This is a genomic window from Kineococcus terrestris (assembly GCF_041020755.1).
In the GTDB taxonomy this organism is placed as follows: Bacteria; Actinomycetota; Actinomycetes; order Actinomycetales; family Kineococcaceae; genus Kineococcus; species Kineococcus terrestris.
The window spans coordinates 1-113077 of the sequence record NZ_JBEUEI010000004.1 but is presented as its reverse complement, the minus strand read 5'-3'; the positions used below and the strand labels follow the sequence as shown (position 1 = coordinate 113077).

The following is a 113077-nucleotide window of genomic DNA, read 5'->3' as shown; positions in this document are numbered from 1 at the left end:
CACCCGCAGGGGGCTGTGGCGGTCCTCGCGCAGCCGGCAGTACAGAGACGGCGCGGGCAGGACGAGCTCGCAGGCGTAGGCTAGGTCGTGGCGGGCGCGCGGTCGCACCGGCGAAACCCAGATTGGGTGCCCGTTGGGATCGGCGAGTACTTACATATTGAGGAGCTCAAAGACGAACGTGTGCCACTGGGAGAGCAAGGACTTCGGTATGGGCAGGGTGCTCACCCGCCGAGGTGAGGCCTGCACCGTATTGAGCCGACCTAGTAGATCTCATGATCGCCATCACCTGCGCGATGTCGCCGGCGCCGACCAGGCGCCAGGAAACAGCGTCCTGTTCTTCGCCGTGCGTAGCAGATGATGCCCACCGACCTGCCGCGACGCTGCGCTCGATGGCTCCGGCCGTCGCTCTTGCGAGATCGACGACCTGCTCGGACACGTCTCCCAGCGACGCCGTGGAAACACGGCCGTCGATCAGGTACCGCAGACACTCACCCGCTTGCTGGACAGGTCGCATGTCCGGTCGGTCGATGCTGACCAGCGCCCTCTCGGATCGCCCCCAGGCCTCCGCCAGCCGACCGGCGTGAGCCTTCAGCTCGGTCGCCAGGCTCGACCATCCACCAGCACCTGTCGCCCGGGCGGTGCGCTCGGCCTGCTGTGCCAGCGACATGCTCATCCGCACCTGGGCGGTGATCAGCATGGCGGTGTGCTGAGGACTGACGTTGACGTCAGCGCCCAACAGTTCGTGCAGCCGTCGCAGCCCTCGCGGCAAGTCGTCGGCACGGCTGACCGCCACGACCGGCAGCCGTTCGAGGTTCGGTCGACCAGGCGCCTCCCACGGCTCAGTGGTGTGGCCCGCGACCTTGTCCAGCACTGCGCGCGCCGCGAGGTGCAGGCCGCCCCGCTCGGCGAAGCGCAGGTCACGCGCGACGTCGTCCGCGCCGACGCGTGCAGCTGCCTGCACGAGCTTCCGGTCGAGGTGGGCGACACCCAGCGCGACGACGGTGATGTCACCGATGGCTGCTCGACCGGCCTCTCCGCTCGGCACGTCGGTGGTCTCGGTCCACGCCTGGTGCGCACGCGTCGCCGCGGCGCCGAGGCGCTCCCAGCGGGCGGTCGCCGACCGCGGGTCGGCAGCGGCCGCGACATCGGTGGGGCTGTAGATCCGCGCTTCCCTCATCCCGACCCGCAGTGCTGCGGCGAGCACACGCTCGGGGTGCTCGTGCAGGGTGCCGAGGTCGACGGGCGACCTGCCAGTGGCTCCCGCGACATCCGCGAGCACCTGCCGGCACAGGGCCATGGCGGCTCCGCGGCCGTGCAGGGCGGCGTCGACTCCCATCCTCGTGTACTCGACGGGTTGCGCCAGCACGCTCAGCTGCGCGAGGTGCGTCGTCAGCTCCTGCACCCCCGCGGCTGCGCTCACCGATGCGCTCCGACGTCCATCAGCGGGAGAACGGGCGAAGTGAGCTCCTGCAGCGCCAGGAGTGCGCGGCCGCGCTGACCTGCGTCGTGCGCTGCAGCGACGAGGCTGAGGAGCGCGCTGACCGCCTCCTCGTGCAGCTCCCCGCCGAGCGCACCTCCCGATGTCGACGGAACGGGCGGGTATGGCGGGAACACGTCGTCGAGATGGGCCAGCGCGCACGTCGCGGTGAGCCGCTCCCCCGGTGAGCCGGCGCCGTCGGCGAGCAGGGCGAGCAGCGCTCGAACATGACCGACCTCCTCGGGCACTGCTGAGGTCGCTGGACACGCGTCAGCGACCGACGCAGGCGGGGCACCGTCGTGCGCGGGTTCCGGCGGTCGGGTCATGACGTCCTCCACGGGTGATCGGTCGAGTTCTCCACAGCGACGGGGTGCGGGCCGTCGTCCACAACCAGCCCGTCACCACCCCTACGAGGAGCAGGTGCGTGACAGACCGGGATACGCCCGGTACTGTCCGGCCATCAACTCATGTGAATGGTGAGGCTGTCCAGTGACAACTGATCAATGGACCACCGCGGTGCCCGCGCGTCGTCCCCGCCCTGCGGCTACCGACCTCCCGCCCTCCGCGGAGGAAGACGAGAAGAGCACTCTCGTTGCAGCGCACGGCGGGTGCGGCGCGAGCACGCTCGCTCAGCACCGGGCCATGGCGAGGCTGGTGCGCGAGCTGGCGCTTACCCGCGCTCTGCGCACCGACGAGGCGACGACATCGCCGTGGGTGCTCGTCGCCGCGGCCACCACGGACGGCACAGCCGCCGCAGTACGTGCGCTGCACCGCATCGAGCTGGCCGGCGCGGAGAGTTCCCGGGTGCACCTCGTCGTCGTGCGCGACGGCCGCGGTCCGCTCCCCGTCGCGGCCCGCGCTCGGCTCCGGCTGCTCTCGCCCGTCGTCGCCGGCATCGACGTCCTGCCGCACGTCCAGCGCTGGCGCTACGAGGCCAACGACTTCCGCACGCCGTCCCGTCGCTACGACCGCGCCGTCGACCGGATCGCCGCGCACCTCGTGCAGCGGTTCTGGGGCACCGACGCGCGCGGCTCCTCTCCCGCCCGTCCACTCCTGGAGGACTCCTGATGTTCGAGCACGCCCACGACCTCGTCGTCCTCGCGGCCGCCACCATCCCCGATCCGGCACCGGCCATCCCCCCGGGCGCGGCGGAGAAGGTCAGCCTGCTGCTCTCCTGGCTCAAGGGCGTCGGCATCGTCGGCGGCGCCGCCGGCCTCGTCATCTGCGGGATCATGATGACGATCGGCCGGCGCAACCGTTCCGCCATGGCCGCCGACGGCGCCGCCGGCATCCCGTGGGTCCTCGGCGGCGTGAGCCTCGTGTCGTTCGGGGCGGGAGTCGTCGGAGCGGTCGTCTCCTGATGGTCGCGCGCGTCATCCAGCTGCGGCCCGCCCGCGATGCCCCGCTCGACCCCTACCGCACGCCCGCGCTGCCCGCCGTCACGACGGGACGGCGACCCCGCCGGCGCTGGGTCCTCGTCGTCACCGCCTGCGTCGCTCTCCTCGCCGCAGGGTTGGCGCTGTTCTCTACCCTCCGCTCCCCCGAACCGCTGCCCGCGCCCGCTCCTCCCGTCGCAGCAGCACCCCCACCGGCGGCGGAGCTGGCCTGGCAGCAGGTGCAGGGCGTGTACTTCCCCGTGTCGGCGACGGACGGTCCCACGCGCGTCGAGGGACAGCTCGTCGCCGGGTTCTCCGATACCGACCTGGGCGCCGCCCTGGCCGCCGTCCACATCGTCTACCGGGCCAGTGCGGCACCCGGACCGGCGGTGTTCGGCCCGGCGCTCCACGAGCAGGTCGTCGGCCCGGCCGCGCCCGACCTCGCGGTCGCCGTGCAGACCGAGTACGCGCAGGCGCGCGAGGCGTCCGGCTTGCCGGACGGCGCACCCCTCGGGGACGGGTCGGTGGTCTTCGTCGGTTACCGCGTCGCGCCCCTGCCGGGCGGCAACCGGCAGGTGCAGGTCGTCGAGCGGGCTCTGGACGAGAACGGCGTCGTGCAGTTCTACGCCTTCGACGTCGTCCTCACGCGCCTGGGCGGCGACTGGAAGGTCGTCGCCCCCGCCACGGGGAGCTGGAACAGCGCCTTCAGCCGCCTGCCGGCTGCCCCTCCCGACATGACGGCTTTCACGCCCGCCTCACCCGACGGGGGTGCCTGATGCCCTGCGGCCCGATGGACCCTCTTGCGTGCGCCGCGGGCGCCGTCGGGTCGGTAACCTCGGCAGCCGCCGGCGCCGTGGGGACCACGCTCGGCAACTCCTTCGCCGACGCGATGCGTGACGGCGCCACCTGGGTCATCACGACGACCGTCGGCTGGTGGCTGCAGGTGCCGTCCATCGACGTCGAGGGCTCCGCGGCGGTGGACGTCCGCCAGTACGTCCTGTGGCTGTCCATCGCCGTCGCCGGCGCGGGCGTCGTCTGGCAAGGCCTGCGCATGACCGTTCGCCGAGACGCGCAGCCGCTGATCGACGTGGGGCGCGGGCTGGTGACGCTGGCCCTGTGGGCGAGCGTCGGCATCGTCGGTCCCGCAGCCGCTCTGCGCCTGGGTGACGCCTTCTCGGTGTGGGTGCTCGACGAGGCCGCCAGCGGGCAGATCGCCGACCGCATGGTCCGGCTGGCGAGCCTCACCGGTGTGCAGTCCGCCGGGGCGGTCATCGTGCTCGGCCTCCTGACGATGCTCGCCGGCCTCGTGCAGGCCGTGCTGATGATCTTCCGCGAGGGAGCCGTCATCGTCCTCGCCGGACTGCTCGTCCTCGCGGCCGCGGGCAACGTGACCGGGTTCGGCCGGCGGTGGCTGTCCAAGCTGCTCGGCTGGATGCTCGCCCTCATCGCGTTCAAGCCCGTCGCCGCGCTCGTGTACGCCACGGCGCTGGCGATGACCGGGGAGAACACCGACCCGCGCGCCGTCGTGGTCGGCCTGTCGATGATGGTGCTGAGCATCGTCGCCCTGCCGGCCCTCACCCGGCTGTTCACGTGGGCCACCGCTACCGCCGGCGGCGGGGGCAACGGCCTGGCCGGCGCCCTGACGCTCGCCAGCGCGGGGGTGCAGGTCACCGGCCTCCTGCGCTCGTCCTCGGGAGCGGCCGCCGAGGTCGACGGCGGTCCCACCGGCGCCTCGCGGCAGGCCTCCTCCATCGCCCGCGACCTGGGTGGCAGCGCGGCGGTACACGGCACCGCGGCCCGGACCGCCTCCGGTGCAGCGGTCAGCACGGCGGGCACCGCAGCGGCCGGTGCAGCGGTCAGCACGGCGGGCACCGCAGCGGCCGGTGCAGCGGTCAGCACGGCGGGCACCGCAGCGGCCGGTGCAGCGACCGGCGGTGCCCTGCTCGCCGCCGCCGCGGCCAAGGAGGGCGCCGAGCGGGCCCGGCGGGCCGCGCGATCCGCCGCCTCCGCCATGACCGACCACGACGACGGAACGGACCGCACCGCATGAGCGCCACCTCCACCGCCGCCGGGGCGCGTCCCGGCAGCGCAGCCCGCGACGCCGGCACGTTCCGCACCTACGGCGGCTGGCGGCGCACCCGCGGGATCGGCCTCTTCGGCCTGGGCGCCACCGCGACGGTCGTCGTCGTGGTCGCGGCGCTGGTCCCGCTGGTCGCCCTCGGCACGAGCCCGCGCACCGGACTGCTCCTGTGCGTCCCGTCCGCGGTCGTCGTCGCGCTCACCTGCGCGCGCGTCGACGGCACTCCCGTCCTGCACGCCCTGCAGCGCCGCGCGCAGTGGGCGTGGGCGTCGTGGCGCGGCTACACCAGCCTGCGCGGCGGTGTCCTCGTCGAGCACCCCTGCGCGTGGCAGCTGCCGGGCGCGCTCGCACCGACGAAGCTGCTGTCCTGCGAGGACGGCCGCGGCGGGCGGTTCGGCCTCGTGCACGACACCCGCAGCGGGAACCTCACGGCGACGCTGCGGTGCGCGGCCACCTCCACCTGGCTCGTCGACGGCGCCGACGCCGACGGCTGGGTGGCGAACTGGCACGCGTGGCTGGCCTCGCGGGGTTTCGACCCGATGGTGCAGTGGGTGGCCGTCACCGTCGACACCGCGCCGGAACCCGGGTCGACGCTGGCGCGCAACGTCGCTCAGCGCCTCGACCCGCACGCTCCTCCGGACACGCTCGACCTGCTGCACCAGCTCGTGGAGACCTCACCCGCCGCCTCCGCGGACGTCGAGACCCGGGTCTCCATCACCTTCGCCCCCGCGCGCGCCGGAGTGCAACTGAGGGACGCGGCCGACGCGGCAGCGGAGGTTTCGCGCGCCCTGGCCGGCATGGAGGCCGCACTGGCGGAGTGCGGGGTCACCGTCCTCGGACGAGCCAGGGCCGACGAGCTCGCCGGGGCGGTGCGCGTCGCCTTCGACCCCGCCAGCCGCGGTGACGTCGAGTCGGCGCTGGACCGCGACGACGGGCGGGGCGAGAGCCTGACCTGGGAGGCGGCAGGACCGGTGGCCGCGGAGGAGGCGTGGGACCACTACCGCCACGACAGCGGCACCTCGGTCTCCTGGGCCTGGCACGAGGCGCCGCGCCAGCAGGTGACCTCGAACGTGCTGGTGCGGCTGATGTCGCCGTCGCGCTACCCCAAGCGCGTCACGATGCTCTACCGGCCCATGTCCGCCGGTGCTGCGGCGCGGTTGCTGGAGGACCAGGTGAACGCCGCCGCGTTCCGTGAGGCGTACCGGCGCACGCAGGGCCGCGACGCCACCGCTCGCGACCAGGCGGACCAGGAGCGCGCGGTGTCCGCAGCGCGCGAGGAGGCCCTGGGCGCCGGCGTGGTGCTGATGAGCCTGTACACCACCATCACGGTCACCGACCCGGCCGACCTGTCGGCAGCCGTGGCGGACCTGGAGTCGCGCGCGGACCAGTCGAAGGTGCGGGTGCGCCGGCTGTACGGCGCGCAGGCCGTCGGGTTCGCCACCACGTTGCCGGCGGGCATCTACCCGCCCCACGTCGCCGGGAGGGTCCTGCGGTGAAGCAGCGGAGTGAGGCTCCCGCTCCTGTCGCGGACAGGACGTCCCGGCGAGCGGTCCCGCCGGCGTGGGGCTGGCGGGCCCGTGGGGCCGGGCGGCTGGCGCACGTGAGCGCCGCCCCGGAGTACCAGGCGACCACCGTGCAGGCGTGCGGCCTGTTCCCCTTCGTGGCCGGGTCGGGAGCGCCCAGCGTCGGCGTGCCGTTCGGACGGCACATGATGTGGGGCGAGGTCGTCTGCCTGGACCCCTTCGCCTGGCTGGACAACGGGCTCGTCACCAACCGCGGCCTGACGCTGCTCGGTCAGCCGGGCACCGGCAAGTCCGCCGCGCTGAAGCGGCTGGCGCGCGGGCTGATGGCGTTCGGCGTGCGCCCGCTGTTCCTGGGCGACCTCAAGCCCGACTACTCCGCCGTCGTGGCTGCCGCCGGTGGTCAGGTGCTGCGCGTGGGGCGCGGGCTGGACCGCATCAACCCCCTGGACGCCGGTCCGCTGGGCTCCGCCGTCGCGCGCATGTCCGGCCAGGCGGCCACCCGGCTTCGCCTGGAGGTCCGCGGCCGGCGGTTGTCGGCGACGCTGGCGCTGTGCTCGCTGGTGCGCCGCCACGAGCGCGTCACCAACGGCGAGGAGACCGTCCTCGGGGCCGCAGTGGACCTGCTCACCGACCGCCTGCCCGCCGGGGCGGACCCCACCGTGCCGGACGTGCTGCGCGTGGTCCGGGAAGCGCCCGACCGGCTCGTCGCCGCCGCCGAGGTCGACACCGGCGAGGTGTACCGCGCCGAGACCAGGGCGTTGCGGCAGACGCTGGCGCTGCTGTGCGAGGGCTCCCTCAAGGGCGTCTTCGACGGCCCCACCACCCGCCCGATCGACCTGGACAGCCCCGCCGTCAGCGTGGACATCTCCGCCGTGGCCGCCTCCGGCGACACCTTGGTGGCGGCGGCGATGCTCTCGACCTGGTCGTACGGCTTCGCCGTCATCGACGCCTCCAGCGCGCTGGCCGACGCCGGCCTCGCTCCGCGGCGGCGCTACTTCGCCGTCATGGACGAGTTGTGGCGGGCGCTGCGCGGGGCGCCGGGTCTGGTCGACCACGCCGACGCCCTGACCCGCGTCTACCGGGGCCGCGACGTCGCCCACGCCATGGCCACCCACTCCCTCGACGACCTCTCGGCGCTGCCCAACGAGGAGGACCGCGCCAAGGCGCGCGGGTTCGTCGAGCGCAACGCCATCACCGTCCTGGCCGGCCTGCCGCCGCGGGAGCTGGAGGAGGTCACCCGCGTCGTCCCGCTGTCGGCGCAGGAGGTGCGCATGGTCTCCTCCTGGTCCGCGCCGGAGTCGTGGCAGACGGGAGCCCGCCACCCCGGACGGGGCAAGTACCTGCTCAAGACCGGCCAGCGCGTAGGCATCCCCGTCGAGCTGGAGTTCGTCGGTGACGAGGCGGAGCTGTACGACACCGACCACGTCCGTCCCACCGGTGACGACGGGACACGGCCGTGAGCCGGCCGCTGGAACCGCGCGGCGCGGGTCTGTCCGCGGGCACTGGTACACCGATGCTCCTGCTCGCCGGTGTGTGGGGCACGGTCGGCCTCGGCGGGCTGGTCTGGCTGGCCGGTGGCGCCGCGAGCTGGATCAGCGGTCACGGCTGGCGGGTGCCGCCGTTCGAGGTGGCGAGCGCCAGCCGCTTCCTGACAGGTGGACCCGCGGCCCTGTGGCCGGAGGTGTCCGGCTGGCTGGTGTGGGGGCTGTCGGGCTGCGGCCTGGGCGTCGTCACCGTGCTCGTCGCGCTGCTCCCTCTCCGCCGCCGAGCGGTGACGGGCCTGGCCGACGCGCGGCAGGTGCGGCACCTGATGCCCCGAGGAGCGGCTGAGCGCGCCCGCGGTCTGCGCTCCTCGCTGCCACGCACCGGCCCGGTGGTCGCAGAGGAGACCGGTCTGGCGCTGGGCCGGCTGGGCGAGCGCGGGCCGGTGCTGCGCGCCTCGTGGGAAGACGTGCTCCTGGCGGTGATGGCCCCGCGCGCGGGCAAGACCACCTCGCTGGCGGTGCCGTCCGTCCTCGCAGCACCCGGTGCGGTGGTCGCCACCTCCAACAAGGCGGACCTGTGGGCGGCGACCGCCAGCCTGCGCGCCGACGACACCGGTGAGCGGGTGTGGGTCTTCGACCCGCAGGCCATCGCCGGCACGCGGCAGGACTGGTGGTGGAACCCGCTGGCCGGTGTCGGGACGGTGGAGGAGGCCACCCGCCTGGCCGGGCACTTCCTCCAGGAGGTGCGGGGGGACAAGAGCGGCAAGGACTTCTGGACCTCCGCCGCCCACGACCTGCTCGCCGGGCTGCTGCTGGCCGCCGCCAGCGCGGGGCGCGACCTGCGCGAGGTCTACGAGTGGCTCAACGACCCGGTCGTGCCCACTCCGGCCGTGCTGCTCGCCGAGGCGGGTTTCACGGCCACCGCCGCGTCCCTGCGCGGTCGGCAGAACGGCGCGCCGGAGACGCGCGACGGCGTGTACGAGACCGCGCGCACCGCCGCGCAGTGCCTGCGCGACGAGGTGATCCTCGCCTGGGTCACGCCACCCGCTGCGGCGGCCGCCGGAGGGCTCGACGAGCTGGAGACGGCCGGCTTCGCGCAGAGCCGGCAGACGCTGTACCTGCTGTCCAAGGACGGTGCCGGTGCCGCCGCTCCCCTGGTCGCCGCGCTCACCGACCGCGTCGTGCGCGACGGCGTGCGCGCCGCCGAACGCCGCGGCGGTCGGCTGGACCCGCCGATGCTCGTCGTGCTGGACGAGGCCGCCAACGTCTGCCGCATCGCGGACCTGCCCGACCTGTACAGCCACCTGGGTTCGCGCGGAATCGTCCCCCTCACCGTGCTGCAGTCCTACCGGCAGGGCGTGCGGGTGTGGGGCGAGGCCGGCATGGACACGCTCTGGTCCGCCGCCACCATCAAGCTCCTCGGCGCCGGCCTGGACGACGCCAAGCTCGTCGAGGACGTCTCCCGCCTCGTCGGCGAGCACGACGTCACCGTGCGCTCGTACTCCGACGGTGAGAAGCGCCGCACGACGTCCACGTCGCTGCGGCGTCAGCGCATCCTGCCGCCGGACGAGTTGCGCGCCCTGCCCCGCGGTTCCGCGCTGCTCCTGGCCACCGGCACCCGCGCAGCGCTGCTGCAGCTGCAGCCCCACTACCGGGGACCGCGCAGCGCCGAGATCGCCGCCGCGGCCGCGGAGGCCACCCGGCAGGTGCAGCGAGCGCGTGCCGTCGGGGAGGTGACGAGGCGTTGACCGCACCGCACCGCCTCACGGTGGAAGAGCCGGCGGACTACCTGCTCGAGGAGCTGCAGGCGCGCACGGCGCGGCTGGAACTGCGCGTCGACGAGCTGGACGCCCTGTTGCCCGTGCCCGGTGCCGACGACGTCACCGCCGGAGCGTCCCCGGGCTACGCCGATGTCGTGGCCTGGGTCGCGGGATTCTTCGCGCCCACCTTCGCTCGTCCCGTCGGCGGCGAGGCCCGCTGGTGCCCGCGCTGGACGGAGCACCCCGAGGCCGTCTACCGCCTGGAGGCGCTGTGGCGCACGTGGGAGGTGGCGCGGCACGACCCGCGCACCGGCGCAGCGCTGTGGTTGCGCGACCACCTCGATCCGCAGCTGGCCGTCCTGCTGTCCTCACGAGGCCCCTTCGCCCAGTGCACCCCGCTGCGTCACGAGGTCCCTGCCGCGCTGCCCGGCGCCGGCGAGGGTTCCCCGCCCGGCGGCTGAGGCCGCCCTCGATCTCCACGCCGCAGCGGCGGTGTGGTGCCGGCGCGACCGTCCCGCAGTGGCAGCTGACGGGGCGGAGGCGCCGACCAGCAGTCCCGGGAGGACGGCGGTGCCGTCCTCCTGATGGTGCTGCTGGGTCCCTGTCCCGACGACCGACCCCGATCAAGAGCCTCGACAGGAGGACCTCGTGCAGTCTCACCGCACTCGCCACCCGAAGGCAGCCCCCCACCGCGTCACGCTGGCGGTCGCGACCGCCGTGGCGGTGGCTCTCACCCACCCCGTCACCGCCGCAGCCAGTGGTCCGGTCCCCAGCAGAACCCCGCCGAGGACGAGCGACACCTGGCTGTCCTTCACCGTCAGCGGCCAGGACGCCGCTACCCGCGTCTACAGCAGCGGCGTGCCCGGCGGCGGACGCCTCGTCTCCTACTGGCAGACACCCGGCCCGGAGGGCGCGTCGGACAGCCGCCGGCTCACCCTCACCGTCGACGAGGAGGTGGTCGCCGCGCGCACCGCGAGCCTCGCGGACGGCGCCATGACCCCCGCCGCGGGCGCCGACGAGACCGTCGACACCGACGGCTCCACCACGACGATCACCGTGACCAGCGACAGCACCGCCGACGAGCTGTACCTGCTCCCCGTGAGCGCACCGGCCGCTGCGGACGAGGAGGACCAGGGCGTTCTCGACGAGCTGTGGAGCGACGTGCTCGACCTCATCGGCGCGTCCGGGTCGAGCGCGAGCGACGAGGACTCCTCGGAGGGCGACGGTGACGTCGCCGCTCCACCGGCCTCCAGCCCGGTTCCCACCGCTGAGCGACCCGACCCGGGCAGCAGCAGCGATGACGATGCCTGCCCGACGCCCGAGAGCGACGGCACGCCGGACCCGGCCCCGACCGGTACCGGTGACGAGGTCGGCGACAGCGTCTCCGACGAGTCCGCTGCCCAAGGCCAGGCGGACGACTACGCCGTCTCGGACGGGCCGAGCTCGGCACCCAGCTTCAGCCGCGCGACGCACGAGGACGTCACGGCCACGGCCGCACCGTGTGACGGCCGTCCTGACGAGGTCCCGCCGTCCACCCCCTCGACCGGGTTGCAGCGGCCCGACCTGGCACCCGGTGACTGGGAGTCCGGCGCATCCGGCGATCCCGACGGGATCGCCGCGCTGCGCGGCGGGCAACCCGCGGAGATCGCCACCACCTGGGCCAACGGCGGCACCACCAGTATCGCCGTCCCGCAGCTGCAGGACGGCGGCGAGTACAGCGAGGAGAACTGGGACGCCTCGCTCATCGTCTCCGTCTCCCCCTTCAAGGAGGGCGGCAGCTGGGCCCAGGCCGCCGCCGGGGCCTACGACGCGGACTGGCGCCAGCAGCTCACCACCGTCAAGGAGGGCTGGGGCGAGCGCGAGGGCAACCTCTACCTCTCCCCGGCGTGGGAGCTGAACGGCAACTGGTTCCCCTGGGCGGTCACGAAGGCCGAGACCGCTGACTTCCACACCGCGTGGAGCCGCTACCGGGAACTGCAGCAGGAGATCCTGCCCGACGCGCTGCTGACGCTGACGTTCAACCGCGAGTCCAACGGTTACGACGGCGACGCCCGCGACCTCATCCCGACCGGCGAGATCGACGCGTACGGCGTCGACTACTACAACCACTTCCCCTACGTCTCCACCGTCGCCGAGTTCGAGGAGCAGCTGGACGACCGCGACGGCGGGGGCGGGCCGAAGGGCTTCAGCGCTCACCGCGCCGCGGCCGCGGAGGCCGGAGTCCCGGTCGTGGTGCCGGAGTGGAACGGGTCGGCCAAGAACGGCGACTCCCCCGCCTTCATCACCGGCATGTACGAGCAGTTCCGCACGTACGCCGGCCCCGGCCCGGGCCAGGTGGCCGCGGAGTCGCTGTTCGAGATCGACAAGGACGGCGGCAACTGGACCCTGCTGGACGGGACGAAGATGCCGCAGTCGGCCGCCACGTACGCGCGCCTGTGGGGTCAGGCGGCGGACTCGGACCTGCGCGAGCAGCAGCAGTAGTCACTCCGGGAGCGCTGGAGCACACCCGCGCCAGCACACTCCCGCTGGGCGGAACGCTCACTCGCTTCCCCGTCTCAGCCAGCGAGGGCTGTCAGCTCCCCGCCTGCTGCGCGGTCTCGAGGCACCTTCACGAGGCCGCGCAGCAGGACGGAACGGTCACCCGGTCCGACGCCGGCGACCCCCACCACGGCAGCTCACGTCCACCTCATGTCCTGGCCCGCTGACCACCGGCGGCCGGGGTGAGCCAGCAGAAGGCGCGCCGCGGCAAGGAACCGCAGCCACGGCTCACCGCTCATCGCGTGGGTGGTGCTGCTCGTACGCGCTGAGCACCACAGCGGCGTCCTCCAGCGAGAGCTCGGGCAGGACGACCGGGCGGTGCCGGCTGGCGTCGTGAAAGCGCAGCAACCGCTGCCCACCGGGCCGGTCCAACCGAAGACCCTGCACGTCCTGCCACGCCACGGGCTGCGCCCGCCGGTACCCCGAGTGCACCACCAGGGCATCCGATCGCACGCTCACCCGCGCCCGGCGCAGCATCAGCCCCTGCACGACCCACCCCAGGCCTACCAGCAGCAGCGCCGCCTGCGCCCACGTGGCATTGCCGAGCATCAAGGCGCTCACCAGGGCGCAGTAGGCCACCCCGCCCACGATCAGCACCGTGCTGACGCGCGAGGGACGCGCACGCAGCACCGCCTCGCGCTCCACACCAGCACCCTGACACGACAGGCGGTGCCCGCAGCCGGTCATCACCTGATCGCACTGATCCCACGCCTTCGCCGGGCAGTCGAGGTCTCGGCAAGAGTCACCGCAGAGGTGGTGAGCCGAGAGAAGCCGCTGAGCGGGATCGCGAAGGTCCGTACGGTCAGCGGCCGGACTCGGGCGCCCCAGCTGTGCTGCGGGCATCGCGGCCGGACAGCGATCAGGTGATGCACCTCGATTTCGCCTCCTCCGACCCGCCCGGGGTGCGATGGTGCAAGGGAAGCCCGCATCGGGTGCCCGAACGGTGTACCCGTACCTGGAAGGTGCCTGGTGACGACCTCACGCCTGCTGCTGCCCGCCTTCGACCACGTCTTCATCGTGGGGGTGCTGGACAACGAGGCCGACACCCAGCGCGTCAACGGCAACGACCCGGCAGCAGATTGGGCTCGGCGCGTCAGCGAGGTGTTCACCCCCTCGCAGCAGCCGGCACCGGCTGCTGCCAGGCAGCTGGTGCCGCTGGAGCTGGCAGCGCTGGACTGGAGCTTCGTCCGTGCCGTGGTGGCCAAGTGGTCCGTCTACGCCTCCACCACCCAGGAGGCGCGCCACTTCGAAGACCTCCTGACCCGCATCGACGACCACCTGCCGGGCCTGCCGCCACTGCCGGGCCACGTGCTGGAGCCGGAGACGAGTCAGGAGGAGCCAGAACTGTCGGACGAGGAGGCCATCGCCCGGCTCGAGGCCTCATCCGCTCACTGGGAGCACGCTGGTCGGCTGGGTGCGCACGACCCGTGGTGCATGGACCAGGACGTCATCGCGGAGCTCACCGACCCGCTCGCCATCGTCGAGCAGCCGAGCGGGTCCTCGTCCGTCCTCGTGCGCATCGAGGACTTCGACGAGGATCGCGGCCCGGACGAGCACGGTGCCCCTCCGGCCGGCTGAGCTCCGCCACGTCTCGAGCGATCCGACCGCCGGCCACCTCGTGGTCATCTGAGATGGGGACGACGGGGATGAGGTGGCGACCAGCATCAGCTGCGCGTGGCCCAGCACCGGCACGGTCTTCCTTCCACGACCGGTGACGCCTGAGGCGACGGCGGGCGTGCAGCGAGGACTTGCCAATCGCTCGTGGCGCAAGACGTCTCAGCGCGGCTGGTGCCCGTGCGTCGTTGCTCCAGGTGTGGCCGCGGCAGGCCGATCACCTGTCGGTGGTCTGGTAGCAGGTCGTGCGGCGATTGCTGGTGCACTTGGCAGGAAGCGGCCGCATCCAGCACACGGCTGCCGGGGCCGCGGCGGCGCGCTCGCCCGCACGAGGCGAGGCGTGATGACGGAGGATGAGTTGAGGTACGAGGTTGAGCTGACCGGCTGGGTCGACTGGCAGGAGTCCGGCCTGAGCGCCGGTGGCGGAGGCGGTGGTTGGGAGTTCCTGCTCCTGCCGGCACTCTTCCTGGTCAACTTCCTCGTGTGGCTGCCGCACCGGGCGCTGGGGCGCGGGTACACGCTGCACGTCTTCGACGAGGAGGAGCACCGGGTCGCCAAGGAGCGTTTCCGCACCCGCGCCGCCGCCGAGGCAGTCCTGTTGCAGCGCCAGACCGAAGGCCCGTAGCGGTCCAGGCGGCGATGGCGTGGACCAGGCGCGGGGCCCCGCCTCTTCACACCGTCTCTGGGGCGGTCAGCGCTGCGGCATCCTTCGCTCGGAGGCGAGCGCTCAGCGCCGCACCTCTTGCAGTACCAGCACTTCATCCATGTGCCGTTTCCACAGCCAGGAGGCCCACAGATCGCGGCGCGGGCGCGCGACGACCAGTGCACTCCGGTGCTCGTGGGCATCGGTGTCCACCCGTGCGGTGCGCTCGCGCTGCACGTCCAGCACAGGGACGGGATCGACCTCTCACGCGGCGTCGCTCCGGCGATGGACCACCTGGGCGGTGAACGCGTCCTCACCTCGAGGGTGCCCGTCACAGGGTCCTCTCCCGCGCTCTACGCGAACGGCAGGTAGTCGACGCGGCGGGCACGGCGCTTCCATCCCGGCACGGGCAGCCACCCCCGCAGGCCCGTGCCGGTGGTGGTGCGGTCCTGACTGCCGTCGGCCAGGCGTACCGTCACCTGAGCGCGGTCAGGACCGACGAACTCCCATACTCTGCCGGCCGCCACGGCCTCGACGACAGCCTCGATGAAGGCGAGGTCCTCGTCGCCCCTGCCCAGCTCCCAGCGGCAATCCCTTGAGCCGACTCCGAGGACCAGCCCATCGCCGAGCTCCACCCAGTACAGCCGGCACGCGCCCTGGCGAGGCACGAGGTCCACGGAGGCGTCGTCGGCGGAGCGGTCAACAACGACGGCAGTACCGAAAAGCTCTTCGATGCGGTCGGCCAGTCGCGCCAGACGGCTGGCGTCCCAGGCGGCGGCACCACTGGAGCTGGGGGACGTCACCGAAACAGCATGCCCGCCGAGGTCCATCGGGCGCTGCGCCAACGCACACTCGCGGCCCTGTCCGGTCGGCCTGACCGTCGCGCGGACGGCCCCCCATCAGGTGCTCGGACCGGATGACAGCGCCCTGATCTCCCGGTGGTCCGCGGCCGGTACGGGCACGATGGAGGGCGTGCAGGAGCTGCAGCAGCTGACCCAGCTGCGCCAGCTGCGCCAGGTGCGCCAGGTGCGTGCCCGCGTGGTGCTGGACCTGCTGGCGGTGGAGCAGATGCCCAGCTGGGCCGCCCACGCACTAGAGGCAGGGCTGGACTGCGCCTCGCTGCGGGAGGTCGCTGGCATGGACGGGCACGATCCGCGTCAGGTGCGTGCGGTCTTCCACGCCGCGCTGGATGAGCTCGGTGCTCCTGCCCTGGATGAGGAGCAGGCGCGCTGGGAGATGGCCCGCGTCTGGGCGCGGGCCATCGTGGAGGGCACCGTGCGCCCCTACGAAGGGGCTCGTCGCATCTGGTGGGAGGCGGCCTCACCCCTGGAGCTGCCTGATGCCCTGGTCGACTTCGTCGCCTTGGCCAGCGAGTGGGAGGACGCACCGGCCCACCGGGCCGCCTACGAGCAGGACATCGTGCAGGCGGCCCGGCAGCTGCTCACCAGCGACGGGTAGGCGGCGCTCCACCGGCCGGTTGCGCAGCTCTGGACCCTGCCGGCTGAGATCGGCGCCGGCCGACCCTCGGCCTCGGTGTGGGAGGCATTGCGGCATCCGGGTGACGCCGTGGCCGTCAGCTCACCTGCTGCTGTGCTGCTGACAGGGTGGGTGAGTGGATGGCCAGCACCCCGAGCACGCTCCCCAGGACGTCTCGGGCCGCGTCTCGAATCACGCCTCGGACGGCGCACCGGACCTGACAGGCCTGCAGACTCGCTACACCCAGCAGACGGGCCGCGGCCTGCGCGTGGCGCTGCTGGTCCTGATCGGCCTGCAAGGAGTCCTCGCGGTGGTCCGCCTCGCACTCGACCCGGACACCGTCCTCGCGGTGCTCATGATCGTCCAGCTGGCGCTGGTCGTCCTCTTCTTCGGCACGTACTTCGTTTGGACGCCGGCGACCCTGCTCAGCCCTGAGGGGGTGCGTGTGCAGAACGGCTTCCCCGGAGCCCGGCTGATTCCCTGGGGCCAGGTGCGCGAGGTGCAGGTGCAGGGCCGCTGGCAGGACGGCAACCGGCTGGTGCTGCAGGACGGGCGCAGCAAGCGCCTGATCGGCGTACCCGCTGAGGACGCCCGACGCCTGGCCGATGCCCTTGCCGCCCGCGCAGCGGGATGAGCAGCGGAACGACAGGAGCACGACAACGGCGTCTGCCACACACACGCGACTGGTGGCCGGACCCGCCTCGCCAGTACGTACGTCCCGGGAACGCACGGCACGTGCCGTGAGTCTGTGCCGCCGAGATCCCGCTGTGGCCGATCGTCGTGCTGCTGAGGGCTGACTCGACCGCCCTCACTCGACTATTGGTGGGAGGTGAAGCTGAAGCTGTGTCTTGCCGGTCATCGACCGCTGACGATGTGCAGGGATGCGCCTGTGCACAGCACGGCCTTGGTCAATGGCATGAGCCTGCGATCATCATCCGCTCGCGTCATCTCAGGAGTGACCGTTCTTCAGGCGATCAGGCCGACCGAACCGCGCTGTGAGCGCGCGTGCGCGCAGCGCCCGGCCGGTCTCAGCGGGCATGCTGCCCCGGTGACGCTCCCCCACTCCAGCGGTGCCGGCGACTGGGACGCCACCCGGCTGGTGCGACTGGCCGACCGCATCGAGGAACGTTTCGGTGCTGCTGTCGCTGTTCACCGCTCCGCCGGTGACGCCTCCGTGGAGCTCGTTCCCCGCCAGGGTGCGTGCCGGCTGTACTGGACGGAGTTCGGCGATGAGCTGGTCTTCGGGGTCGGCTCAGGGGCTTGCCGCTGGGAGCTGGGCAAGGGCGACGAGGACCTCGTTTTCATCGAGGCTGTCGTCGAGGCCGTGGTCGCCGGCAGGGTCTGAGAGCTGTCCGGTCCTGCCCGCGCTCAGGTGACGGTGCGCCTGGCCGACGGCAGCCAGGAGCGCACCAGCACCGGTAAGGGGCTGCGCGGGTGTCTGCCCGTGCCGGGATGGAAGCGCCGGGCCCGCCGCGTCGACTACCTGCCGTACGCCTAGAGCGCGGGAGGGGATCTGGCGGCGTCTGGGTCCTGGAGGTGAGCGGGTCCCAGCGCCTGGTTGGTCCACCGCAGAAGTGACCGCTTTCCAGACGGTCGCCGCGCCTGGGTGGCGCCATGACTCGATGTGCGTGTTGGTGATCGACCGCAGTCTTCGCAGGTGCTGGGGCAGGGTGGAGGGGTGCTGACGCGGTTGCACGCTCCCGGTCCACCGCACGTGGAGGTGCCGCGGCTGCGTGCCCTGCTGCACGCCCTGGACGAGCACGAGCACCTGCAGTACCCGACCGGTTTCGACCACGATGCCGTCAGCGCCCGCTTCGAGCAGCTGGTGCGGCAGCTGCAGGTGGCCTTCGCCCACCGCTGCCAGGTGGAGCGCGACTTCCAGGACGCCAGCCACCACGGCCTCATCCGCGTCCCGGCCCAGGCCACGGCCACGGGGCAGCAGCTGGTGCTGGTGGTCAGCAACTTCGCCGACATGGTCGTGTGCGCGGTGGGCAACACCGGCGTGCGAAGCGATGCGCAGACCGATGAGCTCATCGACCCCCGTGACGCCGCCCGGGTGCGTGCGGTGCTGGCCCAACTCGGGTACCTGCTGGTGCCCGAGGACCCGCTGTGGCAGGCCTACGACGGCAGTGGCCCGTTGAGCGCGCGGTACGGGGACGGGCGCACCTGGTACGACCGCTACTTCAGCCACCTGTGAGGGGTGCGAGGCGACGCCACGCCGCCTGTGCACGTCTTAAGGGCGACCCGTCGTGGGACGGCATCACCCGGACGGGCGTACGCCACCTGCTGCGATGGCCCTCGAAGGCGAGGGTGCTGGCGGGAAGGTGTGCCGGTGAGCGCGACAGGCCGAGCCGTTGCCCGTCCTGCCCGCTCCAGCGGCAGGACGCGGCTGCTGTGGGCGGTGCTGGTGGTGCTGCTGGCCGCGGCGGCTTTCCCCGCCTGGCTGGGCCGCTGGCCCCAGGACGCGGGGGAGACCTACGACGCCACGGGCTTGTGGATCGGCACGGCCAGCATGGTGGCCATCGCCACCGTGCTGGGCACCTGGCGCGTGGGGGTGTGGGTGGGTCCTCTGCTGGCCCTGGTCGCTTTCACCGTGACCATGACCTGGGTCGTCATGAGCACCGGGGACGACCCGCAGACACCCCTTGCGGTTGCCGTCTTCTTCGTCGTCGCTGCCATGGGCATCAGCGTGCTGGCCGCTGTGACCGCCGCCGTGCGCTACCTGCTGCTGCAACGGCGCCGCAGCCACTGAGCACAGCCAGCCGGCCAGCTCAGCTGGCCATCGCAGAAGCGACCGTTCGAGAGACGCAGCGCGAGGAGGAAGCTTGGGTGACTTCGACGGTGAGTCCGTCTACCGGCGCTCCTCACCCAGGACGCCGAAGGGGTCTTCCAACACGGCGTCCTCGTCCTCCCGGGCGTGACGGACCACCTCCAGGAAGGACAGAGTGGGCTCCAGCCCAGGTGCGTCATCGAGCACGGGCAATTGAGGTCCGTGCAGGATCTCGCGGACCGCTGACTCCGGGTCGTGCACCCGCACAACGGCGTCGTCCTCGGTGTCCTGCGGCCAGGCGGTGAGGTAACCCTCCCGGCCGTGGCGCAGCAAGGCCTCGACATCGGTGATGACGTAGTCCCAGCGGGCCAGCACGGACAGCACCGGGGCCTCGCCCACCGACGGGTCCACGACGGGGCCCTCGTCGAGCTCCCCGTCCTCCCCGTCCTCCCCGTCCTCCCCGTCCTCCTCGTTCCGTCCACCGGCGCGCACCGGGAACGAGCCGCACCAGGCGAACTCCGCCTCGGTGAAGGCGTCGACCGCACGTTGCACGCCCTCGGCCGAGGCGAAGTAGGCGGGCAGTTCGCGCTGGCGACCGCCGCGCTGCGCCGTCAGGTCCACGTGAGCGGTGACGGCGGCGATGAGCTCCTGGGCGCGTCGGCGGTAGTCAGCCAGGGCCTCCTGCGTCCACATGCCGTCCGAGGTGCAGGCGCTGTCTGATCTTGCCGCGTCTGCGCTCTCGGCCGCGTCATCATCCGCCACGACAGCACCGTACGGCCCGCCGAGCACGCCGAGGCAGACCAACTGCCGCGCCACGCCCGCAGCCGTAAGCGTGCGCTCAGGGCCTGACCAGGTCCGCTCAGAAGCGACCGTCTGCGCGAAGGCGGCTGCGCTCCACTGCGCGATCAGCATGTGCGCGGACTGTTCAGGTCCCCGGCTCCCCAGGTGCCGACCCGGCGGCGTCTTGAACGCGTTCCAGCACCCAGTCGATGCGCTCGGCCGGTGCGATCGCCCACTCCAGGACAGCCGACGGGGTCCTCAGCTGGACGACTCGCGCCCCTGGAGCGACCAGCAGCACTTCGGCGCCGCGCACCTGGCGCGGCAGCGCCGCGTCCACCGCTTGGACCGCGAAGGTGATCGGACGCCGGCGCAGGAAGCGCAGCCCACCGACGGTGTGGGCGAAGGTGACCTGCCCCGGGTGCAGGGTCGCCACACCGGGGCGCCACCGCCTCGCCAGCCCGTCCTGGTGCCCGTCCACGACGCGCAAGCTGCACTCCAGCCGATCACCGGCGGCCAGGCGCTGAGCCACCCGCCGGGTGACCACCGTGCCGACCCAGACGTTCAGCGGTGCGCCGACCAGGACGATGACCGCGGCCATGAGCGCGACGGTGAGCCCGGTGCCCTGCGAGGCTCCGAACAACCACGCGACGCCCTGCACGAGCACCAGCGTCAGGGCGAACGCCAGGAGGGCGCCGAGCAGGACCACGGCGGCGAAGCGCAGTGGTCTGCGTGTGCGCCGGGCCTGGGGTGCCGTTGAGCTGTCGCGGTGCTCAGCCACGCTGGACACCCTGTCGCATCTGCTGCGTCGCCACCTCGGGCTGCAGAGCGAGCTGGGCCATCTGGGTGGGGCCTACAAGACCGAGCAAGTCCGCACGACACCAGCCCACCGGCCATTCGGTGGCGTCGTCAGAGGGCACTACGCCGGGACATCCGGCGCTCACCTAGGCCATCTCGGAAGTGACCCATTACGAGACGCCTCAATCGCTTCCAGCCTCACGACAGCGAAGTCGTTTGCCCTCCTTGACGCTCGTGCTTGCGTCGGATCCACCAGGCGCTGAGGTAGAAGACGGCGACCGGCGACCAGCCTGCGGCCATCAGCCAGTCGTGCCATCGAGGAGAGTGGAAGACGCCGACCCATCCTGCAGCGGCCAGCACGAGGCACAGGATGCCCAGCGCCAGCGCGTAGCCCCGCTTGCCGTTGGTGGACCACCACGGTCGCTTGGCCATGGCATGGAGTCTGCCGAAAAGGGCCCGTGGGGTCAGCGTCGGCGCGCTACAAGGCACCCGTTCGTGTGAGGGCGCGCGTTCGGCGGTCCCGCAGGTCACGGCCTTGAGGGGGTGAAGACCTGCCCTTGATCGTGCGTCGTCCGCCTGGGTGCCATCGCAGAGGCGCTGGTCTCAAGGCAGCCGGAGTGCTCATCGGGTCCAGCACCGTGCAGCGCTCAGCGCGTCCTGACGCTGTGTCAGGTGAATGTCAGCGCCTGACTCGCAGCACTGGCGGCCGTCAGCACCATCGCAGCGACGATCAAGGTGTGTGCGCGTGTCCAGCCCTTGTCCTGGCGGCGCTGGCGCCGGCGGGCATCGAGGAACGCCCAGGCGATGACGCACAGCGCCCCGACCAGGATGAGCGCCGATCCCCAGGTGCCGACCACGACTCGACGCTAGGGGCCACAGCCGGCGGCCGCTGCTTTCCCATGGTCCGTACGGGTGCCGTGGGGTTCGCGCCGGCCCTCGACCTGGGGACATCACGTCGGGGAGGTGCTCAGCGCCCGGTACAAGGTGGCGCGCGAGACACCGATCGCGGCGGCGGCCTCGCTGGTGCTGCGCCCAGCGCCCAGCAGGGAGCGGGCCGCGGCCAGCTTGGCGCCGTCATCACCGGCGGGCGGCCGCCGTGCCGGCCGCGGGCGGCGGCCGCCTGCAGCCCGGCGCTGGTGCGCTCCTTGAGCAGGTCGCGCTCGAACTCACCCAGGGCCCCGAACAGGTGCAGGACCAGGCGGCCGGTGGCGGTGGTGGTGTCGATCGACTCCGTCAGGGAGCGGAAGCCCACCCCACGCCCGTCCAGGTCGTCGATCAGCTGCAGGAGGTGGCGCAGGGAGCGAGCCAGGCGGTCCAGGCGCCACACCACGAGGACGTCACCGGGTCCGAGACGGGCCAGGACGTCGTCCAGGGCCGGGCGCGCGGCCAGGGCGCCAGAGGCGGTGTCGGACCAGACGCGGTAGCAGCCGGCCTGCGTGAGGGCGTCGTGCTGCAGGGCGGGGTCCTGGGCGGTGGTGGACACGCGGGCGTAGCCGAGCAGATGACCGGGCCGCGCAGCCGTGCGCTGGGCGAGTCTCTGGCCAGGGGTGCTGGTGGGTGTGGGGGCGGGCTGGGTGGTGGGCATGGGCGGGACCGTCTCAGAAGCCGCGGCCCCCGCGCTGGTGAGCGGCCGGTTTCGGGCACGGGTTGTGAGACGGCGTGTCGCGGCCCTCGAGCGACCTGGGCGGGGCGTCCCGGAATCGGTCGCTTCTGCGATGCCGGGCCGTCACCACGCAGCGTCACGGCAGGCTTGTTGATCTTCCGCTCATGTCGATGGCCGAGCAGTCCCGTGCGCGCTGGCCCGCCACTTCAAGCTGGTGGCTGAGGCAATCTGTCCTGATGGCACACGGGGTGGTCAAGTGGTTCAAGGCGGACAAGGGCACTGGCGCCATCAGCAGCAGCGAGCTGCCGCCCGGCCGCGATGCCTGGGTGCACTTCAGCATGATCGAAGGCCCGGGTTACCGATCCCTCGAGGCAGGTGAGGCAGTGGAGTTCGACTACGAAGCTGCTCAGCAGGACAGCTTCAACTTCCGTGCCACCAGAGTCCGCCGGCTCGAGCCTCCGCAGCCGGACTGATCCGGCCTGGCGGGGCGGGCGATGCCTCTGGTGCTGTCGTTCTCTCCTGGCCGTCCGAAGATGACGAGTGACCGCTCGGTCATCCCGCGCTCAGTGCACACGGCAGCCACTGAGTACCGCCGCGATCACGATGCCGCTTGGGTCACCGCGTGCAGGAATCGGATGGCGCCCTCGACGCGGCCCTTGAGGCTTCGCAGCAAGGGAAGGTCCATTTTCCCGGCCTCGCCGTGGGTGGCACTGTTGAAGGTGGCGAACAGGCCCAGCACGTCGCTTACATCAGTGTCAACGAAGTCCGCCAGTGCCTCACGATCAGCGCCGGCGCGGGCCAGCAGGTAGTCGATCTTGGCCCGCCGCGTCACTTGGCCTTGCTGGGTACGCAGGGCCGCAGGGTTGGCAGCCAGTACGGCAGCATCGGGCGCGTTGAGGTCGAGCATCTGGACGACGACTTCGCGCGAGCTGGTGCAGAAGTGGCGGGCGGCATCGGGGTTGCGGGGATTGAGGGCGAACAACGCCCCTTGCCAGCGCTGGTCGAGGTCGGGGGAAAGCTGACGCAGCTCATCGGTGATGGTGGTGTCCTCGACCGCGTCGTCATCGGTCTCTGCGGCGCCGAGCAGGGCGTTGGTGGCCCGGGCACTGTTTGCAGCTTCGGCCTCGGCCAGGTCGACCAGGTGCTGTTCGCGCTCGGTCCATCCCCAGGAGTCGGCCTCAGATTCGACGCGACAGTAGGCGCTGTGGAGCGTGACGCTCGAAGACCGCACGGTGGTGTAGCGGGTGGTGGTCGACGAGCGGTTCAACCGGTCAATCTCGCGCTGGAGCCTGACCCGATTGGCCCGAACCCGGCTGTTGTGGGCGCGGATGTCACGGTTGTAGGCGTCGATGGCCCGCTTGTTGTCGCGGTTGACCTTGGCAACGGCCGCGTTGTACTTCTGCACGGCTTGGCGCTGGGCAGACTGCTGTTGGCGGATCATGCTGCGCAGCTGCGCGGGGGTGACCTTGCGGGCCATGCGACCTCCCAGACTCCTGATCTCAGTCCGACTCTAGAAGTGTCCAGGCCGTCACTAGTGACGACACGCCGTAACTAATCCCACATGTAGTGCCTCCCTGCCTATGTATTCCTCTATGTAGTGGTCGGTCATCGCTTTGACTGGTCGACCACTCGACGGCTGCGCACTACGCCATCGTGGTGGACTGCGTCATCGCCGTTCGAGCGGTTGCCCCAATCTTTAGCTGGACAGAGGCCCGACCCACCCATGGTCAACCTCACCCGCGCGGTCATCCCGCGGGCCGCGCTGCGCGGTCGTGGCATCGTGTGGGCGACGTCGCGGTCCGCCGGTAACCACGTGGACGTACCCGCCGCCGTTCACGCTCGACGTCAGGGCCACCGCTCATCGGCCCGTGGCCACAGCAAGCGTCGCCACCACGGACGTCCCTCCAAGTACCGACGCCGCGCCGCCTGAGCCACCGCGGCTGCGTGACCGGCGCCGGCCAGGTCCACAATCTGATCCTCGACCTGGCGAAGGCACGCCTGCGCGGCCTGCTCGTCCTGGTTCGGCCACCACTCCCCGAACGGCGCGTCCCCGGCGAACATGACGTCGTCGTCCAGCCCGTCGTACCAGAAGACGGCCTGCACCTCGGGGTGTCCGATCAGCTGCACGCTCCACTGCCAGCCGTAGGGATTGGGGCCGGCTTCGTGCCGGTGCACCAGGGACAACCGGTCGCTGTGGCGTGCCACGGCATCGTCGATCACCTGATGCAGGCGCGTCACGAACGGGGGTGGGGCATCCCGCCCGCCCGCTGCGGGCTCCTCGATCACCCACCCAGCAAAGCGCGCCACCACCGGCTGCGCGATCGACGTTGCGGCCATGGCGCCCTGCGGGCGCGATCGCTCTCTCGAAAACGGTCACTTGTGCGACACCTAGCTCGGCGCCTGTACCGACTCACCGAGGACGGCACTACCTCAGCGACGCTCCCCCGAGGTCCCACTCCCGCGCCGCTCAGTGCTCGACCTGCGCGACCAAGAGCGCACCATCGAAGCCTTCGCCGGTGCGCCGCACCGGCACCTACCTCCTGAAGCGCTTGATCAGGTAGCTGACCAGCAGGGACAGCACCAGCGCGACGATGACCGCCACGATCAGCGCAGGAACTGCTCCCGGCTCGCGCAGCCCGGTCCTGATGGGCGTGGCCCAGTGCATCGGTGCTCCTGATCCATCAGTGGTGTCGACAGTGCTCCGGCATCGTGCCCGGAGGGTGATCACATCGCGCCCCCAACCGCGGAAGCGGTGGAGGGCAGCCCCCAACCGCGGAAGCGGTGGAGGGCAGCCCGATGGGGAAGCGCGGCCACGCCAGCGTCGCTGGTGAGCGGATCCCTCGCCTTGAGGACGGTCACGTTCGGGGTAGACCAGCCAGGTGCCGCCTTCTCGCACCGGTGCTGCAGCCGGGTGGCGAGCTGCGCGCTCCTCGGCATCCTCGATCCGACAAGGGCTGGCGCGTGCCGGCCCGCCCGGTCCATGCGTGGAGGTCCCGTCGTGAGCCAGCAGTCTGAGCAGTCCTCGCGTGCCGGGCTCTTCGGCCCCGGGGCGTTCTTCAGCCTCATCGGGGTAGCGATCTTCGTCTTCGGCGGCGACCTCAGCGACCTCACACCACGCGGCCTTCCGGTGTGGCTGATCGGTGCCCTCCTGCTCGTCTGCGGCACCGGTCTGATCATCATCGGGCTGCGCCGAGGGCGCGGTTAGCCGTTGGCAGGCGCGCTGCTGTGCCCGTGGACATGAGTGAGGCGCCGCGGCGGCGTCGGAGTGCGCGACGGTCACTTCTGAGGTGGTTGGGTAACGGGTACGCGCCCAGCCGGTGTCGTGCGTGTAGGCGCCCCATGCCGGACGTTTAGCCCGAACGGGTGACCAACGCGCGGCCGAGATCACCAGTCAGGACAATTGCCTGCCACCACTGCGAGCCTGCGGCGGCAACGTCTTGTCGATCGTGCGCACGATCGATCACGGAGGTGACATGTACCCCAAGAAGGCGCTCATCGTGATGGGTGTAGGCGCAGTGGTGGTGGGGCTGCTCACCATCGCGTTGTCGATCGGCTTGTGGACCAACGGCAACCGCAACGCGTGGATCCCCATCGTGGTGATCTTGGGGGTCTGCGCTGTCATGGCCACGGCCTTGGCCTACCGCGTGCGCAAGGACAGGTCGTGAGATCCCTCGCCGAGAGCTACGGCGCCTGGGTCCTCATCCCCGCCGCACTCCTGATCCTGGCCGGCATCTACCTCGCCCGACGAGGCAAGTAGCCGCCGTCAGTCCTAGTGTTGGCGGTGGTCGTGGCGGCAGTCGTGACGCCTCGTGGGCACATCAGGCCGTCCACCCGAGAGCTTCAGCGGTACAGATGCGCTCGGGAGCATCAGGCTCGCTGTGCTCGATCTCGTAGCCACACTCCCCGCACCCTCGGGCCGGGTCGTGCTCGCGCCAGTCGTGGCGGCAGGTCGGGCAGTCCCCGTAGTAGGCCCGCTGGGCCCTGTCCTGCTGCCGGGCAGCCCACCACCGCCTCACTTCTTCCCGCACGCCTGGAGCATGGCAGCGGGCGACCGGCGAAAGCCGGCGAGAGCTCGTGGAAGTCGGTACAGGCGGGTGAGGGCACTCCCCCGCTGTCCCGCGGGTGCGTCAGCTCCTCGTGGTCCCCGTCGCCGGGCGCACGGTGACGGCGGCACTGACGATGCCGTCCGCAGGGCCGGTGATCTGGCCGGTGGGGCCCCACCGCGCGGGTGCCGACAGGGTGAACGAGGCCGCGGCCGGCTTCAGGAGCAGCACGTGCCATCCCTCGACGGCGCCCACCGACCCCCCGGCGGCGTCGAGTTCCGGCTCCGGGTCACCGGGCTGCCCCGCGTACCCGGTGCGGCCGGAGCCGTCCAGCGCCAGGACCAGCAGGCCATCGGCCTCGATGCGTCGTGGCTGCACCAGCAGCGAGGGCCGCCAGATGGTCCGCTCACGCCACAGCTTGCGCTGCACGGCGGGCTGAGCGTCGGGGTCCCAGGCCGCCATCCGGGGGTCGATCAGGTCCACCGCGATGCGGAAGGCGCCACCGCCGGCGACGTGTGCGCTGGCGGCAGCTGAGGCAGTACCCGATCGGCCGTCGAGGCGGACCTGCACCACCGGCGCGGGATCGGCACCGGTGTCGACAGTGACGGCCACCTGCACCGACCACCCCGCACCGGGGGTCGCCGGCCGCGCGTCGTCGACGTCAGTCATGAGTCCTCCCCCACCGCAGCTGCGCCACCTGCACGACCTCGGCATGCTCGAAAAAGGGCCCGTCCCGCTGACCCCTCCCCCGCCACCGGTGACGGCAGCACGGCAATCACGAGCTTGCCCGCGGGTAACGGCACATGCCGCGGTTCAAACGCAGCCACCGCCACATGAGCGGTCGTTCTTGAGATCGCTGTGTCGAGAGGGCCAGGCGTGCGCGTTGGAGCGGCCAAGAGCGGCGAACGTGCAGGACGCTCACCGTCACCCCCGACCGGGCCGCAAGACCGCCTCCGCCGGATCGCTCGGCATGAGGTCCCTGAGCTGGTCGAGCTTGTCGGCGTCCGGGCTGCCCGGTGCCGCCGAGTACACGACCAGGGTCTGGTCGTCGTCGGGCACGGCCAGGCTCTCGCAGTCCAGGGTGAGGCGGCCGACGCCGGGCACGTCGTAGCTCTTGACGTCGCTGTGGCGGTGCTCCACCGGCCGCTGCTCCCACAGGCGGGCGAAGCGGGGCACGCGCGCGCGCAGCTCGTCCACCGTGCGCCGCAGCCGGGCGTCGCGCGGGTAGCGGGCCAGCGCGGCGCGCGCCTGCGCCACGGTGGCGCGGTCCAGCCGCTCCCCCTCCCGCCCCTCCACGACCAGGCGGGAGGTGAAGGTCTCGTCGGCGACGAAGTGCAGCCACAGGTGGGTGCGGCGCGCGGCGGGCACCGCGGACAGGTCCCCCAGCACCGCGGTGGCCAGCTCGTTCCAGGCCAGGACGTCGCCGCGGGCGTTGACCACCATCGCCGGCAGGTCGTGCAGCCGCTCCAGCAGTCGCCGCACGGAGGGGCGCACGACGTCGCTGATGCCGTCGGCGCCGGGCGGGACGCTCCCGGCCAGGGTGAACAGGTGCTCGGTCTCCGCCGGCGACAGGCGCAGCGCCGCTCCCAGCGCCGAGAGCACCGAGGAGGACGGGCGCGGCCCGCGCCCCTGCTCCAACCGCACGACGTAGTCCACCGACAGCCCGGCGAGCTGGGCGACCTCCTCCCGCCGGAGTCCCGGGGTGCGCCTACGGGTCGACCCGGTCGACGCTCCGCCGGCCGGTCCGTTCCGCAGGCCCGCGTCGGCTGGTGCCAGGCGCTCGCGCCACTGCCGCACCGCCGCCGCCAGCTCGCCGACATCACCTCGGGTCACAGGTGCGAGTGTGCCCGGCGGGAAGCGGGCGGGCCTTCGCAGCTTTCCGGGCGGCCAGCGTTCGGCCGAGCGGCAGCCTGGTACTGCCGGTCCTGGGCGAGAGCGTGCCTGGCACGCGGGCCGCCCGGGCGCCACGGTGGAGGACGTGACCACCGTTCTGATCACCGGAGCTTCCCGCGGCATGGGTGCCCACACCGCCCGCGAGCTCGCCGCCGGCGGGGCGAGCGTCTTCGCCGGCGCCCGCCGCCCCGAGCAGCTGGCCGCACGGCTGCACCAGGACGCTGCGCCCGGCGACATCCGCCCGATCGCGCTGGACGTCACCGACGACGCCTCGGTGGCCGCGGCTGCCGCGCAGGTCGAAGGGGCCGTCGGCGCCCTGGACGTCCTGATCAACAACGCCGGCGTCCCCGGCACCTGGGCGCCGGCCGCCGAGGTCGGCCCGGACGACTTCGCCGACGTCCTGGCGACCAACCTGCTCGGAGCCGTTCGCGTGACCCGGGCGTTCCTGCCGCTGCTGCGTCGCGGGTCGAGCCCACGGCTGGTGATGGTCTCCTCAGGGATGGGCTCCCTGACCCTGCAGAGCACCGACGCGGTGTACGCCGACATCGCCCACCTGCCCTACCCCGCGTCCAAAGCCGCCCTGAACATGCTCACCGTGCAGTACGCCAAAGCCCTGCCGGGGATCTCGGTGACCGCGGTGGACCCCGGACTGACGGCCACCGAGTTCACCGGCGGCACCGGGCACAGCGTGGCCGAGGGCGCGCAGGCCATCGTGACCGCGGCCCTGGACACCAGCGGGACCACCGGCCGGTTCGTGGACCGCCACGGCCGCGCCCCGTGGTGACACCCGATAGGTGCCACCGCGCGAGCCGGTGGACGAGCGAGCCGCGAACACGCGTCCGCAGGGATCAGTCGTCGTGCACCAGCGTCACCGCGTGCGCGAGGAGGTCGCGCGGGTCCTGCACGGACGTGGTGCAGGGGTTCAAGCTGAGGGTGAAGCGCGAACCGCCCGCTGGAGCGGGCTGGTAGGTGAGGTCACCGCCGTTGACGTTGGCCAGCTCTCGGGCGATGTAGAGCCCCAGTCCGGTGCCCTTCTGGTCCGCCGCGGTGCCGGTGGTGGCGCGGGCGAAACGCTCGAACAGGCGCGGCACGAACTCCTGGGGAACTCCCTCTCCGGCGTCGATGACGTCCAGGACGACCTGGTCCCCTCGGCGGCGGGCGCTCAGGCGCACCGGTGGGGCACCGTACTTGAAGGCGTTGGCCACCAGGTTGGTCAGAACCTGCTGCAGGTGTCCCCGGTCGGCCAGGACGGTGAGGTCCTGCATCCCGGTGGTGTCCACGAGCGGGGCCTGCACTCCGAGGCGGTCCACGACGTCGGCGACCAGGGCGGGCAGGTGCACCCGCGCGGTGCGCGGCGCCGGGGCGCCAGCGTCCAGCTGGGCCATCGTGAGGATGTCCTCCAGCAGGTCGTTGGCCCAGCGCCCGGCCCGGTGGATGCGGCCCAGGTACTGCCGCTTGTCGTCCTCGCCGACCTGGTCCCACTCCTCCAGCAGCAGCTCGGCGAAGCCGGTGGTGGTCGACAGCGGCTGGCGCAGGTCGTGGCTGAGGGTGGCGACCAGGTCGTCCTTGAGGCGGTTGGCCTCGCGCAGCTGCTCGTTGGAGGCAGCGAGAGCGGCCTGGTCGCGCATGCGCTCGGACAGGTCGCGGACCAGGGTGAGCGTGGCCCGGCCCCCGGCGTCGGGCAGTGGCACGGTGGTCACCTCCACGGGCACGCTGCTGCCGTCGGCGTGGCGCAGCTCGGTGACCAGCGAGGCGGTGGCACCGAGCTGGCCGGGGGCGAAGGCGCGCCGAGCGGACCACGCCTCCTGCTCGGCCTCGGTGACCAGCAGCAGCGACGTGGGCAGGGCCAGCAGGGCGGGGGTGCGCCGCCCGATCAGGCGGGCCAGGGCGTCGTTGGCGTAGGTGATCTGGTCCTCGTGCTCGACCAGGACGCCTTCTCCCAGGTCGCTGAGGGCCCGCAGCAGACGGGCCGACACGTCGCGCTGGCCGCGCACCGCCGCCTCGGCGGCCACCCGGGCGCTGATGTCGATCAGCTGGGTGGCCAGGTACAGCGGCTGCCCCTGCTTGTCGGTCACCACGGCGGTGGAGACCTGGGTGTGCACGACGTGCCCGTCGCGGTGCAGGTGGCGCACCTGACCGCCCGAGGCGGAGGCAACCCCGGTCCGGGTTCCCCGGTGGGCGGCGATGAACTCGCGCACGGCCCTCTGGCGCACGACCAGGTCGTCCGGGTGCACGACCTGTGGCCAGGACCGCCCGACCAGGTCCGCCGCGTCGTAGCCGAGCATCGCAGCGGCGGCGGAGTTGACGCGCAGCACGGTGCCGGTCAGGTCGAGGTGGACGTTGCCCACCATCGAGGCGTCGAACGCCGCTCCCAGCAGGTCCGCCTGCTCGTCGGCTCGCGCCCTGGCGGCTTGCAGCTCCCGGCGCAGGGCGCGGTCATCGCTGACGTCGGTCATCGCCACCACCGCACCCAGGGGCGTGCCGTCGGCGCGACCCATCCTGCGTCCCGAGCACGTCACGGTCACCGCCGGGCGCCCGGCGGGGGCGATCACCATCTCGGCGCCGGTGACCGAGCCGGTGCGCATGACCTGCGCCAGCGGGACCTGGTGCGCCTCGAGGGCGGTGGTGCCGTCGGCGCCGTACAGGTCGTAGCGGCCGGCGTGCTCTGCGGGGTCGAGGCTCGCATCGGCCTCCAGGCCGTGCCAGGCTTGCGCGGCGCGGTTGAACAGCGCTAGGCGACCGTCGGCGTCGGCGACGACGATGCCGACCTCGACCGACTCCAGCACCGCCTGGGCCAGCTCCCCGCGCAGCTCCGCCTCGGCCCTGGCCGCCACGGCCTGGCGGTGGGCCCGCTCGGCCAGGGCGCGCTGCTCCTCGGCGATGATCCGCTGGGTGTCCGCCTCACGCGCCGAGCGTTCACTGGCGGCGGTGGACAGCTCCATCCTGGCCAGCAGGACGTCGCGTTCGTCGCGGCCCATGGCCAGCGCCAGACCCAGGACAGCCAGCACGGTGACGTACAGCTGCACCACGACGGCACGGGTGGCGTCATCGGCGATCGTCGCGAAAGGACCGGCGCCGGCCAGGGTCAGCAGCACGGCCGCCACGCCCATGACCAGGTCGTGGACCAGCACGATGGTGGTGTCGAAGCGCAGCGCGATCCACGCCGACAACGCGATCAGCGGGAAGGCGACCGGCAGGTGCTCGAAGACCCCGAAGACCAGCGCGTAGGCCAGCACCGAGCACGCCAGGGCCGCAGTCAGCTCGATCACCTGGCCGCCCCGCGGCCAGCGCACCGGAGCCACCACGGCGTGCCCCGTCGGGTCACCGACGTCCGGAGACGTGTTCGGGAAGGTGTCGGAGGAGGTGCTGGAGGAGGCGTCGCGGCGGGCGCTGACCAGGCAGCCGACGCGGAAGGCGGTGGCGGCGATGAGCAGGATGCTGGCGGTGTTGCGCGTCATCCACACCAGCGCCGTCAGCCACGACCAATGCCCTGTCAACACCCACACCGAGGTCGGCCCCAGCAGGGCCCCGGCGCCGGTGGCCAGCACGGCCGCGGCCAGCAGGCGCATCAGCTGCGCCACCCCGGTGAGCGGTTCGCGGCCTCCCGCGCCCCAAGCGCTGGGGCACCACCGGGAGAACAGCACCCCGAAGGTCCCGACCTGCGCGAGATTGGCGCCGACGAAGCAGGCCGCCAGCGCCGGTGACGCCCCCGTCAGGGCGTTGAGGACGAACGTCGCCACCGAGAGGAGTCCCACGTCCAGCCACCGCGTCCGGGCACGGCGCTGAACGGCGAACCACACCACGGCAACCCCGGCGGCCGGCCACACCAAGCTCAAGCTGGTGCCGTCCATCACCGTCGTCCGACCCAGGAACACCGCTACGCAGAACACCGCCGCGAACGCGGCGCTGCGCAGTACCGCGCCGGTCGTGGGCGCGGTCCGGACGCCTGGACGGGTCGTCCGGCCAGGCGATGAGGCACGGGCAGCAGACACGGTGAGCCTCCTCAACGCGCGGCGCGACCGGCGGGCCGGGTGTCCGGTGGGGACCCGGTCACGCTGAGGGATCGGCTGTCAGGACGTTGGGCTCAAGGGGTGTCATCCGTACGGCGCAGCGTGCAGGGCGTACGGGCCGTGCAGGTGCCCACGGCGGTCGTCCGGGCCGGCACGCGGCTACGTCGGGTCAGGACTCGGAGCGCGGTGGACGACGGTGGCGTCGCGGCCGCCCTGCTTGCCCCGGTACAGGGCCTCGTCGGCGCGGGCGACGACGTCCTCGGCCCGCAGCCCCGGCTGCCACTGGGCGATGCCCACGGTGCACGACTGCCCGTGCGGCACGGCCGCGCGGATGCGGTCGGCGACCGCTACCGCGGCCTCGGCCGTGCACCCGGGCAGTGCCAGGACGAACTCTTCCCCGCCCCAGCGCGCCAACGTGTCCACCTCGCGCAGGCAGCCGGCGGCAACGACGGCGAACTCGCGCAGCAGGTCATCCCCGCCCAGGTGCCCGTGGGTGTCGTTGTAGGCCTTGAAGTGGTCCAGGTCGAGCAGGGCCACGCTCAGCGGCGCGCCGCTGCGCGCGGCGCGGGCCACCTCCCCGGCGATCGCCTCGTCCCAGCGGCGCCGGTTGGCGAGCCCCGTCAGGGCGTCGCGCTCGGCGGCCTGCGCCAGACGCTGCAGCAGGTCGGCGCGCTCGACGGCGTGGGCCACCTCCCCGGACAGGGTTTGCAGCACCGGCAGGAGGTGGTCGGGCAGTTCGGGCAGCGGCGTGCGCCAGAACACGCCCAGGACACCGACGGTCTGCTTCCCCGACAGCACCACCGGCTGCCAGACCCCGGAGACCACGCCGCTGGCGTCGACGTGCCGCTGGGAGGCCAGCGGGTGGGTCCTGACGTCGGCGACGAAGACCTGCGTGGTGGAGGCGAAGCACGTCCCGGCCAGCGACGAGGCCGTGGAGGGGTAGAAGACGTCCTCGACGTCCAGGCCGCAGGTGGCCACCGCCTGCAGCCCGTCGACGCCCTCGAACGTGCGGGGGCGCAGCAGGTACGCCGCGTCGGCATCGGCCAGGTCCCGCAGCACCGCGCAAACGAGCTCCTGGGGTTCGTGCGCAGCGGCCAGGGCGCGGGAGGCGTCGGCCAGGGCCTGCACCCGGCGGGTGTGCTCCTCCAAGGCCGCGTGGGCCTGCTCGATGGCCGCGCGGGCTCGCGCTGTCTCCGCGTGGGCCCGCGCCAGGGCGCGTTCGCGGTCGCGTTCAGCCGTGACGTCGTTCAAGGCCACCACCGCACCCAGGGCAGTGCCGTCGGCCCGGCTCATCGCACGGCCCGAGCAGATCAGGGTGCGTGGTGACCGGCCGGGGGTGCTCAGGACGACTTCCGCGTCCTGGACGCTCCCCTCGCGCAGGGCCCGCGACCACGGCAGCTCGTGCGCGCTCAGCGCGGTCGCGCCATCAGCGGCCAGGAAGGTGGGCTGACCGGTGCCGGACGAGTGCTGCCACTGGCGCATGGCCCGGTTCAGCGAGCTGACCTGCCCGTCGGCGTCGACGGCGACGAGGCCGGTGTCGATGGTCTCGGCGACGACCTCGCTCAGCTCCCAGCGCGCCTCGGACTCGGCCATCGCCAGGACCGCCAGCTGGCGGGCTTCGACGGCCTGCTGGTGCTGTTCGGCCTCCCGGCGAGCCTGGCGGCGCCGCTCGAACAGCGCGACCAGCACTCCGGCCAAGTCCTCCAGGACGGCCAGCTGCTGCCCACTGAGCCGTCCGGGAGCGGTGTCGAAGACGCACAGGGAGCCCAGCGCGTACCCGGTCGGGGTGACCAGCGGCGCCGAGGCGTAGAAGCGGACACGGGCGAGACGACCGTCCACCCACGGGTTGGTGATGTAGCGGGGGTCCTTCGAGGCGTCCGGGACGTGCACGACGTCGCCGTCCTGGAAGTGCAGGGCGCACATCGAGTCCGAGCGCGCCGAGTCCGCGCCCTCGAAGCCGACAGTGGTCAGCTGGCACTGGCGGTTCTCGTCGATGAGGTTGAGCGTGGCGTGCGGCACACCGGCGACCACCGCGGCGGCGCGCACCACCGCGGAGAGCTCGTCGTCGGCGGGAGTGTCCAGCAGGCCGTACTCGTGCAGTGCCGCGATGCGCGCCGCTTCCGTCGAGCTGGGCTGCGTCGAACCGGCTGCTCCCGCCCGGGTGGGCGGCGGCGCCGTGAGGACACCGACCACCGGTTCTTGCAGCTCCGCCTGCGCCAGGGCGAGCCAGTCGTCGCGGTTCACCCTCGCAGCCATCGGCTGTCGCGCGCACGGCCTTGAACCTCCGAGGACGTCGATGTCGACGGGGTGCCCCTCGTAGGGGCGGAGTCACCGGTCACGGGTCCTGGGAGGTCAGCCGCGCCGGTCCAGGGACTGCTGGATAGCGGTGCGCAGGGAGGCGAGGGTCAACGGCTTGGGCAGGGCGACGTCAGCTCCGGCGTCCATGGCTTCCTGCACCGATGGCTCGTCGGGGAAGGCGCTGATGACCACGACGGCCGGCTGGTGCAGGTCGTGCGAGGCGCGGATGCGGCGGATGATGTCCAGCCCGTTCATCCCGGGCATGTTCACGTCCAGGACGGCCACGTCGAAGTGCAGGATGCGGACCAGGTCCATGGCCGTGTCACCGCTGATGGCGCTGTGCACCTCCAGCGTGGAGCCTCCGACCTTGCGTGCCAGGACCCGGGCCAGGGCTACGTCGTCGTCTGCCAGCAGGAGCCGACGGCGGATGGGCGCTGCGGTGATGGTGCTCTTGCGAGGCGGGAAGGGCAGCTCGATGACCGAGCTGTACTTCTCCAGGAGGCTGGGCGCGGTGCTGCTCATGTCGTCTCCGGTGCTGCTCGATGGCCAAGGACAAGAGGTGCTGCGGCACTGCAGCCACACCGGTCAGGTCCAGGAACCTGGCGCCGATGCCGCTCGGGCGTCCGTGGGCGGCTGGATCGGCCTGGGAGGGATCGGCAGGAAGCGCCGGCTCCTTGAGCGGTGAGTCAGGACGTGGTTGACCGGGGCCGTGGTTGACCGGGTCGTGGTTGACCGGGTGCCGCGACCGGTGGGCTGTGCTGGTCGATGCGGGGCGTTGCACCTGAACGGACCGGCCGGCTCGTTCAGCTCATGTGCGCAGCTCAGGCACTGAGCTGGCGGGGGATCTGCGGGTGGGGCGAGAGGGCGGGCGGTGCGTCCAAGTCCTCTGGGTACTGGCGAGAGGTCACCGCGCAGGCGAGCAGGGTGATGTCGTCGCCGGTTCGCTTCAACGCTGCGGTGAACTCATCGTGCGCGGTCAAGATCCCGTCCAGGACGTGGTTGAGCAGCTGGGTGGGACGGCTGCCCCACCCACGCCCGAACGCCGCCTGCTGGGCATCGTGCGCTGTGGGCGTCAGCTGCGGCAGCAGCTGTGGCAGCACGAGGTCGTCGAACTGCCGCCCGTGTCTATCACGTGCTTCCAGCAGGCCATCGGTGACCAGCAGGAAGCCCGCGAAGGTTTTCAGGCTCACGTGGTGGACGCCGTAGCTGGGCTGCTCCTGCACACCGAGGGGAGGATCGACACCCGCAGGCACTCCCGCAGGCACCTCCGCAGGCACCTCGGCAGGCACCTCGGCAGGCACCTCGGCAGGCACCGACGAGAGCGCGGACGCCGCGGCCGCTGCGGTCACCGAGGATGGTGGGGTCGATGGGCGCATGGGGGACGGGGTGGGCAGGTAGGGCAGCATCAGGGGAGCCGGGTGCCCGGCCGAGGCCCACCGCAGCAGGTCGCGTGAGCGGTCCACCACGACGCACACCGCGCTGGCCAGGGCAGGAGCACCGGTGCGGGCGTCATCGCCGATGGCCAGCACGAAGGTGTTCAGCTTCTGCAGGACCCGCTCGGGGTCCTGACTGGCGCTGGCGTGGTTCACGCTGACTTGGCGCAGGTGGCCTGCGGTGATGGCCACATCGTGGCCGTGGCCGGCGACGTCGCCCACGACGATGGTCACCGCGCCCTGTGGGCTCTCGCTGATGCAGAACCAGTCACCGCCGGCGCTGGCGCCCTCGACCGGACGGTGCGCAGCGGCGAAGGCCAGGCCGGGCCGCTGCACCGGGGCGGTGGAGGCCAGCGTCCGGTTCAGCTCGCGCATCGAGGCGATGGCCTTCAACCGCCCGGTCGCGGTGTCGATGCGCGCCCGCAGCTCGGCGATGTTGAAGGGCTTGCACAGGTAGTCATCGGCGCCGGCGTCCAGGCCGTGGACGACGTCGACGCATCCAGAGCGTCCGGTCAGCAAGATGATCGCCACCTGGCTGGCCGGTCCGTTCTCCCGGCGGATCGCGCGCGCCAGCTGCAGCCCGTCCATCCCGGGCATCTGCACATCCAGCAGCAGCAGGTCCGGGCGAAGCCGCTGGTACTCCTGCAGCGCGCTGAGCCCGTCGGCGCTGGTGTGCACCTGGTGTCCCCACTGCCGCAGCCGCAGCGCTAGCAGGTCCCTGATCTGCGGGTCGTCCTCGGCCACCAGTACCCGCACCCCGGCACCGACCCGCTCAGACACCGCAGCGGTAGCGGCAGGTACCGCCTCCGCACCACGGGCGTTCCAGACATCGACCACCGACTGCCCTGCGTGAGCGTGCGCGCTCATCGCCACCTCCTGCCAGGCCACCGCGCACCGAGGACCTCGATGCGCGTGCTCCAGCTTCACCGGCGCGCCGGCCGGCCAGGAGCGCACTGAGTGCTCATCACCCGCTCCCGCGCTCACATCACCCGTTCCCATCGCAGAGGCTCGCTCCACCACCGCAGGGCGGCGCCACGTGCATGGGGGTCGGACGCGATGGCCTCACCCTCACGTCTCCCACCCACTGCCGACTGTGCTCCAGCCGCAGCGCAGCAGCGGGAACAGGAACCGGCTTCGATCAGGACCATCTCTCACGGCGCCTGGACCGGCGCATGCGAGGCGTCTGGCTGGTCGGTGCCTGCACCGGTGTTCGCCCCATCCGGATTGCCGACGAGTCCCCCATCGCATGACCTCATGGTCGTCGCTGGCCGCACCACCCCTCCCCCCGCCCTCTCGGCGACCTTCCCGGAACGGTCGCCGCCGGTGATGGGCCGAGGGCCTCGGCCCGGTACGCGGACCGTCCCCCGTCGATGAACCGGGTCAACTCGTCGGCCAGCCGAAGCGCCGCCGCCGTGTTTCCCTCGTCCTGCTCACGCGTCAGTTGCTGAGCCGCGCGCAGGACCGTCACGGCTGTTCCTCGTGGTCTCCATGGACGGCGGCCGAAGGTGTCCAGGTGCGCGTCGGCGGTCCGCGTCAGGGGTCCGGCCCTGGCGCCCTCCACGGCACGGGCGACGGCCAGCAGCAGGTGCGCGAGGGCGCGGGCGAGGTCGTCCACCTCGTTGCCGGACGTGCCACGCACTGCCGCGTGGCGCAGGTGCGGGAGCAGACCCCGCACGACGTCGACCGGGTCCGCGGGTCGCCGGGCAGGACGGCGGTGCTCGCCTGGAGGTCGCGCGATCGCGCTGCGGTCGCCACCCACCGGGCGCCACGTGCGCTGCAGGCGGGGCAGGCTCAGGTCGTCGGACAAGCGGCTCCCGCTGAACCACACCGGCCGCCCGTCGCGGTTCCGGTCTCCAGGCCAGGCCACCGCGTAGCCGGTGACCTGGCCCGGGTCCTGGGCGCTGTAGCGAAGCTTGACCAGCAGGCCGCGGGCCCGCAGGTCCACCAGAAATGCGGCGGTGCCGTCGCTGCTCAACGCCGCCAGGCGCACCTCCCGGCGCAGGATCTGGCGGCTGGACTCGGCCCGGCCCTGGCGGGTGGCCTTCTCGTTCTCCGCGCGCGTGGGACGGCGGGTGGCGGTGCTCTCGCGCGGCGGGGTGCGGCGCAGTCCGTAGCGCTCCTCGAGCTCGCGGCAGGCCTGGCCGAGGCGGCGGTAGTCGTTGGAGGTCCGCGCGCTCGTGCCGTCCTGGCGGGCGAGGGTGACCAGCAGGTGCACGTGGTCCTCCGCGTGGCGCACCACCACCCACCGGCAGGCGCCGTCATCACCCGCGGGAGCGAGCCCGACAAGGTGCAGGGCGTGGCGGGCGGCATCAGCCCACTCCTCGTCGCTGAGCCGGCGGTCGTCCGGGGCGGCGCGCAGCGAGGCGTGCCACACGGTCTTGCTCAGCCGGCGCGGCAGCGCAGCCAGCGGCTGCTCCAGCACCGCCGTCAGTGCGCGCACGTCGTGGCGGCGGCCGTCATGCGTGGGCTGCCAGCCGGCGAGCGCCTGCGGGTCGTCGCCGTCCCACGCGGCCACTAGATGCGGATCGGCGTGCTCGTTGGCGCGCCCGGGGCCGAAGAGGTAGCGCAGCAGCCCGGCGGTGTCATTGCCGCGGCTGACCTTGCCGATCACGAGGGAGCCTCGGCGAGGAGGCGCTCGGCATCAGCTCGGACGCGCTGCGCGGTGCGGACGGAGACCTCGTGCCCGGCGGTGCGCAGCACGTCGGCCAGAACGACGGCTGTCGTGTGCGGCCGTCGGCGCAGCTCAGCGACGGCGACGTCGAGCCGCGCACCGTCTGGAGCGCGCCCGGCGCGAAGCGGCGCACCAGGAACCGCGCCGACTGGAGCGCGTTCGCGGCACCTGTCGCGGCCGTCCGTGACGACGTCCTCGACCTCAGCGCCGGTCTCGAGCCCGTGACGAGGTCGGTCGGCCGCTGCAGCCTGCTCGTGCGGCGCGCGGGCAGGAGCGGCGATGGGACCGGCGAGCACGCGCTCGCGCCACAGGTTCCACGTCTCGCGCGGGGCGAGCAGCCAGCGCGCCAGCGGCAGCTGCGGTTCGCGGGTCGGCGGCGCGAGCTCGTCCGTGGCAGCGCGCCGGGCACCGGCGGCCACGGTCTCGAAGCAGACGACGAACATCGCCGGCGGGACCGCGTGCAGCAGCCGGCCGGACCAGGTGGGTGAGGCGGCCCCGTTGGCCAGGACGGTCAGCGCGGAGAGGGTGATGACCAGGGTCCGCAGCAGCCGGGCCCGGCGCCCGGCGCGGGCGGCGAGGACGACCTTGAGGCTGAGCACGACGATGCCGACGTCGAAGGAGAGGGGGACGACCGGCGCCAGCCACGGCGGGAAGCCGCCGACCTCGGCGGCCAGGTCGCGCAGCGTGGTGTAGCTGGCGGTGAAGCCGATGGCGATGAGCACGGTCACGCCCAGCGCCGCGACGCGCTCGACGGTCTGGTCGAAGCGACTCGTCCTCTGACCGGCCTCCACCGCACGCTCGGCTGGCCAGTGCTCGGACACGGCGCTCACCGCGCTCCCTGCTCGCCCTGCTCGCCCTGGGCCACGGAGGCCGGGTCGTGTGCCCGCGTGTCTGCTCGCAGGTCCGTCGTGGTCGCGACCGCGGGCGTCGCGGCTCGGGCGGGCGCCGACCGACGGGTGGCCGCAGCCAGCTGTGCGGCCACCTCGTCCAGCCGCGCGACCGCTCGGGTGGTCAGCGTGACGGCGCCGGCCAGCCACTCCGGCGGCCGGCCGGTCGCGTTGAGGGCGGTCACGGCCTGGTTGACGTTGACCGCGAAGCGGCGCACCTGGCTGCGGGCGGCCATCACCTCCACCAGCGCGGTGCGCAGCGGTGCCGTAGAAGGCGCCTGCGCACCGCGCGCAGCAGCGATGGCCGCTTCGGCGGCGTAGCCGCTGACCGTCAGCCCCGCCAGGCGCGCCGCGGCCGCCAGCGCGGTGAACTCCTCCTCACTGCAGCGCAGCTTGACCTGCCGGTTGCGGCCCGGGGAGACGTGCAGACGGTCCCTACCTGGGGTGCGCACCCGCGCGCTCACGCCACTCCCCCGGCGCCATCGGTATTCCTGAGTTCGGCGCCACGGGCGCCCGCTCGTGCCGGACCGCGCCCGGTCCCGCTGGCCTCGCGCTCGAGGCCAGCGCCGCACGCACCGGCCGGAGGCCGTGCGCGCGGGCGCATCTGGGGACCAGATGCATATCTTGCTCCCGCCCTCCCAGCGCTCAGCCCCGTTGCGGTGCACCAGGTGCCGGTGACGACCCCCAAGAACTGGGCAGGCTCGACACCCGTCACGGTCGCCAGCCGGGTCACCCGCCGGCCCGCCCGTCCAGCAGCTCGCACGCCCGGCGCAGCACGGTGGTGCGCGTCACCGGCATGCCCTCACCGGCCAGCTGGGTCCGTGCTCTGGCCTGCAGCCCGACGCGCTGCCCGCCGAGCTCGGCCAGGCGCCGTTCCATGGCAGCCAGCTCCTCCACGTCCAGCGCACCGCCACCGATCTGGCTGGCCGCGCCGGCCACCTGGTCCCACCAGGGGCCGGCCTCGGCCAGGCGCATCGGCGACAGGCTGGCCGGGTCGGCGGCCACGGCCAGCAGCGCGGGGACGGCCAGCTCGGCCGGCCAGCCACGGCCGCGCACCGCTAGGTGCAGCGCGGCGGCCACGCAGTGCGAGGCCCAGCGGGTGGCCGACAGCCCCAACGAGCGGCGAGCCGCCATGCAGCGGGCGGCCAGCTGACCGACGTCCTCCACGCCGCACCGGCGCAACAGCTCGGCATCCACCTCCTCCACCCGACGACCCGGACCGCTGGATGCCGCAGGCGGTGCGCCAGGAGGAGGGGGTGTGCTCTGGGTAGGAACCTCTGGGTCGTGCCGCAATCCTGCGGCCACCCTGCCCGCGCCCGTGCGGCCAGGGACCGCCGCAGAAGTGCGGTCAGGGGTGGCCGCGTCCGTGCGGCTACCCGTGGCCGCGCCCGCGCGGCCACCACTCGCCCCGGGCGGGGCGGCGGTTGGGGTGGCCGCAGGAGTGCGGCTACCTGCTGCAGGCGGCCGCGCGAGCGGCTGCTCCACGGGCAGCGGGCCGGAGGTGCGCACGTGGTAGCGGTTGGACAGGTACTGCTGGCCGCTGCGCCGGTGCTCCACGCGCACGATGCCGGCAGCCACCAGTTCGCGCATGGCCCGGTCGACGGCGTCCACCGAGCGGTGCATGCGCCGGGCCAGCGTGGTGCGCGAGGGCATGCGCTGGCCAGAGGTGCCGCCGTAGCGCAGCAGCAGCGAGTACAGCCGGAAGGAGGAGTCCGGGACGGCGGCGTCGATCACCCACTCCGGCACCAGGGCGAAGCGTGGCTCTTCGACGATCAGCGACACGTCATCACCCGCACCGGGCGGGTCGTCGGGCGGGGCGCTGGCGCGGGGCAGGTCGGTGGGGCGGGACTCGAACGAAGAGGGCGCCTGCTGGTCAGGCGCGGGGGTGGGTGGGCGCGTGCTCATGGTTCTCTCCGCAGCATCTCGAGGGCAGCCGCGGGGGGCGCACGTCCCGGCACGAGGCGGACGCGCGCTCACACCGCGCTAACGGATGCGCCGGTACCGCCCGGTCCAGCAGGACCGGGCGGCACCGGCGTGGAAGAGAAGTCGCAGGTCACAGGGCCAAAGGCCCTCAGTCGGCACCGCCCGGACGAGAGCCGGGTTGCCTTTTAATCCGCGGGTTCAGGGTTCGAGTCCCTGGGGGCCCACCCACTCTGACCTGCAGCGATGCTGCAGCGACTGATGCGCCCGGCACCGGGCCGCAGCAGTCTTGCATCAGTCCACCCCCGACGAGCACCGCGTGCCGGGCCGCCGCGGTCCAAGTGCCGGCGGCACGGTGACCCCTCGAACGGTGGCAGACCACCCGTGCGGCGCAGCCAGGAACCGCGGCCGTCGGTCGACACCACCAGGGCACCCACCTTCAGCGCACGCACAGGAGTTCCCCATGACGCAGCAGCCCAGCCCCGCCTCCGCCGAGCGGCGCGTGCCCGCTCGCGCGGTCGTCGTGGTGGCAGCGCTGGGGCTCTTCGCCGCGGGCGTGGCCGCCGGCGCCGGGGGCAGCGCGGCCACGGCGGACGCCGCGACGCCGGCCCCCACGGTCACCGTGACGGCTGCGCCCACCGCGACGCCCACGGTCACGGTGACGGTCACCCCGACGTCCGTGCCGACCATCACGGTGCCCGCATCGGCCCTGCCCACGCCGTACAGCACCTGGCCCAACGCGGCCGAGATCTACGACAACCTGGTCCACGACAAGCAGTGCGCCGCGCTCGACCGCGACTCCCTTGAGTGGGCCCTGCACTGCTCCCCCGCCGCCCGGTGAGCGCCTGGCGCGAACAGGCGGCGTGCGCGGAGTGGGTCGACGTCTTCGACGCCACCTTCGACGGCACGTACGCGGGTGCGGAGAGCCTGGCCTTGGCCCGTGCGGTGTGCGAGGCGTGCCCGGTGCGCCGGCCGTGCCTGCGCGACGCCCTGGCCGCGGAGGCGGCCGGTGAGCCGCGCTACGGCGTGCGGGGCGGGCTGATGCCTCGCGAGCGCAGCAGGCTGCAGCGGGCGAGCGCCTGAGGTCACAGCTCCCCGCGCCGCTCGGCGCGCTTCTCGTCCAGGAAGACAGTCATCGCGTCGGACAGGCGTCGCGGCCGCCACGGCCGGCGCATCTTCCAGCGATCACGCGGCGGCTCGGGGCGGTCGTCGTCGACGACCGCCCCGCGCAGGTCGCTGATCCACTCCCCCAGCGGCGGCTGGTCACCGTGGCCGAGCGCGAGCAGCTCCTGACGCCGGTGCTCGGGCAGCCATACCCACCAGACGTTGAGGTCGTGCCCGCCCCACCAGAAGTCCGGATGCGCGAACCCACCCTGCAGGTCGACGTCGCCGCTGACTGGGTCCTCGTGCACGATCACCCAACGTTGCAGCCGCCGCCGACATCGACGCCGGCCGCTGAGGGCCCGCGCCGGCGGCTAGGGTGCGCCGCATGAGCCTGTGGCCAGGTGAGGTGTCGCCGGGGGCGTCGCCGTCGCGCCAGGAGTGCGTGGCCGCCTTCTGGGACATCGTGGGCCCGGCCGTGGTGGACCTGGTGCGCAGCGGCAAGGTGGACTCGGCCGACTTCCCTGACGCTCCCGGCGCCGAAGAGCACCCGTAACGACGGCTGGTCCCCGTGCTCCAGCTCGAGCGGCTCCTGACGGCGGTGCTCGGACAGGTCGGCTACCCGAGGCATGCAGGTGACCCGCGCAACAACGTGTCCTACCGGGCATGCATGATGCCGATGCTAGAGACTGAGGGACCATTGCAGAGCTGGGGAGGCTAGCGATGAGCACCGTTGAGCTGCTGACGATCGAGCAGATCAAGGCCCGTCATGCCGCGCTGCTGGCGTCCGTCGGTGACGAACAGGCCTTCCGCCGGCGCGCGGAGGACTACCAGCTGAGCGCAGACGAGCTCGCCACCATGACCGAGCTGGAAGAGCTCGAGTGGCTGGTGGCCCAGGCGCAGTGAGCGACAGCGCCGACCTCGACGGCCGCTTGCTGCAGCGAGCTCGGGCGTTCGCTGACGAGCTCACCGGCCTCGTGCGCGGCGTGGTGCAGGCCCCCTGCGACCCGTTCCACGCAATCGCTGTGCGAGGTCAGCGAGAGGTGATCTCCATCCGGCAGGAGCCGGCTACCGGCATCTCCCTCACCGTCGAGGGTGATCCCTTGCTCAACCTGGTGGTCACCTACCGGTGCGCTATGGACACCACCGGCGACTACCTCATGGTGGAAGGCTCTTCGTTCGACATCTACGCCGGTGACCGTGCACGCGGCGAGCCCCTCTTTCGCTACGACTTCGTCCACGACGCCTTCCCGGGCGTCCCCGCGGCGCACATCCAGGTCCACGGCCACCGCGACGCCCTGGCCGCCGTCATGGTCCGTGCCGGCAGTGCCAGCCGACGGGGGCGCCGGCGGGCCAGCGAGCTGGGGCGGGGGGCGAGCATCCCGCACATGTCCGAGCTGCACTTCCCCGTCGGCGGCACCCGGTTCCGACCGTGCCTGGAAGACGTGCTCGAGGTCCTCGTCGAGGAGCTGGGGGTCGATCGCCGCGAGGGGTGGAGCGCCGCTCTGCGCGAAGGCAGGCAGCGGTGGCGGCACCGCCAGGCGAGGACCGTGGTCCGAGACGCTCCCGCGGACGCCGTCGACATCCTCCGCCAGCTGGGCTACGAGGTGTCCTGGCCTCACGACTCCCCCGAGCCTGAAGGGACACCGCACCGGCTCTGGGCTCTGTGACCTTCTCGAGCTCCTCCGCACTACTAGCCATCCCCTAGGTGCCGCGCCCCTTCCGCAGCCGAAGCCACACGTGCACGATGCCGATCCCGAGGATGACCAGAGCCGGCAGGATCGCCACCGACAGCGTCAGCCACGGCGGCGCATTCAGTACCTGACGCAGCAGGGCGCCCGACAGACCTGCCCAGGCGGCGGCGGCGAGGACCCAGAGAACCATCTCGACGACGGGACCGATCGGGTCTCCGCGGGGAACGCTCGCTTTGAGCGATGCAGCGAACCCAGGTCCCTGACCAGCCACTTCAAGCTTCAAGGGAGCCTCGTCGTCCGGAGCGTCGACAGGTGGCAGCTCGAGCGGCTCTGACGCGTCATCCTCTTCGTCCGCCATGCCGGCGCCCCTCTCCTGCAAGACCAGGCCGCCCTCAGTACAGACAGCCAGCGGCCGGCAGGTAGCTGATCGACCACCGACCGTAGGCTAACCGACCCTGCACGTCTGCGCATCACTAGTGCATCTCGTTGGTGCACCGCATCACATCGTTGTTGTTCACCTGATGCACTAATGAGGTGCATATGTCACCTGGTGACGCACTCTAGGTGCGACTATGGTGCGACTGCGGTGCCAGAACACATCGACGCCGTAAGCGACGCTTGCCGGCGTCAGCACGGCAACGCAGCGAGGCCGGAGGGAGTGGCGTCCCGACGACTCGACTCTCCGAGGTGAGTACCTCGAAGACATCGCGGTGACGGACGCGAGGAGACGCGCACGTGAGCACGACGGACATGAACTCAGCGGTGAACACGCCCGGCCGCGGGAAGCGGGCCGACAAGAAGGCCCTGCGTGTGACGGTCAGTCTGACTGACCGCAGCTTGGAGCGGGTCGAGCGATTGGCACGTGAGCTTGGTGGGAGCAAGACCGACACCATCAACCGCGCCATCGCCCTGTACGACCTCCTCGAGGAGGTCGAAGCAGAAGGCGGCCTGTACACGAAGGGTGAGGGTGGCCAGCTGGAGCGACTGAGACTTCTACGCTGACCCCACATGAGACAGTGCCCCCACCCGGCATGCCGGGTGGGGGCACTGTTCAAGGGCGACCGCCAAGCATCAACCGTCGCCAGCGCCCGGCCCCAGGCCGGTCAGGTCGATGGCGATCCGCCACAGCATGTACGCCACTCGGATGTAGGAGCTCAGGTCGCTTCGCGAACGACCTGCCGAGTCGGCGGACTTAGCGGTACGGTGTGACTCCTGGTGGCTATCAGGTGTCACGTTGGCCGGTCCATGAGAGCCTGCACAGCTCTCGTCGGGCCGGCCTTCGTCTTGCAGCGCGTCGTGCTGGTTGGGCCGCCGGAGGCGCGGCGGAGGCCTACTCCGCCATCGACGGCCCCTCAGACTCCACCAGATCACTGGTGTCCTCCTGGGAGGGAGTGTCCGCCGAGCCGGCGGATGGACCCGCGAAGGCGGTAGCGCCTTCGGGCTCTTCGGCGGACGCACGATCCGGCGCGACAGCCAGCGCCAGGTTGTACTTCTCCGCAGGGGTGGCGGGCTCGAACGGCCGCACGCCAGGAATGGGGGGCGGGGTCCACCGGTAGGTGCCGCGCCTCACGAGCTCGACGCCCTGAGTGTTCTTCAGGTTGGCCAGGGCCGTCCCGATGGCAGCGGACGGGCGCGGGCTGTCGGTAGTCCAGCCGTCCGCCACTGCCTCCTCGTACACCTTACGGATGGACAGCGACTGCCCGGGGTGCCGCTGAAGCACCGCTATGGCAGCAGCTGTCGTATTCCGCGACTTCCCCTCAGGCAGCGGCGAGACATCATCGCTCCGCTCTTCCATGACTACCGAGGGCTGAGGCACCACCGCACGGTGCTCGACAGGGTCGGTCTGGCTCTGAGAAGCCACGAGCTGCACGGACTCCCTACCCGCAGACCGCAAAGTTGCGGTGAGCTTGTCGAGCACCTCGACGAGCTCCGCCGGCACCGACACCTGCATGCCCATCTCATGGGCGTATTGCGTCGCCAGTGTGAGGCGCTGCAGCCGAGGCGTCATGCTCGCCAGCTCGCTGGCAGCCGCGGACGAGAGAGCCCCTCCGGCCATCCGCATCGCCGACTCGATGTCCATGCCCCGTACCGTACACCCACTTGGGGGCTTGCGCGAGTAACTGTCGGGGTGCCCCCGTAGCGACGGGGTAACCCTTGCGGTGACGTGTTTGATTCGTCGGGACGGCCCCGACACTCGGAGCCGAAAGCCAGTACCGGCTACCGGGTAGCGGGCGGGGACGAGTGGACGTCAGTGGGGTGCCGTCGGCGGCGCGCGGGTCCGCGAGCGGGGTGACCTGCTGGCGCACGCGCATGCCGCGGCGCAGCGGGACGACGATCGCCCACACCGCGACGGCCGCCCCGATGACGAGGGTGATGGCCGTGGTGATCTGGGCGACGAGCTGCTCGGTGACGGCGACGCCGAAGATGCCGAGGACGGCGACGACGGCGCCGAGGACCAGGCCGAGGGCGCGGATGGTGGCTGCGGCGTCCAGGACGGGCTCGGGGCGGTCGCCGGCTACGCGCAGGTGGCGGGGTCCGGGCTGCTGGGGCTGGGTGCTCATGCCGGCTGCCGGATCCACGCCTTGGACTTCACCCAGGTGCGCAGGAGCACCGCGCAGCGGCGGCGGCCGCTGTAGTCCTGCCCGCCGCGCTGGACGAAGAAGTCCCCGCCGGCGTTGGGGTCGGGGCTCTTGCCCTGCAGGTTGTGCCAGGCGGCGCCCAGGCACTTGCCGGCCGGGTCGCCGACGCCGGTGTAGCGGCGCTCCTCGATGACGTCGAGGACCTTGCCGAGGAAGAAGTCGTTATCGCCGAACTGCACGCCGTACTCGGGCAGGTACCAGGGCACGCCCTGGGCGGCGGCGAAGTCGGCCCAGGCGATGAGGCCGACGGGGCCGCCGTTCTGGGTGCGGGTGGCCTCGGCGGCCCACTTGGCCTCGTCGTTGGCGCGCGAGAAGTCGTAGTAGTCGATGCCGATGGCGTCGACGAACGCCTTGCCGGGGAACGACTTGCGCACGTCCAGGCTGGTGGAGGAGTCGCGGTTGGGCGACCACACGAGCTTGAAGCGCGCGTCGGTGCCGAACACGCGGCGGAACAGCGGCGCGACGACGTTCTGCCAGTAGCGCACGAAGTTCGCTTGGTCCGTCGAGTTCCGGACCGACCACTGGTACCAGTTGCCGTTGAACTCGTGGAAGGGCCGCACGTACACGGTGCCCTTGCGAGCGCCCCAGCGGTCCTTGATCTCCCGGAAGGTCTTCTCCAGCGCGGCGTCGATGCCGGGGTTGGCCCAGCCGCCGGCGAGCTTGTGCTGGGTGGCGATGTCGAGGTCGTAGTCGCCCAGGCGGCTCAGGGTTCCCGAGCCGTACTCCTTGCCGGCGTCGTCGATGGCCCAGACCTTGCCGTTGTCGGCCCAGGTGGCGTAGAGGCCGTGCTTGGTGCCGGTCCAGCGGTTGAAGTCGCCGTTGGCGGCGCCGGTGACCGAGGCGCCGATGGTGAACGGCTTGAACCCGCGGGCACCCGCGCCGCTGCCGCCGCCGGTGGCCGGCGTGCTGGGCGCTGGCGTGGCCGGACTGGTGGGGCTGAGCCCGGGCGCGGGGGCGGTGCTGACCAGGGTGGTGATGCTCTCGGTGACCGAGCGCGCGTCGGCGCCAGAGCCCGAGCGGCCAGTGACGGTGATTGGGTAGGGCGTGCCCGGGCGCAGACGGGTCAGCTCGAAGGGCTGGGCGGCACCGGCCCAAGGGTCCACGCGCTGGCGCCGTTGGCGTCGGCGCCGCCGCGGCCTAACCGCGCGTCGGCAGCTCAGACGTTGAACGCATGGTGGCGGTACTCGTGGGGGATTGCGCGCTTACCGGGCAGGCACCCGCCTTGGTGAAACGCTCACGCGATCGGGCTAGACGTCTCTCAAGTCCGCGATGGGGCAGGACGACCACAGCGCCATGGCCATCCCACATGCCCACATCGTCAACTTCAGCGTCACCACGGAGCTGTTCGGCAGCGGCCCCACACCGATCCGCGCCAACGCCAGCCTGATGGCTGCTCATCTGGGTGTTTCAACTCCAGCAGTCGTCGACCTGCTTATGGCGCTGGATGGGCGACGCATCGACAACAAGGTCTGCACCTTACTGATAGGCCTGTTCCCCGACACAGATGAGGACGGCCAGGAGATCCGGCACCGATCGCGTCGGCGGCTGGCTCATATGTACGCCTCATGGGAGGAGCTGCGGGAGTGGTACGCCGACATGACCGGCCTGCCGCTGCCGCGGGTCCAGACCATCCAGAAAGTCAACGCCTGATTGCACTCAGTCACCCACTACGCGTCGGAAGTCGAGTGAGGCGAGCACCTCCTCACAGAGCGAAGACGCGGGTACCGACCGCGGTGGCCGTGGCCACCGCGTGCTCTTGCAACGCGAGGGAGACCGCAACCGAAGGTGTGATGTCGATACCGCCGCGGCGGGAGAAGGCGAACGCCTCCCCTAGCGGTCGCAGCGGGGCGGCCACGAGCGCGTCGTCCAGCGACTGCTGGCCGATGTGCCGCACGCGCGCGTCGGCGACGGCGTCCATGAAGCCGCCGTCGGCCTGGGCGCGCTGCTGGGCGGTCAGGGTCTCCACCTGCACCCCGGCGCCGGCCAACGCCGGTAGCAGGGAGGCGGCCGGGCCGACGCGGTCGATGACCACCTGCAGTGGCTGCTGGCGCCGCACCAGGCCGGCGACGTAGTCGACGACCCAGGAGGTGCCCACGCCGTTGCGCACGACCTCCACGTGGGCCAGGTCGTCGGCGCGGCGCCCGGCGATGGCAACTAAGGCGTGCCGGCGGTCCGGGGAGACGTCCAGGGCGACGGTGATGTCGCCGACGCGGCGTGAGTCCGGGTCCAGGCACGCGCGCCAGGAGGCGTCCTCGACCACGCCGGGCTCGGCGGCCTCGGCGTCCTCGTCGGGCCACCAGTCCCCGATGCCCAGAGCTTCGACCTCGAAGGTCGAGCGGGCGGTGGAGCGGTGCAGGCGGCCCATCTGCTCCAGGCTGATGCGGATGCCCAGGGCGGGGTTGGCCGCGGCCCACGCCTCCACGTCGCCGGTAACCGAGCCCTCGGGCGCGGACCACTCGAAGTAGGCCAGGCTCGGGTCGCCGCCGGCGACCGCGCGCCGGCGCATGCGCGAGAGGACCTTACCGTGCTGGTGGGCGGGGTTCTTCATGTCCACTGCGCTGGAGGCCAGCCACAGCTGGGGGTTGGGGTGGGTGTTCATCGTGGGCAGCAGCGCCGAGGCGGCGTGCTCGGGCAGGTTGAACGCCTCGTCGGCCAGGATCGCGTCGGCGAAGAACCCGCGCCCGGAGTTGCCGGTGCGGGCCACGAGCTTGACCCGCTGCCCGCTCTTGAGCTCCACGCCCTCGTCGCCGTGCGAGCGCATGACCCGCTTCACGCGCCGCTCCAGGTCCGAGGTGGACTCGATCAGGGAGACGACGCGGAGGAAGGTCTCGATGGAGGTCTTGAAGTCGTGGCTGGAGTAGAGCACCAGCTCCTCGCCGAGCAGGAACAGCCCGGCGAACGTCCGGGCCTCCAGCAGCGCCGACTTGCCGTTCTGGCGCGGCACGACCAGCCCGACCTCGAAGGCGGCCCAGCGCCCGTCCTCGCGCTCGCCCAGCGCGCCGTCCAGGACGTGCTCCTGCCAGGGGTCCAGGCGCAGGCCGGCCAGCGCGGCCACCTCGACGGCCTCAGCTCCCGCGCTGCTGACCGCCAGAGGTGATGAAAATGGTGCCGGACACGTCGAACGCTTTTATTGGTACGGGCGCAGAAACGGCCATCAACAAAAACACCTTGACCCCTAATTCGCCCGCCAGTGGGTAGACCGCTACGCCCTCCAACCGCCAAGAGCGCGGAAAGCTGGATCGGCTTAGACCTCGGCCTGCGACTGGAAATGAGCCAGTTCGTTATCGACGATGACCTCAGCCTCTCGCAGCAGGACAGCCTCCCCGGCTGCCCGGGTAGTACCGACAAGCGCCTTCTTGCGGTGACGGCGCACAGCTACGGCCGCGAAGGCACCCGCCACCGCCATAGCCGTGAGTGGGCTGAAGATTGGCGCTGTCGTCACCGCTGCAGCGGCGCGCAGCGCGGCGGCAGCCCGACCGGCCACCGCAACACCTGCAGCATCGCTAACGACAGCCGATGCGCTGGTCGCTAAGGTCGCGGTGCTCACGATGGCTCCCGTAGATGACCTGACTAGGGTCGTGGTCGCGCCACCGTCGGTCACCATCAAGCGAATCGTTCCGGCGAGGAACTCGGCAGCTTGAGCATCGGGGATGGACAGCGTTGCGGGAATCGTAAGCGGCATAGTCATCAAACCTCATATGTCCGAGGGAGAGTCCAGATCGTCTCTCGACGCACAGCCACCAGGCAAGGCATCTGGCCGCACGTCGTCTGTACAGACCTCCATCTGCAAGAGACGCCCGAGGGGGTCGCGCTACGCGCACCTGATGATGGTGGGCGATCGGTCGATCTTGTTCTGTAAGCCATACTCGGCGGCGACCCCATGCACCTTCCGCTCGTCGGCGCACGGACCCATAATGATTTTTTCGATCATCCGATGCGGCTCGATTTCCACCGCAATATACGGGCGTTTGCCGTCTCGATAGCGCCATGCCGCTCGATGGCGACGACGCACCTCATCGTCGTTTTCTTCTCCGTACCCGTTGAACGGGTCTCGGTACCGAGCCACTAAGCGCCACTCGTCTTCCTGCTGCCAGCCCGAACTCTTGTAGTTGGTCGACAGGTGCGCCAAGTGCTCTGGCACGGCATGAAACTGTTTCATCATGCCTCTACCCGCGCCGCCGTTCCGTTGGGTCGCCTCCCAACTCAGCTTCAAATCAGCAATCTGCTCGCGGACGTGCACACGCACGAGTTCGTCGTCGTAGCAAACGCGACGGACGTCCATCTGGTACTCGTCATGGCCGCGAATGCATAGAGCCTTGACAACCTCTGCACGTACTTGCAGCGCTACACCCTTCAGCCCATCGGAGTAGGCAGTCCACAGCAGCAAGTTGTCCGGATTGGCACTGAAGGAAGTGACGAAGGGAACTGCATCGATATCATCGTCAAGGGCAGGTGTCACATTTCTGAGCTCTTCAGCGAAGAACCCACTTTGAATCGACACCTCCTCACTTAACGCCTCATAGATAAGGTGTCGCTCACGGGGATCATTGAGGAATGAGGCATGCGAAAGGTGTAGTTGCTGGCTGAATAAAATGCCCTCAAGCGCTCCCACCGTGGTGTAGTGCCACAGTTCAGGAGGTTCTGGCTGCGCCTGGTCGGTCACCTCTCGCACGCTACCGAAGGTAGTCGGCCTCTAGCGCGCTGTTGACACATCTGCCGGGCCGTCGGCCATCTCCATTGAAGACCCACAGCAAGACGGTCCACCTGCCCCGTCAAGGATCCCGTCGCTACTCATCCAGCACGCCGAGCCCGGTGCTCCAGATACCAGTCGGCGGCGGCGTGACGGTCGTACAGGGGCCGGCCGACGTGGTCGCCATCGATGCGGTCGAGGTAGCCACGGCGGGCCCACTGCCAGACGGTGACGCGCTCGACGCGAGTGAGGAAGCGCCGGGACAGCCAGTCGGCCAGATGCGTGGCGTCAAGCAGATCCGGCGTCGGGTCGAGCACGCGGCCCAGGTGCCGCCACTGCTCGCGCTCCCACGAGTGCCCTGCGTCGCGGGTGCACACGATGCGCCCGCGTAGCTGTCGCTCGTCGTCGATCCAGGCGACCAGCACGCCGTCGCAGTGCGGGCAGTCGGCCACGATGCCGCGCCGGATGCCGGCCGGGCGGGCGATGCGCTCTAGGTCGGCGGCCCGGTCCTCGACGTCCTCGACGTGCCGCGGCAGGTGCGCGGCGACCCAGTCGGCGTCCAGCGTCATCCAATCCGCGAGCGCCGGCACGCACTCCACGTCGACGCGGGTATCGAGTTTGCGGCCCTCGACGACGAGGAGGGCCAGGGTATGCAGCAGCAGGATTTTCGTGCGCTCTGGCGGGGCCCGATGGCCATAGACGGCTCGGAGCCAGGTGGGCAGCGGACACCCGCCTAGTGGTAGGTGACCTCGTCCAGGCCGGCGATGGTGGCGAGCGCTGCGCTTAGGCGCTCGGCGTAGGTAGGCAAGACGCCATCACACATGAGATGGGATGCTTCCGACAGCATCAATTGTCGCTAAACTAGCTTCCGTGATTGCATGCGGCCCGCAGTGGCGGACGCGTCTATTCCGCGGCAGATCCTCCTACACGATTCGGTCACCCGCTCGGCGCCCGGGCCGCGGCGACCGGGTCGAGGTCGTCGATCCGACGCTGGAGGAACTCGCGCTCGGCCCCGTTGGCCGTCAGGTCGAACGCCGCGCGGTAGGCGGCGGCCGCCTCAGCGCCCCGGCCCAGGCGCCGCAGCAGGTCGGCCCGGACGGCGTGCACGTACGGGTACGCGCGCAAGCGGGTGTCGCCGGCGAGCCGTTCGACGATGCCCAGCGCCGCCGCCGGCCCCTCGGCGAACGCCAGCGCGGCGGCGCGGTTGAGCTCGACGACCGGTGACGGCTCGACCGCCAGCAGGAGGTCGTACAGGTGCACGACGCGCGCCCAGTCGGTGGCGGCGAACGTGGGCGCGACGGCGTGGGCCCCGGCGATCGCGGCCTGCAGGGCGAACCGTCCGGGTCGGGAGGTCTGCAGGGACTCGACGGTCCAGCGCAGCCCTTCGACGATCGTCACGCGGTCCCACCGCTGCCGGTCCTGGTCCTCCAGCAGCACGAGCCGGCCCCGCGCGTCGAGCCGCGCGGCCCGGCGCGCGTGCGTGAGCAGCAGCAGCCCGAGCAGCCCGCGGGTCTCGCGCTCGGCGGGCAGCAGCCGCACGAGCGTGCGGGCCAGGTCGAGGGCGCGCTCGCAGAGGTCGTCGCGCACGAGCTGCTCACCGGTCGGTGCGGTGTGGCCGGTGCTGAAGAGCAGGTGGACGGCGGCCAGCACGCTGTCCAGGCGCTCGGGCAGCTCGGCGGCCGTCGGGGTGCGGTAGGGGATCCGCGCCTGGGTGATCTTCTTCTTCGCCCGGGTGATCCGCGCCGCCATCGTCGCCTCCGGCACGAGGAACGCCCGGGCGACGTCGGGCGTGGCCACCCCGCAGACCAGCCGCAGGGTGAGGGCGACCCGCGCGGCCGGGTCGAGCGCCGGGTGGCAGCACGTGAACAGCAGCCGCAGCCGGTCGTCGGGCACCGCCTCGTCGCCGCCCGCGTCAGCGCCGGAGGGCGAGCCGAAGGCGTCGGCCTCGACGGGTTCGACGAGCAGGGGCAGCTTGCGGCGCAGGGTGCTCTCGCGCCGCAGCCGGTCGACCGCGCGACGCCGGGCCGTCGTGGTGAGCCAGGCACCGGGCCGCTCGGGCACGCCGGAGCGCGCCCACGCGGTCATCGCGTCGGCGTAGGCCTCCTGGGCGCACTCCTCGGCCACGTCGAAGTCGCCGGCGACGCGCACCGTCGCGGCGAGCACGAAGGCCCACTCGCGGCGGTGCGCGTCCGCCAGCGCGTCCGCGACCCCGCCCGCAGGAGGGTTCGCGGCGGGGTTCACCGCGCCGGGCCGGCGGCCACGTCCATGGTCGGCCGGACCTCGACGCCGCCGAACGGGGCGGGCGTGAGCCGGGCGATCTCGAGGACGTGGTCGAGGTCGCGGGCCTCGACGAGGTAGAACCCGCCGAACGCCTCCTTGGACTCGACGAAGGGGCCGTCGGTGACCTCGCCGCCGCGGATCGACGTGGCCGTGCTCGTGGGCTGCAGGACGCCGCCGCCGGTGATCGTGCCGCCGAGGTCGGCGACGGCGCGGGTGAACGCGTCGTGCGCGTCGAGCACCGAGCCCCACGCCTCGGGCGTCATGGTGGCGTAGTCGGCCTCGCGCTCGTAGATGGAGATCATGTACTGGGTCATGGCGGGCTCCTGCCGGGTGTGGCGGGCCGGTCCCTCCGGCCCCGCACCCCTACGTCGCACAGCCTGGCCCCGGATCGACAACCACGGGAGAATTTCTCGGGCGTTCTCCGGTCCCGGATCCGCTCTCCGCGACGGACGGCGGCGCGCGGCGTCCGCCCGGTCAGGCCCTGGTGGAGCGGACCGGGTCGAGCACGCGGGAGTACAGGACACCCGCGACGACCGCGCCCACCAGGGGGGCCACGACGAACAACCACAGCTGCTCGAGGGCTCCCTGACCGGCGAACAGGGCCGGGCCGACGGAGCGGGCGGGGTTGACCGAGGTGTTCGTCACCGGGATCGAGACCAGGTGGATGAGCGTCAGCGCCAGCCCGATGGCGACCGGGCCGAGGCCCTCCGGGGCGCGGTCGCTGGTGGCGCCGAGGATGACGACGAGGAACACCGCGGTCAGCAGGACCTCGACGACGAGGGCGGCCACGAGGCCGTACCCGGCGGGCGAGCGCTCGCCGTAGCCGTTGGTGGCGAAACCGGAGGTGACGGCGTCGAAACCGGCGCGGTCGGAGGCGACGGCGTACAGCACCGCGGCGGCCGCGACGGCGGCCACGACCTGGGTGACGACGTAGGCGGGCACCCCGCGCCACGCGAAGCGGCGCGCCACGGCCAGCCCGACGGTGACGGCCGGGTTGAAGTGACCACCGGACAGCGGGCCCACGGCCCACGCCATGACGAACACCGTCAGGCCGAAGGCCAGGGCGACGCCGAGGTAGCCGATGCCGACCTCGGTGCCGTCGGTGGTCGTGGTGGCCGCGGCGAGGACGGCGGCGCCGCAGCCGCCGAAGACGAGGACGAAGGTGCCGGCGAACTCGGCCAGCAGCGCCTGGACGGTGCTGACCGGGGCGGGAGCCGGCGCGGGAGCGGTGGTGGCCTCGGCGGCGGGGGCGCTGCCGGCGCGGCGGGTCGTGCTGCGGCCGGTGGGATCCGGCGGCTCGTACGACACGGGTACCTCCAGAGCTCGAGGGGGTGGTCGGGGGCGTGGTCGTCACCGGACGCGAGGGGCCCCGGCCGGCCCGTCGTTCCCCGGAGGAGACGCGGACATCGACGGCGTCGGCGCGGACCCCGGCGGCGTGCGGGCCGGTCCGGTGACCGGGCGGCGGGTGCTGCTCGTGCGCTGCGCACCCGAGGTCTCTCAGCGGGACGCGCGACAGGAGGTGAGGGTCGGGTGGCGCCGGATCATCACGGCCGGCGCGGGGTGACGTGGGTCACGCGGTCGGTGCGACACCGGCCTCGCGCGCCCGGGCGGCCGCCTCGGTGCGGTCCGCGGCCTGGAGCTTCGCCAGCACCGCCGACACCACGTTGCGCACCGTCTTGGGCGACAGGAACAACCGGCCCGCGATCTCCGCGTTGGTGCGCCCGGCCGCCAGCTGCTCCAGCACCTCGGCCTCGCGCGCCGTCAGCCCGGGGAACGCCGCGGCCGCCGACGGCGGGCTGGGCGGGGCGGAGAAGAAGGCGGCCATCCGCGCCGCGAGCGCCGCGCCGAACACCGCCCCGCCGGTCGCGGCGGTCCGCACGGCCGCGATGAGTTCCTCCTGCCCGGCGCCCTTGAGCAGGTAGCCGCGGGCCCCGGCGCGCACGGCCGCGAAGACCGTGGCGTCCTCCTCGGACATCGTCAGGACGACGACGGCCGAGCGCGCGCCGGAGTCCACGAGCCGCCGGGTGGCGGCGACCCCGTCGAGCACGGGCATCTGCACGTCCATGAGCACGACGTCGGGGTCGTGCTGCGCGACCGCGGCCAGGGCCTGCTCGCCGTCGGCGGCGGTGCCCACGACGGTGACGGCGCCGGTGGAGGTCAGCAGCGCGGCGACGCCGTCGCGGAACAGCGGGTGGTCGTCGACGACGAGCACCCGGGGCAGCGCGGCGCCCTCGTCCTCGTCCTCAGGCACGCGACACCACCTGCGGCGCAGCGGGACCGGCGGGTTCGGCGGCGGGTTCCGGGGCGGGCAGGGGCAGCAGCGCCGCCACGCGCGTGCCGCCGCCGGGCGGGCAGGTCACCGCGCACGAGCCGCCGAGCTCGCGGGCCCGCTCCTTCAGCGACGCCAGCCCCACCCCGGCGGGGGCCGCGGGGTCGATGCCGCGGCCGTCGTCGTCGACGACCACCTCCAGCGCGGCGCCGCGGCGGGCCAGCCGCACGTGGCAGCGGGCGGCGCCCGCGTGCCGGGCGGCGTTGGTGACCGCCTCGCCGGCGATGCGGTAGGCGGCCACCTCCACCGCGGCCGGCAACGCGGCGGCGTCGAGGTCGTCGGCGGCCTCGACGCTCACGCGCAGCCCGCCGACGCCGAGGCGCTCGGCGTGCTGGCGCAGTGCGCCGACGAGGCCGAGGTCGTCCAGGGCGGGCGGGCGCAGCTCGTGCACGAGGCGGCGCACCTCCCCCAGCGCCTCCTGCACGTCGTCGCGGACCCGCCCGAGCATCCGCTGCGCCGGCTCGGGCAGGTCCGGGGCGAGGTTGCGGACGGTGTCGACGGCCATGACGGCCGCGCCCAGCACGGGGCCCAGCCCGTCGTGCAGGTCGCGGCGCACGCGGCGGCGGTCCTCCTCGCGCACGGTGAGGATGCGCGCCCTGCTGGCCTGCAGGTCGTCGGCGAGCGCCTCGGCGCGCGCGGCCAGCGCGGCCTGCCGGACGAGGTCGCCGAGCAGGCGCTCGTCGCGCCGGGACAGCCGGCTGCGGCCGGCGGGCCCGGACGGCAGGAGGATCCGCCCGAGGGGCTGACCGCGGTAGGTCAGCGGCTGCTCGCTGCGGGCGCCCGGTTCCAGGAGCCGCCCGTGCACCGCGACGAGGCTGCCGCCGTCGGCGCGCTCGACCTCCACGACCACGGCGTCCACGCGGAACGCGTGGGCCACGGACCCCGCCACGGCCTGCAGCTGCTCGCGCGCGGACCCCGAGCGCTCCAGGGCCCGCGCCAGGGAGGACAGCGCGCGCCAGGGGTCGTCGCGCTCGCCGAGCACGAGGCGGCGCACGGCGCTCCACACGCGCTCGCGCAGCGGCCCGTACACGGCGGTGACGAGCAGCACGGCCACCAGCGCGGCCTCGCGCTCGGCCAGCGAGCGGCCCAGCAGCTGCGAGGCAGCGGCCACGAGCACGACGTCGACGGCGAGCACGGAACCGGCCACCAGCGCCCACACGAGCGTGCCGCCCAGCAGCCGGTCGACGTCGAGGAGGTCCGGGCGCACCAGCGCCACGGCGCACGAGGCGGCCACCACCGCGCACGAGAGCGTCAGGGCCGCGGAGCTGAGCCCGTCCGGCAGCGCCCAGACCGTCAGCATGGTGAGGACGGCGACCAGCGCCGACCAGAGCATCCACCGGCTGCGGTCGCGCGCCGGCCCGGCGGGGCCGCGCGAGCGCGCCACGAGCAGGGCGAACGGCACGAGCAGACTCAGCGGCACCAGCGCCCGCGCCAGCGCCCACAGCGCGGTCCACACCGGCTCCGGCAGCGGCACGACCAGCGGGTCGAGGTCGACGCCGGGCACGGGCGGCTGCCCGACGACGGCGGAGGGCACCCCGAGCACCACCACCGGCAGCAGCGCGGTGCCTGCCAGGCTGACGAGCACCGCGGGCCGCCGGACCCGCCCGCGGGGCAGGGCGCCGTCGGGCACGAGCAGCAGCACCAGCGGCAGCGGCAGCAGCAGCCACGCGCCGAGCCGGTTGTAGGACCAGAAGGCCGCGGTGGCGCCCGCGCCGTCGCCGGCGGTCAGGGTGTGCAGCAGCCAGGACGCCGAGACGCCGTCGACCGCCCACAGCAGCCCGGCGAGGAGCAGGACGACGGCGACGGGGTGCGCCCGGTCGCGTCCCGCCGGCCCCGAGCGCGGACCGCGCGCCTGCACCACGGCGCCGGGGACGGCCAGGAGCAGGCCCGTCAGCGCGGTGCTCCAGCCGGCGCTCACGACGTCGGGCAGGTCGGCGACCGGAGAGCGGGCGTCCAGCACCGCGCTGACGACCAGGGCCGCCGCGCAGACGACCACCACGAGCGCCCCCGACGGGCGCACCAGCTCGCGCACCCGCCGATCGTGGCACCGGGGGCGTCCCGCCGTCCCGGGTCCCGGCGTCCCGGGCACCCGGGACACCGGAGGGGACCGGAGCGGGAGCGCGCGGCCCTGACGCCCGGGACGCCGCGGCGGGGAACGTCGTCCCCGTCAGCCACCCCGGCGGCCAGCCCCCCACCCAGCACAGGAGCCCACCGTGTCCACGACCGACCGCCCCGCCCCCGCCCGCACCGACGTCGGGTCCGCCCGCACCGGCACCGTCCAGCCGGGGCTGCCGGCCCCGCGCGGCGCCCGCCGGGCCGAACCGCTGGCCGACCCGCCCACCGCCTCCTGGGTGCGCCGGCGCGCCGCCGTCCTCGTCGCCGGCGGCCTGGCGTGGTCGCTCACCACGTACGTCGTCGGCCTCAACACCCCGGCGGGCGAACTGCCCGGGCGCATCGCCGACCTCAGCAGCCTCTGCTTCCAGGCCGGCGTCATGGCGCTGCTGGCGGTCGTCCACCGGACGCGGGCCCTCGGCACGGGCCGTCTGGCCCGCGGGTTCCTGCGGGTGGAGGCGGTGCTGCTGGGCATCGCGATGGTCAACAGCCTGCTCGCCGCGACGGTCGCCGACATGGGCAACCCCGTGCAGTTCTGGACCGACCCGTTCTGGCCGCTGTCGATGCTCGGCATGCTCGTGTGCGGGATCCGCATCGCCGTCGCCGGCCGCTGGCGGGGCGTCCTGCGCTTCTACCCGGCCGTGGCCGAGGCGTACTTCCCGCTCGTCATGGGCTCGATCCTGCTCTTCGGCGCGGAGGCCGCCGACATCGCCAGCGGCACGGTGGTCCTGCTGGGCTACACGGCGGTGGGGGCCGTGCTCGCGGCCCGGCCCGACCTCGTCGGCGCCCGGGACTGACGCGACCGGTCCGGCCCGGACGCCCGCCGCCCGCCACCCTCCCGGTGGCGGGCGGTCCGCGGGTGGCGGGGTCCCCGGCGCCCGGCCACACTCGGCTCAGCGCCCGCGGGACGCCGGGCGACCGACCGCGACGAAGGGCACGACGTGACCACCTCCGCCGACACCAGCAGCGCCGCCAGCAGCGCCTCCGTGCGCACGGCCTCGGGGACCTCCGACGTCACCGGCCAGGAGACCACCAGCTTCTCCGACCTGTTCCGCGAGATGTGGAGCTACCTCACGGGCCGCGGCGCGGCCATCAACTACGAGTTCGTCGACATGCAGGTGGAGGTCCCCCGCGAGACGGGCCCGGACGCGCCGCGCGCGACGTGGAAGCTGAACGGGGTCCTGCGCATCACGACCGCCGAGGACGCGAGCCGCGGGTGAGCGCTGCCCCACCGCCCGCCGGGTCGCTCCCGGCGGGTCTGCGGCTCAGCGCCGACCTGTCGCTGCAGCTCGACGGCCTCGACGTGCGCGTCGAGGCCGACGGGACGCAGCTGCTGGTGCGCACCGCGGACGCCGGCGCCCTCGCCGAGCGGGTCCAGGAGGCGGCCGCCGCGGCGGGGCTGCGGGGCGGTCGCACCCGGGCGGCGGCGCTGGCCCGCGTGTCCGAGGAGCTGGCCGCCGCGGGGCTGTCGGCCCGCGTGCTCACCCCCGAGGGGCCGGTGCTGGACGTCGGCGCGGGCGTGGACTCCCGGTTCGGCCGGGTGGTGCTCGGGAGCCCGCGGGTGCGCCTGCACCGGGCCGGTGCCGTGCGGGCGGCCGGTGCGCGCGGTGCGGCGCTCGCCGGGGCCGGCGCGCTGGTCGTGATCGCCGTCGTCGCCGCGACGCGGTGGGGCCTGCGGCGACGCCGCTGACGTGGCCCCGCGCGGCACGCGCCGCCGCGGGCCGGTGGGTAGGCTCCCCCGAGCCCGCGGCGGCAGCGTGCGTCCGGTCGCGAGCTCGTGCTCCACGTCCCGCACCGTCGAAGGGCTGAACCCGTGATCGTCCTGTCCGTCCAGTCGGCGGTGGCCCACGGCCACGTCGGGAACTCCGCCGCCGTGTTCCCCCTGCAGCGCATCGGCGTGGAAGTGGTCCCCGTCCACACCGTGAACTTCTCCAACCACACCGGCTACGGCGCCTGGCGGGGTCCCGTCATGGCCGCCGAGGACGTGCGGGACGTCATCACCGGCGTCGAGGAGCGGGGCGTGTTCCCGACGATCGACGTCGTCCTGTCCGGCTACCAGGGCGGCACCGGCATCGGCGACGTCATCGTCGACGCGGTCCGGCGGGTCAAGGCCGCGAACCCCTCGGCCGTGTACGCGTGCGATCCCGTGATGGGCAACGCGAAGTCCGGGTGCTTCGTCGCCCCGGAGATCCCGCACCTGCTGCGCGACCGCGTCGTACCGGTCGCCGACATCATCACCCCGAACCAGTTCGAGCTCGGTTTCCTCACCGGCACGGAGCCGACGACGCTGGAGTCCACGCTGGCCTCCGTGGACGCGGCCCGCGCGATGGGCCCCTCGACGGTGCTCGTCACGAGCGTGGAGCGGCCCGAGACGGGCGACGACGTCCTGGAGATGCTCGCCGTCGACGACGCCGGCGGGTGGATCGTGCGCACCCCGCGGCTGCCGTTCAAGGCCAACGGGTCCGGGGACGTCACCGCAGCGCTGTTCGCGGCGCACTACCGCTCCACCGGCGACGCCAAGGCCGCGCTGGAGCGCACCACCTCCAGCGTCTTCGACCTCATCGAGCACACCTACCGCTCCGGCGAGCGGGAGCTGCAGATCGTCCAGGCGCAGGACGCCTTCGCGAACCCGCGGATGCAGTTCACCGCCGAGCGCGTGCGCTGACGCCCTCCGGGTCCGTCCCGGTCAAGCCGCCGGGATCGCCACCGCCGTCCCGGTGACGGCGATGCCCGCGGCGGGGTCGGCGGGGATCGCCACCTCCAGGACGCTGGGGCGGCCCATGTCGTGGCCCTGCAGGACGGTGACGGTCGCGGGGACCTCGACGTGCCCGCCCTCGCGCAAGTACCCGCCGAGCGCCGCGGCGGCCGCCCCGGTGGCGGGGTCCTCGACGACGCCGCCGGGCGGGAACGGGTTGCGCGCGTGGAAGGTGCGCTCGTCCTGGCGGTGGACGAGGTCGACGGTCGTCCAGCCCCGCTCGGCCATGAGCTCACCCAGCGTCGCCAGGTCGTAGTCCAGGGCGGCCAAGCGCTCGCGCGTGCGCGCGGCCAGCACCGGGTGCCACGCCCCGGCGTAGGCGGTGCGCGGCGGCAGGTCCGGGTCGAGGTCGTCCGGCGACCAGCCCAGGACGTCGAGGAGGGTCCGCAGGTCCTCGACGGCCAGCGCGACCGTGCGGGGCGCGACGCTGGTCAGCGTCGCCCGCCACGAGCCGTCGGGCGCCCGCTCGGTGCGGACCTCCACCGGCCCGGCGGCCGTGCGGTAGGTGAGGTTCCCGCCGCCGTGGCGCTCGGCGCGGGCGACGGCCGAGGCGATGGTGGCGTGCCCGCAGAAGGTCACCTCGGCCAGCGGGCTGAAGTAGCGCACGTCCAGCCCACCCTCCCCCGGCACGAGGAAGGCGGTCTCGGAGTACCCGACGTCGGCGGCGATCGCCAGCATCTCCCGCTCGTCCAGCCCGGTGGCGTCGAGCACGACACCGGCGGGGTTCCCGCCGGCGGGGTCGGTGCTGAACGCGGTGTAGCGCAGCACCTCCGGAGCCGGTGGGCGGGTGGTCGGGTCAGCGCTGGTCGTGAACTCCTGCATCGCTCGCTCCTCGTGCCGGGGACGTCCGGGGCCGCCCGACCGTAGCGCCGCGCGGCTCGACCGGTGCGGGATTGCCGACCGATCCCCGGCAGCCGGAACTCCCGGTGGCGACCGGTCCGGGCGCCGTACGGTCCCCGCCGGGAGCGAGGGGGTGCGGAGTGACCGAGGACGCTGCGCCGCGGGGGACGGCGGTGGACGTCGTGCTCTGGCCGGACGGGCCGTGGCCGGAACTGCGCGAGCGGTGGCTGCTGGCCGAGCGGTGGGGGTTGCGCCGCGGGTGGCTGTGGGACCACCTCGACCTCGGCGGCCGGCCCGTCTGGCACGACGCGTGGACGGTCCTGGCCGCGGCCGCCGCCACCACGTCGAGGATCGGGCTGGGGACGATGGTCGCGTCGCCGAACTTCCGCCACCCCGTCACCGCGGCGAAGGCGGCCCTCGCCCTGGACGCGGTCAGCGGGGGGCGCTTCGTCCTCGGGGTCGGCGCCGGCGGCCCGGGCGTGGACTCCGACGCCCTCGGCGAGGGCCCGTGGACACCGGCCGAGCGCGCCGAGAGGTTCCGCGAGTGGGTCGAACTGGGCGACGACCTCCTCTCCCGCGACCGGGTCACGTCCTCGGGCCGGTGGTTCAGCGCCCGGGACGTCGCCCTCGGCGGCGGGCCGTCGCGGCGCGTTCCCGTGGCCGTCGCCGCGACCGGACCGCGCGGTCTCGCCCTGGCGGCCGCGCGCGCCGACCTGTGGATCACCCAGGACGTCGCGCGCGCGGGCCGCACCGCGTGGGAGGAGGTGCGCCGGCAGTCGGCGGCCCTGGACGAGGCGTGCGCCCGTCGCGGCCGCGAGGCCGGGACCCTGTCGCGCCTGGTCGTCCTCGGGTACGGCGACGAGCGCCCCCTGGACTCGGTCGAGGCGTTCCGGGACGCCGCCGGCAGGTACGCCGCTCTCGGGTTCGGCACCGTCGCGGTCCTGTGGCCCACCGGACCGCGCAGCCGCGAGCGGCTGGCCGTCCTGGAGGACGTGGCCGCGCGGGGGTGACCGCGGTGACCGCGGTCAGCGCGGCGCGGGCCGCGCGGAGGCGACGAGCATCCGCAGGCCCGTCTCGAACGCGCGCGTGGCGACCGGGTCGGCCCGGTCCTCGTCGGCGAGGGTGGCGTACGCCGCCGCGAACCGCGGGAACTCCTCCTCCTGGCCGGTGGGGTCGAACACGACGGCCGGCCCGGACATGTCGAGGACGCTGCCCAGGACGAACGACTCGAAGGCGGTCAGCAGGGGCAGCACGTCGCGGCTGTCCCACCCGGCGGCCTCCGCGGCCACGGCGAAGTCCTCGTACTGGGCCAGCAGCACCGGCGCCGAGGCCCGGGTGGTCATCAGCAGCGGGATCGCCCGGGGGTGCCGCGCGAACGCCGCGCGGTAGGAGCGCGCCCAGGCGGCCAGGCCGTCCTCCCACGTCATCGTGCGCAGGGGCCGGGAGTCGATGCGGGCGGACACCAGCGCGCGCACGTCCTCGACGAGGGCGGCGCGGTCGGGGACGTGGTTGTAGAGCGAGGCGGGGTTGACGCCGAGGTGGGCGGCGACCCGGCGCATGCTCGCGCCGTCGGGGCCGTGGTGGTCTACCAGCGCGAGAGCGGTGCGGGCGATGAGCGCGCGGTCGAGCAGCGGCTGCTTCGGTCTGGCGATGGGGACCTCCTCCGGACGCCGGGGAGTCTAGGCGCGCCCCTCCCGGGGACGGGCCGGCGGAACCCTGGCCGCCCATAAACAAACGGTGTATGTTTCGCGTCGTGGACACCGGGGCCTTCACCGTCGTCGAGGCGGACGTCGAGCAGCTGCAGGCCGCGCTCGCGGCGGGCGAGGTCACGAGCGTCGAGCTGGTCGCGCGCTACCTGCAGCGGATCGGCCGCTACGACCGCTCCGGACCCCGCCTGAACTCCGTGCCGGTGCTCGACCCCACCGCCTTCGAGCAGGCGCGCGCCGCGGACCTGCGGCGCGCGCGCGGCGAGCAGCGGGGGGTGCTGGACGGCGTCCCGTTCACCGTCAAGGACAGCTACTGCGTGCGGGGCCTGACCGTCGCCGCGGGTTCCCCCGCCTTCGTCGACCTCGTCGCCGGCGCCGACGCGTTCGCGGTGGAGCGGCTGCGCGCGGCCGGGGCGGTCGTCCTGGGCCTGACCACCATGCCGCCGATGGCGGCCGGGGGGATGCAGCGGGGCGTGCACGGGCGCGCGGAGTCCCCCTACAGCGCCTCGTACCTCACCTCCGCGTTCGGTTCGGGGTCCTCGAACGGTTCCGGCACCGCGACCGCCGCCTCGTTCGCGGCGTTCGGGCTGGCCGAGGAGACGTGGTCGTCGGGGCGGGCGCCGGCCTCGAACAACGCCCTCGTCGCCCACACCCCCTCGCGCGGGCTGATCTCGCTGCGCGGCAACTGGCCGCTCGTGCCGACGATGGACGTCGTCGTGCCCCACACCCGCTCCGTGCGGGACCTGCAGCACGTGCTGGACGCCGTGGTCGCCGACGACCCCGACACCGGCGGCGACCTCTGGCGCGCGCAGCCGTGGGTCGAGCTGCCGAAACCCTCCGAGGTCCGCCCGCCGTCGTTCGCCGACCTGGAGGAACTGCCGCTGGCCGGTCTGCGGCTGGCCGTGCCCCGCCGCTACGTCAACGGCGAGCCCGGTAGCGCGCACCCGATCGCCACGCGCGAGAGCGTCATGAGGCTATGGGCCGACCTGCGCGCCGACCTGGAGGCGGCGGGCGCCGAGGTGGTCGAGACGGCCTTCCCGGTCGTCGAGAACTACGAGAAGCTGCACGACGGCGCCCGCGACCACGTCGACCGCGGTCTCGTCAGCCGGGAGTTCCTGCACGACGAGGTCGGCGACCTGGCGGTGTGGGCGGTGGACGACTTCCTGCGCCGCAACGGCGACCCCGCCCTGCACCGGCTCGCCGACGTCGACCCCTCGCTCGTCTTCCCCGCCCCGGCCGGCGCGCTGCCGGACCGCTACGGCACGCGCCACTACGACATCGCCTACGACCTCGCCGACTACGTCGTCCGCGCCCGGGAGGGGGTCCGCCACTGGCGGGACGTCGCCAGCCTGCCGGAGGGCCTGCGCGGCCTGGAGCGCACGCGGCAGGTCGACCTCGAGGACTGGCTGACGGCCGAGGGGTTCGACGCGGTCGTCTTCCCCGCGGCCGCCGACGTGGCGCCCGCCGACGCGGACGTGGACCCGGCCTCGGCGGACGTCGCGTGGCGCGACGGCGTGTGGGTCTCCAACGGCAACCTGGTGCCCCGGCACCTCGGCATCCCCACCGTCACCGTGCCGATGGGCACGATGGCCGACACCGGGATGCCCGTCGGCCTCACGATCGCCGGTCCCGCGCACAGCGACACCCGGCTCGTGCGGATCGCCGCGGCCGTCGCCGCGCTGGGCGATCGCCGGACGCCCCCGCCGCGCACCCCCGCCCTGCCCGACGAGGCGCTCTTCGCCGCGCCGCGGCCCGCCGCCGAGGGCGACCTGGCCGTCACCGTGGACGAGGTGATCCTGGAGGGCGAGGGGGACGAGGCCGTCGTGCGCTTCAGCGCGACCGTCACCGCCGGGGCGGCCGTGGAGCACGTCACCCACGTCGACGGGGTGCGGGTGCCGACGACCCTGGACGGGAACCTCCTGCGCGGCAGCGCGCGGGTGGCGGCCGACGCGCACGCCGTGCCCGTCAGCGAGTGGCTGCCGCCGTTCGGCCCGCTCGTGGTCGTGCTGGTGCGCGACGCGGCCGGGGCCGTCGCCGGCGCCCTGGCGACGACGCCCGGCTCACCGCTGTGACCCGTCTCCCGCCCGTCCGCCCGCCGCCGGGAACGCCGTCCGGGTCGGCGTCGAGGTGGAGCGCGCCGCGCGGGCTGCGACCGGACGGGAGCTCAGTTCCCGGGCCCGCCGGGCCGGGCGGTGAACGTCACGACGTGGTCGTGCTCGTCGTCGCGGACGGTGTAGGTCGCGCGGTGGACGGCGTCCGCTCCCGACCCTGCGTCCACGGGGGCGAAACCCGTGATGCGCAGCGGTCCTCCCCCGTACTGCTGCAGGACGTCGCCCAGCGTCAGTTCGACCTCGTCGCTGCGTCCGGGACCGGCCACGCCGGGGCCGCAGTCGCCCGAGCAGGTGGTGCTCGTCAGGGTCACGGGCGCCGGGTCGAGCGCGAGCGTCACGGCGGTCGGCGCGCCGAACTCGTCCACCTCGACCGACAGGACCCTCATAGCGCCGCCGCGGGCCCCGGTCACGGTGGTGACGGTCGAGCAGATCCCGGGATAGCGCTCGCCGGAGTAGTCGCACACGTTCTCCGCGTTGGCGTTCGTCCACCCTCCCGAGCCGGACGCGGCGTCCACGACGAGCGGGGCGTCGGCGCCCTCGTCCAGCGCGACGGTGCCCGAGAGCGCGTGGTCCGAACGCCACCGCCAACTGGTGACACCGTTGCTGTAGTCGGTCCCCGCGTCGGTGCGCAGGCGGACCGCGACGTCCAGCACGCGCCCGTCCGACCAGTCGCGCAGCGGAGCCCACGCGGTGAACGTGGAGAACACGGTCGCCGCGGCGAGGGTCCGCACCACCAGCGGCGTGGCGGCCCCCACGACCCCGCCCCCGACACCGCCGGCCACCGTGTCGCGCAGGTCCTTGACCAGGTCGTTGGGCGCGGCGGTGACCGCCACCCGCCACGACTGGCGGGCGGCCACCGGCACCGGCGCGTCCCCCAGGTCGTACGGCTGCGCCCGGCCCCGCACGAGGGCGGTGACGGCACCGGCGGCGTCGGTGCGCCGGTCCACCAGGTTCTGCCCGGCGACCGGGTGCTCCACGAGCTGCGGCGCGAGGTCGGTCGCGGTGATCCGCGCACCCGCGACGGGCCCTCCCGGAGCCACCGAGAAGTCCATCCCCAGGGAGTTCAGGACGATGCGGGCGCAGTTGAGGACCTCGAGGTCGGAACCGCCCGTCCGCACCGTCATCCGCACCGTGCCGACCTCGCCCGGCACGGTGTCCCGCGTCCGCTCGAACTCGCGCGACGGGTCGGCGGCGGGCACGAGCTCCGCTGTCAGCTCCACCTGTCCCAGGGACAGCACGACCTGCACCGCGGCGAGCGCGTTGTTCACCCACGGCAGCACGCGCGTGAAGCGGTCGGCCGACGGGACGGCGCTAGCGACGTACTCCCAGTACCGCCCGAAGGCCGTGCTCGAGGCGACGGCCGCGTTGTCGAGGACGGTCGCCGCGGGACCGGTCGGTGTGCACGGGTTCGCGGCGCCGGCGAGCGGCCGCGCGGGTTCCGCCCCGGTCCGCGCGGCGACGGACGACTCGGCGGCGAGCCGGGTGAACAGCAGCGTCGACTGCAGCGCCGTCGTCCGCTGCTCGACCGCGTAGCCGCCGCGCTCGTCGAGCCCGGCGGCGGAGAACAGGGCGGACCAGCGCTGCAGCCCGAGGGCGTCGCGGGGGGAGACGCCCAGGACGCCGCCCAGCAGCGCCTCGGCCACCTCCTGCGGCGCCAGGCCGGGCACGTCGGCGGCGGACTGCTCGACGAGGGTCAGGAACGGGACGTCGGCCCGGGTGTCGGGGGCCTCCGCGAGCGCCAGCGCCTGCCAGGCGGGCAGGACGACGCCCTGGTCGGCCGCCGGGTCGGCGGGCACCGCGGGCGAGCCGTCGGTGCCGGCCACGGAGAAACCCGCCCACGCCAGGGCGGCCAGCACGGCTGCCCGGCGCTGCCGCGGATCGCCCGCGCGCAGGTCGCGGACCAGTTCCTCGGCGACCTCCCGCGGTGTCCCCGGCGCCGGAGCCGCGGCGGGCGGCGGCAGGCGCAGCGGCGGGGTCGCCAGCGCGGCGCCGACCCCGGACGCGGTGACCTCCGGCAGCGCCGCGGGACCTCCGACCACGACGAGCCGCTCGACGCGGGGACCGTTGACCGCCAGCCAGGCGCGCAGGTCCGCCCGGGCTGCCGGGTCGCCGGGGGGCACCAGCAGCAGGACGGCGTCGAGACGGGCCGCCAGCGCTCCCGCGGCCAGGCCGTCGGCGAACGCGGCCCCGGTCGCCAGGACCAGGGGGCGGGGTGCGGCGCCGTGCTCGCGCAGGGCGGCGGCCGCCGCCTCCAGCGAGGTCAGGTAGCGGTCTCGGCCGCTCAGCCGCTCGACCGCCGCTCCGCTGTCGCGCACCTGCTCCTCGACGGCGGCGGAGACGGCGGACGGACCGCCGACGACGCGGACCGCGCCGTCCTCGCCGAGCAGCCGCGGCAGGGCGTCCCGGGCCGCGGGCGCCAGGGCGTCAGGACTGGTCAGCAGGACCGGGACGGCCCCGGGAGCGGCCGTCAGCGCGCCGGCGGACAGCGCGTCCGGCCAGGCGCGGTCGGGCGAGGCGGCCGACCCGGCGGCGAGGACCACGTCCCCCGACGATCCCGGTCCGGCCTCGAGGGCGAGGACCGCGGCCGTGGCGTAGCGGTCCGGTCCGGCCAGGCGCCGGACCTCGACCTCGTCGGACAGCGCGGCCTCGACGGCCGGACCCACCGCGGCGGCGCCACCGACGAGGGTGACGCGCTCGGCGCCCAGGCGCCGCACCTCCGCGAGGACGGGCGGCGGCAGCAGTGCGGGGTCGGTCAGCAGCAGGGGCGCGTCCAGGCGGGCGGCCAGGGGGCCCGCCGCGAGCGCGTCGGGGAAGTCGCGCGCCGAGGCCAGGACCACCTCCCGGGAGGACGTCCACGTGCCGGCGGACACCGCCACCGCGGTCCCGATCCGGTCCGCGCCGGCCAGCCGGCTCACCGGCGCACCCGCCGCGAGCCGTGCCGGCGCCTCGGCCGCCCCGTCCCGCTCCACGGCACGGGCGGGTGCGGCGATCGCACCGACCAGGAGCAGCGGCGCGAGGAGCGTCCCCGCCCAGCGGAACAGAATCTGCCGAACGTCCACGACGGGCCCCCCGACGACGTGCGCGCCCTCCGCGGGTGCGCCCCGGGCCGACGCTAGGCCGGGCCGCCGGCCGCGTCGATGCGCACAACCGCGTAGGCGCGGCTAGCGCGCCGGGACCTGCCCGCCGCTGGTGCGCCAGCGGCTCACCGCCTCCCAGCGCGACGCGGTGCCCAGCTTGGCGCTGAGGTTCTGCGCGTGCTTGTCGACGGTGCGGGGGCTGCACCCGAGCCGGTGCGCCACCTGGGCGCTGCTGCACCCGGCGGCCAGCAGGGTGAGCACCTCCTGCTCCCGCGGCGTCAGCCCGGCCGGCGGTGCGGGCGCCAGGACGTCCTCCACCCAGCGCAGGTCGGGAACGGTCCGCAGGACCAGGCGCGGGCCGCCGCAGCGGACCAACCGGTCGAAGGTGGCGCGCAGGTGGGGGCCGAGCAGCGCGAGCGAGCGCTCCTCGTGCTCGGTGAAGGGCCGCCCGGCGCGGTGGGCGGTGACCAGGCGCACCGCGTGCGGCGGTGCCGTCAGCACGAGCGCGACCTGGTCGTCGATCCCCAGGTGGCGCAGGCAGTCCCGGTGGACGGGCGAGGCGCGCCACGTGCCCGGCGCCACGAGGTCGCTCAGGCGCGCGGCCGGGACCGCGGACAGCTGCGGCAGGTGGGTGACGAAGGGGTGCCGGGGCATGACGGCGGCGTACCCGGACATCACCGCCAGCGGCGGTTCCGCACCCGCGGACCAGATGTCCAGCTGCTGCGTGAGCGCGGGGTCGGCCTCGTGGAAGACGGCGCCGTCGGCGCGGACGAGCTCCGCGACGGCCGGCAGCACGAGGGTCGCCACGTCGCTCCACGTGGTGGCCGCCGCGCACGGCACCGCGGCGTCGAGCACCCGCTGCAGGTCGTCGACCGCGCTGGGCACCCGTCCATCGTCGGCGTCGTCGCGGAGGCGGACAAGGGGTCGACCGCGCCGAGCGCGGCGACGACCGGGGGGCGTCCTCGTGCCGTCGCACCGGTATCCGCCCGATCGCCACTGCTTGCCCCCCGTTCGAGGGTCAACGAATCGGTCCCGCATGGGTCACAGTGCCTCCGTGCCCTTCGACGAGCCGAACTCGGCGGCCCTCGGTGAGAGCGCTCGCACGGCGCGGCTGGTCGAGGACCTGCGCGCCGTCTGGGGCGACGAGCTCCCGCCCGGGCGCGACCCCGTCGCCACGGTCGTCACCGACGCGGTGGTCTTCGACGACGCCAACGGCCGCGCCCGCGGCGTCGTCGTCCAGGGCGACCGGCTAGACCTCGACGTCCTGGCCGCGCTGCTGGAGAGCGACGGCTCGCGCACCGACCGCCTGGCGCTGCTGCCCGCCGCCCTGCGCGAGCGCCTGTTCGGGCGGCGCGGCACCGCCTGACGCGGTGCCGCGCCGCCCGCGCGCGTCAGCTCAGGCCGCCTCGAGCGGGACGGCCCGCCACTCGCTGCTGAACTCCAGGCCGCTGCGCTTGACCATCTGCGTCACGGGGCAGCGCCGCTCGGTCTCGGCGCTGAGGCGCTCGAACTGCTCGGGCGTGGCGTCGGTCTCCACCTGCACGCTGACGCTGACGCTGTCGAAGTTCGCGTTGCCGTCCGCACCGGTGGCGATGACCGAGGGGTCCAGGTCGCCCTGCACCCGGAACGTCCAGCGGCCCAGCTGCACGCCCAGGTCCTTGGCCACGAGGCTGCCGGTCACCTGGTTGCAGGAGGTGAGCGCGCCCAGGACGTAGCTGAGCGGGCTGGGCGCGGCGTCCTGCCCGCCGAAGGACGGCAGCGTGTCCGCGTGGAAGACGTGCTGCTCCTCCCCCGGGACGGTCAGCTGCTGGGCCACGCCGGTGCCGGCGGCCTCCACCACGAACGGGACGGTCCTCTTCGCTGCCACGGGTCCTCCGGTGTCCTGGGCGCGCCCTCGTGCACGCCTCCGGGAGGCTAAGCGCTGGCGCACCCGCGCGCGCGTGGACCGCTCAACCCCCCAGCGGCAGCACGTGCGCGGCCCGGTCGCGGGCGTGCGAGCCGACCTCCACGACGACGTCCGCGGCGGCGGGTTCCACGAGGCGCTTCGCCTCGGCGTCCCACGCGCCCAGCGCCCGCAGCGAGACGGGCACGACCACCTCGACGGCGGAGGCGGCGGGGACGGCGACGGGCGCGAACCCCACGAGCAGGCTCTCCCCCGCGCGGGCGCCGTCGGTGCGCCGGCCGTACACCTGCACGACGTGCCGGCCGTCGCGGGCGCCGGTGTTGCGCACGGTCGCCCGGACCTGCGGGACGCCGTCCGCGCCCGCGCCCGCGGTGACGTCCTCCAGCGCGAACGTCGTGTACGACAGGCCGAAACCGTGCGGGAAGGCGGCCTCGACGCCGAGGCGGTCCAGCAGGCGCTGGCCGTGCCAGCGGTCGTAGGTCACCGCGTGGGCGTCCTTGTCGAACGCCGGCAGGTGCTCCTCGCTGGTGGGCACCGCGTACGGCAGGCGGCCGGTGGGTTCCGCGGCGCCGGTGAGGACGTCGGCCAGGGCGTGCCCGCCCTCCATCCCCGCGTACCACATGAGCAGCAGCGCGGGGACGTCGTGGCGCCAGGACTCCGTGACGACCGCGCCGGCGGCCACGACCGCGACGACGGTGCGCGGGTTCGCCGCGGCGACGGCCCGCACGACCTCCTCGTCCACGGGGCGCAGCCGCAGCGACGTGCGGTCGCCGCCGAAACCGGCCGTCATGACCGCGTCCTGCGGCGCACCGGCGTCCGCACCTCCCGGGCGGGGCGGGAACAGGGCCGTCAGGGTCGGGTCGGTCATGGTGTCGCCACCGACGTACTCGCCCTCGTCCTTCTCGTCGAAACCCGTGACGACGACGGCGACGTCCGCGGCGCGCGCCGCCTCCGCGGCGGCGGCCGGGTCGTCGTCGGTGACGAGGAGGACCTCGGCGCCGGGGAAGGCGGCGCGGATCCCGTCCAGCGGGGTCGCGACGCTCGGCGGGCGCACGTTCGACGAGCCGAGGTCGCCGGTGTTCGGGGCCGTCGCCAGCCGGCCGACCAGGGCGATGCGCCGCACCGCGGCCGGGTCCAGCGGCAGGACGGGCGTGCCGTCCACGGGGTCGTTCTGCAGCAGCGTCATCGCGCGCGCGGCGACCTCGCGTGCCAGCGCGCGGTGCCCGGCGCTCGCCACCACCTCCGGGCCGGGGTCGGGTTCGCTGCGGACCGCGTACGAGCGCAGCTGCGCGGCGAGCAGGCGGACGCCCGCGCGCTCGACGGCGGCCCAGGACGTCTCGCCCGCCGCGATCTGGTCGCGCAGGTGCAGCGCGCGCTGCTGCACGAACGGTTCCTCCAGGTCCAGCCCGGCCTCCAGGCTGGCGGCCGCGTCGCGCAGGCCCCAGATGAAGTCGCTGACCACGACGCCGTCCCAGCCCCACTGCTCGCGCAGCACCTCGGTGAGCAGGTAGCGGTTCTGCCCGGCCCACTCGCCGTTGACGGAGTTGTAGGCGCTCATGACCGCGGCCACGCCCTCGTCGGCGGCGCGGCGGAAGTGCGGCAGGTAGACCTCGTGCAAGGTGGCCTCGTCGACGGTCACGTCGACGTGGAACCGGGCGTTCTCCATGGAGTTCAGGGCGTAGTGCTTCACGCACGCCATCGCGTGCCGCTGCACGCCGCGGGTCAGGGCGGCGCCGAACTCCCCGAGGTGGTGCGGGTCGTCGCCGTACGTCTCCTGCACGCGGCCCCACGCGGGGTGGCGGGGCAGGTTCACGCACACGCCGCCGAAGAAGTTGCCGCCCTGCGCGCGCAGCTCGCGGCCGATCGCGTCGCCGACGCGCTCCTCCAGCTCGACGTCCCAGGTGGCGCCGCGCGCCATCGAGACGGGGAACGCGGTGCCGTGCCCGGACACGCACCCGCGCGGGCCGTCGACGAACCGGGTCCCCGGCACCCCGAGGCGCGGCACGGCGCCGTGCGGCAGGGGGCTGGTGTTGTAACCGCCGTCGAGCATCTCCTCGATGCCCTCCCAGAACGGCGTGTCGCCGTCCAGCAGCCACAGCCGCTCGTCCTCGCTCATCAGCGCGTGCAGCGCGCGCGCCCGCTCGAAGGGGTCCGCGCCCGCGCGCACCGCCTCGACCGCCTCGCCGAAGGCGCCCGTCCGATCCTCCACCGGTCCCACCCCGTCCCGTCCCGTCGCCCTTACTGACGACCTCGTCAGTAGCTCGCGCGGACAGTAGCGCACGGCGGGTGGTAGGAACGGCGCGTGCCCGCCGACCCGACCCGTCCGCGCGTGCGCATGAGCGCCGAGCAGCGGCGCCGGCAGGTCCTGGAGGCCGCCACGGCCCTCATCGCCGAGCACGGCTACCGCGGCCTGGCCGTGCAGGACGTCGCCGACGCCTGCGGCCTGACCCTCGGCGGGCTGCTGCACCACTTCGGCTCCAAGAGCGGCCTGCTGACCGCCGTGCTGGAGCACCGCGACGAGCAGGACCACCGGTCCCTGGCCGAGCACCTGGGCGCGGCCGCGCACCCGGACCCTCCCGCCGCCGGAGCCGGCGACGACCTGCCCGAGCCGACGCTGGCCGAGCTGTGCGCGGCGATCGTGCGGCGCAACGCCGGGCAGCGGGAGATCGTGCGCCTGTACGCGGTGCTGGAGGTGGAGTCCCTGGCCCCCGAGCACCCGGCGCACCGGTTCTTCGCCGAGCGCCAGCGCCGCACCCTGGACCACCTGACGCGGCTGGCGCCGCCCGGACCCGACGCGCGGGACCTGGCCCGGCACGTGCTGGCACTCATGGACGGCCTGCAGGTGCAGTGGCTGCGCGACCCCGAGGTGGACCTGGTCAGCGCCTGGCGCCGCACCGCCCAGCAGGTGCCGCAGCTGGCACCGGCGGGCGGGTAGGCGCCCTCAGCGCGGCGCGGGGAGCGCCGGCGCGCGCAGCACCCGGCGCAGGACGAGGAAGTTGACCAGCCCGACCGTCCCGGTCACGGCGTAGACGACCGCGAGACCGCTGGCGCCGCTCGCGCCCGGCGCGAGGTGGTGCCACAGCGCCAGCGCCGTCGTGCTCAGCACCAGCCCCGTCAGGGCCGCGGCTCCCCCGACGCCGTGCCCCTTGAACCAGGCGGTGCTCGCGCCGCCGCGGAACGTGAACCGGCGGTGCAGCTCGTTCGTCACCGCCGTCGACAGGACGACGGCCACGACGTTCACCGCGGCCACCGGTACGGGCGCGAACCGGACCAGCAGCAGGAACACCAGCGCGTGGGTCGCGTTGCCCGCCAGGCCCGCGCCGACGAAGCGCAGCGGGGTCGCCAGCCGCGCGGCGCGGGCGCGCAGGGCCGGCGGGACGGACAGCGCCCGGGGCCGCGGCAGCGCCACCCGGGCCGGCGCGGTCCACGGGGCGGTGGTCTCGGCGGCGCGCGTGGCGGTGGTCACGGCAGCAGCCTGGCCCGGCGCGGGCGCGCACCGCGTCCGGCGGCGGGACGGTCCGCGCCCGCTGCCCCCGCCGTACCCGGGGCGGCCCCGGGTCATCCCCAGGTCGTAGGCGCGGGTCGCCCGGCGGTCGGCGCGGGCGGGTGGTCCAGCGGGCGGCTCAGCGGGCGGTGGGTGCGCCGACCCGGTCGGCGATGCGCGGGCCGGCCAGGCGCAGGAACGGCCCGCGCGGCACGAACCTGCTCGCCGCGGCGACCACCTCGTTGGCGCGGCCGTCGACGACGACGGGGCGGTCGGCGTCCAGCGCGTCGAGGAAGGTGGCGACGACCTGCTCGACGCTGCGCCGGCGCACCCCCGCCCCGGCGCTCTCGCCGGAGACGTCGAAGAACCCGGTGTCGGTGGCGGTCGGGCACAGGGCCGTCACCAGGACCCCGGTGCCGCGCGTCTCGGCCCACAGCGCCTGCGACAGCGACAGGACGAACGCCTTGGTGGCGGCGTAGACGGCGAAGCCGGGCAGGGGCGCGAAGGAGGCCATGCTGGCGACGTTCACCACGGCGCCGCGCCCGCGCGCGACCATGCCCGGCAGGAACCGGGCGGTCAGCTCCGTGAGGACGGTGCAGTTCACGGAGACCATCGCGGCGAGCCGGGCCGGGTCCTCGGCCTGCGCCAGCCGGCCCGTCAGCCCGAACCCGGCGTTGTTGACGAGCACGTCCACGGCCCGGCCGCCCCACGCCTCCACGGCCTCCTGCACCCGGGCGGCGGCGCCGGGCTCGGCCAGGTCGGCGGGGACGGCGAGCGCCTCGACGCCGTGCCGGGCGCGCAGCTCGGCGGCCAGCGCCTCCAGGCGGTCGGCGCGGCGGGCGACCAGCACCAGGTGCGCGCCGCGGGCGGCGAGGGCGCGGGCGACGCCCTCGCCGATGCCGCCGGAGGCGCCGGTGACCAGGGCGGTGGAACCGGTGACGTCCACGGGGTTCTCCTGTCGATCGGTGTGGCTCACGTTGTCGTGATGGCACGATGTGTCACATCGGCTGGTGCTGTCAAGACGTCGTGTGCTGAGATGACGGCGTGCAGCGACCGACCCCTCGCGAGCGGCGCCAGGCCGCGGCCCGGCGCGCGCTGGCCGAGCAGGCCCTGCGGCTGTTCGCCGAGCGGGGGTACGAGGCCACGACGGTCGCTGAGATCGCCGACGCCGCCGACATGTCCCCGCGCACGTTCTTCCGCCACGTGCGCGACAAGGACGACGCGATGTTCGCGGCCGACGAGGACGCGTTCGGCGAGGTCCTCGAGGCCGCCGTCCCCGCCGGCGCGGACGCCGCGCCGCTGGCCCGCCTGCTGCACGGCGTGCGGGCGCTCGCCGCGTCCGCCGGGCGCGACGGCGACGTCAAGTGCGCCCGCGAGCGCGTGCTGGAGGAGAACCCCGCGCTGCGGGCGCGCGACCTGGCCCAGCAGCTGCGCTGGCAGCAGCGGGCGGAGGAGTTCCTGCGCGCCGACGGCGTCCCCGCCGGGGAGGCCGCCCTGGCCGCCGGGCTCGCGCTGACGGTGTGGCGCGAGGCGTACCGGCGCTGGATCGCCGCCGGCGGCGACCCGGGGGCGCTCGCGGGGTTGCTGGACGACGTCACCGCCGAACTGCCCGCGCACGTGCGGGCGCTGGGCGCGCGCCGCGGCTGACCGGCCGCGGTCCCGCTCCCGCCACCGGTTCCCGGCGTACGCTCGCCGCAGCTCCGGCACCGGCTCCGAGAGGACGACGACGTGGTCGAGAAGGCCCTGCACACCCGCCTGCACGCCGACGCCGTCGAGGCGTACGACGCCCTGCACGCGGCCGTCCCCGACGACCTGGTGGAGGCGCTGACGACCGCGGGCGTGCGGGACTGGCGGATCTGGCGCAGCGGCCGCGACGTGTTCCACCTCGTCGACGTCGACGACTACGCCGCCATGCGCGAGGCGCTGCGCGACCACCCGGCCAACGTGGCGTGGCAGGCGCGCGTCACCCCGCTGCAGTCGACACCGGACGACTACTCCGGCGACGACGACGGCCTGCCCGCCGTGTGGAGCCTCGCCGCCCAGCGGGACGGGGACACCAGCATCGGCTGAAGGACCGGCTCAGGCGAGGTCGAGGGCCACCACCTGCGGCCCGGGCACGCTCCGCTCCGGCAGCTCGACCTCGACGCCGCCGTCGACCTCGCGGGCCGCCACCGCCGTGCCGTCCAGCAGCCGCGCCCCCGCCACGTCCAGCCGCCCGGCGTGCACGGGCAGGCGGACCCGCCCCTCCGCCTCCACGACGGCGTGCGCGGTGCGCCCGCGCAGGGTCCAGCGCACCCACGGCTCCTCGGACGCCCCGCCGCCGGCGAACACCTCCGTGCCGTGCACGGCGTCCGCGTGCAGCTCCATCCAGGCGGCGACCTGCTCCAGGCAGCGCCGCTGCAGCTCGGGGACCCGCCCGGCGGCGTCGGGGCCGACGTTGAGCAGGAGGTTGCCCCCGCGCGAGACGACGTCGAGCAGGTGGCGCACCGCGGCGGGCCCGTCCAGGTGGTGCTCGGGGCCCTCGGCCCGGTTGTGGCCGAAGGACAGCCCGATGCCTCGGCAGTTCTCCCACGCCGCGCTGGTCTCCACCGAGCGGCCCTGCTGGTACTCGCTGGTGCGGAAGTCCCAGTGCGTCAGGCCCCAGCGGTCATTGACGACGCCGTCGGGCGCGGCGGTGTAGAAGCGGTCCAGCAGGTGGGCGAAGCTGCGCGGCCCCTCCGGCTTGCCGGCGTCGGGCCACTCGATGTCGCCCCACAGCACGTCGGGGGCGTAGCGGTCGACGAGGTCGGCGACGTGGGCGGTGGCGTACTCGGTGTACGCCTCGTCGACGGGCCGCACCGCGGAGAAGTCCATGCCCGTGATGGGCGGGAAGTCGGTGAACCACCAGTCCAGGCCGCCGGAGTAGTAGGTGCCGAACCGCAGGCCCGCCGCGCGGGTGGCGGCGGCGAACTCGCCGACCAGGTCGCGGCGCGGGCCGCGGCGCACGGTGTTGCGGTCCCCGGTGCCCGGCGCGTCCCACAGGGCGATCCCGTCGTGGTGCTTGGTGGTGGGCACCACGTAGCGCGCGCCGGCCCGGCGGAACAGGTCGACCAGCGCGGTGGCGTCGAACTCCTCGGCGCCCCAGCGGTCGAGGAACTCGTCGTAGGGCGCCCCGCCGTGGACCTCGCGGTGGTGCTGCTGCGCCGGGCTGCCGTCGATGCGGACGGTGTTGGCGTACCACTCGGCGTACGGGTTGTGCGCGAACCACGTCCGCTCGTCGACGGTGCCCAGCTCACCGGTCGGCTCGGCCCAGGCCGGCACCGAGTACGCCCCCCAGTGCACGAAGATCCCGAACTTCGCGTCGCGGTACCACTGCGGCACTTCCCGCTCGAACCTGCGGTACGGCTCCGGGCGCTGCGGCGCGCCGTCGAACATCGCCACGGGGGTGCCTCCTCGGTCGGGATCGGGATCGGGGTCGGGCTCGGGTCGAGCGGGGGTCAGCGGGGGTCAGCGGGGAACGGGGGCGTCGAGCCCGTAGACGGTGACGGCGTTGCCGCCGAGCACGGCGGCGCGCTCACCGGGGGCCAGTCCGGCCAGCAGCGCGCGCGTGCGGGCGACGACGTCGGCGTGGCCGGCGGCCAGGGTGCTCACCGGCCAGTCGGTGCCGAACAGCAGGCGCCCGGGCCCGAACACCCCGAGCAGGTGCTCGACGGTGGGCCGCAGCGCCTCGTCCGGTGCGCCCGCCGGGACGAGGGTGAACAGCCCGGACAGCTTGCAGCGCACGTGCGGCCGCTGCGCCAGGCGCGCGACGGCGGCCGCCCACGCCGCCCAGCCGTCGCCACCGACCGGGGGTTTGGCGCCGTGGTCGAGCACGAACACGGCGCCGGGCTCGGCCTCGTGCACGGCGTCCACCAGGGCGCTCGCGGCGTCCAGCTGGTCGGCGCGCACGAGCAGGTCGTGCACCAGCCCCGCCCGCGCGGCCGCCACCGCCCCGCGCGCGACCTCGCCGCGCTCCAGCCAGGCCGTGCCCGGCTCGTCCTCCGCCTGGTGCCGCACCCCGGCCAGCAGCGCGCCGCCGGGCCCGCCGCGCAGGTCCGCGACCTGCGCCGGGACGTCGCCGGCCAGGTCCACCCAGCCGACGACCGCGGCGACGAGGCCGCCGCTCCCGCCGGCCGTCCGCAGGGACTCCCGCGTCTCCTCCGCCGCGGAGACGGTCTGCACGAGGACCGTGCGCTGCACCCCGGCCGCGCTCGTCGCGGCGCGCAGGTCGTCGAGGGCGAACGGGCGGCGCAGCGGTTCCCGGCCGGGCACCTCCATCCACGGGTAGCGGCGGCGGGCCGGGTCCCACAGGTGCTGGTGGGCGTCGACGACGACGGGACCGGAGGGGTCACCGGGCGGCGCGCCGCTCACCCCGGCCCGCCCCCGCGCACCCCCACCGTGAGCACGAGGTTGGCGCACAGCCGCTGGTCCGCCGTGGCGACGACCACGGCGACGTCCTCACCGCGGGTCTCGTCGTAGAACTTCCACCGGTCCCCCTGCACGGTCGTCGGGACGGCCGGCCCCAGGAGCCGGTCGTAGTCCGCGTGGGCGTCGACGACCGCGCCGTCGGGGGTGCCCATGTAGGTGGCCGCCTCGACGGGCACCGCCTCCAGCAGCGGTTCGAGCACGTCGGGCACGCTGACCGTCCCGGGCCGCAGGTTCAGGTGCACGACCTCGACGTCCGGCCGCACGGCGGTGCGCAGCGGGAAGTTCCCGTCCGCCAGGACGATCCGGTCGCCGTGCCCGGCGCGCGCCAGCGCGGCCAGCAGCGGCGGGTGCAGCAGGCGGTAGTTCAGCACGGCCCTCAGCCCTCCAGAACGTCGCGGCCGGGGATCGTCCCGTCCTCGTCCCACAGGTCCCGCCAGGAGCGCGAGCCCGGCCACAGGAACACCTGCCCCTTGATGAGCCGGTTGCCGCGCTCGGCCGAGCGCAGGGCCTCCACCTCCGCGGGCGTCAGCGGGTCCTCGGTCACCGCGCGCAGGTTCGCCGTGTACTGCGCCGGCTTGACGGCGAACGGGATGGGCACCTGCCCGCGGGCGACCGCCCACTTCAGGCACACCAGCGCGGGGTGGACGCCGTGCGCGGCGGCGATCTCGCGCACCACCGGCAGTTCCGTGTCGGCGACGTCGTCGGGGGTGCGGTCGCGCTCGGGCCGCGACGGCGAGCCCAGCGGGGAGTACCCCACCGGCAGGACGTCGTGCTCGACGCAGAAGGAGAACAGCTCCTCCTGCTGGAACGTGGGGTGCAGCTCCATCTCGTTCAGGGCCGGGCGGACGCGCGCATCGGCGAGCAGGAGCCGCAGCTTGGGGACGGTGGTGTTCGAGGTGCCCAGGTGGCGCACCAGACCGGCGTCGACGAGCCCCTCCAGCGCCCGCCACAGGGCCAGGTAGGCGTCGTGGTCGTAGGGGCGGGCGTGCGGGTCGCGGGCGTCCGTGTCGGCCATCGGCGGGTGGTGGTTGGGGAACGGCCAGTGCACGAACACCGCGTCCAGGTGCTCCAGCCGCAGGTCGCGCAGCGAGCGGCGGACCGACGCGACGGCGGCGTCCGGGTCGTGGGCGTCGTTCCACACCTTCGACATGACGAACACGTCCTCGCGGGGCAGGCCGGCCTCGAACGCCCCCGCCAGCGCGGCGCCGACCTGCGGCTCGTTGCCGTACACCGAGGCGCAGTCCACCAGCCGGTACCCGGCGCGCAGGGCGCCCGCGACGGCCGCGGCGACCTCGTCGGGCCCGTACCGGTCGGAGCCGAAGGTGCCCACGCCGATGGCGGGGATCCGCGCGCCGCCGGCGAGGACGCGCTGCGGGACCAGCGCGGGGTCGACGGCGTCCGCCGGCACGTCGGGCAGGGTGTCGGTCACGTCAGGCTCCTCGGGGGGTGGTCGGGGTCGAGGGTGTCGGGGGGTGCTCGAGCACGAGCAGAGCGTGCCCGTCGAGGACGGTGACGCGCACGTGAGCGGCGCCGTCCTCCACGCGCACCTCCAGCGGGGTGCCGGCCGGCTGCAGGACGGCGGTGGACGGCGGCCGCGGGCACCGCACCACGACGTCCACATCGACGAGGGGGAACGGGTCCTCGACGAGGTCGAGCCCCTCGCCGCCCAGCCCCGCGCCCACCCGGGTCGGCAGGTAGCTGAGCAGGCTGACGACGGTGCGGTCCTCGCCGCGGTGGGCCACCACCTCCAGGTGCAGCGGACCCGTCGCGGTGACCACGGGCCGCGGCAGGAGCTCGCGCAGCAGGGCCGCCAGGACGGTGCGGTGGGCCTCCAGCCCGAACCGGCCGTAGGAGCTCAGCAGCGGCTGGGCGACGGCGACGACCCGCCCGCGGCGGGTCACCGACGGGGAGTCCGTCACCCCCGCGGCGGAGTCCGGCGGCGTGTAGGAGTGTCCGCTGGAGCGTCGCCAGTCGCGGTCGAAGTAGGGCGCGACGGTGCCGACGAGGACCTCGGTGCCCGGCAGGGGGCGCACGCGCAGGCCCCGCTCGTACACGACGGCGTCGAGGCCGAGGTCGGGGACGGCGGGGTGGACGCTGCGCAGGAAGGTGGTGGCGTGCTCGGCCTCGCCCAGCACCTCCAGGCCGGCTCCCGGGACGCTGACCGCGCCGTCGGGACCGCGCAGGCCCTCCCCCACCAGCAGCAGCCCGCCGCCGCGGGCGGCGTGGGCGGACAGCGCCGCCGCCAGCTCCCCGTCGACGCGCGTCGTCTCCGGCACCACGACGACCTCGTACCCGGACAGCTCGGCGCGCGGGGGGACGACGTCGAACTGGTGCCGCAGCTGCTGCAGGAGGCGGACCGCCCCGATGCCGGACGCCCCCGGGGCGTCGCCGAGGTCGGGGTCGACGACGAGGGCGACCTGCGCCAGCGGCGCCGTGCCCGCCAGGTGCTCCTCGCACGCGGCGACGTGGGCGTAGGAGCGGCCGACGCGCTCGTAGACGGCGGCGTCGGGGACGCCGCGCGGGTGCAGGAGGTCGCCCACCCCGTTGGTGAGGCCGTAGCTGAGGATCTGCCGCGTCTCGTAGTCCAGGGCCGCCTGCGGCTTCAGGCCGGCGTTGTCGCCCCAGCTGCGGTGGAAGCGGCCGGTGTGGCTGAGCGTCGGCAGTCCCAGCGGGCGCACGAACCGCGCCACGTAGGGCAGGTAGGCGTACCCCCACCCGCCGGTGGGCAGCGACTCGACCTCGACGTGCCGCAGGAGCTGCGCCTCGGCGTGCAGGTTCGTCTTGGGCCGGGAGTTGAACCACACCCCGGAGGCGACGCCGGGTGCAAGGTGCGGGGCGGCCAGGTCGCGGAAGCGGGCCATGTACCGCAGGGCGACCCGCCGGGCGTGGGCGTCGCGGCCCTGCTGCGTCGTCGGGTCCAGGCCGGCCGCCAGGGCGGCCTCGTTCGCCGCGCGGGTGCTGCTGGGCTGGTCCCAGCACATGTCGAGGAACAGCCCGTCGACCTGCCCGAGGTGCTCCAGCACCTCGGTGACCTGACCCGCCAGGTGGTCCTGGTAGCCGGTGGACATGTCCAGCACGTGCCAGCCGGCGGTGTAGGCGTCTCCCTGCGCGTGGCTGCCCTCCCGGCGGCGCACCAGCGTCATCTCTGGGGTCTGCGCCACCCACTCGGGGTGCTCGCGGGCGGCGTGCTCGTCGACCTGGACGCTGAGGTAGACGGGCGCGCGGATCCCGACGGCGTGCAGCGCGTCGACCTGCTCGCGCAGCAGGTCCAGGCCGGGGACGAGCCCCGGGTGCCGCTCGGGGCGGTCGGTGTCGAAGTAGAGCATCCCGTGGTGGCACTTGGCGAAGACCGTGACGCTGTCGACGTGGGCGTCGAGGAAGGTCCGCGCGAAGGCGCGCGGGTCGAAGTCGGCGCCCACGTCCGGGACGTCGGGACCGGTGTGGAAGTCGAGGTGGACCGTGCGGCGGGGGAAGAAGGTCATCGGTGCGGCCCTCCGGACCGGGCGTGCTGCTGCGTGGGGGCGGTGCGGGGCGCGTCGGCGGTCAGCGGCCGCCCAGCCCGGACATCGCGATGCCCCGCACGAGGTGGCGCTGCAGCAGCAGGACGACGACGACCGTGGGCACCACGGAGATCGTCGCGGCCGCCATCAGCAGGTGCCACTGGCTGCCCTGCTGCCCCAGGAACAGGTTGAGACCCAGGGGGACGGTGGCCATGTCCTGGCTGTTGGTGATGATCAGCGGCCACAGGAAGCTGTTCCAGTAGTTGATGAAGGTGAAGACGGCCAGGACCGCCACCGCGGGACGGGCGATCGGCAGGACCACCTGCACCAGGACGCGCAGCCGGTTGGCCCCGTCCACCAGGGCCGCTTCCTCCAGCTCGCGCGGGATGCCGCGGAAGAACTGGCGCAGCAGGAAGGTGCCGAACGCGGAGAAGGCCCACGGCAGGACGAGCGCCTGGTAGGTGTTGGTCCAGCCGAACTCCTGCATGAGGATGAACATCGGGACGACCATGACCTCCTGCGGCACCATCAGGGTCACCAGGTACAGCAGGAAGAAGAACTCGCGGCCGCGGAACTCCAGCCGGGCGAAGGCGTAGGCGGCGAGGACCGACGTCACGCACGTGACGAGCGTGCCCGCCACCGAGACGACGATCCCGTTGACCATGAAGCGGCCGAACGGCACGTAGCTCCACGCGGTGGTGAAGTTGTCGAAGCGCAGGCTGCTGCCGACCAGGCGCGGCTCGCCGAACACCTCGGCGGCCGGCTTCAGGGCCGTGGCGACCATCCAGGCGAACGGGACGAGGAAGAGCAGCAGGACCAGCGTCAGCAGCACCTGCGAGACGACCGCGGGGCGGGTCGTGTCGTTCGGCGCGTAGCGGCGCCGGCGCCCGGCGGTCCGGGGGGCGCGGGCCGCCCGGGGGCGCACGGCCTCAGTGGTCATAGTGGACCCACCTCCGCTGGCCGAGGAACTGCAGGCCGGTGACGAGGACGATGAGCAGCAGCAGCACCGTGGCGATCGCCGAGGCGGTGCCGAGCTGGAAGAACTGGAAGCCGGACTGGTACATCAGCATGACGGTCGTCTGGGTCGCGTTGCCCGGTCCGCCGCCGGTGAGGATGTACGGCTGGGCGAACACCTGGAACGACGTGATGAGCGTCATCACGGCGGCGAAGAACATCGACGGGGACAGCATCGGCACGGTGATGCTCCAGAACCGGCGCAGCGTCCCCGCGCCGTCGATGGCCGCCGCCTCGTACAGGTTGCGGTCGATGGCCTCCAGCCCGGCCGCGAAGACGAGCATGTTGTAGCCGAACCCCTGCCACACGGACATCAGCACGACGCACACCATGGCCGAGAACGGCCCGCCGAGCGGGTTCTGCGCGTCCAGGCCGAACCAGGACTGCGCGACCGTGTCGTACAGCCCGCCGGGCTGCAGCAGGAGCCGCCAGACCAGCGCGTTGGCGACCATCGGCGTCACGGCCGGCAGGAAGAACAGCACCCGGTACAGCCCGCGCCCGCGGATGCGCGGGCCCATCCACAGCGCCAGGCCGAGCGAGACGACGAAGTTCAGCGGCACGTACAGCACCACGAAGATCGTGGTGTTCAGCATCGCCCGCCAGAACGCCGGGTCGGTGGTGAACAGCGTCCGGAAGTTGTCCAGCCCCGTGAAGGTCCGCTCGCCCAGCAGCGGCCACACGAAGAAGGCCAGGCCGATGGACCCCACGATCGGGATGAGCGTGAAGACCGCGAAGCCCGCGGCGCTGGGCGCGAGGAACCCCCACGCCGTCAGGGAGCGGCGGCGGCCGACGGCCGCGGTCGCCGTGGCGCCGCGGACGTCCCGCCTCACCGGGGGGAGGGTGACGGCCACGGCACCTCCCCCCGCCGGACGGGCGCGCGGTGCGGCGGCACCGCGCCGGAGCGGACCACCTCAGGACCCGCCGACCTGGGACTGGATCTGCTGCAGGAAGGCCCCGGCGTCCTGCTGGCCGTTGAAGGCCGGGATGCCGTACTGCTGGAAGAGCTGGCCCAGCTGGTTCATCTGCGGGTTGGTGCGCAGGTAGGTGGAGTTCTCGATGGCGTACTCCAGCGCGGGCTGCGCGTCGGCCAGCTCGCCCTGGTACCAGGAGGCGGCCTGCTCGGTGCGGGCCGGGTAGGCGCGCCCGATCTCCCCGAGGTACTGCAGGGCCTCGGGCCCGGTGATGACCGACAGCGCCCGCACCGCCTCCTCCGGCGCCGAGCAGTTGGCCGAGACGCCGTAGCCGGAGCCGGCCAGGTGCGAGGCGGACCCGTCCGGGCCCGCCGGCATCGGGGCCACCCCGGGGGTGAAGGCCGCGTTCTGGACGATGTTGCCGTACTGCCACGGCCCGTCGACGACCATCGCGGTGTTGCCCGCCATGTACTGGTTGAGCGACTCCAGCCCGTCGTTCGTCGCGGGCAGCGCCGGGCTCAGGCCCTGCTCCCGCATCGCCTGCAGGGTCTCGAACACCCCGGCCATCTCGGGGGTGTCGAGGTTCAGCTCGCCGTCGTCGCCGATGGCCTGCTGCCCGGTCAGCGTGAGCGACCACGCCGTGAAGGCGTCGTACGTCGGGAAGAAGCCGTAGGCGTCGATCCCGCTGGCCTGCAGCGCCTCGGCGGCCGCGGTGAAGTCCTCCACCGTCCAGCCGGGTTCGGGCAGGGGCACACCGGCCGCCTCGAACGCGTCGGCGTTGTAGAACACCACGAGCGGACCGAGGTCGAACGGCACGGCGACCTGGGTGCCGTCGACCTGCAGCGAGGCGGCCATCTCCTCGTTGAAGTCCGCCATGTCGATGCCGGCGCCCTGCAGCTCGTCCTCCGGCAGCGGCCGCAGCAGGTCCGCGATCAGCGGCACGCGCGGGCCCTGCACGCCCAGCAGGCAGGCGACGTCACCCCCGCTGGCCTGGGCGGTCAGCCGCGTCCAGTAGTCGGCGAAGGAGCTGGTCTGCAGCTGCAGGCGGATGTCGGGGTGCTGCTCGGTGACCATCTCGGACAGGCGGTTCAGCGCGTCGGTCTCGATCTGGGAGTTGGCCCACATCTGCCAGGTCAGCGTGGTGACGTCGCCGTCGGTGGTGGCGCCACCGCCGGCCTCGGAGTCGCCGCCGCCGCAGGCGGACAGGGCCAGGACGAGGGCGGCCGCGGCCCCGGCGGACCGGGCGCGGCGCGGGGAGCGGGACCGCCTCGCGGGGCGGGCGTGCAGATCGGCCATGATCCGTCCTTCGTCGTCGAAGTTCTGCGCCGGCGGTGCGAGCCCGCCGCGCAGGGCGTGACGGAACGGTACGCGAAACGATTCGCGCGGACAAGGGGCACGGGCCCCGGTCCTGCGCGCGGCACCGGGCGGGCGGCCAGCGGCCCGGTGGTGTCCTCAGCCCCGCGGCGGGCCGACGGAACCGCCCGGCACGAAGCGCCCGGTCAGCACCCGCCGCCGCGGGGCGGGCCCCTCCCCGTCGCCGGCCAGCCGCTCGCGCATCAGCTCGGCGGCCTCCCGCGCGATCTCCCGCACCGGCTGCACGTACACGGACGTGCGCGGCCGGGCGACCTGCGCGACGACCTCGCCGTCGAAACCGACGAGGGAGACGTCCCCGGGCACGTCGACGTCCGCCTCGTTGAGGGCGACGACCGCGCCGAGGGTCAGCTCGTAGTTCGTGGCGTACACCGCCGTGGGCCGCCGCTCGCCCGCCAGGAGGGCGTGCACCGCCTCGCGCCCGGTGCGCACCGTCAGCGGGCCGCGGACCACGTGCTCGCGGGCCACGGGCAGCCCGGCGGCGCGCATGGCGCGGCGGAACCCGGTCAGCCGCTCGCGCATCGTCCACACGTCCGGGGTGCCGGTCACCACGGCGACCTCCCGGTGCCCGTGCTCCACGAGGTGGCGCACGACCTGCGCGGAGGCGCCGGTGTTGTCCAGCACCACGGCGTCGCACTCCAGCCCGCTGACCAGCCGGTCCACGAGCACCACCGGCAGCCCGCGCGCCGCCGCCGCGCGCAGCGGCTCGCCGTCGTGCCGGCCGGGCACGGCGATGATCCCGTCCACCCGCCGGTCCACCAGCAGGTCCACCGCACCGGCGGCCCCCGCGGCGGACGTGTGGCTGGAGACGACCACGACGCTGACGCCGACGTCCTTGAGGACCGCCTCGACGCCCGCGATGACCTCCAGGTGGAAGTCGTTGTCCAGCGCCGGCAGCAGCACGCCCACCGTGCCCGAGCGCCGGGTGCGCAGGCTGCGGGCCACCTCGTTGACGCGGAATCCCAGGTCGGCGGCGGCCTCCTCGATCGCCGCCCGGTTGGCCGCCAGCACGTTGCCGCCGTTGAAGTGCTTGGAGATCGTGGCCAGCGACAGGCCGGTCATCCGCTGGATGTCCTTGTACGTGGGCGGCACGCGGGGTCCTCGGGCGTCCTGGAGGGGGTGGCGGTCCCGGGCGGGAGCGGCCCCAGTGTGGCAGCCGGTCCCCCGCCGGAGCGCTCAGCGCGCCACCGCCCGCCCTTGCCGGGCGGGCCGGACCGGGTCAGCATGACCGCGTGCCTCCCGGCGCGACGTCGCCCCGGGGACCGCTGGCCGAGGCGGAGCGCCGGTCAGCGGTCCAGGACGCGGTGCGCGCCGCCGGGGAGGGCGAGGGGCTGGACCGGCTGGTGCGGCTGGCCGCCCGCGTGCTGCGCGTGCCGGTGGCGATGGTCTCGTTCATCACCGGCGACCGGGAGGTGATCCGGGCGGCCGTCGGGCTGCCCGAGCCGTGGGCCTCGCAGCGCTGGACGCCGCTGTCGCACTCGCTGTGCGCGCAGGTGGTCGACCAGGAGGGCCCGGTGGTGCTCTTCGACGCGCGCACCGACCCGGCGTACCGCGCGCACGCCGCGGTCGTGGAGATGGGTGCGGGCGCCTACGCCGGGTTCCCGCTGCGCCACGGCGAGCACGTCCTCGGCGCGTTCTGCGCCGCCGACGTCGTGCCCCGGCGCTGGAGCGAGGACGACCTGCAGCTGCTGGAGGACCTGGCCGCCGCCGTCTCGGTGGAGCTGTCGCTGCGCGTGGCGCTCGAGGAACTGGAGGCGGTCCGGTCGCGGGAGCGCGAGCTGGCGCGCCGGCTGCGCGAGGGCTCGCGCACCGACCCGGTCACCGGCGCCGCCGACCGGCGCGCCCTCGACGAGCGCCTGGCCGAGGAGACCGCCCGGCTGGCCCGCCGGCCCGGCGAGCTGGCGCTGGTCCTGCTCGAGGTCGACGGCTTCGCGCGGGTCACCGGCATCGCCGGACGGCGCACGGCCGACGCCGTCCTGGCGGAGGTCGCCGCCCGCCTGCACGTGGCGCTGCGGCGCACCGACCTGCTGGCCCGCACCGGCGACCACGAGTTCGCGGTGGTCCTGCCGGGGACCGGCGCGCGGGCGGCCGAGGAGCTGGCGCAGCGCCTCGGCCACCTCGTCGCGGAGGAACCGGTCGCCGGGTGGGACGTCACCGTCACGACCGCGACGGCGGTCCACCACCCCGACCGCGGTGCGGACGGGCTGCTCGCCGACGCGGCGGCCGCCCCGCGGGTGCAGCGCTAGCGGCGCGCCGGCCGCGCCAGCAGAGCGCGGCGGGGCAGCGCGGCGGGCGGGGCGTGCCGGACCGCTGGTGCCACGATCTCCGCGTGCGCCCGCCCCGCCGACCCGCCCCGTCCACCCCCGACCCGGTGGACCCCGAGCAGCGCCGGGTGCTGCGGGTGCTCGTGCTCGCGCAGGTCCTCTCGGGAGCGGGCCTGGCGGCCGGCATCACCGTCGGCGCTCTCCTGGCCCAGGACCTGCTCGGCTCGACCCGCCTCGCCGGGCTGCCCGCCGCTCTGTTCACCGCCGGCTCGGCGGCCGCGGCGCTGCTGGTCGGCCGGCTCTCGCAGCGCCGCGGGCGTCGGCCGGGGCTCGCGCTGGGGTACCTGGTGGGCGCGGCGGGCGCCGCCGGGGTGGTGCTGGCGGCGGCCCTGGACGACGTGGCGCTGCTGTTCGGCGCGCTGCTGGTGTACGGCGCGGGCAGCGCCACCAACCTCCAGGCCCGCTACGCCGGAGCGGACCTGGCGTCCCCGGACCGGCGCGGGCGGGCGGTCAGCACCGTCCTGGTGGCCACCACGCTGGGAGCCGTCGTCGGGCCCCTCCTCGTCGGCCCCACCGGCGACGTCGCCGAGCGCTGGGGGATCCCCGCGCTGGCCGGGCCGTTCCTGCTGGCCGCGCTCGCCTACGGCACGGCCGGGCTCGTGCTGGCGACCCTGCTGCGCCCGGACCCGCTGCTGCTGGCCCGCGAGCGCGCCGGCGGGTCCGGCGGGCCGGCGGCGCCGGTGGCGGGTCCCGCGGCGCTCGCGCGGCCACCGGGCGCGCGACGCGCGGTGCTGGGGGCGGCGGCCGTCATGGTCGTCACGCAGCTCGTGATGGCCGCGGTGATGACGATGACCCCCGTCCACATGCGCGCGCACGACCACTCCGTGTCCGCGACCGGCCTGGTCATCGCCGTCCACGTCGGCGCGATGTACCTGCCGTCGCCGCTGTCGGGCTGGCTGGTCGACCGCTTCGGCGCTCCCCGGGTGGCCGGCGCGGGCGGGCTCACGCTCCTGCTGGCGGGCCTGGTCGCCGCGACCGCTCCGGGCGGGTCGGTGCCCGCGCTCACCCTCGCGCTGGCGCTGCTGGGGCTGGGCTGGAGCTTCGGGCTGGTCTCCGGCACCGCGGTGCTCTCCGGCGCGGTGCCGCTGGAGGTCCGCGCCCGCACCCAGGGCGCGGTCGACCTGTCGATCGCGCTGGCGGGCGCCGCCGGCGGCATGGGCTCGGGGTTCGTGGTGGCCGGCGGCGGGTTCGGGCTGCTGTCCCTCGGGTGCGGTGTGCTGGCGCTGCTGGTCCTGCCGGCCGTCGCGCTCGCCGCCCGCGGCGGCGCGGCGGGCGCCGTCAGTGCTGCGCCGCGCGCCGGCGGTGGATCGTGACGGAGGCCAGGGCGACGAGCACGGCGCCCACGAGCAGGCCCAGCACAGCGCTGGCGGCCGTGTTGACCAGCCAGGCGGCGACCCCGCCGACCGCCCCGGCGGCCTCGTGCACGCCCTCCTCGAGGTGGTGCACGAGCTCGTAGGGCCCGTGCCAGCCCAGCTCGTCGGTGCCCACGAGCAGGATGTGCCCGCCGACCCACAGCATCGCGGCGACGCCGACGACCGTCAGGACCGTCAGGAGCTTCGGCATCGCCGCGACCAGGCCGCGCCCGAAGCGGGCGGTGGACGGCGACGGGCGCTGGGCCAGCGCCAGCCCCGCGTCGTCCATCTTCACGATGAGCCCGACCGCGCCGTAGACGAGCAGGGTGATCGCGATCCCGACGACCACGAGGATCGCCAGGCGGGAGAAGAACGGCTGGTCGGCGACCTCGTTGAGGGAGATCACCATGATCTCGGCGGACAGGATGAGGTCGGTGCGGATCGCGCCGCGCACGAGGGTGTCCTCGTCCTTGACGCCGTCCTCGGCGGCGTGGCCGTGGCCGCTGACCTTGGCCCACAGCTTCTCCGCGCCCTCGTAGCACAGGTAGGCGCCGCCGAGCATGAGCAGCGGTGTCAGCAGGAACTCCGCGAACTGGCTGAGCACCAGGATCACCGGGAGGATGATCAGCAGCTTGTTGCGCAGGGAGCCGACCGCGATCCGCTTGACGATCGGCAGTTCCCGGTCGGCGGTCAGGCCGCGCACGTACTGCGGGGTGACGGCGGCGTCGTCGACGACGACGCCCGCCGCCTTGGCGCCGGCGCGCGCCGCGGCGACGCCGATGTCGTCCACCGAGGCCGCGGCCGCCCGCGCGATCACGGCCACGTCGTCCAGCAGGGCTACCAGTCCACCGGGCACCGGAGGCTCCTCTCGCTCGCGCCCCGGCCCGTACCGGAGCGGCTCAGCGTCCCACCTACCCGTTCCCGGCGCCTCCACCGCGCGCGCCGCCCACCCGGAAGCGCTCGGGAGCGGCGCCCGCACCCGTGGCGACGTCGGCGGCCAGCTCCCCCAGCAGGGGCGCGAACTTCGCCCCGTGCCCGGAGCACGCGGACACCACCGTGAGGCCGTCCGCGCCGTCGAGGACGAACGCCTCGTCGGGGGTGGTGGTGTAGAGGCAGGTGGTCTCCGCGTACGGCTCGGGCACGAGCCCGGGCATCCACCGGCGCACGTGCTCGGTGACGCGGGCGCGGTTCTCGGCGTCGACCGCGCCGGTGCGCGCGGAGGCCGCGCCGATCGGGCGCCCGCCGTGGTGCTCGGCGACCTTCAGGCCCCGGTGCTGCGCGTCGCGCCCGCCGGGCAGCGCGTACACCGTGGCGCCCGGTCCGCCGTGGGCGACGGTGGGCCAGCCCTCGTGCGGGTGCTCCTCGCGGCAGGGGAAGTGGAACGCGTTCTCCTGCGTGACCTCCAGCGGCGGGAACGCCGCCAGGAACCCCGGCGGCAGGGGCAGGCCGCCCAGCAGGTCGGGCAGCCAGCCGCCGGCGCACACGACGACCCGCTCGGCGTCGACGACGTCACCCGTGCGCGAGCGCGCGGTGAACCCGGTGCCGGTGCGTTGCAACCGTTCCAGCGCCCAGCCGGTGAGCACCCGGGCGCCGGCCGCGCGGGCCAGGTCGAGCATCGCGCGCACGGTGCCCTCGGCGTCCAGGACGGCGCCGCCGGGGTGGAACAGCACCTCGCCGTCGGCGACGACCTGCGGCCAGCGCGCCCGGGCCGCGGCGGCGCTCAGCAGCTCGTGCTCCACCCCGGCCGCCGCCACCGCGCGCGCGAGGGCCCGCGGGTCGCGGCCGGGTCCGTGGTCCAGGGCGCCGGTGGTCCGCAGCAGCGCCGTCCCGGTGCGGCGCTCCAGCTCGCGGAAGCCCGCGGCCGCGCGCACGACCATCTCGACGTCGGCGCGCTCGGCGTAGGCGTAGCGCAGGACGCGCGCCGAGCCGTGCGAGGAGCCGTCCGGCGCGGCCGGCACGGCGCGCTCCACGACGGTGACCTCGCACCCGCGCTCGGCCAGCCGCCAGGCCGTGGCGGCTCCCGCCAGCCCCGCGCCGACCACCAGGTACCGCGACACCTCCGCGCGCCCTCCCGCTCCCGCCACCCCCCGACCCTCCCACCCCGCTGCCCGACTCCTGGCGCGTCCACCACCCCTCCCGCCGCGGGGAGGGGTGGGAAGCGCGCCGGGAGTGGGCCCGGCGAGGTTTGCCGGGGCGGCAACACCGCTGGCCGCGGCGCCGCGGGAGCCCGCACGCTGCCGGGGTGAGCGAGCACAGCGCGGAGCACGTACCGGATGACTACTTCGAGCCGGCGTCCTGGGAGAGCCGCTACGCCGGGGAGGGCACCTGGTGGAGCGGCGCGCCCAACGCGCAGCTGGTCGACCTGGCCGCCGGCCTGGCACCCGGCACCGCTCTGGACGTCGGCTGCGGCGAGGGCGGGGACATCGTGTGGCTGGCGCAGCGCGGCTGGCGCGTCACCGGCGCCGACTTCTCCGACAACGGGCTGGCGCGCGCCGCCCGGCACGCCGAGCAGGCCGGGGTGGGCGACCGCCTGGAGCGCTGGCGGGTCGACGCGCGCGAGTTCGACGCGGGCGGGCGCACCTGGGACCTGGTGACGACGCACTTCCTGCACCCGCCGGACGCGGGGATGACCGACGTCGTGCGCCGCCTGGCCGCGGCCGTCGCCCCCGGCGGTCACCTGCTCGTCGTCGGCCACTCCCCCTCGCAGCACCACACGCGGCTCGACGAGGCGAAGCGGCGGGCGATGTGGCTGGCGCAGGACCTCCTCCCGGCCGTGCCGGAGGACTTCGAGGTGCTCGTGGTGGAGCAGCGCCCGCGCACCGTCGTCCACGACGGGCGCACCTTCGACGTCGACGACTCCACCCTGTTCGCCCGCCGCCGCGGCTGACGCGACGGGCACGGCGCGCGCGACGGCCCCGCACCCGGTCCGGGTGCGGGGCCGTCGCGCGCGGCGCTCAGTCCGCGATGGCCGCCACCGGCGAGGTGAGCGCGGCACGGCGCCCCGGCAGGACCGAGGCGAGCACGCCCGCGAGCGCCGCGACGGCGACGATCCCGGCGACCTGCGCCCACGGCACGTCGAGGACGACGGGGCCCTCCGCGGCCAGCACCGAGGAGGTGCCCGCCAGCCCGTAGGCGGTGCCCAGCACGACGCCGAGCACCCCCGCGACCCCCGCGACGAGCAGCGCCTCCCACGCCAGCAGGGCGCGCAGCTGCCGCCGCGTCAGGCCCAGGGCGCGCAGCAGCCCGGACTCCTGCCGGCGCTCGACGACCGACAGGGCCAGGGTGTTGCCGACGCCCAGCAGGGCGATGAGGACGGCCACCCCGAGCAGTCCGGTGACGACCAGCAGCATCGTCGTCAGGACCTGGTCGAAGGCGGTGCGCACGGCCACGACACCGCTGACGCCGCTGCTGGGCAGCGCCGCCGCGACGACCTCGGTCACGTCGTCGACGACCCGGGCCTGCGCGTCGGGGTCCAGGCCGTCGTCCAGGCGCAGCCAGGCGGTGGACACCGGCGCGGCCGGGTCGGCGCGCAGCAGGTCCTCCGTGCGCAGGACCGTGCCCTGCTCGGAGTCGGGCGCGACGACGACGCGCAGCCGCACGGCGGTCCCGTCCGGCGAGGACACCTCCACGTCCTGCCCGTCGCCCAGGCCGAGGGCCTCGGCGGACCGGCCGGCCACGACGACCTCGCCGGGCGCCGGCAGCGGCGCGCGCTGCTGCGAGCGGACCACGCCGGCGGCCGCGGCGGTGTCCACGCCCGAGGCGGACGTGCTGCCGCCGGTGCTCAGCTCCACCTCGCCCTCCAGCACCGGGACCGCGCCCGCCACCCCGGGCAGGGCGCGCAGCCGCTCCAGCAGGGCGTCGTCGACGGGTTCCTCCCAGGAGGAGACGACGACGTCCGTGGGGTAGCCGGCCTCCAGCAGGTCGCCGGCGGTGGCGCGGGTCGAGGAGGCGCCCACGACCATCGCGGTGGTCAGGGTGACGCCGATGAGCAGCGCGGTCGCCGTGGCCGCCGTGCGGCGGGGGTTGCGCACGGCGTTGCCGGCGGCCAGCCGCGCCGGGACCCCGGCACCGCGCACCAGCCGCCCGGCGAGCCCGACGGCCGCGGGCACGAGGCGCTGGCCGAGCAGGACGACGCCGACGAAGCTGACCGCCCCGGCCAGCACCGCGGGTTCCAGCGCGCCGCGGGTGGAGAACAGCACGAGGGCCGCGGCGGAGGGCACGGTGAGCACGAGGCCGGCGACCAGGCGCAGCAGCCCGCCGCGCGAGCGGACCGGGGCGGGCACCAGCGGGCGCAGCGCGGCCAGCGGCGCCACGCGGGTGGCGGCGCGGGCGGGGGCGAGCGCCGCCAGCACGGTCACGACCGTGCCGACCACGACACCGGCGACGAGGGCGCGCACCGGCACCTGCAGGGTGCCCAGCGGGACGGGCGAGTCGGCGTCGGCCGCGACGCGCGCCACGACGGCGGCCAGGCCCGTCCCGGCCGCGGCGCCCGCCAGCGAGGCCAGCAGGCCCACCACGAGCGCCTCCAGCAGCACAGAGCGGGACACCTGGGCGCGGGTGGCGCCCACGCAGCGCAGCAGCGCCAGGTCGCGGGTGCGCTGGGCCAGCAGGACCGCGAACGTGTTCGCGATGACCAGGGACGCCACGAGGACGGCGACCGCGCCGAAGACCAGCAGCACGGAGGTCAGGGCGGCGGCGTCGCCGGTGAACGCCGACGCGCGCTCCTCGGCCGCCTCCCGGCCGCTCACCGCGGCCAGCTCCCCCGGCACCGCGGCGGCCACCGCGCCGAGGACCTCCTCCGCCGCCGGGCCCGCCGCCGCACCGCCGGCCGCGGCCACCCGCAGCCGCGTCACGGGCGCGTCCCAGGTGCGCAGCTGCTCGTCGGTGGCGAACACCCGCCCCGCGTAGCGGGCGGTCGGGTCGCCGGTCAGGTCGACGACGCCGACGACGCGGACCCGCTCGGTGGACTCCCCGCCGTCCTCGGACGAGGGGACCACGGTGACGGTCAGCTCGTCGCCCACGGCGGCGCCGGTGCGCTCGCTGACGGCGACCTCGCCGGCCGCGGCGGGCAGCCGGCCGGCGAGCACGCCCTCCCAGCGCAGCGGGCCGGGCGCGGTGACGGCGTCGGCCTGCGCGTACGTGCTGCCGGTGCGCCCGGGCAGCTGCACCTGCACGCCCGTCGAGCGGTCGGCGGCGACCTGCGCCACCCGTCCCGCGGGCAGGTCGCGCAGGCTGCGTTCCGCCGCCTGCAGGGCGGCGCCGGTGGCGACGGGGTCGCCGTCCAGGTCCGTGCCCCGCACGGGGGTGACGACGGCGGCCGCGGCGGTGAACGGCTTGCCGACGGCGTCGAGCAGGCTGGCGCCCGCGGAGGCGTTGAGCACCAGCGTCGCCACGACGAACGCGACCGCGATGACGACGGCCAGGCAGGAGGCGAGGACGCGGGCGCCGTGGGCGCGCAGCTGCGCCAGGGTGGTCCGCAGCACGGTTCAGGCCCCCAGGGTGCGCAGCGCGTCGATGACGTCGTCGGGCGTGGGGTCGCTGAGCCCGCCGGCCAGCCGGCCGTCGGCCAGCAGCACGACGCGGTCGGCGTACCCGGCGGCGACGGGGTCGTGGGTGACCATGACGACGGTCTGCCCGAACTCGCGGACGCTGGCGCGCAGCAGCCCCAGCACCTCGGCGCCGGCGCGGGAGTCGAGGTTCCCGGTGGGTTCGTCGGCGAACACGACGTCGGGCCGCGGCAGCAGCGCGCGCCCCACCGCGACGCGCTGCTGCTGCCCGCCGGACAGCTCGGACGGCTTGTGCCGCAGGCGCTCGCGCAGGCCCAGGCGGGTGACGACCTCCTCGTGCCAGGCGCGGTCGGGGGTGCGCCCGGCCAGCTGCAGCGGCAGCACGAGGTTCTCCCCGGCGGTCAGCACGGGCAGCAGGTTGAACGACTGGAACACGAAACCGACGCGGTCGCGGCGCAGGCGGGTCAGCTCGGCGTCGCGCAGCGCGGTGAGCTCGGTGTCGCCGAGGAACACCCGCCCGGCGGTCGCGGTGTCCAGACCGGCCAGGCAGTGCATGAGCGTGGACTTGCCGGAACCCGACGGGCCCATGATGGCGGTGAACTCCCCGCGGGTGAACTCCACGTCGACGCCGGCGAGGGCGTGGACGGCGGCGTCACCGCGGCCGTACGTCTTGCGCAGGCCGGTGGCGCGCACGGCGGGCGCGCCGGCGCGCAGCACCTCCGGCGACGGGACGGGTCGCGGTACGGGCACGGGTCTCCTCCTCGGATCGCGCCCGCCGGATCCCCGGCGGGCGCTCCCGACGCTAGGAACTGCCGGCCCCGCGCCGCGTCGGGCGCGGAACGGATCTCCGCACGGCCCGCGCGTCGCCCCGGCGGTGGAGACGGTCCCGCCGGCGTCCTCCCGCAGGTGGACGCCGACGGACGTCAGCGTGCGTCGCGCAGCACCTCACCGGGCTGCACGAGCCCGGCGGTGTAGGCCAGGACGACGGCCTGCACGCGGTCGCGCGAGCCGGTCTTGGCCAGCACCCGCCCGACGTGCGTCTTCACGGTGGCCTCGGAGACGACGAACCGGGCGGCGATCTCTCCGTTCGTCAGCCCGTGCGCCATGCACTCCAGCACCTCCAGCTCGCGCGGGGTGAGGTCGTCGGGCAGGCGGGTCTCCGGCGCGGCCGAGGGTTCGGCGCGCAGCATCGGCCCGACGTGCTGCAGCAGCCGGCGGGTGGAGCTGGCGGCGATGACGGCGTCCCCGGCGTGGACGGTGCGCACGGCGGCGAGCATCTCCTCCGGCGGGGCGTCCTTGAGCAGGAAACCGCTGGCCCCGGCGGCGATCGCGGCCACCACGTACTCGTCGAGGTCGAACGTGGTCAGCACGACGACGCGGGGTCCGGTCCGGTCCGGCGCCGGGGCGAGGGCCGTGATGCGACGGGTGGCCTCGATGCCGTCCACGCCGGGCATGCGCACGTCCATCAGCACCACGTCGCAGTCGGTGCGCTCCACCAGCGCGACGGCGGCCAGGCCGTCGGAGGCCTCGCCGACGACCTGCAGGTCCGGCTGGGAGTCGATGACCATGCGGAACCCCGCGCGGACGAGCTGCTGGTCGTCGACGAGGACGACGCGGACGGCGGGCACGGGACCTCCGGGTGGTGCGGGACGGGTTCGGGCGGGGCGGGTCAGGACGTGTACGGCAGCGTCGCACGCACCCGGAACCCGCCGCCGGGACGGGGCCCGGCCGAGGCGCTGCCGCCGTGCAGGCGCGCGCGCTCGCCCATGCCGAGCAGGCCCTGCCCGCCGGGTGCCGCCGGCGGCACCGCGGCGGCACCGCGGCCGTCGTCGTCCACCCCCACGCGCAGCGCGTCGGCGTCCCAGCGCACCTGCACCTGCGCGCGGGCGGCGGGCCCGGCGTGCTTGAGGACGTTGGTGAGGGACTCCTGCACGATCCGGTAGGCGGCCAGCCCGACGGCCGGCGGGAGCTCGCGCGGCTCGCCGACGACGTCGAGGGAGACGTCCAGGCCGCTGGCGCGCACCTGCTGCACGAGGTCGCCGATCCGCCCCGCGTCCGGCTGCGGGGCCCGCTCGTCGCCGGGGCCCTGGCGCAGCACGCCCAGCAGGTTGCGCATGTCGGCCAGCGCCTGCCGGCCGGTCGCCGAGATCGTCCCGAGGACCTCGGCGGCCGCGGCGGGGTTCGCGGCCGCGGCGTACCGGCCGCCGTCGGCCTGGGCGATGATCACCGACAGGGAGTGCGCGACGACGTCGTGCATCTCGCGGGCGATGCGCTGGCGCTCGGCGGTGGCGGCCAGCCGCGACTCGTTCTCCCGCTCGTTCTCCAGCAGCCGGGCGCGCTCCACCAGGGCCAGCTCGTTGGTGCGGGAGGCGCGCCGCAGGCTGCCCAGCGACCAGGTGGCGACGACGACGACGGCGAGGAACACGACGGCCGCCGCGAGGGAGACCGGGTCCACGAACGCGTAGGTCAGCAACCCGTACCGGACCGGGGCGATGACGGCACCGGCCAGGCCGAGCAGCAGGCCGCCGCGCGAGGCCCACGGGGCGGCGTAGGCGGCCAGGGAGTACAGGGCGACGAGCACCGCGCCGTCGGCGACCAGCGGCGCGTCGACGACGACCGTCTGCAGCAGGCCGCCCGCGGCCACGAGCGCGCCGGAGACCTCGGGGCGGGCCCGGCGCAGCGCCAGGGGCGCGCAGAGGAGGACGCTGACGAGGACGCCGCGGGCCCCGGCGGCGGTCGCGGTCGCCGCGCTCACCGCGGTGAGCAGCGCGGCGCCCAGGACGTCGAGGAGCAGGGCGTGGGCCCGCGTCCAGGCGACGAACCGGTCGAAGACGTTCTGCGGCGGCACCGCTCGAGCGTAGGAGCCGCCCCGCGCGCCGGTCGTCAGCCCGCGGGACCAGCCGCGCCTGCGCCCGGGGTCTGACCCGCCGCACGGGCGGCCTGGTGGGCGCGGGCGGGGAACTGCGTGGCCAGCTTGCCGCCGGAGACGTCGACGAGGGTGCCGGTGATGTAGGAGGCCGCGTCGCTGGCCAGGAACAGCAGCAGGTCGGCGACGTCGTCGGCGCTCTCCCAGCGGCGCAGGGACAACGTGTCCAGCAGCCGCTCCTGCGCGGCCGGCTCCATGTCGGCGAACCCGTTCATGGCGGTGGGGACCATGCCGGGCGCGTAGGCGTTCACGGTGATGCCCCACGGCCCGAGCTCGGAGGCCAGGACGCGGGTGAACGCCACGACGGCGGCCTTGGAGGCGGCGTAGGCGGCGCTGCCGACGCTGGGCACGACGGCCGCGAACGAGGCGGCGTTGAGGATGCGGCCGCGCCCGGCGCGCTTCATCACCTCGGCGGCGGCGCGGCTGACGAGGAACGTGCCGCCGGCGTTGACGTCCAGGCAGGTGCGCCAGCGCTCCCACGTCAGGTCGGCGACCTGCCCCTCGACGTTGACGCCGGCGTTGTTGACGAGGACGTCGAGCCCGCCGTGGCGCTCGGCCACGCGGGCGACGGCGGCGTCCACCGAGGCGGGGTCGACGACGTCGCAGGCGACCTGCTCGACGCCGGGCACCGGGTCGGGGTCGGGCGCGAGGTCGAAGGAGGCCACCCGGGCGCCCTCGGCGGCGAAGCGGGCGGCGACCGTGCGGCCGATCCCGCGGGCGGCGCCGGTGACGACGACGACGCGGTCGGACAGGTCCAGGTGCACGTCGGCCTCCTCGCCGGTGCCCGGACGGCGCTCCCGGGCATGATGTCGGACCGTGAGCGTAGCGAGCGGCGAGGGGACCACGGCGGTGCGGGAGCGGGACGGGCGGACGGTGTGGATCACCGGCGGCGGCAGCGGGGTGGGCCGCGCGGTCGCGCTGTCGGCGGCCGCGGCGGGCTGGTCCGTGGCCGTCAGCGGGCGCCGCGGCGGGCCCCTGGAGGAGGTCGCGGCCGAGGTCGCCGCCGCGGGCGGCGACGCGCTGGCCCTGCCCCTGGACGTGCAGGACCCCGACGCGGTGGCCGCCGCCCGCCGCGCGGTCGTCGAGCGCTTCGGGCGGCTGGACGCCCTGGTCCTGGCGGCCGGGCTGAACACCCCGCGCCGGCGCTGGGACGACCAGGACGTGCGCGAGGTCCACGACGTCATCGCCACGAACCTGTCGGCGCCGGTGACCGTCGTGGACGCCGCGCTGCCGGACCTGCGCCGCAGCGGCGGCGTCGTCGTGGTGGTGTCCTCGATCGCCGCCTGGCGGCCCTCCCCCGGCGCGGGGGTGGCCTACTCGGCCAGCAAGACGGCGCTGGGCGCGCTGGTGCGCACCCTCAACGAGCAGGAGGCGCCGCACGGGGTGCGCGCCTGCCACCTGTGCCCGGGCGACATCGCCACGGACTTCCTCGACCAGCGCCCGCAGGTGCCCGACGCCGCCGCGCGCGCCGTCATGCTCACCCCCGCCGACGTGGCCGGCACCGTGCAGTTCGTGCTGGACGCCCCGCCGCACGTGCGGGTGGACGAGCTGGTCGTCTCCCCCGTCGTCCGGGGCTGACGCGGTTCCGGCGGCCCCCCCCCCGGGGGGGGGGGCCCGGGGGGGGCCCCCGTGTCAGGTCAGCAGGGGGGTGTTTAAGTTCTCGGCGAACATCTGCCGCGTGATCGAGAGGTTGAACAGCTTCTCGATGTTCTCCAGCAGCTTGTCCGCGGCCGTCGGCGACAGCGCCTGGTCCCAGGACTGCTGGAACGTGGAGGCGCCGGAGGCGAGGTCGTAGACGAACTGCAGCCACTCGGCGTCCTCGGAGTCCTGGAACAGGCTGTCGGAGCCCAGGACGATCGGCACGGAGCCGTTGTCGATCCACGCCTGCGTCGTGGCGTCGGTGACCAGCCCCTCGGCCAGGAACTTCTTGGCGGCCTCCTTCTCGGCGTCGGTGGCGCTGGCCGCCACCGCGTAGTAGCCGGAGGGGTTGCCGACGGTGGCGCTGGGGTCGCCGACACCGCCCTCGACGCTGGGGAACGTCATCCAGCCGAGGTCACCGCCGGTGACGAACTCCCCGCCGTCGGCCTTCATCGACCCGTACGTCCACGCGCCGTGCAGCATCATCGCGGCCCGGCCGGTGTAGAGGAGGGCCTGGTCGGCGTTGGTGTCCGCGGCGATGGAGGCGAAACCGGTGACGAAACCGCCGGCCCGCACGAGCTCCTGCGTCTTGGTGAGGGCGTCGATCGAGGCGGGCTGCGACCACGCGTCGGGCTCGCCGTCGTAGATGGACTGGAACAGCTCGGCGCCGCCGATGCGGTCGTACAGGTACTCCAGCCACATCATGTTCGTCCAGCGCGACTGCCCGCCCAGCGCGATCGGGGCGATGCCGGCGTCGTTGAACACCGGGACCAGCGCCAGCAGCTCGTCCCACGTGGTGGGCGGCTGCGCGCCGACCTGCTCGAACACGGCCTTGTTGTAGTAGAAGACGATCGGGGTGACCGCCTCGCACGGCACCGCGTAGATCCGGTCGTCGACGGTCGCGGCGGCGAAGGCGCTGGGGAACAGCGAGTCCCGCAGCTCGGTGTTCTCCTCGAAGAAGTCGGTGAGGTCCTCGACCTTGTCGTTGCGCACGTAGTCGCGCAGGCCGCCGCCGCCCCAGCTGGGCAGGATCGTCGGCGCCTGGTCGGCGCCCATCGCGGTGCGGATCTTCGTCTTGTAGGCGTCGTTCTGGAACGCGGTCAGGGTGATCGCGGCGTCCTCGTTGGCCGCGTTGAACGCGTCGACGGCGTCGGTGCGGATCCCCTCCCCCGGCTGGCCGGTGAGGATCCACATGCTGGCCCCGCCCTCGGGCGCCTCCCCCGGGCCGGAGGAGCCGCCGCAGGAGGTCAGGGCCGCCGCGGTCAGCGGCGTGGCGAGGGCCAGGGTGAGGAAGGAGCGGCGGGAGGCCGGCGAGCTGGTCACGAGGATCTCCGGTGCGCTGCGCGCGGCGCCAGCGCCGCGGGTTCGGGTCGGCGAGCCGCGCGGGCGCGGTCCACCGCCGTCGGTGGACCGGGTCGGCCCGGCTCTTATCGTTATAGTCAGCGGCTCCCGTACCCGTGTCAAGGACACCCGCGCACACCACCCCGGACGGCGGTGGCGCTACCGTCGGACGAGGACCGGGCGGTGCGGGGACCGCGGGCACGGGCCGCCCGGCGGGCAGCCGGACGGCCCCAGGAGGAGGTGCGACGTGGTCACCATGCGCGACGTGGCGGCGGAGGCCGGCGTCTCGCCCATGACGGTCTCCAACGCCCTGACCGGCAAGAGACCGGTCAGCGAGCAGACCCGCCAGCTGGTCATGGAGACGGTGGAGCGGCTGGGGTACCAGGTGAACGTGGCCGCGCGCAGCCTGCGCCAGGGCCGCACCGGCGTGGTGGGCGTCGCGGTCCCCACCCTGGACAGCCACTACTACAGCCAGCTGAGCCACCGCCTCGTGCGGCGCTTCGCCCAGGCGGGACTGGCGACCGTGGTGGAGGAGACCCACGCCAGCCGCGAGGGCGAGCTCGCCGCGTTCCGCGACTCCCGCCTCAACGCCTACGACGGCCTGGTCATCGCCGCGCTGGGGCTGACCGAGCGGGAGATCAACGCCCTCAGCCGCGAGGTCCCCGTGGTCGTGCTGGGCGAGCAGGAGCTGCACCAGACCGTCGACCACGTGAGCATGCCCAACGTCGAGGGCGCCGAGTCCGCGACCCGCCTGCTCGTCGAGCGCGGCTGCCGCCGCCTGGCGATCGTGGGCTCGCCGCCGCTGGACGCCCTGGCGACCGCCACCCTGCCCGAGGGGGCGGCGTTCTCCCTGCGCGCGGAGGGTTTCCGCCGCGTCGCGCAGGAGGCCGGCGCCAGCGCGGTCGCCACCCACGCCGGTGTCACCCAGGAGGCGGGGGTGCGCTGCGCCGAGGAGCTCCTGGCGCTGCCCGAGCTGCCCGACGGCGTCTTCTGCGTCACCGACACGCTGGCCTTCGGCGTCGTGCGGGGGCTGGCCGACCACGGCGTGCGGGTTCCGGAGGACGTCCTGGTGGTGGGTTTCGACGACGTCGAGGACGCCCGCTACCGGGTGCCGTCGCTGTCCACGGTGGCCCCGGACCACCAGGCGATCGTCGACCACGCGGTGCGCCTGCTGACCCGGCGCATCGCCGCCCCCGACGCCCCCCCGCAGGACGTCACCGTCTCCCACACCGTCGTCGAGCGGGAGTCCACCCGCCGCGAGCAGCCCGTGCGCGCGGGCGCGGCCCGCCGCTCGCGGGCCGGCGCCCGCTAGGAGCGGCGCGCGCCGTCCAGGGCGCGGAACCGGCGCAGCCGCAGGCTGTTCGCGACCACGGAGACGGACGAGAGCGCCATCGCGGCACCGGCGATCATCGGGTTGAGCAGGCCGGCCGCCGCCAGCGGGACGGCGGCGGTGTTGTAGGCGAACGCCCACACGAGGTTCTGCTCGATCGTGCGCAGCGTGCGCCGGGACAGCCGGACGGCGTCGGCGGCGGCGCGCAGGTCACCGCGGACCAGCACGACGTCGCCGGCCTCGATGGCCACGTCGGTGCCGGTGCCCATGCTCAGGCCCAGGTCGGCCCGCGCGAGCGCGCCCGCGTCGTTGACGCCGTCACCGACCACGGCGACGGTCCGGCCCGCGGCCCGCAACCGCTCGACGACCTCGACCTTGCCCGCGGGCAGCACCTCGGCGATCACCTCGTCGACGCCGACCTCGGCGGCGACGGCGCGGGCCACGGTCTCGTTGTCGCCGGTCAGCAGGACGGGCCGCAGCCCCAGCGCGCGCAGCTGGGCGACCGCCTCGGCGCTGGTGGGCTTGACGGCGTCGGCGACGACGACCACGCCGCGGGCCCGCCCGTCCCAGCCGACGGCGACGGCGGTACCGCCCTGCCGCTCGGCCTCGGTCCTGGCGGCCGCCAGCTCGGCGGGCAGGTGCTGCGACCACTGCTCGAGCAGCCGGGGGCGGCCGACGACGACCGCGCGGCCGTCGACGACGCCCTGGACGCCGAGCCCCTCGAGGTTCTGGAAGTCCGCCACCGGCGGGAGGTCGCCGAACTCGGCGGCGGCACCGGCCGCGACCGCGCGGGCGACCGGGTGCTCGGAGGCGGCTTCGAGGGCGCCGGCGAGGCGCAGCACGTCGGCCCGGTCGACGCCGTCGGCGGGGACGACGTCGCGCAGGGTCATCCGCCCGGTGGTCACGGTGCCGGTCTTGTCGAGCACGACGGTGTCGATCCGGCGCGTGGACTCCAGCACCTCCGGGCCCTTGACGAGGATGCCCAGCTGGGCACCCCGGCCGGTCCCCACCAGCAGCGCGGTCGGCGTCGCCAGGCCCAGCGCGCACGGGCAGGCGATGATCAGGACGGCGACGGCGGCGGTGAACGCGACGCTCAGCGGCTCGCCCGCGCCGGTCCAGAACCCGAGGGTCGCGGCGGCGACCAGGACGACGACGGGGACGAACACGCCGGAGACCCGGTCGGCCAGGCGCTGGACCCGCGCCTTGCCGTCCTGGGCGTCCTCGACGAGCCGGGCCGTCCGCGCGAGCTGGGTGTCCGCGCCGACCCGGGTCGCCCGCACGACGAGCCGGCCGCTCGCGTTGACGGTCGCGCCGACGACGGCGTCGCCGGGGCCGACCTCGACGGGCACGGACTCCCCCGTCAACGTGCTCACGTCGAGCGCGGAGGTGCCCTCCTCGACGGTGCCGTCGGTGGCGACCTTCTCCCCCGGGCGCACGACGAACCGGTCCCCGACCGCGAGCCGCTCGACGGGGACGCGTTCCTCGCGCCCGTCGCGCAGCACGGCGACGTCCTTGGCCCCCAGTTCCAGCAGCGCCCGCAGCGCGGCACCCGCGCGGCGCTTGGAACGCGCCTCGGCCCAGCGCCCGAGCAGGAGGAACGTGGTGACGCCGGCGGCGACCTCCAGGTAGACGTCCCCGCTGCCGTCCGTGCGGCTGACCGTCAGCTCGAAGGGGTGCGTCATCCCGGGCTCGCCGGCGGTGCCGAGGAACAGCGCGTACGTGGACCAGGCGAACGCGGCGAGCGTGCCCGTCGACACGAGCGTGTCCATCGTCGCCGCGCCGTGCCTGAGGTTGACCCACGCGGCGCGGTGGAACGGCGCACCGGCCCAGAGGACGACCGGCCCGGCGAGGGCGAAGCTGAGCCACTGCCAGTACGTGAACTGCAGGGCGGGGACCATCGCCATCGCGACGACCGGTGCGCTCAGCAGCGCGCTGGTCGTCACCCGGCGGCGCAGGTCGGCGGTGGGGTCCTGCCCGGCCGGTTCCAGACCGGTGCCGGTGTCCGCGCCGGCCAGCTCGCCGCTGCTGGGCAGCGGCGCGCGCGGCGCGGGCAGTTCCGCGGTGTACCCGGCGGCCTCGACGGCGGCGACGAGGTCCTGCGGGGCCACGTCGCCGGCCCACCTGACCTTCGCCCTCTCGGTCGCGTAGTTCACGGTCGCGCTGACGCCGTCGAGCTTGTTGAGCTTCTTCTCGACGCGGTTCGCGCAGCTGGCGCAAGTCATCCCGCCGATCGACAGCACCAGCTCGCGCTCCCCGCTCGCGGAGGCGGGCGTCTGCGGGCTCATCGGACGGCTCCTCGTGCGGTGCTGGTCTCGTGGCCGGGCTCGTGGCCGGTCTCGTGGGTGGTCTCGCGCGTCGGGACGGGCGCCGGGCCGGACGGCCCGCCCGTGGCGGCGCCGACGCCGAACGCCGCGCCGAACGCGACGGCCACGGCGCCGCCGAACGCGGCGAGCTTGAGGGGTGCGCGCACGTCTCCTCCCCGCCTCAGGACCGCACCAGGCGGGCGATCGCCTCGGACGCCTCGCGGACCTTGGCCTGCGCCTCGGGCCCGCCGCGCGCGGCGGCGTCGACCACGCAGCCGGCCAGGTGCTCGTCGAGCAGCCCGAGGGAGAACGACTGCAGGGCGCGGGTCACCGCCGACACCTGGGTGAGGACGTCGATGCAGTACTTGTCCTCCTCGACCATCCGCTGCAGACCGCGGACCTGCCCCTCGATGCGGCGCAGCCGCTGCAGGTGCTCGTCCTTGGCGTGGGTGTAGCCGGGCATCGTCCCCTCCTCGGCGCTCGTGCTCGTGCTGCTGCTCGTGCGGGTGCGGGGCGTCAGGCGCCGACGACCTCGTAGCCGGCCTCCTCGACGGCCGCGGCCACGGCGGCGGCGTCGACCGGCCCGTCGGCCTCGACCGTGACGCGGCCGGCGGCCACGTCGACGGAGACGCCCCGCACGCCCGGCACGGCGCCGACCTCGGCGCTGACGGCGCGGGCGCAGTGGTCGCAGGTCATGCCGCTGACGGCGTACTCGGTGGTGCTCACGGTGCTGGCCTCCCGGTGTCGTGGGGTACCCCCTGGGGGTACCGGGTACGAGAACTCACGGTACCCCCGCGCTGTTCCCCGTGCCGCTCGGAGCACCGGCGCTCAAGGCGCGGTCGGCGGTTGCCGATCACCAGCGCGTGTCCACGTCCAGCAGCGGCGGCGCGCCCGCGCACGAGCGCTACGACGCGCTCGACCGGCCGGCCGGCGACGAGCTGGACGCCGTGGTGCGCGCCGCCGCCGTGGTCGCCGGGGTGCCCACCGCGACGCTGAACCTGTTCGACGGCACCCGCATGTGCCAGGTCAGCACGGTCGGCTTCCGCGGGACGGACAGCCCGCTGACGGAGTCGATGTGCTACCTGGCCGCGGGCTCGGGCGAACCCCTGGTCCACCTGCCCGACGCCCGCCTCGTCCCCGAGTACGCGGCCACGCCGTGGGTGGACGGGCGCGCCGCGCGGGTGCGCTTCTACGCCTCCGTGCCCCTCACCGCCCCCGGCGGGCACGTCCTCGGCACCCTCTGCGTCTTCGACACCGAGCCGGGGCACCTGGACGAGCGGCAGGCCGGCGCGCTGCGCGGGCTGGCCGGTGTCGTCGTCACGCTCCTGGAGCGGCGCCGGGACGCGCGCCGGGCGGCCGAGCTGGCGGCCCTGGCCGAGGAGCGGCGCGTGCTGGCCGCCGCCCTGCTGGACACCGTGGACGTCGGCATCGTCGCCTGCGACGCGGACGGCCACCTCACGCTGTTCAACCGGACCGCGCGCGCCTGGCACGGCGTCGACGCCGACCCGGGCGCCGAGCCGGCCGACCTGCCGGTGCGGTACGACCTGCGCACCGCCGACGGCGGTGCCGCGCTGGCGCCGCGGGACGTCCCTCTGCTGCGCGCCCTGCACGGCGACCCGGTCGACCGCTTCCCGTTCGTCATCGCCGCGCCCGGCCGGCCCGCCCGCCACGTCGAGGCGACCGCGCGGCCGCTGCCGCGCGCCGACGGGACGGTCGGCGGCGCCGTCGTCGTCATGACCGACGTGTCCGGGCACCGGCAGTCGGCCGCCCGGGCGGCGGCGGCGCTGGAGCGCCACGAGGCGCTCGTGCGGGCGCAGGCCCGGCTGGCCGAGGAGCAGCAGGTGCCCGCGGCCGTGGCGGCGCGCACGTGCAGCGCGGCGCGCGAGGTCGTCGGCGGCGCGGGAGCGGCCGTGCTGGAACCGGCCGCGGGTGACGCGGCCGGCGACGCGGCCGGCGACGTGGCCGGCGACGTGGCCGGTGGCGGCGCGGGCCGCTGGGTGGTGCGCGCCGCGACCGGCGACCTCGCCGCGCTCGACGGCTCCCCGCTGGCGCTGGCCGTCCCCGCGCGGGCGGCGGCACCGGCGGGCACCGGCGGCCCGGCGGCCGGCTGCGCGGTGGTACCCCTGCGCCACCGGGGCCGGCTGCGCGGCGCGCTGCTCGTGGCGCCGGGCGCGGACGGCCTGGAGGCGGAGGACCTGGCGGCCCTGGAGGTCCTCGCCGTCCCGGCGGCGGCCGCGCTGGTCAACGCCCGCACGCTGCAGGAGGCGCGGCGCACCGCCGCCCACGACGCGCTGACCGGCCTGCCGAACCGGGCCGCGCTCCTGCAGGCGCTGCAGGAGGGCCTGCGCCGCCAGGAGCGCACCGGCACCCACCTGGCGGTGCTGTTCCTGGACCTCGACGGCTTCAAGGCCGTCAACGACGACCTCGGCCACCGCGCCGGCGACGACCTCCTGGTGGCCGTCGCCGCCCGCCTGCGCGCGGTCCTGCGCGCGACCGACACCCCCGCGCGCTGGGGCGGCGACGAGTTCGTGGTCCTCGCCGAGGGGCTCGCCGTCCCCGCGGACGCGCACCTGCTCGCCGCCCGCGTCGCCGGGGCCGTCGCCGGGGAGCACGCGGTGCGCGGACCCGACGGCACCGCCCGCACCGTCCGGATCGGCACGAGCGCGGGTGTGGCGCTGTCCGCGCCCGGCCCGGTCGCGGGCGACGGCGCCGAGCGGGCGGCGCAGCTGGTCACGGCCGCCGACGACGCCATGTACGAGGACAAGCAGGCCCGCCGCCGGACGCGCGCGGACGAGGGGCGCGGGGTGCGGGGAGAGCGCAGCGGCGCCTGAGGATCAGGCCAGCGGCTTGCCGCCGGTGACCCCGAGGACCTCGGCGGTGATGTAGCTGGACTCCTGCGAGGCGAAGAACACGAACGCCGGCGCGAGCTCGGCGGGCTGCCCGGCGCGGCCCAGCGGCACGTCCTCGCCGAAGCTGCCGACCGCGTCCTCCGGCATGGTCGCCGGGATGAGCGGCGTCCAGACCGGCCCGGGCGCCACGGAGTTCACGCGGACGCCCCTCTCGGCCAGCATCTGCCCCAGGCCCTTGGTGAAGTTCACGATGCCGGCCTTGGTGGTGGCGTAGTCCAGCAGCGGTGGGGAGGGCTGGTACGCCTGGATCGAGGAGGTGTTGATGATGCTGGCGCCCTCTCGCATGTGCGGGACGGCCTTCTTGCACAGCCAGAACATCGCGTAGAGGTTCGTCTTGAGGACGCGGTCGAACTGCTCGGTGGTGATGTCCTCGATGCCGCCGGGCTGCGCCATCTGGTACGCGGCGTTGTTCACCAGCACGTCGATGCGCCCGAACTCGGCGACGGCGCGGTCGACGACCTCCTGGCACGCCTCCTCGGTGGTCAGGTCCACGGGCACGGCGACGGCGCGGCGACCGGCCTCCTCCACGTGCCGGACGGTGGTGCGCGCGTCCTCCTCCTCCGAGGGCAGGTACGCGATGAGCACGTCGGCGCCCTCGCGGGCGAAGGCGATCGCCACGGCCCGGCCGATGCCGGAGTCCCCGCCGGTGACGACCGTCGCGCGGCCCTCCAGGCGGCCGCTGCCGCGGTAGGACTCCTCGCCGTGGTCGGGCTCGTCGCGCAGCTCGCCCGTCCGCCCCGGGTGGGGGACCTGCTCGCCCTCGTTGTCGGGGCTGGCGTACTGCCGCTGCGGGTCCTGCTGCTGCGTCTGGTCCTCGGGCACGGTGTCCTCCGTCGGTCGCGGTGCGCTCTCCCCGTGCCCCTACCCGCGGACGGGCGGGGTCACACGCGCGACCCCGCCCGTCCGTGGTGCCGCGTCCGTCAGGGGACCGTCCAGCCGGCGGCCCGGAACAGCTCGTACCACTCCGCGCGGGTCAGCGGCAGGTCCGAGCCCTGCGCGGCGGCGGCCACGCGCTCGGGGTTCGTCGTGCCGAGCACGACCTGCATCCCGGCGGGGTGCCGGGTGATCCACGCCGTGGCGACGGCCAGCGGCGGCACGGAGTACTGCTCGGCGAGCCGGTCGATCACCGCGTTCAGCTCGGCGAACTCCGGGTTGTCCAGGAACACCCCGGTGAAGAACCCGGCCTGGAACGGCGACCACGCCTGCACGGTGATGTCGTTCAGGCGGCAGTGGTCCAGGGTCCCGTTGTCGCGCGAGACGGACTGGTCCAGCCCCTGCATGTTCGAGGCGACGCCCTGCGCCACGAGCGAGGCGTGGGTGATCGACAGCTGCAGCTGGTTCGCCACGAGCGGCTGGCGCACGGAGCGCTTGAGCAGCTCGATCTGCCCCGGCGTCTGGTTGGACACCCCGAAGGCGCGCACCTTGCCGGCGGCCTCCAGCTCGTCGAAGGCGCGGGCCACCTCGTCGGGCTCGACGAGGGCGTCGGGGCGGTGCAGCAGCAGGACGTCGATCCGGTCGGTGCCCAGCGCCTCCAGCGACCCGTCGACCGACTCCACGATGTGCTCGTACGAGAAGTCGAAGTACGGCCCGTCGGGGACGATGCCGCACTTGGTCTGGATCGTCACGGCGTCGCGCTCGGACGAGGTCATGGGCACCGCGTCGCGCCAGCGGCGCTCGCAGGCGTGCAGGTCGCGGCCGTACACGTCGGCGTGGTCCACGAACGTGATGCCGGCGTCGCGGGCGGTGGCCCACAGCTCGCGCACCTGCTCGTCGCTCATGTCGACGATCCGCATGAGACCGAGGACGACGTTGGGCACCTGCAGACCGCTGGTGCCGAGGGGGACGGTGCGCACGCTCACGCCTCCGACAGGGCGGCGACCTCGTCCGCGCTCAGGCGCAGCTCGGCCGCGCGGGCGGAGTCGGTGATGCTCTGCGGGCGCGAGGACCCCGGGATCGGCAGGACGACGGGGGCCAGGGCCAGCTCCCACGCCAGGGCGACCTGCTGGACGCTGACGCCGTGCTCGTCGGCGACGCGCTGGAAGGCGGCGTGCCGGCTGCCCAGCTCGGCGGCGTTGGAGATCCCGCCCAGCGGGCTCCACGGCAGGAACGCGACGCCCAGGCGCGCGCAGTGCTCCAGCTCGCCCTGGCTGGAGCGGAACGCCGGGGAGAACTGGTTCTGCACGGAGACCAGGCGGCCGCCGAGGACCTCGTTGGCCTCGTCGATCTGGGAGACGTCGGCGTTGGAGATGCCGGCCATCTGGATGACGCCCTCGTCGAGCAGGTCGCGCAGGGCGCCCACGGACTCGGCGTAGGGGACGTCGGGGTCGGGGCGGTGGAACTGGTAGAGGCCGATCGCCTCCACGCCCATCCGCTGCGCGGAGGCCTTCGCGGCCTCCTTCAGGTACTCCGGGCGGCCGTTCTTCGTCCAGGACCCGTCGCCGGGGCGCAGGTGCCCGCCCTTGGTGGCGATGAGGACCTGCGAGGAGTCCCCGCCCCAGCTGCGCACGGCGCGGGCGATGAGCTCCTCGTTGTGGCCGACCTCGCCGGCGTCGCGGTGGTAGGCGTCCGCGGTGTCGATGAGGGTGACGCCGGCGTCCAGCGCGGCGTGGATGGTGGCGATCGAGCGGTCCTCGTCGGGACGGCCCTCGATGGACATGGGCATCCCGCCGAGGCCGATGGCCGAGACCGTGCGGGTGCCGAGGCTGCGCTGCTCCATGGCGGCGACGCTAGGGACACCCGTCGCAGAAGTCCAACGACTGGGACTCATCGCTGGCAGAAGTACAGTCGATGGATGGACCTGCGGCAGATGCAGTACGTCGTCACCCTCGCCGACGAGCGGCAGTTCACGCGCGCCGCCGCCCTGACGGGCGTCTCGCAGTCGGGGCTGTCCGCGGCGATCCGCAGCCTGGAGGACGAGCTCGGCACCACCCTGTTCGACCGCACCTCGCGGCGGGTGGAGCCCACTGACGCCGGCCGGGCCCTGCTGCCGCACGCCCGCTCGCTGCTGGAGCAGGCCGCCGCCGCCCGCGACGCCGTCGTGCGCGCCACCCGGCAGGTGTCCGGCACCCTGCGGGTGGGCGCCGAGCAGTGCCTGGGCCTGGTCGACGTGTCGGGTCTGCTGGAGCGCTTCCACCGCCGCCACCCGCAGGTGGAGGTCCGCTTCGACCAGGCCGGTTCGCACGACCTGCTGGACCGGCTGCGCGCCGGGGAGCTGGACGTGGCGTTCGTGGCGACGACCGACCACCTGGGCGGGCTGCCGCAGACGGTCCTGGGCAGCGAGCCGCTGGTGCTGCTGTGCCACCCGCGGCACCCGCTGGCCGCGCGCACCGCCGTGGGCTGGGACGACCTGGACGGCACCGACGCCGTCGACTTCTCCACCGCCTGGGGCGTGCGCCCGCTCAACGACGCCGCCTTCGCCGCGCACGGGGTGCGCCGCCGCGTGCGCTTCTCCGTCGGCGACGTGCACACGCTGCTGGACCTCGTCGGGCGCGGCCTGGGCACCGCCGTCGTCCCCCGGCACGTGGCCGCCAAGCCGCAGGCCGCGCGGCTGCGCGCGCTGGCCCTGCCGGCCGACGCCCCGGAGTGGGTGGTCTCGGCCGTCAGCGGCCACCGCGGCTCGCCCGTGGCCCCGCACCTGCTGGAGCTGGTGCCGGCGCTGAGCGCGTGAGGGCACCGGGCGGGGCGGCGGAGCCGGTCACATCAGCCCGTCGGTGCGCCGGGCCGGCGCCGGCGGCGGCAGCAGCGCCGTGACGACGACCCCGACCGAGCCGGGCAGGTCGGCCGGCAGGTCGACCTCCAGGGCCTCGCCCGTGCGGCGCGCGCTCGCCGGACCGGGGACCCCGAGGACGCGGACGTCCTCCAGCTCGCCCTCGACGAGGCCGGCGTCGCGGCCCCAGGAGCGGATGCGCGCCACGCCGTCGCGCGGGCGGTCCAGCAGCGTCGCGTACAGCCGCGTCCCGCTCTCGTCGACGTTCTCGCGGGTGGTGAACCGGACGTCAGCGCTGGTCCACTCGCGCGCCTGCGCGTCCACGAAGGACCCCGAGGGCAGCCGGGTGGGCCCCTCGCCGGCGACCACCCAGGGCCGGGTGCCGTAGACGGCCTCGCCGTTGAGGGCCAGCCAGTCACCCACCCCGGCGAGCAGCTCCACCTCGGCCGGGTCGATCGTGCCGTCGGCCTTCGGGCCGACGTTCAGCAGCAGCACGCCGTTCTTGGACACGACGTCGACCAGCTCGGTGACCAGCTCGGCCACGCTCTTGTAGCGGTGGTCCTCCACCCACGACCACGAGGTGCGCCCGACCGAGGTGTCGTTCTGCCAGACGCGGGGCTGGACGCCGGACACGGCACCGCGCTCGACGTCGAGGACGGCGGCACCCTCGGGGAAGGCGCCCCACTTGTGGTTGAGGACCACCCCGCGGCCCCAGCGCGCGGCCTCGTTGTAGTAGTAGGCGGCCAGCAGCCGCAGGTAGGGCTCGAACGCGGGCTGCTCGATCCACCAGTCGAACCACAGCACCTGCGGGCGGTACCGGTCGACGACCTCGACGGTCCGCAGCAGCCAGTCCTCGAGGAACTCCTCGTTCGGGGCGGTCTCCTGGCGCATCGCCGGGCCGTAGAAGTCGGCGAACGCGGGGTCGCGCACGTCGGAGTCGAAGGCCGTGCCGCCGTTCATGAACCACCAGTGCTCGGCGCGGTGCGAGGACGCGCCCAGCACCATGCCCGCGCGGCGGACCGCCGCGCCCAGCTCGCCGAGCACGTCGCGGCGCGGGCCCATCGCGGTGGACTTCCAGCGCGAGCGGCCGGTGTCGTACATGGCGAAGCCGTCGTGGTGCTCGGCCACCGGCACGACGAACTGCGCCCCGGCCCGGCGGAAGACCGCGGCCCACTCGTCGGGGTCGAAGCGGGCGGCGTCGAAGCGCTCGACGAAGTCCTTGTAGCCGAACTCGGAGTGCGGGCCGTGGACGGTGCGGTGGTGCTCGTGCTCGGGCCGGCCCTGCACGTACATGTTGCGCGCGTACCACTCGTTGCCGAAGGCCGGGACGGAGTACACGCCCCAGTGGATGAAGATCCCGAACTTGGCGTCGGCGTACCAGCGCGGGACCTCGCAGCCGCGCAGGGAGGACCACTCGGGCCGGAAGGGCCCGGCGGAGGCCACCGCCCGCACCCGCTCCAGCTCCGCGTCGTCGCGCCCGACCCCGCCGTCCAGCCCGCCCGCACCGCTCACCGCACCGCTCACCACGTCGCTCCCCGCCTCCTGGCCGACGCACGGACGGGCGGCCTCCGCGGGTCCGCGGGGCTCGGCGTCCCTGCCGCCGCCACCGTAGGCGAAACGATTCGCACCGCGCAACGGGCCGGCCGGTCACCGGGCGGCGGACCCGCCCCCGGGCGGCGCGCGGGCCGATGTCGCGAAGTCCTTGACAGGCCCGGGGAGCGCTCCCACTATATCGATATGCGCCGGGGCGACCCGGTCCACCGATGGAGGTGGCCCTCGCCGGCGCGACGACCCGACGCCTGACCCCGCACCGCTCCCCCTGGTGAGCGGCGCTGCTCACCACCCCTGCGACCCTGCGAGGACCGCGTGCTCACCGACGACGACCGAGCCACCGCAGACCGGACCACCGCGTCCGCGCCGGTCACCCCGACCCCCCGCGCGGAGCCGAGCCGGGACGGCGACCGCTCCCCCGCCGCCGCCCGCGCGGTGCAGACCGTGCTGGACGTGGACCTGCCGGGTCCGAAGATCAGCCGGCACTTGTACGGGCACTTCGCCGAGCACCTGGGCCGCTGCATCTACGGCGGCTTCTGGGTGGGGGAGGACTCGCCCATCCCCAACGAGGGCGGCATCCGCTCCGACGTGGTGGCCGCGCTGCGGGAGCTGGCGATCCCGAACCTGCGCTGGCCGGGGGGCTGCTTCGCCGACACCTACCACTGGCGCGACGGCATCGGCCCGCGCTCGGAGCGCCCGCGGATGGTCAACTCCCACTGGGGTGACGTGGTGGAGGACAACGCCTTCGGCACCCACGAGTTCATGCACCTGTGCGAGCTGCTGGACACCGCCGCGTACGTGTCGGCCAACGTCGGCTCGGGCACGGTGCGCGAGGCGGCGGAGTGGATCGAGTACCTGACCCGCGCCGATGACTCCCCGATGGCCGCGCTGCGCCGGGCCAACGGGCGCGAAGACCCGTGGCGGGTGCCGTTCTGGGGGCTGGGCAACGAGCCGTGGGGCTGCGGGGGCAACATGGGCGCCGGCGCCTACGCCGAGCTGGCCCGCCAGTTCGGCACCTACGCGCGCGAGCACGGCGGCAACAGCCTGTACCGCATCGCGGCGGGGGCGGCGGACGCCGACTACGCCTGGACCGAGGTCCTCATGCAGAACCTGGGCCGCTACCTGGGCGCCGGCCAGGTCAGCGGGCACGGCA

The 113077-nt window shown here is 74.5% G+C and carries 114 protein-coding genes and 1 pseudogene; 46 read left to right on the top strand and 69 right to left on the bottom strand.

Translation table 11 applies throughout. The features are described from left to right. Nucleotides 1–166: 166 nt before the first annotated feature. A complete protein-coding gene (locus tag AB8M62_RS04260; RefSeq protein WP_369068736.1) occupies nucleotides 167–1420 on the bottom strand; it encodes a hypothetical protein in 1254 nt (417 codons plus the stop codon). Further along, complete coding sequence (locus AB8M62_RS04255) at nucleotides 1417–1725, bottom strand: hypothetical protein (RefSeq protein WP_369068735.1); 309 nt, start codon at nucleotides 1723–1725, stop codon at nucleotides 1417–1419. Before AB8M62_RS04255 ends, AB8M62_RS04260 begins: the two co-directional genes overlap by 4 nt. Nucleotides 1726–2119: 394 nt before the next feature. Here AB8M62_RS04255 and AB8M62_RS04250 point away from each other — a divergent pair, with 394 nt between their 5' ends. The 9 genes from AB8M62_RS04250 to AB8M62_RS04210 all read left to right on the top strand — a co-directional run bounded on the left by AB8M62_RS04250 (nucleotide 2120) and on the right by AB8M62_RS04210 (nucleotide 12181). After that, nucleotides 2120–2545 carry a hypothetical protein gene (locus AB8M62_RS04250; RefSeq protein WP_369068734.1) on the top strand — a complete coding sequence of 142 codons (426 nt, stop codon included), beginning with the start codon at nucleotides 2120–2122 and terminating at the stop codon, nucleotides 2543–2545. Next, nucleotides 2545–2838: a hypothetical protein gene (locus AB8M62_RS04245; protein ID WP_369055139.1), complete on the top strand. Its 294-nt coding sequence runs from the start codon at nucleotides 2545–2547 to the stop codon at nucleotides 2836–2838. Before AB8M62_RS04250 ends, AB8M62_RS04245 begins: the two co-directional genes overlap by 1 nt. Next, a complete protein-coding gene (locus AB8M62_RS04240) occupies nucleotides 2838–3629 on the top strand; it encodes a DUF8175 domain-containg protein (RefSeq protein ID WP_369068733.1) in 792 nt (263 codons plus the stop codon). The genes AB8M62_RS04245 and AB8M62_RS04240 overlap by 1 nt, the downstream gene beginning before the upstream one ends. A 77-nt stretch (nucleotides 3630–3706) precedes the next feature. Beyond that, nucleotides 3707–4903: a hypothetical protein gene (locus AB8M62_RS04235; RefSeq protein ID WP_369068732.1), complete on the top strand. Its 1197-nt coding sequence runs from the start codon at nucleotides 3707–3709 to the stop codon at nucleotides 4901–4903. Next, nucleotides 4900–6429 carry an SCO6880 family protein gene (locus tag AB8M62_RS04230; RefSeq protein ID WP_369068731.1) on the top strand — a complete coding sequence of 510 codons (1530 nt, stop codon included), beginning with the start codon at nucleotides 4900–4902 and terminating at the stop codon, nucleotides 6427–6429. Before AB8M62_RS04235 ends, AB8M62_RS04230 begins: the two co-directional genes overlap by 4 nt. Before the next feature lie 104 nt (nucleotides 6430–6533). After that, nucleotides 6534–7916 carry a putative type IV secretion/conjugal transfer ATPase gene (locus AB8M62_RS04225; RefSeq protein ID WP_369068730.1) on the top strand — a complete coding sequence of 461 codons (1383 nt, stop codon included), beginning with the start codon at nucleotides 6534–6536 and terminating at the stop codon, nucleotides 7914–7916. A 53-nt stretch (nucleotides 7917–7969) separates the two neighbouring features. Then, nucleotides 7970–9688 (top strand): TraM recognition domain-containing protein, encoded by a 1719-nt coding sequence (locus tag AB8M62_RS04220; protein WP_369068729.1) that lies wholly within the window; start codon nucleotides 7970–7972, stop codon nucleotides 9686–9688. A gap of 20 nt (nucleotides 9689–9708) precedes the next feature. After that, nucleotides 9709–10161: a DUF4913 domain-containing protein gene (locus tag AB8M62_RS04215; protein WP_369068728.1), complete on the top strand. Its 453-nt coding sequence runs from the start codon at nucleotides 9709–9711 to the stop codon at nucleotides 10159–10161. A gap of 262 nt (nucleotides 10162–10423) precedes the next feature. Continuing rightward, nucleotides 10424–12181 (top strand): glycoside hydrolase family 26 protein, encoded by a 1758-nt coding sequence (locus AB8M62_RS04210; protein ID WP_369068727.1) that lies wholly within the window; start codon nucleotides 10424–10426, stop codon nucleotides 12179–12181. A 285-nt stretch (nucleotides 12182–12466) separates the two neighbouring features. On the opposite strand, the gene AB8M62_RS04205 is transcribed toward AB8M62_RS04210, so the two are convergent. Next, entirely contained in the window at nucleotides 12467–12883 is a 417-nt protein-coding gene (locus AB8M62_RS04205) for a PH domain-containing protein (RefSeq protein WP_369068726.1), read from the bottom strand. A gap of 324 nt (nucleotides 12884–13207) precedes the next feature. Between AB8M62_RS04205 and AB8M62_RS04200 the strand changes: the two genes are divergently transcribed. Both AB8M62_RS04200 and AB8M62_RS04195 read left to right on the top strand, forming a co-directional pair. Next, entirely contained in the window at nucleotides 13208–13816 is a 609-nt protein-coding gene (locus AB8M62_RS04200; protein ID WP_369068725.1) for a hypothetical protein, read from the top strand. A 394-nt stretch (nucleotides 13817–14210) separates the two neighbouring features. Then, nucleotides 14211–14477 carry a hypothetical protein gene (locus tag AB8M62_RS04195; protein WP_369056604.1) on the top strand — a complete coding sequence of 89 codons (267 nt, stop codon included), beginning with the start codon at nucleotides 14211–14213 and terminating at the stop codon, nucleotides 14475–14477. Between the two features lie 102 nt (nucleotides 14478–14579). Here the strand turns inward: AB8M62_RS04195 and AB8M62_RS04190 are convergent, their stop codons facing one another. Continuing rightward, nucleotides 14580–14741: a hypothetical protein gene (locus AB8M62_RS04190; protein WP_369056603.1), complete on the bottom strand. Its 162-nt coding sequence runs from the start codon at nucleotides 14739–14741 to the stop codon at nucleotides 14580–14582. 107 nt (nucleotides 14742–14848) lie between these two features. After that, on the bottom strand, nucleotides 14849–15298 hold the full coding sequence (locus AB8M62_RS04185; protein WP_369068724.1) for a hypothetical protein: 450 nt from the start codon (nucleotides 15296–15298) through the stop codon (nucleotides 14849–14851). A gap of 100 nt (nucleotides 15299–15398) precedes the next feature. Between AB8M62_RS04185 and AB8M62_RS04180 the strand changes: the two genes are divergently transcribed. The 6 genes from AB8M62_RS04180 (at nucleotide 15399) to AB8M62_RS04155 (ending at nucleotide 18723) form a co-directional block, all read left to right on the top strand. Beyond that, entirely contained in the window at nucleotides 15399–15953 is a 555-nt protein-coding gene (locus AB8M62_RS04180; RefSeq protein ID WP_369068723.1) for a hypothetical protein, read from the top strand. 154 nt (nucleotides 15954–16107) lie between these two features. After that, nucleotides 16108–16605: a PH domain-containing protein gene (locus AB8M62_RS04175; RefSeq protein ID WP_369068721.1), complete on the top strand. Its 498-nt coding sequence runs from the start codon at nucleotides 16108–16110 to the stop codon at nucleotides 16603–16605. 195 nt (nucleotides 16606–16800) lie between these two features. Further along, entirely contained in the window at nucleotides 16801–17316 is a 516-nt protein-coding gene (locus AB8M62_RS04170) for a hypothetical protein (protein ID WP_369068720.1), read from the top strand. Nucleotides 17317–17343: 27 nt separating this feature from the next. Further along, on the top strand, nucleotides 17344–17469 hold the full coding sequence (locus AB8M62_RS04165) for a hypothetical protein (protein ID WP_369068719.1): 126 nt from the start codon (nucleotides 17344–17346) through the stop codon (nucleotides 17467–17469). A gap of 180 nt (nucleotides 17470–17649) precedes the next feature. Next, entirely contained in the window at nucleotides 17650–18168 is a 519-nt protein-coding gene (locus AB8M62_RS04160) for a hypothetical protein (protein ID WP_369068718.1), read from the top strand. 135 nt (nucleotides 18169–18303) lie between these two features. Further along, nucleotides 18304–18723: a hypothetical protein gene (locus AB8M62_RS04155; protein ID WP_369068717.1), complete on the top strand. Its 420-nt coding sequence runs from the start codon at nucleotides 18304–18306 to the stop codon at nucleotides 18721–18723. 99 nt (nucleotides 18724–18822) lie between these two features. Here AB8M62_RS04155 and AB8M62_RS04150 read toward each other — a convergent pair whose 3' ends face one another. The 5 genes and pseudogenes from AB8M62_RS04150 to AB8M62_RS04130 form a co-directional block, all read right to left on the bottom strand. Further along, nucleotides 18823–19503 carry a hypothetical protein gene (locus AB8M62_RS04150; protein ID WP_369068716.1) on the bottom strand — a complete coding sequence of 227 codons (681 nt, stop codon included), beginning with the start codon at nucleotides 19501–19503 and terminating at the stop codon, nucleotides 18823–18825. A gap of 163 nt (nucleotides 19504–19666) precedes the next feature. Continuing rightward, the gene (locus tag AB8M62_RS04145) at nucleotides 19667–20227 is read right to left on the bottom strand and encodes a hypothetical protein (RefSeq protein ID WP_369054872.1); all 561 of its coding nucleotides are present in this window, start codon (nucleotides 20225–20227) and stop codon (nucleotides 19667–19669) included. 287 nt (nucleotides 20228–20514) lie between these two features. Continuing rightward, nucleotides 20515–20748, bottom strand: a complete 234-nt coding sequence (locus tag AB8M62_RS04140) for a hypothetical protein (protein ID WP_369054871.1) — start codon at nucleotides 20746–20748, stop codon at nucleotides 20515–20517. 236 nt (nucleotides 20749–20984) lie between these two features. Next, entirely contained in the window at nucleotides 20985–21173 is a 189-nt protein-coding gene (locus AB8M62_RS04135; protein ID WP_369054869.1) for a hypothetical protein, read from the bottom strand. A gap of 93 nt (nucleotides 21174–21266) precedes the next feature. Next, nucleotides 21267–21817 (bottom strand): annotated as a pseudogene (locus tag AB8M62_RS04130) (recombinase family protein). Between the two features lie 272 nt (nucleotides 21818–22089). Between AB8M62_RS04130 and AB8M62_RS04125 the strand changes: the two are divergent. Next, on the top strand, nucleotides 22090–22392 hold the full coding sequence (locus AB8M62_RS04125; protein WP_369054867.1) for a cold-shock protein: 303 nt from the start codon (nucleotides 22090–22092) through the stop codon (nucleotides 22390–22392). Nucleotides 22393–22517: 125 nt separating this feature from the next. Here AB8M62_RS04125 and AB8M62_RS04120 read toward each other — a convergent pair whose 3' ends face one another. From AB8M62_RS04120 to AB8M62_RS04110, 3 genes are all read right to left on the bottom strand, one after another. After that, on the bottom strand, nucleotides 22518–23396 hold the full coding sequence (locus AB8M62_RS04120; RefSeq protein WP_369054866.1) for a pPIWI-associating nuclease domain-containing protein: 879 nt from the start codon (nucleotides 23394–23396) through the stop codon (nucleotides 22518–22520). 368 nt (nucleotides 23397–23764) lie between these two features. Beyond that, nucleotides 23765–24256, bottom strand: coding sequence for a hypothetical protein (locus AB8M62_RS04115; RefSeq protein ID WP_369068715.1), 492 nt, complete (start codon nucleotides 24254–24256; stop codon nucleotides 23765–23767). Nucleotides 24257–24452: 196 nt separating this feature from the next. After that, nucleotides 24453–24584: a hypothetical protein gene (locus AB8M62_RS04110; RefSeq protein WP_369054863.1), complete on the bottom strand. Its 132-nt coding sequence runs from the start codon at nucleotides 24582–24584 to the stop codon at nucleotides 24453–24455. A gap of 333 nt (nucleotides 24585–24917) precedes the next feature. On the opposite strand from AB8M62_RS04110, the gene AB8M62_RS04105 reads away from it, so the two are divergent. After that, a complete protein-coding gene (locus AB8M62_RS04105; protein WP_369054861.1) occupies nucleotides 24918–25124 on the top strand; it encodes a hypothetical protein in 207 nt (68 codons plus the stop codon). Nucleotides 25125–25392: 268 nt separating this feature from the next. Continuing rightward, nucleotides 25393–25584, top strand: a complete 192-nt coding sequence (locus AB8M62_RS04100; protein WP_369054859.1) for a hypothetical protein — start codon at nucleotides 25393–25395, stop codon at nucleotides 25582–25584. Nucleotides 25585–26046: 462 nt separating this feature from the next. Here the strand turns inward: AB8M62_RS04100 and AB8M62_RS04095 are convergent, their stop codons facing one another. Both AB8M62_RS04095 and AB8M62_RS04090 read right to left on the bottom strand, forming a co-directional pair. Further along, a complete protein-coding gene (locus AB8M62_RS04095; protein ID WP_369068714.1) occupies nucleotides 26047–26631 on the bottom strand; it encodes a hypothetical protein in 585 nt (194 codons plus the stop codon). Between the two features lie 255 nt (nucleotides 26632–26886). Beyond that, a complete protein-coding gene (locus tag AB8M62_RS04090) occupies nucleotides 26887–27795 on the bottom strand; it encodes a helix-turn-helix transcriptional regulator (RefSeq protein WP_369054856.1) in 909 nt (302 codons plus the stop codon). Between the two features lie 145 nt (nucleotides 27796–27940). Here AB8M62_RS04090 and AB8M62_RS04085 point away from each other — a divergent pair, with 145 nt between their 5' ends. Continuing rightward, on the top strand, nucleotides 27941–28639 hold the full coding sequence (locus AB8M62_RS04085; protein ID WP_369054855.1) for an SDR family NAD(P)-dependent oxidoreductase: 699 nt from the start codon (nucleotides 27941–27943) through the stop codon (nucleotides 28637–28639). Between the two features lie 64 nt (nucleotides 28640–28703). Here AB8M62_RS04085 and AB8M62_RS04080 read toward each other — a convergent pair whose 3' ends face one another. The 8 genes from AB8M62_RS04080 to AB8M62_RS04045 form a co-directional block, all read right to left on the bottom strand. Beyond that, nucleotides 28704–31610: a PAS domain S-box protein gene (locus AB8M62_RS04080; protein ID WP_369054853.1), complete on the bottom strand. Its 2907-nt coding sequence runs from the start codon at nucleotides 31608–31610 to the stop codon at nucleotides 28704–28706. 414 nt (nucleotides 31611–32024) lie between these two features. Then, nucleotides 32025–34109 carry a diguanylate cyclase domain-containing protein gene (locus AB8M62_RS04075; RefSeq protein ID WP_369054852.1) on the bottom strand — a complete coding sequence of 695 codons (2085 nt, stop codon included), beginning with the start codon at nucleotides 34107–34109 and terminating at the stop codon, nucleotides 32025–32027. A gap of 108 nt (nucleotides 34110–34217) precedes the next feature. After that, a complete protein-coding gene (locus AB8M62_RS04070) occupies nucleotides 34218–34685 on the bottom strand; it encodes a response regulator (protein WP_369054850.1) in 468 nt (155 codons plus the stop codon). 299 nt (nucleotides 34686–34984) lie between these two features. Beyond that, a complete protein-coding gene (locus AB8M62_RS04065; RefSeq protein ID WP_369054848.1) occupies nucleotides 34985–36463 on the bottom strand; it encodes a response regulator in 1479 nt (492 codons plus the stop codon). Nucleotides 36464–36848: 385 nt separating this feature from the next. Next, a complete protein-coding gene (locus AB8M62_RS04060) occupies nucleotides 36849–38207 on the bottom strand; it encodes a relaxase/mobilization nuclease domain-containing protein (protein ID WP_369054847.1) in 1359 nt (452 codons plus the stop codon). Then, nucleotides 38204–39097, bottom strand: a complete 894-nt coding sequence (locus AB8M62_RS04055) for a DUF2637 domain-containing protein (RefSeq protein ID WP_369054846.1) — start codon at nucleotides 39095–39097, stop codon at nucleotides 38204–38206. Before AB8M62_RS04055 ends, AB8M62_RS04060 begins: the two co-directional genes overlap by 4 nt. Further along, nucleotides 39094–39618: a plasmid mobilization protein gene (locus AB8M62_RS04050; RefSeq protein WP_369054844.1), complete on the bottom strand. Its 525-nt coding sequence runs from the start codon at nucleotides 39616–39618 to the stop codon at nucleotides 39094–39096. The genes AB8M62_RS04055 and AB8M62_RS04050 overlap by 4 nt, the downstream gene beginning before the upstream one ends. Nucleotides 39619–39883: 265 nt before the next feature. Next, entirely contained in the window at nucleotides 39884–41059 is a 1176-nt protein-coding gene (locus tag AB8M62_RS04045) for a helix-turn-helix domain-containing protein (protein WP_369054843.1), read from the bottom strand. 478 nt (nucleotides 41060–41537) lie between these two features. On the opposite strand from AB8M62_RS04045, the gene AB8M62_RS04040 reads away from it, so the two are divergent. Both AB8M62_RS04040 and AB8M62_RS04035 read left to right on the top strand, forming a co-directional pair. Then, a complete protein-coding gene (locus AB8M62_RS04040) occupies nucleotides 41538–41915 on the top strand; it encodes a hypothetical protein (protein ID WP_369068713.1) in 378 nt (125 codons plus the stop codon). After that, nucleotides 41912–42157, top strand: a complete 246-nt coding sequence (locus tag AB8M62_RS04035) for a WhiB family transcriptional regulator (RefSeq protein ID WP_369068712.1) — start codon at nucleotides 41912–41914, stop codon at nucleotides 42155–42157. The genes AB8M62_RS04040 and AB8M62_RS04035 overlap by 4 nt, the downstream gene beginning before the upstream one ends. A 2-nt stretch (nucleotides 42158–42159) precedes the next feature. Here the strand turns inward: AB8M62_RS04035 and AB8M62_RS04030 are convergent, their stop codons facing one another. Beyond that, nucleotides 42160–42486, bottom strand: a complete 327-nt coding sequence (locus AB8M62_RS04030) for a hypothetical protein (protein ID WP_369068711.1) — start codon at nucleotides 42484–42486, stop codon at nucleotides 42160–42162. A gap of 77 nt (nucleotides 42487–42563) precedes the next feature. On the opposite strand from AB8M62_RS04030, the gene AB8M62_RS04025 reads away from it, so the two are divergent. The 3 genes from AB8M62_RS04025 to AB8M62_RS04015 all read left to right on the top strand — a co-directional run bounded on the left by AB8M62_RS04025 (nucleotide 42564) and on the right by AB8M62_RS04015 (nucleotide 43845). Continuing rightward, a complete protein-coding gene (locus AB8M62_RS04025; RefSeq protein ID WP_369068710.1) occupies nucleotides 42564–42731 on the top strand; it encodes a hypothetical protein in 168 nt (55 codons plus the stop codon). Nucleotides 42732–42898: 167 nt separating this feature from the next. Then, nucleotides 42899–43081 carry a hypothetical protein gene (locus AB8M62_RS04020; RefSeq protein ID WP_369068709.1) on the top strand — a complete coding sequence of 61 codons (183 nt, stop codon included), beginning with the start codon at nucleotides 42899–42901 and terminating at the stop codon, nucleotides 43079–43081. Beyond that, the gene (locus tag AB8M62_RS04015) at nucleotides 43078–43845 is read left to right on the top strand and encodes a hypothetical protein (RefSeq protein ID WP_369068708.1); all 768 of its coding nucleotides are present in this window, start codon (nucleotides 43078–43080) and stop codon (nucleotides 43843–43845) included. Before AB8M62_RS04020 ends, AB8M62_RS04015 begins: the two co-directional genes overlap by 4 nt. 34 nt (nucleotides 43846–43879) lie before the next feature. On the opposite strand, the gene AB8M62_RS04010 is transcribed toward AB8M62_RS04015, so the two are convergent. Continuing rightward, nucleotides 43880–44227 (bottom strand): hypothetical protein, encoded by a 348-nt coding sequence (locus AB8M62_RS04010; RefSeq protein ID WP_369068707.1) that lies wholly within the window; start codon nucleotides 44225–44227, stop codon nucleotides 43880–43882. Nucleotides 44228–44604: 377 nt separating this feature from the next. On the opposite strand from AB8M62_RS04010, the gene AB8M62_RS04005 reads away from it, so the two are divergent. Then, nucleotides 44605–44871, top strand: a complete 267-nt coding sequence (locus AB8M62_RS04005; protein ID WP_369068706.1) for a ribbon-helix-helix protein, CopG family — start codon at nucleotides 44605–44607, stop codon at nucleotides 44869–44871. Nucleotides 44872–45199: 328 nt separating this feature from the next. Here AB8M62_RS04005 and AB8M62_RS04000 read toward each other — a convergent pair whose 3' ends face one another. After that, a complete protein-coding gene (locus tag AB8M62_RS04000; protein WP_369068704.1) occupies nucleotides 45200–45949 on the bottom strand; it encodes a hypothetical protein in 750 nt (249 codons plus the stop codon). Between the two features lie 477 nt (nucleotides 45950–46426). Next, nucleotides 46427–47611, bottom strand: a complete 1185-nt coding sequence (locus tag AB8M62_RS03995; protein ID WP_369068703.1) for a glycosyl hydrolase — start codon at nucleotides 47609–47611, stop codon at nucleotides 46427–46429. Nucleotides 47612–47777: 166 nt separating this feature from the next. Here AB8M62_RS03995 and AB8M62_RS03990 point away from each other — a divergent pair, with 166 nt between their 5' ends. Then, entirely contained in the window at nucleotides 47778–48158 is a 381-nt protein-coding gene (locus AB8M62_RS03990) for a hypothetical protein (RefSeq protein WP_369068702.1), read from the top strand. A 52-nt stretch (nucleotides 48159–48210) separates the two neighbouring features. Here the strand turns inward: AB8M62_RS03990 and AB8M62_RS03985 are convergent, their stop codons facing one another. From AB8M62_RS03985 to AB8M62_RS03945, 9 genes are all read right to left on the bottom strand, one after another. Beyond that, nucleotides 48211–49563 carry a terminase large subunit domain-containing protein gene (locus AB8M62_RS03985; protein ID WP_369068701.1) on the bottom strand — a complete coding sequence of 451 codons (1353 nt, stop codon included), beginning with the start codon at nucleotides 49561–49563 and terminating at the stop codon, nucleotides 48211–48213. 189 nt (nucleotides 49564–49752) lie between these two features. Continuing rightward, nucleotides 49753–50055: a hypothetical protein gene (locus AB8M62_RS03980; protein ID WP_369068700.1), complete on the bottom strand. Its 303-nt coding sequence runs from the start codon at nucleotides 50053–50055 to the stop codon at nucleotides 49753–49755. Nucleotides 50056–50319: 264 nt separating this feature from the next. Beyond that, on the bottom strand, nucleotides 50320–51171 hold the full coding sequence (locus AB8M62_RS03975) for a DUF2971 domain-containing protein (protein WP_369068699.1): 852 nt from the start codon (nucleotides 51169–51171) through the stop codon (nucleotides 50320–50322). A gap of 128 nt (nucleotides 51172–51299) precedes the next feature. Continuing rightward, nucleotides 51300–51788 (bottom strand): hypothetical protein, encoded by a 489-nt coding sequence (locus AB8M62_RS03970; RefSeq protein WP_369068698.1) that lies wholly within the window; start codon nucleotides 51786–51788, stop codon nucleotides 51300–51302. A gap of 346 nt (nucleotides 51789–52134) precedes the next feature. Beyond that, a complete protein-coding gene (locus AB8M62_RS03965; RefSeq protein ID WP_369068697.1) occupies nucleotides 52135–53439 on the bottom strand; it encodes an RNA polymerase sigma factor in 1305 nt (434 codons plus the stop codon). Then, nucleotides 53436–53792: a YciI family protein gene (locus AB8M62_RS03960; protein WP_369068696.1), complete on the bottom strand. Its 357-nt coding sequence runs from the start codon at nucleotides 53790–53792 to the stop codon at nucleotides 53436–53438. The genes AB8M62_RS03965 and AB8M62_RS03960 overlap by 4 nt, the downstream gene beginning before the upstream one ends. A gap of 160 nt (nucleotides 53793–53952) precedes the next feature. Then, a complete protein-coding gene (aqpZ, locus tag AB8M62_RS03955) occupies nucleotides 53953–54786 on the bottom strand; it encodes an aquaporin Z (protein WP_369068694.1) in 834 nt (277 codons plus the stop codon). Between the two features lie 262 nt (nucleotides 54787–55048). Then, nucleotides 55049–55729, bottom strand: a complete 681-nt coding sequence (locus AB8M62_RS03950; RefSeq protein ID WP_369068693.1) for a response regulator — start codon at nucleotides 55727–55729, stop codon at nucleotides 55049–55051. Then, on the bottom strand, nucleotides 55722–57839 hold the full coding sequence (locus AB8M62_RS03945; RefSeq protein WP_369068692.1) for a histidine kinase: 2118 nt from the start codon (nucleotides 57837–57839) through the stop codon (nucleotides 55722–55724). The genes AB8M62_RS03950 and AB8M62_RS03945 overlap by 8 nt, the downstream gene beginning before the upstream one ends. Before the next feature lie 181 nt (nucleotides 57840–58020). On the opposite strand from AB8M62_RS03945, the gene AB8M62_RS03940 reads away from it, so the two are divergent. The 4 genes from AB8M62_RS03940 to pdxY all read left to right on the top strand — a co-directional run bounded on the left by AB8M62_RS03940 (nucleotide 58021) and on the right by pdxY (nucleotide 60584). Next, nucleotides 58021–58716 carry a hypothetical protein gene (locus AB8M62_RS03940; RefSeq protein ID WP_369068691.1) on the top strand — a complete coding sequence of 232 codons (696 nt, stop codon included), beginning with the start codon at nucleotides 58021–58023 and terminating at the stop codon, nucleotides 58714–58716. 189 nt (nucleotides 58717–58905) lie between these two features. After that, a complete protein-coding gene (locus AB8M62_RS03935; protein WP_369054917.1) occupies nucleotides 58906–59139 on the top strand; it encodes a hypothetical protein in 234 nt (77 codons plus the stop codon). Beyond that, nucleotides 59136–59609: a hypothetical protein gene (locus AB8M62_RS03930; RefSeq protein WP_369054832.1), complete on the top strand. Its 474-nt coding sequence runs from the start codon at nucleotides 59136–59138 to the stop codon at nucleotides 59607–59609. The genes AB8M62_RS03935 and AB8M62_RS03930 overlap by 4 nt, the downstream gene beginning before the upstream one ends. A 123-nt stretch (nucleotides 59610–59732) precedes the next feature. Beyond that, the gene (gene pdxY / locus AB8M62_RS03925) at nucleotides 59733–60584 is read left to right on the top strand and encodes a pyridoxal kinase PdxY (RefSeq protein ID WP_369068690.1); all 852 of its coding nucleotides are present in this window, start codon (nucleotides 59733–59735) and stop codon (nucleotides 60582–60584) included. A gap of 21 nt (nucleotides 60585–60605) precedes the next feature. On the opposite strand, the gene AB8M62_RS03920 is transcribed toward pdxY, so the two are convergent. Continuing rightward, nucleotides 60606–61496, bottom strand: a complete 891-nt coding sequence (locus AB8M62_RS03920) for a PhzF family phenazine biosynthesis protein (protein WP_369068688.1) — start codon at nucleotides 61494–61496, stop codon at nucleotides 60606–60608. Nucleotides 61497–61654: 158 nt separating this feature from the next. Here AB8M62_RS03920 and AB8M62_RS03915 point away from each other — a divergent pair, with 158 nt between their 5' ends. Next, complete coding sequence (locus tag AB8M62_RS03915) at nucleotides 61655–62524, top strand: LLM class flavin-dependent oxidoreductase (RefSeq protein ID WP_369068687.1); 870 nt, start codon at nucleotides 61655–61657, stop codon at nucleotides 62522–62524. Between the two features lie 15 nt (nucleotides 62525–62539). On the opposite strand, the gene AB8M62_RS03910 is transcribed toward AB8M62_RS03915, so the two are convergent. Next, nucleotides 62540–63127, bottom strand: a complete 588-nt coding sequence (locus tag AB8M62_RS03910; protein ID WP_369068770.1) for a TetR/AcrR family transcriptional regulator — start codon at nucleotides 63125–63127, stop codon at nucleotides 62540–62542. 128 nt (nucleotides 63128–63255) lie between these two features. On the opposite strand from AB8M62_RS03910, the gene AB8M62_RS03905 reads away from it, so the two are divergent. Further along, complete coding sequence (locus tag AB8M62_RS03905) at nucleotides 63256–65292, top strand: amidase (protein WP_444881713.1); 2037 nt, start codon at nucleotides 63256–63258, stop codon at nucleotides 65290–65292. A 92-nt stretch (nucleotides 65293–65384) separates the two neighbouring features. On the opposite strand, the gene AB8M62_RS03900 is transcribed toward AB8M62_RS03905, so the two are convergent. Next, nucleotides 65385–68246, bottom strand: coding sequence for a cell wall-binding repeat-containing protein (locus AB8M62_RS03900; RefSeq protein WP_369068685.1), 2862 nt, complete (start codon nucleotides 68244–68246; stop codon nucleotides 65385–65387). A 246-nt stretch (nucleotides 68247–68492) separates the two neighbouring features. Continuing rightward, entirely contained in the window at nucleotides 68493–69293 is an 801-nt protein-coding gene (locus AB8M62_RS03895; RefSeq protein ID WP_369068684.1) for a helix-turn-helix transcriptional regulator, read from the bottom strand. Between the two features lie 169 nt (nucleotides 69294–69462). On the opposite strand from AB8M62_RS03895, the gene AB8M62_RS03890 reads away from it, so the two are divergent. After that, on the top strand, nucleotides 69463–69774 hold the full coding sequence (locus AB8M62_RS03890) for a hypothetical protein (RefSeq protein WP_369068683.1): 312 nt from the start codon (nucleotides 69463–69465) through the stop codon (nucleotides 69772–69774). Nucleotides 69775–69804: 30 nt separating this feature from the next. On the opposite strand, the gene AB8M62_RS03885 is transcribed toward AB8M62_RS03890, so the two are convergent. Beyond that, nucleotides 69805–70275, bottom strand: a complete 471-nt coding sequence (locus AB8M62_RS03885) for an OsmC family protein (protein WP_369054820.1) — start codon at nucleotides 70273–70275, stop codon at nucleotides 69805–69807. 82 nt (nucleotides 70276–70357) lie between these two features. Continuing rightward, nucleotides 70358–72520: a glycoside hydrolase family 3 protein gene (locus AB8M62_RS03880; protein WP_369068681.1), complete on the bottom strand. Its 2163-nt coding sequence runs from the start codon at nucleotides 72518–72520 to the stop codon at nucleotides 70358–70360. Between the two features lie 93 nt (nucleotides 72521–72613). Between AB8M62_RS03880 and AB8M62_RS03875 the strand changes: the two genes are divergently transcribed. Further along, a complete protein-coding gene (locus AB8M62_RS03875; protein WP_369068680.1) occupies nucleotides 72614–73246 on the top strand; it encodes a TetR/AcrR family transcriptional regulator in 633 nt (210 codons plus the stop codon). 6 nt (nucleotides 73247–73252) lie between these two features. Here the strand turns inward: AB8M62_RS03875 and AB8M62_RS03870 are convergent, their stop codons facing one another. Together AB8M62_RS03870 and AB8M62_RS03865 are read right to left on the bottom strand one after the other, a co-directional pair. Then, the gene (locus AB8M62_RS03870) at nucleotides 73253–73777 is read right to left on the bottom strand and encodes a GtrA family protein (RefSeq protein ID WP_369068679.1); all 525 of its coding nucleotides are present in this window, start codon (nucleotides 73775–73777) and stop codon (nucleotides 73253–73255) included. A 157-nt stretch (nucleotides 73778–73934) separates the two neighbouring features. Next, a complete protein-coding gene (locus tag AB8M62_RS03865) occupies nucleotides 73935–74771 on the bottom strand; it encodes an SDR family NAD(P)-dependent oxidoreductase (protein ID WP_369068677.1) in 837 nt (278 codons plus the stop codon). A gap of 68 nt (nucleotides 74772–74839) precedes the next feature. Here AB8M62_RS03865 and AB8M62_RS03860 point away from each other — a divergent pair, with 68 nt between their 5' ends. Both AB8M62_RS03860 and AB8M62_RS03855 read left to right on the top strand, forming a co-directional pair. Next, nucleotides 74840–75442 (top strand): TetR/AcrR family transcriptional regulator, encoded by a 603-nt coding sequence (locus AB8M62_RS03860; RefSeq protein WP_369068676.1) that lies wholly within the window; start codon nucleotides 74840–74842, stop codon nucleotides 75440–75442. An 81-nt stretch (nucleotides 75443–75523) separates the two neighbouring features. Continuing rightward, complete coding sequence (locus tag AB8M62_RS03855; protein WP_369068675.1) at nucleotides 75524–75865, top strand: L-rhamnose mutarotase; 342 nt, start codon at nucleotides 75524–75526, stop codon at nucleotides 75863–75865. Between the two features lie 9 nt (nucleotides 75866–75874). On the opposite strand, the gene AB8M62_RS03850 is transcribed toward AB8M62_RS03855, so the two are convergent. The 9 genes from AB8M62_RS03850 to AB8M62_RS03810 form a co-directional block, all read right to left on the bottom strand. After that, complete coding sequence (locus AB8M62_RS03850) at nucleotides 75875–77215, bottom strand: alpha-L-fucosidase (protein WP_373694847.1); 1341 nt, start codon at nucleotides 77213–77215, stop codon at nucleotides 75875–75877. 66 nt (nucleotides 77216–77281) lie between these two features. After that, complete coding sequence (locus AB8M62_RS03845) at nucleotides 77282–78184, bottom strand: amidohydrolase family protein (protein WP_369068674.1); 903 nt, start codon at nucleotides 78182–78184, stop codon at nucleotides 77282–77284. Beyond that, the gene (locus AB8M62_RS03840) at nucleotides 78181–78612 is read right to left on the bottom strand and encodes an RbsD/FucU domain-containing protein (RefSeq protein ID WP_369054809.1); all 432 of its coding nucleotides are present in this window, start codon (nucleotides 78610–78612) and stop codon (nucleotides 78181–78183) included. Before AB8M62_RS03840 ends, AB8M62_RS03845 begins: the two co-directional genes overlap by 4 nt. A gap of 5 nt (nucleotides 78613–78617) precedes the next feature. After that, the gene (locus AB8M62_RS03835) at nucleotides 78618–79670 is read right to left on the bottom strand and encodes an aldo/keto reductase (protein ID WP_369068673.1); all 1053 of its coding nucleotides are present in this window, start codon (nucleotides 79668–79670) and stop codon (nucleotides 78618–78620) included. Between the two features lies 1 nt (nucleotide 79671). Then, nucleotides 79672–81723, bottom strand: coding sequence for an alpha-L-fucosidase (locus AB8M62_RS03830; RefSeq protein ID WP_369068672.1), 2052 nt, complete (start codon nucleotides 81721–81723; stop codon nucleotides 79672–79674). Nucleotides 81724–81784: 61 nt separating this feature from the next. Continuing rightward, entirely contained in the window at nucleotides 81785–82681 is an 897-nt protein-coding gene (locus AB8M62_RS03825; RefSeq protein ID WP_369068671.1) for a carbohydrate ABC transporter permease, read from the bottom strand. Continuing rightward, nucleotides 82671–83585, bottom strand: a complete 915-nt coding sequence (locus AB8M62_RS03820) for a carbohydrate ABC transporter permease (RefSeq protein ID WP_369068670.1) — start codon at nucleotides 83583–83585, stop codon at nucleotides 82671–82673. The genes AB8M62_RS03825 and AB8M62_RS03820 overlap by 11 nt, the downstream gene beginning before the upstream one ends. Before the next feature lie 81 nt (nucleotides 83586–83666). Next, nucleotides 83667–84962 carry an ABC transporter substrate-binding protein gene (locus AB8M62_RS03815; protein ID WP_369054802.1) on the bottom strand — a complete coding sequence of 432 codons (1296 nt, stop codon included), beginning with the start codon at nucleotides 84960–84962 and terminating at the stop codon, nucleotides 83667–83669. 156 nt (nucleotides 84963–85118) lie between these two features. Next, a complete protein-coding gene (locus AB8M62_RS03810) occupies nucleotides 85119–86129 on the bottom strand; it encodes a LacI family DNA-binding transcriptional regulator (protein ID WP_369068669.1) in 1011 nt (336 codons plus the stop codon). A 140-nt stretch (nucleotides 86130–86269) separates the two neighbouring features. Here AB8M62_RS03810 and AB8M62_RS03805 point away from each other — a divergent pair, with 140 nt between their 5' ends. Continuing rightward, complete coding sequence (locus AB8M62_RS03805; RefSeq protein WP_369054800.1) at nucleotides 86270–87283, top strand: GGDEF domain-containing protein; 1014 nt, start codon at nucleotides 86270–86272, stop codon at nucleotides 87281–87283. An 83-nt stretch (nucleotides 87284–87366) separates the two neighbouring features. Next, the gene (locus AB8M62_RS03800; RefSeq protein ID WP_369068668.1) at nucleotides 87367–88674 is read left to right on the top strand and encodes an MFS transporter; all 1308 of its coding nucleotides are present in this window, start codon (nucleotides 87367–87369) and stop codon (nucleotides 88672–88674) included. Here the strand turns inward: AB8M62_RS03800 and AB8M62_RS03795 are convergent. Then, complete coding sequence (locus AB8M62_RS03795) at nucleotides 88640–89569, bottom strand: DUF808 domain-containing protein (RefSeq protein ID WP_369054797.1); 930 nt, start codon at nucleotides 89567–89569, stop codon at nucleotides 88640–88642. The two genes, AB8M62_RS03800 and AB8M62_RS03795, sit on opposite strands and share 35 nt — an antisense overlap. 55 nt (nucleotides 89570–89624) lie before the next feature. Continuing rightward, nucleotides 89625–90797, bottom strand: coding sequence for an FAD-dependent oxidoreductase (locus AB8M62_RS03790; protein ID WP_369068667.1), 1173 nt, complete (start codon nucleotides 90795–90797; stop codon nucleotides 89625–89627). 158 nt (nucleotides 90798–90955) lie between these two features. Here AB8M62_RS03790 and AB8M62_RS03785 point away from each other — a divergent pair, with 158 nt between their 5' ends. Next, the gene (locus tag AB8M62_RS03785; RefSeq protein ID WP_369068666.1) at nucleotides 90956–91600 is read left to right on the top strand and encodes a class I SAM-dependent methyltransferase; all 645 of its coding nucleotides are present in this window, start codon (nucleotides 90956–90958) and stop codon (nucleotides 91598–91600) included. 67 nt (nucleotides 91601–91667) lie between these two features. Here AB8M62_RS03785 and AB8M62_RS03780 read toward each other — a convergent pair whose 3' ends face one another. From AB8M62_RS03780 to AB8M62_RS03760, 5 genes are all read right to left on the bottom strand, one after another. After that, nucleotides 91668–94196 (bottom strand): FtsX-like permease family protein, encoded by a 2529-nt coding sequence (locus tag AB8M62_RS03780; protein ID WP_369068665.1) that lies wholly within the window; start codon nucleotides 94194–94196, stop codon nucleotides 91668–91670. 3 nt (nucleotides 94197–94199) lie between these two features. Next, entirely contained in the window at nucleotides 94200–94970 is a 771-nt protein-coding gene (locus AB8M62_RS03775; protein ID WP_369054792.1) for an ABC transporter ATP-binding protein, read from the bottom strand. Between the two features lie 173 nt (nucleotides 94971–95143). Beyond that, nucleotides 95144–95848, bottom strand: coding sequence for a response regulator (locus AB8M62_RS03770; RefSeq protein ID WP_369054790.1), 705 nt, complete (start codon nucleotides 95846–95848; stop codon nucleotides 95144–95146). Between the two features lie 41 nt (nucleotides 95849–95889). After that, on the bottom strand, nucleotides 95890–97068 hold the full coding sequence (locus tag AB8M62_RS03765; RefSeq protein WP_369068664.1) for a sensor histidine kinase: 1179 nt from the start codon (nucleotides 97066–97068) through the stop codon (nucleotides 95890–95892). Nucleotides 97069–97103: 35 nt separating this feature from the next. Further along, nucleotides 97104–97910: an SDR family NAD(P)-dependent oxidoreductase gene (locus tag AB8M62_RS03760; RefSeq protein WP_369054788.1), complete on the bottom strand. Its 807-nt coding sequence runs from the start codon at nucleotides 97908–97910 to the stop codon at nucleotides 97104–97106. A gap of 52 nt (nucleotides 97911–97962) precedes the next feature. Between AB8M62_RS03760 and AB8M62_RS03755 the strand changes: the two genes are divergently transcribed. Beyond that, nucleotides 97963–98724, top strand: coding sequence for an SDR family oxidoreductase (locus tag AB8M62_RS03755; protein ID WP_369054786.1), 762 nt, complete (start codon nucleotides 97963–97965; stop codon nucleotides 98722–98724). A 54-nt stretch (nucleotides 98725–98778) separates the two neighbouring features. Here AB8M62_RS03755 and AB8M62_RS03750 read toward each other — a convergent pair whose 3' ends face one another. Beyond that, nucleotides 98779–100107, bottom strand: a complete 1329-nt coding sequence (locus tag AB8M62_RS03750; RefSeq protein WP_369068663.1) for an extracellular solute-binding protein — start codon at nucleotides 100105–100107, stop codon at nucleotides 98779–98781. Nucleotides 100108–100381: 274 nt separating this feature from the next. Here AB8M62_RS03750 and AB8M62_RS03745 point away from each other — a divergent pair, with 274 nt between their 5' ends. Further along, nucleotides 100382–101437, top strand: a complete 1056-nt coding sequence (locus AB8M62_RS03745; protein WP_369056569.1) for a LacI family DNA-binding transcriptional regulator — start codon at nucleotides 100382–100384, stop codon at nucleotides 101435–101437. Here AB8M62_RS03745 and AB8M62_RS03740 read toward each other — a convergent pair. From AB8M62_RS03740 to AB8M62_RS03725, 4 genes are read right to left on the bottom strand one after another with little or no spacing between them, the layout of a single operon-like run. Then, nucleotides 101434–103740 (bottom strand): heavy metal translocating P-type ATPase, encoded by a 2307-nt coding sequence (locus AB8M62_RS03740; RefSeq protein WP_369056567.1) that lies wholly within the window; start codon nucleotides 103738–103740, stop codon nucleotides 101434–101436. The two genes, AB8M62_RS03745 and AB8M62_RS03740, sit on opposite strands and share 4 nt — an antisense overlap. Next, nucleotides 103737–103925, bottom strand: a complete 189-nt coding sequence (locus tag AB8M62_RS03735; protein ID WP_369068662.1) for a hypothetical protein — start codon at nucleotides 103923–103925, stop codon at nucleotides 103737–103739. The genes AB8M62_RS03740 and AB8M62_RS03735 overlap by 4 nt, the downstream gene beginning before the upstream one ends. Before the next feature lie 14 nt (nucleotides 103926–103939). Next, nucleotides 103940–104221, bottom strand: a complete 282-nt coding sequence (locus tag AB8M62_RS03730; protein ID WP_369056565.1) for a metal-sensitive transcriptional regulator — start codon at nucleotides 104219–104221, stop codon at nucleotides 103940–103942. Between the two features lie 53 nt (nucleotides 104222–104274). Next, nucleotides 104275–104484: a heavy-metal-associated domain-containing protein gene (locus AB8M62_RS03725; RefSeq protein ID WP_369068661.1), complete on the bottom strand. Its 210-nt coding sequence runs from the start codon at nucleotides 104482–104484 to the stop codon at nucleotides 104275–104277. A gap of 137 nt (nucleotides 104485–104621) precedes the next feature. Here AB8M62_RS03725 and AB8M62_RS03720 point away from each other — a divergent pair, with 137 nt between their 5' ends. After that, nucleotides 104622–106589: a diguanylate cyclase domain-containing protein gene (locus AB8M62_RS03720; RefSeq protein ID WP_369068660.1), complete on the top strand. Its 1968-nt coding sequence runs from the start codon at nucleotides 104622–104624 to the stop codon at nucleotides 106587–106589. 3 nt (nucleotides 106590–106592) lie between these two features. Here the strand turns inward: AB8M62_RS03720 and AB8M62_RS03715 are convergent, their stop codons facing one another. The 3 genes from AB8M62_RS03715 to AB8M62_RS03705 all read right to left on the bottom strand — a co-directional run bounded on the left by AB8M62_RS03715 (nucleotide 106593) and on the right by AB8M62_RS03705 (nucleotide 109383). Further along, nucleotides 106593–107489 (bottom strand): SDR family oxidoreductase, encoded by an 897-nt coding sequence (locus AB8M62_RS03715; RefSeq protein WP_369068659.1) that lies wholly within the window; start codon nucleotides 107487–107489, stop codon nucleotides 106593–106595. Between the two features lie 98 nt (nucleotides 107490–107587). After that, on the bottom strand, nucleotides 107588–108520 hold the full coding sequence (locus AB8M62_RS03710; RefSeq protein ID WP_369056561.1) for an aldo/keto reductase: 933 nt from the start codon (nucleotides 108518–108520) through the stop codon (nucleotides 107588–107590). Nucleotides 108521–108522: 2 nt separating this feature from the next. Further along, on the bottom strand, nucleotides 108523–109383 hold the full coding sequence (locus AB8M62_RS03705; RefSeq protein WP_369056560.1) for an aldo/keto reductase: 861 nt from the start codon (nucleotides 109381–109383) through the stop codon (nucleotides 108523–108525). A gap of 75 nt (nucleotides 109384–109458) precedes the next feature. Here AB8M62_RS03705 and AB8M62_RS03700 point away from each other — a divergent pair, with 75 nt between their 5' ends. Continuing rightward, nucleotides 109459–110334, top strand: a complete 876-nt coding sequence (locus AB8M62_RS03700) for a LysR family transcriptional regulator (protein WP_369056559.1) — start codon at nucleotides 109459–109461, stop codon at nucleotides 110332–110334. Nucleotides 110335–110361: 27 nt separating this feature from the next. On the opposite strand, the gene AB8M62_RS03695 is transcribed toward AB8M62_RS03700, so the two are convergent. Then, entirely contained in the window at nucleotides 110362–111897 is a 1536-nt protein-coding gene (locus AB8M62_RS03695; RefSeq protein WP_369068658.1) for an alpha-L-fucosidase, read from the bottom strand. A 462-nt stretch (nucleotides 111898–112359) separates the two neighbouring features. Here AB8M62_RS03695 and AB8M62_RS03690 point away from each other — a divergent pair. Further along, nucleotides 112360–113077: alpha-L-arabinofuranosidase family protein (locus AB8M62_RS03690; protein WP_507237567.1), on the top strand; the 718-nt coding region annotated here is incomplete at its 3' end.

Excerpts from the sequence above, each read along its gene's own strand:
- AB8M62_RS04250 (WP_369068734.1), top strand. The coding sequence starts at position 2,120 with ATGGCGAGGCTGGTGCGCGAGCTGGCGCTTACCCGCGCTCTGCGCACC.
- AB8M62_RS04245 (WP_369055139.1), top strand. The coding sequence starts at position 2,545 with ATGTTCGAGCACGCCCACGACCTCGTCGTCCTCGCGGCCGCCACCATC.
- AB8M62_RS04240 (WP_369068733.1), top strand. The coding sequence starts at position 2,838 with ATGGTCGCGCGCGTCATCCAGCTGCGGCCCGCCCGCGATGCCCCGCTC.
- AB8M62_RS04230 (WP_369068731.1), top strand. The coding sequence starts at position 4,900 with ATGAGCGCCACCTCCACCGCCGCCGGGGCGCGTCCCGGCAGCGCAGCC.
- AB8M62_RS04220 (WP_369068729.1), top strand. The coding sequence starts at position 7,970 with ATGCTCCTGCTCGCCGGTGTGTGGGGCACGGTCGGCCTCGGCGGGCTG.
- AB8M62_RS04140 (WP_369054871.1), bottom strand. The coding sequence starts at position 20,748 with ATGGCCAAGCGACCGTGGTGGTCCACCAACGGCAAGCGGGGCTACGCG.
- AB8M62_RS04125 (WP_369054867.1), top strand. The coding sequence starts at position 22,090 with ATGGCCGAGCAGTCCCGTGCGCGCTGGCCCGCCACTTCAAGCTGGTGG.
- AB8M62_RS04120 (WP_369054866.1), bottom strand. The coding sequence starts at position 23,396 with ATGGCCCGCAAGGTCACCCCCGCGCAGCTGCGCAGCATGATCCGCCAA.
- AB8M62_RS04115 (WP_369068715.1), bottom strand. The coding sequence starts at position 24,256 with ATGGCCGCAACGTCGATCGCGCAGCCGGTGGTGGCGCGCTTTGCTGGG.
- AB8M62_RS04110 (WP_369054863.1), bottom strand. The coding sequence starts at position 24,584 with ATGCACTGGGCCACGCCCATCAGGACCGGGCTGCGCGAGCCGGGAGCA.
- AB8M62_RS04100 (WP_369054859.1), top strand. The coding sequence starts at position 25,393 with ATGTACCCCAAGAAGGCGCTCATCGTGATGGGTGTAGGCGCAGTGGTG.
- AB8M62_RS04095 (WP_369068714.1), bottom strand. The coding sequence starts at position 26,631 with ATGACTGACGTCGACGACGCGCGGCCGGCGACCCCCGGTGCGGGGTGG.
- AB8M62_RS04070 (WP_369054850.1), bottom strand. The coding sequence starts at position 34,685 with ATGAGCAGCACCGCGCCCAGCCTCCTGGAGAAGTACAGCTCGGTCATC.
- AB8M62_RS04065 (WP_369054848.1), bottom strand. The coding sequence starts at position 36,463 with ATGAGCGCGCACGCTCACGCAGGGCAGTCGGTGGTCGATGTCTGGAAC.
- AB8M62_RS04045 (WP_369054843.1), bottom strand. The coding sequence starts at position 41,059 with ATGAGCACGCGCCCACCCACCCCCGCGCCTGACCAGCAGGCGCCCTCT.
- AB8M62_RS04040 (WP_369068713.1), top strand. The coding sequence starts at position 41,538 with ATGACGCAGCAGCCCAGCCCCGCCTCCGCCGAGCGGCGCGTGCCCGCT.
- AB8M62_RS04025 (WP_369068710.1), top strand. The coding sequence starts at position 42,564 with ATGAGCCTGTGGCCAGGTGAGGTGTCGCCGGGGGCGTCGCCGTCGCGC.
- AB8M62_RS04020 (WP_369068709.1), top strand. The coding sequence starts at position 42,899 with ATGAGCACCGTTGAGCTGCTGACGATCGAGCAGATCAAGGCCCGTCAT.
- AB8M62_RS04010 (WP_369068707.1), bottom strand. The coding sequence starts at position 44,227 with ATGGCGGACGAAGAGGATGACGCGTCAGAGCCGCTCGAGCTGCCACCT.
- AB8M62_RS04000 (WP_369068704.1), bottom strand. The coding sequence starts at position 45,949 with ATGGACATCGAGTCGGCGATGCGGATGGCCGGAGGGGCTCTCTCGTCC.
- AB8M62_RS03990 (WP_369068702.1), top strand. The coding sequence starts at position 47,778 with ATGGGGCAGGACGACCACAGCGCCATGGCCATCCCACATGCCCACATC.
- AB8M62_RS03960 (WP_369068696.1), bottom strand. The coding sequence starts at position 53,792 with ATGACCCAGTACATGATCTCCATCTACGAGCGCGAGGCCGACTACGCC.
- AB8M62_RS03920 (WP_369068688.1), bottom strand. The coding sequence starts at position 61,496 with ATGCAGGAGTTCACGACCAGCGCTGACCCGACCACCCGCCCACCGGCT.
- AB8M62_RS03905 (WP_444881713.1), top strand. The coding sequence starts at position 63,256 with ATGTTTCGCGTCGTGGACACCGGGGCCTTCACCGTCGTCGAGGCGGAC.
- AB8M62_RS03830 (WP_369068672.1), bottom strand. The coding sequence starts at position 81,723 with ATGACCTTCTTCCCCCGCCGCACGGTCCACCTCGACTTCCACACCGGT.
- AB8M62_RS03825 (WP_369068671.1), bottom strand. The coding sequence starts at position 82,681 with ATGACCACTGAGGCCGTGCGCCCCCGGGCGGCCCGCGCCCCCCGGACC.
- AB8M62_RS03815 (WP_369054802.1), bottom strand. The coding sequence starts at position 84,962 with ATGGCCGATCTGCACGCCCGCCCCGCGAGGCGGTCCCGCTCCCCGCGC.
- AB8M62_RS03745 (WP_369056569.1), top strand. The coding sequence starts at position 100,382 with ATGCGCGACGTGGCGGCGGAGGCCGGCGTCTCGCCCATGACGGTCTCC.
- AB8M62_RS03740 (WP_369056567.1), bottom strand. The coding sequence starts at position 103,740 with ATGAGCCCGCAGACGCCCGCCTCCGCGAGCGGGGAGCGCGAGCTGGTG.
- AB8M62_RS03730 (WP_369056565.1), bottom strand. The coding sequence starts at position 104,221 with ATGCCCGGCTACACCCACGCCAAGGACGAGCACCTGCAGCGGCTGCGC.
- AB8M62_RS03705 (WP_369056560.1), bottom strand. The coding sequence starts at position 109,383 with ATGGAGCAGCGCAGCCTCGGCACCCGCACGGTCTCGGCCATCGGCCTC.
- AB8M62_RS03700 (WP_369056559.1), top strand. The coding sequence starts at position 109,459 with ATGGACCTGCGGCAGATGCAGTACGTCGTCACCCTCGCCGACGAGCGG.